Source organism: Gordonia tangerina (assembly GCF_021556435.1).
GTDB classification, from domain to species: domain Bacteria; phylum Actinomycetota; class Actinomycetes; order Mycobacteriales; family Mycobacteriaceae; genus Gordonia; species Gordonia tangerina.
The window spans coordinates 1-114,487 of record NZ_JAKGCU010000010.1 but is presented as its reverse complement, the minus strand read 5'-3'; the positions used below and the strand labels follow the sequence as shown (position 1 = coordinate 114,487).

Below are 114,487 nucleotides of genomic sequence, written 5' to 3'. Positions count from 1 at the left end.
GTTCGGCGGCGCCCACGAACACCGACTTGTCGGCGAGCAAGTCCTCGAGCTGGGCGCGGTCGAGCGGAATTCGGTCGTCGGCGGCGAGGCGGTCGAGCAGGTCGGGTTCGCGCCCTTCCTCGCGCATCGCGAGCGCTACGGCCACCGCGTTCTCCTTGATCGCCTCGTGCGCGCTCTCCCGGCCGACGCCGGCGCGCACCGACGCCATCAGCACCTTGGTGGTGGCCAGGAACGGCAGGTAGCGGTCGAGCTCATTGGCGATGACCGCCGGATAAGCCCCGAACTCGGCAAGCACGGTGAGGAAGGTCTCCATCAGCCCGTCGATGGCGAAGAAGGCATCGGGCAATGCCACCCGACGCACCACCGAACAAAAGACGTCACCCTCGTTCCACTGGGCGCCGGCCAGCTCGGCCGCCATGGAACCGTAGCCGCGTAACACCACCTGCAGGCCGTTGACCCGCTCGCAACTACGCGTGTTCATCTTGTGCGGCATCGCCGAACTGCCGACCTGGCCGGGCTGAAATCCTTCGGTGACCAGCTCGTGGCCGGCCATCAGTCTGATGGTGTGAGCCAGCGACGACGGACCGGCCGCGAGCTGCACCAGTGCGGACACCACGTCGTGGTCGAGGGAGCGCGGATAGATCTGGCCGACAGAGGTCAGCGACCGTGCGAAACCGAGGTGATCGGCCACCCGAGCCTCGAGATCGGCGAGCTTCACGGCGTCGCCTCCGAGCAGGTCGAGCATGTCCTGCGAGGTTCCCATCGGGCCTTTGATGCCCCGCAACGGGTAACGGTCGATCAGTTCGTGCACGCGGGTCAGCGCGATCATCAGTTCGTCGGCGGCACTGGCGAAACGTTTGCCCAAGGTGGTGGCCTGCGCGGCGACGTTGTGACTGCGACCGGCCATCACCACCGATGAGTACTGGGCGGCGCGGTCGGCCACCCGGGCCAGAACCGCAACGCCATGGGCGTGCACGTGTTGCAGCGATCGCAGGATCTGCAACTGTTCGACGTTCTCGGTGAGGTCGCGGCTGGTCATCCCCTTGTGGATCTGCTCGTGTCCGGCCAGCGCGTTGAATTCCTCGATCCGCGCCTTCACGTCGTGTCGTGTGATCCGCTCACGCTCGGCGATGGAGTCGAGGTCGATCTGGTCGACAACTCTCTCGTAGTCGGCGATGGCGTCGTCGGGGACATCGATCCCCAGGTCGCGCTGCGCCTTGAGCACTGCGATCCACAGCTGACGCTCCAGCGCGATCTTGTGGCGGGGTGACCAGATCTCGGCCAGCTCAGCAGAGGCGTAGCGACCGGCCAGGACGTTGGAAATGGAGGGCTTCGACACGCACACAGTGTAGTCGCGGCCCACTCACCCATTGCCGAACACGTCCGCGCCGCCGCTCACAAAGCGAAACAGGCCCACCCCGACCCATAACCCTGGTGCACGCGCAACACCGCGACCGGGCCGGTCACCCCGTTCTGCTTCGCATACAACTGTGTGGTGGCCACCCGGCGCGGCACCCAACTGATGGTCGCGATGGCCCCGTCTGCCTCGGCCGCGCCGAGGAATCGGGCGGGCGCGCCCTGCGGCCTCTCCCAGAAGGTCACCGTGCCGACCGAGTTGACGTCGACGGTCAGGTCGTAGCGGCATCCGGTGCCGTAGACGACCGACGAGAACGGCACACCGGCGTCGACCTTGCCGACCGGAACTGCCGTAGCCGACCCGGGTGAGACCATCATCGCCGTCGCTGCTGCCAGCAGCGCTGCCAGCACGAGCCGCACCCGCGGCCATCCCCGTTGTCGCATCTCTGGCGCCCTCCCTCGCTTCATGCGCCCGCGCTACTCGCGAGGCGCAAGTACCTCGATCACCTCGTACAACGCCTCCCGCGTCGCCGTGTAGGCGCTCGCCTCCCGACGACCCAACACACCGACCACCGCTCCGTCCTCTACCGCGATCAACTTCTGCACGCGTGCGGATTCGGCGATCCGGAACGACTTCTGCAACACATCGGAATGCATCTCCGCCAACAAGATCCGACGATCCGCCACCACATCGTGCAGACGCGGATAGCGGGCGGCCAACGCGATGGTCTCGTAGCGGGCGGCCAAGGTCTCGATGGTGGTGTCGGGCCCCACGAAGACCTCCGCCAGCGCATCGGCGGTGGCGTGCCCGCCGCGACGTCGACGCGAGACGGCGTCGCGGCGGGCCGCAATACATTTCTCCTCACGGTGGCAGACCTCGGCCGCCGCCTCCGCCATCAGATCTTCGAGAGATCCGAAGTAGTAGGTCGTCGACGCCAACGGCAGCTGGGCCCTTTCGGCGACTGCCCGGTGACGAACCGCGTCGAACCCGCCTTCGAGCAGCAATTCACCAGCGGCCTCGATCAATCGGGACCGACGTCGCAGCCCCTTCGGGGTTGCCGCCGAAGTCATGAAAACATGCTGCCAAAGGGTTGGCTGCCGGGTGTTGCTTTGGCAAAAGCCGCTTCACGAACGGTGAATTCGGCGCTATCCCGGCAACGGAGGTGGCACCGTGCTGAGATCATCGAGGGATGGACGACGTCGCATTTCTGCATCAGGCCATCGATCTGGCGGCCGAGTCACGGGCCCACGGAAACCACCCCTTCGGCGCCCTGCTGGTGAACGCGGACGGTGAGGTCGTCTGCACCGCCCTCAACACCGTCGACACCGACAACGACCCGACCGGCCACGCCGAGACCAATCTTGTTCGGGTCGCGGGCAAGCGGTTCGATCCGGACATCCGCGCGACGCTGACGCTCTACACCAGCACCGAGCCGTGCGCGATGTGTGCGGGTGCCATCTATTGGGCCCGCATCCGCACGGTGGTGTTCGCGCTCGGCGAGGACGAACTGCGCGCGATGACCGGTGATGACGTCAAGAACCCGACCATGTCGCTGCCCTGCCGGGAGGTCTTCGCCCGCGGCCGACATCCGACCGCGGTGCGCGGACCATTCGACATCCTGGCAGCCCGCGAGGTACATGCCGGTTTCTGGCACTCCTGAGCGGTCAACGAAAGTAGTGGCCGGCGTCGATGTCGGCGATGAGCCCTGGGTGTTCGGGCTGCCATTGCAACAGCTGTTCGGTGCGCGCGGCAGATGTCGGATTATCCACGGGCACAAAGGCGGCGAGGAAGCCGAAACGAGCACTGGCATCGTCGGGCGCCACTCGACGGGTCGGGATATCCAGCCCACGTCCGATGGCAGCCGCGATGTCGCGGAACTCAACCCCCTCGTCGCCGACCGCGTGCAGCCGGGTGCCCGCGGGCGCCGACTCCACGGCGAGCCGGTAGAGGCGTGCGGCGTCGCGGGTGTGCACGGCCGGCCACCGATTGGTGCCCTCGGCCAAGTAGCCGGCGAACCCGTTGTCGCGGGCGAACCCGATCAGTGCGGGCACGAAACCGTGCCGATCGAGGTCGCTGTGAACCGAGGGCGGCAGCCGCACCACCGATGACCGCACACCCTGCTCGCCGAGGGCGATGATCTCGTTCTCGGTGTCGATCCGGTACCCACCGTCGCCGACGTCGCTTTCGGTGCCGGCACGGCCGCGGACACCCATGTGCGCCAGCATCGCGGTGCCGGAGGTACCCACCAACGACTTGCCGGTTCCGACCAGCGGCTCGGCCATCGCCCGGACCGCTGACAGATCGGCCTCGGCAGCCGCCGCGAGGTCGCCCACCTGCATCAGGTCGTGCCGAAAGGCCAGGTGAATGACGGCGTCGGCCTCGGCAGCCGCCGCGGACAGCACGTCGAGGTCATCGAGTCCGCCACGCCGGACCGCAGCGCCGAGCGCCTGCACGGATTCGGCCGCCTTACCCGAACGCGCCAGCCCGACCACGGAATAGCCGGCGGAGATGAGCTCGGGGACCACCGCGGAACCGAGGTGGCCAGATGCGCCGGTGACGAAAACCTTCACGAGAGTCTCCTTGAAATCGCGGAACCCGCCTTCGGGTCCGCGGAATGTGATGTCACAATCTGACATAACGAACGATACGCCTGATGTCACGTTCTGTCATCACGTATCGTGTCGACCGTGGGACGATGGCCGACAGGATCGCGGGAGCGCCTGCAGAACGCCGCGCTCCGCCTCTTTGTCGAGCGGGGCTACGAGGCGACGTCGGTGGCCGACATCGCCGCCGCCGCCGGGGTCACCGAGCGCACGTTCTACCGCCAGTTCGGCGACAAGCGCGAAGTCCTCTTCGACAGTGGACACACCCTGGAACACGCCATCGTCGATGACCTGAACCGGCAACCGCCCGGCCGCCCGCCACTGGAATCCGTGGCCGCGACCTTGCACCGCGCCGCGGGCACATTCTTCGCCGACCGCGTGCAGTTCGCGCGGACCCGACAACGCGTCATCGACACGAATCCCGAACTGCGCGAACGTGAAGCGCTCAAGATGACCTCGCTTGTCGACGCCGTCGCCACCTCCCTGGAGAACCGCGACGTCGACGCCACGACCGCCCGCCTGTCCGCCGAGATGGGTATCGCCGCATTCAAGGTCGCCTTCGCCGAGTGGGTGGCGGCCGACAACGTCGAGACGCTCGACGCATTGCTGCACACCGCGGTGGCCCGATTGCGCAGCCTGGCCACCGACTGAAGGTGCTGCTCGTAAATTCTTTCGGGGTTGCCTCGAACGCCGAAGACGCCCGACGAATTCACGGACGGGACCACTAAGACTCCCAAACCGAACCGAGGGGCCATCCGAGTAGATGTTCCCCCCTTGCCTACCCATACCCCCTGGGGTATGGTCGCCTACGTTCCGATCGATACCCCCCTGGGTATGTTCCCCGGGCGTCTGGAGGCAACCTCGTGACAACAACGGCAGAAACAGATACCGAGGAGTCCCGGAAAACCGGGCCCCTCGGGCGATTGGGTGGCGCCACCGCCACACACCGACGCTGGGTCTTCGCGATCTGGTCGCTGCTCGTGATCGGCCTCGGCGCTTTCGCACCCTCGGTCTTCAACTCACTGGCCGGCGCCGGGTGGCAGGCCAATGGTTCGGAGTCGGTGGCCGTACGCGAACTCGCCGAGGAACACTTCGGCGGCAACTCGTCGGCGGCGGTCCAGGTGGTCGTCCACTCCGATGACCAGGACATCTCGAGTCCCGACATGCAGCGGGTCATCGGGCAGATCACCGATGTCGCCACGACCGACGACCGCTTCGGCGCGGTCGTGCCGCCACAACCTGGCATGACCATCAGTCCGGACGGTCACACCGGTATCGTCCTGATCGGGGCCAATGGCACCACCGACGACATGGTGAAGGCCGTCGACGACCACAAAGACGAATTGACAGCGTTGTCCGGCAACGGAATCGACGTCTATCCGACAGGTGCGTCCGCCCTGTGGAGCGACTTCAACAAGGCCAACCACGACGCGATGATCAAGGCCGAGATGGTTTCCTGGCCGATCACACTCGCGATCATGGTGCTCGCCTTCGGTTCACTGGTCGCCGCCGGCCTGCCGCTGCTGCTCACCATCGCCGGCCTGGTCGCCTCTGCCGGCGGCCTGGTGCTGCTGAACATGATCACGCCAATCTCGGTGTGGGCCATGAACTTCGCGATGATGTTCGCGCTCGCCCTGGGCATCGACTACGCCCTGTTCATCGTCTCTCGCTTCCGCGCCGCGATGGCTCACCGCAAGGACAAGGTCGCGGCCACCGTCGAGACCATGGACACGGCCGGCAAGGCCGTGATGTTGTCCGGCCTGACGGTGTTGGTCAGCTTGTCGGCGGTGCTCCTGGTGCCCGCGCCCGCGGTCCGAACCATGGCGGTGGGCATCATGCTGGCCGTCGTGTTCGTACTGGCGGCCACGATGACCTTGCTGCCCGCGGTGCTCGGCGCCATCGGTAACGGCGTCAACGCCGTCTCACTGCCGTGGGCCAAGCGCCAGCAGCATCGCTCGCCGGTGTTCGCCAGGTGGGGTGAACTGCTGCACCGCCACCCGTGGCCGTTCGCGGTCGGATCGCTGGCGATCCTGATCGTGTTAGCGTTGCCGGTGATCGGTATCAAGGTCGCCATGCCGTCGATCAGCGTCGTCCCCGAGGACGCACCGGTGCGCCAGGGCTACGAGGTCGTACAGGAAGCCATGGGCCCGGGTGCACCCGGTGCGCTGCAGATCATCGCACCCGAGGCTCAGGCCGCACAGACCGCCGAGGTTGCGTCCTCGACACCCGGCGTCGCGATGGTCACTCCCCCGCAACCGGACGCCGACGGCTCCGGCTACGTGATGCTGCAGGCCATCCCTGCGGTCGACCCCTCCGATGACCAGATGAACACGATCGTCACCGAGCTGCGCACTGCACTTCCGCCCGACGCCCTGGTCGGCGGCGCTCCCGCGGAGAACATTGATCTGCAACAAGCCCTGAATGACTGGTTCCCGATCGTGGTCGGGGTGATCCTCACGCTCGGTTTCCTGTTGCTGCTGATCGCGCTGCAGGCCCCGTTGATCGCACTCCTGGGCACCGTGGTGAGTCTGCTGTCGACCGCCGCCGCCTTCGGCGTCGCGCGGTTGATCTTCCAGGAAGGCTGGGGATCGGGGGTGCTCGGTTTCCAACCTCAGGGCTTCCTGAACGGCTGGGGCCCCGTGTTCTTCTTCGCCATGATCTTCGCGATCGCGATGGACTACACCGTGTTCCTACTCGCCACCGCCAAGGAGCACTATGAACGCTCCAAGGACCCCAAGGTGGCTCACGTGGACGGGCTCGCCCATTCCGGTCGGGTGATCTTCGCCGCCGCTGCGGTGATGGTCGCGGTGTTCTTCACTTTCGCCCTGGCAGATCCGCTGCCGCCGAAGGAGATGGGCATCATTCTGGGTGTCGCGGTCCTGCTCGACGCCACGCTGATTCGGTTGGTACTGCTGCCCGTGCTGCTGCGGATCACCGGCCACGGTGCCTGGTGGAGTCCGGCGTGGTTACGGCGAATCCTGCCCAAGGTGTCGTTCAGCCACTGAGGATCGCTCTCCCGATACCCCGAGGGGTATACACTGAGAGCGTCACTGAATGAAAGAAGGAACCTCATGGTAGGCGATCAAGAATCGATGACCGTGGTGCTCAACCGGTTGCGGCGGGCGCACGGCCAGCTCGCGGGCGTCATCTCGATGATCGAGCAGGGCCGCGACTGCAAGGACGTCGTCACCCAGCTCGCCGCGGTGTCTCGGGCTCTCGACCGGGCAGGATTCAAGATCGTCGCCACCGGATTGCGTCAGTGCATGTCCGGCGAGGAGGTCGAGAACGCCGAACCCATGACCGAAGAACAACTCGAGAAGCTGTTTCTGGCACTGGCCTGACCCACCGGGGGTCCGGGCGGTCGGACAGCATGAGAACACCCCCAACAGAAAGGATGAGAGCGATGCAACTCGGCTACACCGCGACATTGCAGACCACCTTCGACGACGCCGTGACTCGCACCCGCGAGGCCCTGTCCGAGCAGGGATTCGGCGTGCTGACCGAGATCGACGTGAAGGCCACGCTGAAGAAGAAGCTCGACGAGGACATGGAAAACTACCTGATCCTCGGCGCCTGCAATCCACCGCTGGCGCATCGCGCCCTCGACGTCGACCGGCAGATCGGGCTGCTGTTGCCCTGCAACGTCGTGGTCCGCGACGACACCGAGCACGACGGCACCGTGATCGTCGAGGCCATGAATCCCGACATCATGGTCCAGGTGACCGACGCCCCGGGCCTCCCCGACGTCGCGGCCGATGCCTCGACGAAGCTGCAGGCCGCCATGGACGCGCTGAAATCGGCATGAGGGGCGGAGACACAATGACCGACACCGACGTCAAGATCTACGGAGACCCAATCTGCCCGTTCACCTGGGTCACCTCGCGATGGCTCACCAGCGCCGCCGAGCACAGCGACGTCCGCGTGACCTGGCGTCTGATGAGCCTCGCCGTACTGAACGAGGACCAGGACGCCGACGACGCCCAGGCCGCGCGCCTACAGACATCGCGCCGCATCGGACGCCTGGTGGCCGCGGCAACGGGGACCGAGGACTTCGGCGAGCTGTACACCGCTCTCGGCCGACGACTGCATGCCGAGGGCAACGAGCTGACCGACGAACTGGCCCGCGAGGCGCTCAGCGAGTGCGGGCTGGAACCGTCACTGGTCTCCGCCATGGACGACGAGAGCTGGGATGACGCGGTACGTGCGGCACACCAACGCAGCCAGGATGCACTCGGCGACTCTGGTGGCAGTCCGATCACCGTCGTTAACGGTCGCGCCTTCTTCGGCCCGGTACTCACCGAGATCCCGGCACCTGAGGAAGCGGTACGCCTCTTCGGCGGGTTCACCGCACTGGCTTCGTCACCGGCCTTCGCGCAGGTGGAGCGACCGAAGTCCGGCCCACCGAACATGCACGAAACGCCGGCCTGACATGTGCCATCCCACCCGTTGCCCCCAATGCGGCAAGACCACGTGGGCCGGCTGCGGCAGCCACGTCGACGCTGTGCGGCGGATGGTGCCCGCGAATAAGTGGTGCCCGGGGCACGCCGATGCCAGAAAGCGTGGCTTCTTCCGGCGCGGCTGACCGTCACGACGACACCAGTACGCTGTGGAGTCGATGCCCCGCGAACCACGTTTCCCGATCGCAGCTGACCCGTTCACCCACAGCGGTGGACGGGTCAGCCGGCGTTCGGTCCTCGTCGGCGGTCTGGGTGCGGCGATGATCGGTGGATTGTCCGCCTGCGCCCACGACGAGCAACCCGACATCGACCCGCCGCGTCTGGGCGCGCACGCCGCCGACGACGAACTACCCCCCGAGCAGAGTCCGGCGGAGATCCCAAGCGAAGGTCCGGCGCTGATCACCGGCAGTTTTCGATCGGCCAAGATGGGCGGCCGCGAGACACGCTGGGCGGTCGCACGCCCGGACGGCGTCACCGGACGACTGCCGGTCGTGGTGGTACTGCACGCGCTGAACACCAACGAGCAATCGATCTTCTCCGAGAAGCAGCAGATGCAGAACGTGCTGCAACGCTACGTCGACGACGGCGGTGTGCCGTTCGCGTTGGCGTCGGCCGACGTCGGGCGCAACTACTACCACCGGCGCACCGATGGCGCCGACGGTGCCGCGATGATCCTGGACGAGTTCCTACCAATGCTCGAGGCCGACGAGGCGCTGAACCTGTCCACCGAGCGAATCGGCCTGTTCGGCTGGTCGATGGGTGGCTACGGCGCGCTCCGGCTCGGCGCGCTAGTCGGGTCACCCAAGGTCGCCGCGGTGTCGGTGAGTTCCCCTGCGCTGTGGGCAGATCCACGCAATTTTCCACCCCGCGCCTTCGATTCGGCCGCCGATTATCGAGTCAACTCGCTGTTCGGGCAGCAATCCGCGTTCGCCAGGATCCCGCTGCTGATCTGCATCGGGTCGTCGGACCAGTTCTTCACCTACACCCGACAGTGGGCCGCCGACCTGCACCCGCCCGCCGCATTCGGCACTTCCGCGGGTGGGCACACCAACCGCTACTGGCGCAGCGTGTTACCCGATCACGTGGAGTTCCTCGGCCGCAATCTCGCACGCTGAGCGTCCTCGGCCGCCACGTCCCACCCACCTGTCCGAACGGCCAGTGCCGCGCCTGACCAACTCGGTTGCAACGTTGTCTCAATAGTGTCAGGGATCACGTTTGTCAGTCAGTGTTGTTCACATCATGAACACCGGTGCGCAGAAGGAGGCCGACCGTGGCAACCGAGGACCCAAGGCATCCGCATCACCTCACCGGTGGTGTCGACACCCACTCCGAGTCACAGAGCTATCTCGCAAAACGCCAACTACAGGGCGGCAGCGCCGGCTGGCTGCTGCTGGCCGGACTCGGCGTCAGCTACGTGATCTCCGGTGACTACTCCGGCTGGAACTTCGGACTCGGCGAGGGCGGATTCGGCGGCCTCGCCATCGCCGCCGTCATCATCGCGGCGATGTATCTGTGCCTGGTTCTGGGCATGGCGGAATTGTCCTCCGCCCTCCCGGCAGCCGGCGGCGGTTACACCTTCGCCCGGCGCGCCCTCGGCCCGTGGGGCGGATTCGCCACCGGCACAGCCATCTTGATCGAGTATTCGATCGCCCCGGCCGCCATCGCCACGTTCATCGGCGCCTACGTCGACTCGCTCAACCTGTTCGGCATCGTCGACGGGTGGTGGATCTACCTCGCCGTGTACGCGATCTTCATCGGTATCCATCTCTCCGGAGTCGGCGAGGCGCTGAAGGTGATGTTCGTGATCACCGCCATCGCCCTGGTCGGTCTGGTCATCTTCGCGATCGCCGCAATCGGGCATTTCGACGCCGGAAATCTCACCGACATCGCGGCCACCGACGCGGCCGGCTCATCGTCGTTCCTGCCGTTGGGCTACCTGGGAATCTGGTCGGCCATCCCGTTCGCGATCTGGTTCTTCCTGGCCATCGAAGGTGTCCCCCTGGCCGCCGAGGAGACCGCCAACCCGGAACGGAATGTCCCGCGCGGCATCATCGCCGCCATCGGCGTCCTGTTGATCACCTGCGTGACGGTACTGGTGCTGACCACCGGTGCCGGTGGTGCGGGCCCGATGTCGGAGTCCGGCAATCCGCTGGTCGAGGCGTTGGGCGATTCCGGGATGGCCAAGGTGGTCAACTACATCGGCCTGGCGGGCCTGATCGCGAGCTTCTTCTCGATCATCTACGCCTACTCACGACAGTTGTTCGCCCTGTCACGCGCCGGTTACCTCCCGACGATCCTGTCGGTCACCAACCGACGCAAGGCTCCGACACTGGCGCTGATCGTGCCCGGCGTCATCGGGTTCTTGCTGTCGCTGACCGGCGAAGGTGACCTGCTACTCAACATGGCGGTGTTCGGCGCCGCCTCGAGCTACGTGCTGATCATGGTGAGCCACATCGTTCTTCGTCGTCGCGAGCCCGATATGAAGCGCCCCTACCGCACACCGGGCGGCGTGGTGACCACCGGATTCGCCTTGGTGATCGCGGTCATCGCCGTGATCGCGACGTTCCTCGTCGATGTGGTGGCCGCGCTGTGCTGCCTCGGCGTGTTCGCACTTTTCATGTTGTACTTCGCTGTGTACAGCCGTCATCGGCTCGTCGCGAACTCGCCGGACGAGGAGTTCGCTGCCCTGGCGCAAGCGGAGGAGGAGCTGCGGTGAAGTTCAGCCAGACCATCTCGGGGACGACATATGAGTTCGATGGCCTCGTCGACCTCATGGCCAAGGCGACGCCCCGACGATCCGGTGATGAACTCGCCGGATGCGCGGCACAGTCCGATGCCGAACGGGCCGCCGCGGCCTGGCAACTCGCCGATCTGCCGCTCACCACATTCCTCGACGAGCAGGTCGTTCCGTACGAGTCCGACGAGGTCACCCGCCTGATCATCGACTCCCACGACCGCGAGGCGTTCAGAGTCATCTCCCATCTCACCGTCGGCGGACTGCGCGACTGGTTTCTCGAGACCGCTGCCCGCGACGACAGCGCCGCCCGGATCGCCTCTGTCGCCAGGGGTTTGACGCCCGAGATGGTGGCGGCCACGTCAAAGATCATGCGCAACCAAGATCTGATCCTGGTGGCCTCGGCCGCGACGGTGACCGCAGCCTTCCGCACCACCATCGGACTGCCCGGGACCATCGCGACCCGACTGCAACCCAATCACCCCACCGACGACCCGCGCGGAATCGCGGCGGCCACGCTCGACGGGCTGCTGATGGGGTGCGGTGACGCGGTGATCGGGATCAACCCGGCCACCGATTCCCCCCACGCCACGTCCGATCTGCTGCATCTGCTCGACGACATCCGGCAGCGGTTCGCCATTCCCATGCAGTCGTGTGTGCTGTCGCACGTCACCACCACCGTCGACCTCATCGAACAGGGGGCGCCGGTCGACCTCGTCTTCCAGTCGATCGCCGGCACCGAGGGCGCCAACCGCAGTTTCGGCGTCGACATCGCGCTGCTGCGTGAGGCCAACGAAGCGGGACGCTCGCTGCGTCGTGGCACCGTCGGGAACAACGTCATGTACCTCGAGACCGGGCAGGGGTCGGCGCTGTCGGCCGACGCCCACGTCGGGATCGGCGGCAAACCCGTCGATCAGCAGACCCTCGAGACCCGCGCCTATGCCGTCGCCCGCGACATCGAACCCCTGCTGATCAACACGGTCGTCGGATTCATCGGCCCCGAATACCTCTACGACGGCAAACAGATCATCCGGGCCGGACTCGAAGATCACTTCTGCGGCAAGATCCTCGGACTCCCGATGGGCGTCGACGTCTGCTACACCAATCACGCCGAAGCCGATCAGGACGACATGGACACCCTGCTGACCCTGCTGGGCGTGGCCGGAGCCGCGTTCGTCATCGCCGTGCCCGGCGCTGACGACGTCATGCTCGGGTACCAGAGCCTGTCATTTCACGACGCGCTGTACGTGCGTCAGGCACTCTCGCTACGCCCCGCCCCCGAGTTCGAGACGTGGCTGGCCGGCCTCGGAATGGCTGACGACGACGGACGGATCCTGCCCGTCGATCTGGCCGGCTCGCCCCTGCGATCCCTCACTGCGGCTCGATGACCGGCGCACACCGCCCCGCCGAGGACATCTGGTCCGAGCTGCGGCGCACCACACAGGCCCGCATCGGTCTGGGACGAGCCGGCAACTCGATGCCGTCGCGTCGGGTGCTCGAATTCCAGGCGGCGCATGCCGCCGCACGCGACGCCGTGCACGATCCGCTTGACCTCGACGACCTCCGAAAGCAACTCGCCGACCTCGACATCGCGCCCGCGCTGGCAGTCGAGAGCCAAGCGCATTCCCGCAGCGAGTACCTGCGCCGCCCCGATCTGGGTCGCCGACCTGCCGACGTCGCCCATCTCCCCGACACGGGCGCCGACATCGCCATCGTGCTGGCCGACGGACTGTCGCCACGCGCACTCACCGATCACGGGTCGGGGCTGCTGGCGGCGCTATTGGCGAGACTCGGCTCGCGGTTCACCCTCGCGCCGCCGGTCATCGCCACCCAGGCCCGCGTGGCACTCGGCGACCACATCGGGCAGGCGCTCGGGGCGCAGACGGTGATCATGATCATCGGAGAACGCCCCGGACTGTCTGTCGCCGACAGCCTCGGCATCTACCTGACCCACCGACCGCGAGTGGGCCTCAACGACGCCGACCGCAACTGCATCTCCAACATCCATCCGCCCGACGGACTCGACTACGACACCGCTGCCGCCATCACCGCCGCCCTCGTCGACGGCGCCCGCAAGCTCGGTCGGTCCGGCGTCGCACTCAAGGACACCTCGCGCGCCGAACTCCCCGACAGCGCCCGCGAAGTGTTGGATCAGTCGTGACGAGACGGTCACTCCGCCGGTCCGAGGACGTCAGAGACTGATGCGTCCCTCTAGTGCGGCCTGACCGATGTCGGTGCGGTGATGCGATCCGGGCAGTTTGACCGCCGCTATGCGGTCGTAGGCCTGTGCGCGCGCCTCGGCGAGGTCGACGCCGGTTCCGACGACCGAGAGCACCCGTCCGCCGGCCGAGACCACCGCACCGTCGTCGGACCGCGCGGTGCCGGCGTGGAGGACACCCTCGCCCTCGGCACCACCGATGACGTCACCGGTGCGCGGCTTGCCCGGATAGTTCTCTGCAGCCACCACCACGGTGACCGCGGCACCGTCCGCCCATTCCAGCGGCGCCAGCTCACCGAGCGTCCCGGTGGCAGTCGCGTTGAGTGCTTGCCCCAGAGGCGATTTCAGCAACGCCAGTACCGCTTGAGTCTCCGGGTCGCCGAAGCGGCAGTTGAACTCGACGACGGCCGGCCCGTCTTTGCCGATGGCCAGGCCGGCATAGAGCAGACCCGAGAACGGGGTGCCACGCTTGGCCATCTCGGCCGCGACCGGCTTGACCACCTCGTCGACGATCTGCTGGGTCACCTCGGCGGGCAGCCACGGCAGCGGTGTGTAGGCCCCCATGCCTCCGGTGTTGGGGCCGGCGTCGCCGTCGCCGACGCGTTTGTGATCCTGCGCGGGGATCAGCGGCACCACGTCCTCGCCGTCGACCAGCGAGAACAACGACACCTCGGGCCCGTCGAGGAAGCTCTCCAACAGCACCGGGTGACCGTTCTCCAGCAATTCGGCCGCGTGGTCGCGTGCGGCCGAACGATCCTCGGTGACCACCACACCCTTGCCGGCGGCCAACCCGTCGTCCTTGACCACCCAGGTGGGTCCGAAACGGTCCAGGGCGGCGTCGAGTTTGGCCGGGTTGTCGACGATCTCACTGTGTGCGGTACGCACGCCGGCCGATGCCATCACGTCCTTGGCGAACGCCTTGGATCCTTCGATACGTGCGGCGTCGGCGCTGGGTCCGAATGTGGCGAAGCCGGCGGCGCGCAGGGCGTCGGCGACGCCTGCCACCAGCGGCACCTCGGGTCCGATGACCACCAGATCCGCCTCGACGCCCTTGGCCAGCGCGACGACGGCATCGGCGGAGACCATGTCGACCGGATGATTGGTCGCGATCGCCGAAGTGCCGGCATTCCCGGGCCCGGCGTGCAGTTCGGTGACCGAGGGGTCCTTCGACAGTCCGATGAGCAGGGCATGTTCGCGGCCGCCCGAGCCGATCACGAGTACGCGCACGCAGATGACTCTAGTGGGTCTTCGGTGCACCGCCTCTCCTCCGGTGCGTTCGTACCCGGGTTTGTGGTCCTCCGCCCGCCGTTTCCGGACGGGTAACCGACACCGGGCGGAGGAACCGGCTCACTCAGTCGGCGCCGTCAAGTCGTACACCGTGGTGCCGTCGACGGTTTCGGCGGTGAAGTTGTCGGCCACCCACTGGGCGATCTGCGCCGAGGGTTGCGACTCATCCGACATGCCGAACCCGCGGCCACCACCGAGGAAGTAGTGGATCTGCCCATCGGAGACCAACTTCTGGAACTGCTCCAGCGTCGGCGATGGGTCGGTCCCGTTGAAGCCGCCGATCGGCATCACCGAGTATCCGGACTCGAGTTGGTATCCCGACGCCTCGTTGGATCCGACCGCCGCACCCACCCAGGTGTAGCTGTCGGCGTCGGTGCGCAGCATCGCGACGAGTTCGGCGCTCGGTGTCGAGCCGTTGAGCAGCCCGCCCGGTCCGCCGGTGCCCGCCTCAGGGCCCATTATGCCGGGACCCGCCATGCCGGGGAATCCACCGTCGGCGGGCATGGCCGGACCGGCACCGTTCGCACCGGCGTTTCCGCCCGGCGTCATCCAGGGCGCACCAGCCGCACCACCGCGCGCACCGTCGCGTCCCCCACCACCCCGGCCGCCGGGTCCACCCCCGCCGGGGCCGAATTCGCCCTCGACACGGGGGCCCGCACTGATGATCGACCCTTGTTTGGGTGTGGCGATGGTGTCAACCGTGTACGCGATCGGCCCGGCCAACCCAGCAGCCAGTGCGGTGATCGCCGCGACCGCCGACAGGTAGGTCCGATGTGCCAACAGCATCACGACACCGCTGACCAGCCCGACGAGCAGCACCATCCACCTCAGCCACGGCACGAAGTCCGGTGACCGGTTCAGCAGTACGAAACCCCAGATCGCGGCGATCCAGACGGCCGCGGCGAGCACGATGCGCACCCACAGCCGATCCCGCTGCGACCAGCACACCGCTGCCCCACCAGCCACTACCGCGGCGACCGCAGGTGCCAGCGCCGCGGTGTAGTAGCTGTGGAAGATACCGGCCATGAAGCTGAAGACCGCCATCGTCACCAGCAGCCACAGTCCCCACACCGCGAGGTAGGCGCGGCGTGCGTCGGTGCGTCGGGCCTTGCCGATCAGTACCAGCGCAGCGATCCCCAGCACGATGCCGGTAGGGATCAGCCAGGCGATCTGACCACCCTGCGCCGGTTCGAACATGCGTAGCCAGCCGGTCTCACCCCACATCCCGCCACCCCCGCCGGGTCCACCACCGGGTGGCCCGCCCGCACCGACGTAACCGGCGGGTCCGCCCATCGCTCCGGTGTAGCCACCGCCCCGACCACCAGGAACGACGCTGCCGGTCTCGTTGCCGTTGAGTCGACCGAAACCGTTGTAGCCCAGCGTGAGTTCCAGGATCGAGTTGTTCTGCGAGCCACCGATCCAGGGGCGCGACGACGCCGGCCACAGTTCGACGGCGAGAATCCACCAACCGGCGCTGACGATCATCGCTCCCAACGCGGCGAACAGGTGCCCGATGCGCTTGACCCAGGTGTGTTGGCCGAAGGCCAGGTAGGTGATCGCCAGCGGCGGCACGATGAGCATCACCTGCAGTTGCTTGGTGAGGAAACCGAAACCGACGAAGACACCGGTCAGGACCATCCAGCGCAGTCTGCCGTCCTCGACCGCCTTCAGCGTCGCCCACACCGCCGCGATCATCAGCAGCAGGAGCAGGGCCTCGGGGTTGTCGAAGCGGAACATCATCGCAGCGACCGGCGTGACCGCCAGCACCAGGCCGGCGAGGATGCCCGGCCAGTGGCCGAAGTATTTCTTGGTGATCAGGTAGAGCAACGCCACCGACGCCACACCCATCAGCACCTCGGGCACCAGGATCGACCACGAGTTGAGTCCGAAGATACGCACCGAAATCCCCGGAATCCACAGCGAGGCAGGCGGTTTGTCGACGGTGATGGAGTTGGCCATGTCCGACGACCCGAAGAACCACGCCTTCCACGACTCCGATCCGGCCTGGATGGCCGCCGAGTAGAAGGAGTTGGCCCAGCCGTTGGCGGAAAGATTCGCGAGATACGCGATCGCGGTGCCGAGCAGCAACGCGACCAGTGACAGACGCTGCCACACAGGGGCGTTCCGCCCGGACGCGGGTGCGTCGGGCGGAACGGGTGCGGCGGAGTGTGCGTCGACAACGGCGGTCATTCGGCGGCGCCTTCCATCGCGCCGGCCGGGCCGGCGACGTCACGGACACTGTTGTGGCTGCGGAACACCCAGCGCAGGCCGACGAATCGGGTCAGCGTGGCAACGAGGTTGGCCACCACCAGTACCACCAGTTCGACATGCTTGGACGCCTCGGGCGCGGCCCCGTGCAGGATGACCAGCGAACCGGCGGTCACTGCCCAGCCGAACAGGAACACACCGAGTCCGAAGAAGTGGTGCCGCATCATTCCCGCACGCCCCTGCACGCCGAAGCTGAAGCGCCGGTTGGCGGCGGTGTTGAGGACGGCGGTGATCGCGAGTGCGACGAAGTTGGAGACCTGAGCGCCGAGGAAGGCGTGCAGCATCAGGTACAGAACGGCATACGCGATGGTCGAGGCGATGCCGATCACGCAGAACCGGGCGAGTTGGCCGACCAGTCCGAACGGGACGCCGTCGATGTCGGGGCCGGGCCCTCGGCCGCGGCCGAGGGCGGCACGCAGTTCGGCGATGGGCAACCGGCCCGTCGTCAAGGCGTAGCCGACGCGGGCGCAGCCTTTCAGGTCGGCGACCGCAGTGGAGACGATGTCGACGGTGCTGTCGGGGTCGTCGACCCAGTCGACGGGCACCTCGGCGATCCGCAGGCCGATCCGCTCGGCCAGCACCAGCAGCTCGGTGTCGAAGAACCAACCGGTGTCCTCGACATAGGGCAGCACCTGCCGGGCGATATCGGTGCGCATGGCCTTGAAACCGCACTGCGCGTCGGAGAACTTGGCGCGCATCGTCGTTTTGAGGATGAGGTTGTACGAGCGGGAGATGAATTCGCGCTTCGGTCCGCGCACCACCCGTGACGACCGCGACAGCCGGGTGCCGATCGCGATGTCGGAGTGCCCGGAGATCAACGGCGCGATCAGCGGCATCAACGCGTTGAGGTCGGTCGACAGGTCGACGTCGCAGTAGGCGACGATCTGCGCGTCGCTGCCCCGCCACACCGCGTTGAGCGCACGTCCTCGACCCTTCTGGTCGAGATGCACCACCCGCAGACCGTCGATCTCGCCGGCGAGTTCGGCGGCGATGGCCAAAGTGGAATCGGTGCTGGCATTGTCGGCGACGGTGATCCGGGACGGGTACGGCACGTTGACCCGTAGATGGTCGCGCAGCCGCCGCACCGCTCCGGCGACATCGGTCTGCTCGTTGTACACGGGGACGACGATGTCGAGGACGGGCGCGGGTGTCGAACTGTCGGCCACCGTCACCACGCGCTCGCCTGTCGTCGGAAGGGCTTCTGCTGTCATGTGTACGAGGATCGGATGCCTAACTTCGCCCACTCTGCGCTGAAGCTGTCAGGTTCCTGTGAGGGCCTGACGTCTGTGGACAACGGATCGGGTCGACCATCGGGTGTCGGTCACGACCGATAGGTTGGCGTCATGAACTCCCCCGCATCCCTGCGCCCTGACCAGCAGACGGCCGCCGACCGGGTGATCGAGAGTCTCGCCGGGCCGGGTGCACGCCTACGCGACGATCAGCTCATGGCGGTGGCAGCGCTGCTGGAGCCGTCGGCGCGCGTGCTGGTGGTCCAGGCCACCGGGTGGGGCAAGTCAGCGGTGTACTGGTCGGCGACGGCGATCCTGCGCAGCGCGTCTGCCGGGCCCACCCTGATCGTCTCGCCCTTGCTGTCGTTGATGCGTGATCAGGTCGCTGCGGCCGAGCGGGCCGGGCTACGGGCGGCGACCTTGAACTCGTCGAATGTCGACGAGTGGTCGATGATCGAGGCACAGCTGCGCGGCGGGGATCTCGATGTGCTGCTGGTGTCCCCGGAGCGTTTGGCCAATCCCGGGTTCGGCCGGCGTGTGCTCGACGCGCTCGCCGGTCAGCTCGGGCTGTTGGTGATCGACGAGGCCCACGCGATCTCGGACTGGGGTCACGATTTTCGACCCGATTACCGTCGCGTCTCCGACGTGCTGCAGACACTGAACCCGCAGACGCCGGTGCTGGCGACCACCGCAACCGCCAACGCCCGGGTCACCGAGGACGTGGCCGCCCAACTCGGCTCGCACACCCTGGTGCTGCGGGGCGCACTGGCACGACGATCGTTGCACCTCAACGTGATCGATGCGCTCTCGCCGATCCAACGCTACGGCTGGGTCGCCGAGTACCTTCCGCAGCTGCCGGGGTCGGGCATCGTCTACGTCCTCACCGTCGCCGATGCGGACCGCCTGGTGGACGCCATCACCGCTGTGCACGGCACCGAGTATCCGGTCGCGGCCTACACCGGCCAGCTCGACGCGCAGCGGCGGCACGAGCTGGAGGATGCGTTGTTGCGCAACGAGGTCAAGGCGCTGGTGGCCACCTCGGCCCTGGGCATGGGCTACGACAAACCCGACCTCGGTTTCGTGGTGCACGTGGGCGCACCACCGTCACCGGTCTCCTACTACCAGCAGGTCGGTCGTGCCGGGCGCGCACTCGACGAGGCGGTGGTGATGTTGCTGGCATCACGCACCGATGACGCCATCTGGGATCATTTCGCCACCGCGACCATCCCCGAACCCGACAAGATGCACGCACTGCTCGATGCCCTGAACTCAGCGGACGGCCCGATGTCGGTTCCCCAACTCGAGGCATCCACCGGATTCCGCAGGGGCCGAGTGGAACTGATGCTCAAGCAACTGGCCGTCGACGGCGCCACCGACCGGGGGCCCGACGGATGGCAGGCGACCGGGGTCGAATGGACCTACGACCAGGCACACTACGACGGCGTCATCGAGGTGCGCCGTCGCGAGGCCGACATCATGCGCTCCTATGTAGCCGGGCGGCAATGCCTCATGCAGCTGCTCACGTCGTCGCTCGACGACCCCGAGGCACAGCCGTGCGGGCGCTGCTCGGTGTGCCGCGGCCGGTTGACCGAACCATTGTCGGCCGACGTGCCCACCGAGACGGTGCGGACGATCACCGGCGCACTACGTCGTTCGGCTTTGCGGCTCGAGCCACGCAAGATGTGGCCGGGCGGCGTGTTCGGCACGCGCGGACGCATTCCGGCCACGCTCGCGGCGGAGACCGGACGAGTGCTGGCGCATGCCGATGCCCCGGAGTGGACCGAGTTGCTGGCCGGAGCACGTCGAGGTGACGACGCCGCGCTGAGCGATCTCGGCGACGCGGCAGTCGCGACTCTCGCGGCCTGGGTGCGCGAAGGCGGCGTTCGTCCGGATGTGATCGCGTCGCTGCGGCTGACCGGTACCACGCTGGCCGAGCAAGTCACCGAGTATCTGTGTCGGGTGGGCAAGCGTCCGGGCCTCTCGATCCCGGTCCGGATGGGCGAACCCCCGGGTCGCGACGCGACCGGCGCCACCGAGGCCGTCTACTGGCGCGATCACCTCGGTGACATGCCCGACGTCGCCGGTCAGAACGTGCTCCTCGTGGTCGACGAGAACGCGTCGGGCTGGCCGATCACACTGGCCGCCGCCGCGCTGCGCGAGGCCGGCGCCGCCACAGTGTCGCCGCTGCTCATCCACCGCACGGTCTGACCCGGATCCGTAGTACGAACCGTGCAGAAATCGCCGGTTCATACTACGAAATCGGGGGGTCAGGCGTCGGCGACGTACTCGCCGTAGCCGGTGGAGCGCAGGGCTGCGCGGATCTTGGCGGCCGCGTCGTCGAGTTCGGCGGGGTCGGGATCCTTTTGCGCATTGCCCAGGTCGAAGGCGTCCATGCTCTCCAGCGGGAACACGTGGATGTGCACGTGCGGCACCTCCAGCCCCGCGATCATCGTCCCCACCCGGGACGCCCCGAAGGCTTCTTTCACCGCCCGGCCCACCTTCTGCGAGACGTCGGTGAGATGGGTGTAGGAGGCGGTGTCCATCTGTTCCCAGTGGTCTACCTCTTTGCGGGGCACGACGAGCACATGTCCGGGCGTCACCGGGTTGATGGTGAGGAAGGCGACGGCCTGGCCGTCACGCCACACGAACCGTCCGGGCAGTTCTCCGTTGATGATCATGGTGAAGACGGAAGCCATGGGGATCACTGTAGCTGCGAGCCCGGTGCCACCCGACGTGTTGTCGGCGACCTGTCGGAGGTCCATGACATTCTTTTCGTGTGAGTCGACCAGAGTTCACCCGCGGCGGACCGTCCCGGGTCCACACCGTTGCCTCGACCGACGTGGTCGAGCACGCCCAGCGGTTCCCGCGGTTGCGGTACATGGGTTCGAAGTATCGGCTCCTGCCGCACCTGGAACGCACCTTCGCAGAGATCGGCGGGAGCACCGCCGTCGACGCGTTCTCCGGTTCGGGCGTCGTGTCGTACCTGTTGAAGGCGCAGGGTTTTCAGGTGCTGAGCAACGACTTCCTCACCTTCCCGCACATCATCACCCGGGCCACGGTCGCCAACTCCAGCGTGCGGCTCGAACCAGACCTTATCGACGAGATCTGTGGCCCACCCGCCGACGACCGCGATTTCATCCAGGACACCTTCGACGGCCTGTACTTCGACGCCGAGGACCGCGCATTCCTGGACTCGGCCTGGTCACACATCGACCGACTGCGCGGGTACCGCCGCGACCTGGCCATTTCGGCGCTTGTGTTGTCGGCGGCCCGTAAACAACCGCGTGGGGTGTTCACCTTCACCGATTCGTCGCGCTATGCCGACGGCCGCCGTGACCTGCGGATGTCGTTGCGCGACCATTTCCGCACGCGGTCGGCCGCCGAGTACAACGCCACCGTGTTCAGCAACGGGCGGTCCAACCGCAGCGTGAGCGGCGACATCTTCGATCTCGATCTGTCGGCGCTCGACGCCCCACCGGACCTCGTCTATCTCGATCCGCCGTACGCGCCGCCGACCGACGACAACGATTACATCAAGCGCTACCACTTCCTCGAAGGCCTCAGCGCGTATTGGCAGGGTATGACGATCATGGAGCACACCAAGACCAAGAAGCTCACCAAGCGCTACACACCGTTTGCTTACAAGCATTCGATCGAGGACGCACTGGTGCGCACCTTCGAGCATTTCGAACAGGCCGGGGCGATCGTGCTCTCCTACTCGTCCAACGCGCTGCCCGGCGCCGACCGGATCGTCGATCTGCTGGGTAAGGTCAAGCCGTCCGTGGAGGTGATCGCGATCGACCACAAGTACAGTTTCGGCACGCACGTCGCCGCCACCCGGCGCGACGTGAGTGAGTACCTTTTCATCGGTCGCGACTGAGCGGTGACGACGTTCTCGGTAGCTGCGTCTGGTCTCGATACGCCCGCTCGTTCCTCGCGGGCTACTCGACCAGCAGAAACCACACCCCCTCGTACCTCACGGACTACTCGACCAGCGAACACCACACCCCCTCGTACCTCACGGACTACTCGACCAGCGAACACCACACCCCCTCGTACCTCACGGACTACTCGACCAGCGAAGAAAGCCACCTCCATCGGTGGTCGAGTAGCGAGCGAGCCCCCCAGGGCGAGCCCGCGTATCGAGACCACGCAACCTGGTCTCGATACGCCCGCTCGTTCCTCGCGGGCTACTCGACCAGCAGAAACCACGCCCGCTCGTTCCTCGCGGGCTACTCGACCAGCGAACACCACACCCCCTCGTACCTCACGGGCTACACGACCAGCGGAAGCAGCGTCGGATGAGTGACGCAGGAGACTTCGACGACTACCTGAAGACGCTGGGCCGCTTGACCTCTCACGTCGACCCGACCGCATCGACGCCGGAGGCCGAGCGGATCACCACGGCCACGGGCAGCCTGGGTGAGCTCCTCGACACCGACGTCGCCGGGCTCGCGGCCTGGGCCCGCGATCATCCCGCCGACGTCCCGGTTCTCGGGCTGGCGGTCGGTCTCTCCCAGGAGAAGCTGAAGAATGTGTTGCGTGACCGGTTCGGCACCACCGGCTGGCATGGGGTTGCCCGGACACAGCCGGTGGATCTGGTCACCTGGCTCGACACCGAGTTCGACCTGGTCCGGATGCTGCGCACCCAACTGGAACGCACGTACACTTTTGCCGACATCCTGGTCGCCCGTGCCGGCAGTCGGGTGACCGCCACCCGGGCCGGCGCTTCCGGACGCCGCATCGAGGACGAGATCGAGTCCATCGCACAGGATCTCGGACTCGACTACACCACGCGGTCACGCTTCACCGGCCGCAACGGCCGCACCGCCCCGGCCGATCTGATCATCGGCGATCCCGACACCGCCGACATCGTGGTGGCCGCCAAGGGTTTCGACTCCACCGGCAGCAAACTCACCGACGCGGTCCGCGAGATCGAGGAGATGGCCGAGGTGCGGCTGCCGCGACAACTCGTCCTCGCGGTGATCGACGGAATCGGCTGGAAATCAAGGCAATCCGATCTACGGCGTATCCACCAACTGTGGGCCGACCGGCAGATCGACGGCATGTACACATTGGTCAGCCTGGACCGGTTCCGGGAGGACGTCCGCGAGTTCGCGACGCTGCGCCGACTGATCTGACTGCTATTCGCCGTAGAGCCGAGCGATGTCCGGCGAATCCAGCCAGCCCGAATACGTCGGGGTGCGCGGCCAACCGTCGGGGGAATCCTGCCATTCCTCGCGCCGCCCGTAGGGCAGGGCGTCGATCAGTGGGAAGGTGTGCGAGAGCTGCTCGGTGCCGCGACCATTCGTGTGCCAGGTGCGGTAGACGGTGTCGCCGTCACGGAGGAAAACGTTGACGCCGAATCCCTCACCCGGCCCGGCGTCGACGTCGGCGCCGAATGAGCTCTCCGACGACGAGTACCACTCCATCTGATTGCCGACGCGTGCCTTGTAGGCGAGGGCTTCCTCGATCGGCCCGTTGGTGACGATGACGAACCGCGCGTCATAGTTCGCCAGGAAGTCGAGCCGGGTGAACTGTGCGGTGAAGCTCGTGCAGCCGCCGCACTGGAATTCTGCGCCGTCGCTCCACATGTGGTTGTAGACGATCAGCTGGGCGCGGCCGTCGAAGACGTCAACCAACGAGATCGGCCCGTCGGGTCCGATCAGTGTGTAATCGGGCATCTCGACCATCGGTAACCGGCGTCGCTGCGCGGCGATCGCGTCGAGTTCGCGGGTGGCGGCCTTCTCCCGGGCCCGGAGTTCGGCGAGGGCGGTTCGCCAGGACTGTTCGTCGACGACCGGCGGCATCTGTGCGGACATGAGTGATCCCCTTTCGCTGTCCCACTACTGACCGTGCCGGGCGACGAAACTCATCGGTCTAGTCGATCCGACGCGGCAATCGCACCCAGAACCGCGATCCCTGCCCTGGTGTCGAGTCCACCCCGACGGTACCGCCGTGCGCGTCCACCAGTGCCGAAACAATGGACAACCCCAGCCCGCTGCCGCCGCCACGGTCGCCGCGATGACGCGACGAGTCGCCCCGGTAGAACCGCTCGAACACATGCGCGGCCTCCTCGGGGGTCAGACCTTGCCCGGTGTCGGCCACGGTCATCACCACGTCATCGTTCTCGGCGGTCGTGTCGACGTCGATGCCCACGGTGATCGACGCGTCGTCGGGTGTGTGCGCGATGGCATTGTTGATCAGGTTCCGCAGCACTTGCAGCAACCGCGGCGCGTCGCCGGTCACCACGGGCGGCTCACCGGTGGTACCTATCTCGACGTGGATCTCACGGTGCGGGGCGGCCGCCGCAGCACCGTGCACCGCGTCGGCGACGACGGCCAGCAGATCGACCGGGCGGTTGTCGACGGGGCGGTGGGCGTCGAGGCGAGCCAACATCAGCAGGTCCTCCACCAGCAGACCCATCCGGCCGGCCTCGGCGTCGATCCGGCCCATCGCATCGGCGGCGTCGGGCACTGCGCCCTGCTTGTACAACTCCGCGAACCCCTTGATCGAGGTCAACGGTGTACGCAGCTCGTGGCTGGCGTCGGCAATGAACCGGCGCATCTTCTCCTCCGAGGTGCGTGCCTGTTCTTCGGATGAGCGAGCCTGCTGTTCAGAGGCGGCTGTTCGTGCAAATGCCCGCTGGATCTGGCCGAGCATTGTGTTCAGCGACTCCGACAGACTGCCGACTTCGGTGTTGGGCGGGGCCGGCGGCACCCGCATGTTGAGGTTGCCCGCCGCGATCGCGTGGGCGGTCTCCTCAACCCGACGCAGCGGCCGCAGACTCGACCGCACCAGCAGATAGCTGAGCACACCGATCGCCAGCACGACCAACGCACCTATGCCCAACTGCAGCCACATCAGCCGTGTCAGCGTGGCGTGGACATCGCTGAGCGGGGTGGCCACGATCGACACACCGTAGGGCGTCTCGTCCTTGATCACCCGCCACTGCGGGCCGTCGCCGTCGGCCGAATCGACGGTCATCGGTCCGGTGCTGCCCTCGGGAAGCGACTCCAGATCAGGTTGCGACGAGAAGTCGTTGTTGACGATGGTGTTGCCGTCGCTGGTGACGATCATCGAATAGAACTGCGACGGCGGGCGACGCGGCCCCAACGGCGGTCCCGGGGTGAAACTGACCGGGTCGCGCGGCTTGGCCCAGGTCTCCACCGACGACGTCAGACCTTCGTCGGTGCGCGAGAGCAGGTCCTGCTTCATCGCCGACGTCACCGCGATGCCTGACGCAAACAGTCCCAGCACCACCAGGACCAGGGTCAGGCCGACCAAAGACAGCCGCAGCGGCAGCCCGCGCTTGCGGGCCGGCTCCGGTGCGTGTCCGGTCGGGGCGGTGGTAGGTGGGGAGGTCACTCGCGGGGCTCTCGCATCACGTAGCCGACGCCGCGCAAGGTGTGGATCAGGCGCTTGTCGCCGGTGTCGAGTTTGCGGCGCAGATAGGAGACGTAGGACTCGACCACATTGACCTCGCCACCGAAGTCGTAATTCCACACGTGGTCGAGGATGCGGGGCTTCGACAACACGGTTCCGGCGTTGACCATGAAATAGCGCAACAGGGTGAATTCGGTGGGTGAGAGCGCCACCAAGTTGCCCGCCTTCCACACCTCATGCGTCTCGTCATCGAGTTCGATGTCGGCGAATGTGATGCGGGCCGACTCCTTGGCCTGCTCGTCGAAACCGCTGCGACGCAGCAACACCTGCAGCCGGGCGACCACCTCCTCGAGCGAGAACGGTTTGGTCACGTAGTCGTCGCCGCCGATGGTCAGTCCGTTGATCTTGTCCTCCACCGAATCGCGGGCGGACAGGAACAGCACCGGGGCGTCGATGCCGTCGGCGCGCAGCCGGCGCAGCAGCCCGAAACCGTCCATCCCCGGCATCATCACGTCGAGAATCAATACATCGGGTTTGAAGGTGCGGCAGCGGTCGAGCGCCGACGGCCCGTTCTCGGCGGTCGAAACCTCATAGCCCTGGAACTTGAGCGACACCGACAGCAGCTCGCGGATGTTCTCCTCGTCGTCGACGACGAGTACCTTGGCGCCCTGGCCGCCTGCCGGACCGTTCACAGATTCGCTCATGCCATCACTCTCGCCGACCAGCCTGCCATGGATCTGGACGGTTCCTGGGAGAACTCTGTGAATGCTCACCAGCCCTGATGCCGGATGTCGACCAGGCCGCGGGCTCAGCCACGCATGAACGGCGCAGGGTAGCCCGGGGTGGGCCGAACCTCCCCCAACCACCCCGCCAGCGCCTCGGCCTGCTCGGTCAGCGCGCGCATCGCCACCGCCGGCAGTTTCTCGAACGGGTGTAACTCGATGTGTCCGTCGTCCTTGTTCTGACGCCAACCGCCGACGATCCGCCCGTCCCACCAGGCCGTCTGCCCGCCGTTGCCGTTGCGGTCGAAGACGTGCTCGGCATGTGGGCCGAGGTAGAAACCACGCTCCTTCCAGCCCATCGTGGTGGGGTCGAGTTCGGGCAGCAGATGGGCCTGCGGTGGCGGCGCATCGCCGGCACCGTCGGGCAGGTCGTCGGGCAACAGGTAGCCGACGGCGCCGCCGTCGAGGTCGACCTCGACCGCGTCGAGGTCGGCCAGCGCGGTACGCACGACACGTTTGGTGCTGCCCAACCACCAGACGATATCGGTCTCGGTGCCCGGTCCGAATGCTCGCAACCAGCGGCGCACCATGGCGCGGTGACCGTCGGCCGCCGACACCTGCGGGAGTTCGTGGCCCAGCCAACGTTCCATCGCCACCCACGACGGCCGCGACAACGTCCAGGTCGCCGAGTTGGGTCCGCGCACGATCTCCCCGGCCGCGCTCATCATGTTCAGCACACGCGGTCCCATCGCGACGCGACCACCCCACGACTTGCCCTGGCCGTAGACCACGTGGCCGTCGAGGACCGGGTTGCGGCGACGGAGTTCGGTGGAGGTCCGCGCGCAGCCGTCGGCGAGGTCGGTGGCCACCGCGGCCCGCGCCGCGTCGATCCAGGCGTCCGGGTCGTCGAAGTCGGGGCTGCGACGCAGGTCGCGGAGCATGTTGGTGCGCTCGGACGCGGTCACGCGGGGGCCGACCGCACCGATCGCCTCGGCGAGCACGGTGTGTCCGAACACGAACAACGTCCGGCGCATGGCGAGTTGTTTGACGAGAGTCCGATCGGCGTACAGCGCGCGGTCCATCGTCTCGGGATCGAACCCGGGAAGCCGCGCCCACGCCGACAGGTAGACCGTCGACGGTGTGGTGGCGTGCAGTCCGACGAGGTCGTCGACCATCTCGGTCAGCGCCGCGGTGGGGTCGGTTCGGTCGAGGTGATGACGTCGGATCAGTCGTCGGCGGCGTTCGGCGTCGTCGACGACGGGTCGGGTCGTCATGCCGCGGGTGCGGCGATCGCTTCGATCTCGACGAGCTGGTCGTCGTAGGCGAGGCCGGTGACGCCCATCATCATCGCCGGCGGTACCGGGGTGCCGAACTCGGCGACGATCTCGTCCCAGGCGACCACCAGATCTGCCTGCAACTGCTCGGCGACGTAGATCGTCAGCTTCGCGATGTCAGCCATCGAGGCACCCTGATCGTCGAGCACGGAGCGCAGGTTCGCCAGACAGGTCCGCGTCTGGCCGACCACATCGCCGGGCGGGACGATCGCGCCGGCCGCGTCGAGCGGGCTGATGCCCGCGGTGAAGATCAGCGGTCCCGCGGTGACTGTCGCGCTGTAGGCGAAGCCGGCGGCCGGGAGCGTGGACGAACCGTTCAGACGGAGACGGGCCATGCCCGCGATCCTACGTCGACGCTCGAGAGGTCGACTGCAGCCGTTGCACGACCCGCACCCCCGACCTGACGGCGTCCGTCGCGCCACCGCGCGTCGGGCAACGGCTGCAGTCGCGCGTTCGATGGCGGTCTCACGCGCTGATGTCAGTTCACCCCGATCGCCGCCGCCAGGCCAGCGACCGGCACCGGGACTCGACATCGTCGCTGTTCAGGGCGTAAACGAACATTCCGGACCGGACACCGGAGGGGATCCGGCGACGCGAAACCCCCTGGCATGGGTCATTCACCCGAGGTGTTCGGCCTCACTGGAATGGCGATCCGGACGACGTTGGGCGCATGATGTTCCGGAGAGTGTCGGTCGGGTGAATTTTCGGTGATGGTGAGTGGACTTCGGTAGTGCGTTGGCGCGCCTGTTCGTGCAGGCGGGCCGGCCGACACTGCGGGCTGCCGCAGCACGCTCGACGGTGTCGGCGCAACGGATCAGTGACTGGCGTAACGGGCGCCACTTGCCGCGGGATTTCGCGACCGTCGAACCGCTGCTGCTGTGGCTGACGGCGCGCGCGGTGGCCGATGGGCAGGACGAGGTGTTGAGCCTGCCGCAGTGGAAGGACCTCTGGGACAAGCACCTGACCGAGGCGGACGAGCCCGACCTCGCGCGACCGACCACTTCCGCGGTGGCCCGCCCGTACGCCGGACTCGCGACGGTCACCGCCGCCGACAGCGCCGTGTTCTTCGGCCGCGACGATCTGATCTCGACGCTCGTCGACACCATCGTGGAGGCCGCCGACGCCCCGACCGGTCCCCGACTGATCATCGTGGCCGGTGTGTCGGGCTCCGGAAAGTCTTCCCTGCTCGACGCCGGCCTGGCGCGCGACCGCCGCGTGCGGGCCCCCCGCCGGGCCGTGATCACCGCGACCGGACTGCAGCTACCCACGGCCTACCCCGGCACACATGCCGAGCCCGAGCCGGCGGACAGCGGGTCGTCGCGTCGGCTCCCCGAGGTGATCGTGCTCGATCAGTTCGAGGATGTGTTCGCGCTGCCGCCGACCGTGCTGGTCGAGACGATGCGCGCGGTCGAGGAGCTGTCGCAGGACTCGGTGGTCGTGCTGGGCGTGCGTGCCGACTTCTTCGGCCAATGCGTGGAGTTCGGGTTCCTCGCGCAGGCCTGGCAAACCCGCTGCGTGATCGTGTCGGAGATGACCGGCGCCCAGTTGCGCGAGGTCATCACCGGTCCGGTCCGGCTGGCCGGCGGGCGGATCGAGTCGGGCCTCGCCGACGTGCTGATCAGCGACCTACATGCGGCGTCCACCGTGGGCGACCGGGCCGGCCGACTCCCGCTGCTGGCCCACGTGCTGGCGGCGACCTGGACACGCCGGTCGGGTAACCGAATGACGATCTCGGGGTATCGCGCCACCGGCGGCATCGCGCGTGCCGTCGCCGACACCGCCGAAGCCGCCTGGTCGGCGGTGGAACCCGACGACCGCAACCTGGCCCGCGCACTGCTGCTGGCGCTGGTGCATGTGGGCCCGGGCGGTGCGGCGCTGCGCGTGCCGCTGCACACCGACACCATCTCCGACCGGTTCCCGGCCCGCATCTCCGCGGTCATCGACATCTTCGCGCAGGCCCGTCTGCTGATCGTGACGTCGGACTCGGTGATGCTGGTCCACGACGTGGTCCTGACGGCATGGCCCCGGCTGGCCGAATGGATCGCCGCCGACTCCGGCATCCACCAGTGGCGACAGCAACTCGACACCGACACCACCGCGTGGCTCGACACCGATCGCAGCCGCTCGTTCCTCTACACCGGATCGCGCCTGGACGACGCCCGCCGACATCGCGCCGCGCTGCGCCGCACCTACCAGCATCTGCTCTCCGCCGAGAACGAGGCATTCCTCGACGCCGCGTTCACCCAGCAGCGCCGACGACGACTGATCCGGGTGCTGTCGATCACGGTGGTGGTGGTGCTGGCCGTGGTGTCGACGATCACCGCGGCCATCGTCCTACGTCAGGCCCACGACCTCACCCAGCAGCGCAACAACGCCGAACGGGCCGCGCTGTTGTCGCACATCGACAGCCTGCAGCAGACCAATCCGTCGATGGCGGCGCGCCTGCTGCTGGTGGCGCTCGATCTCTATCCCGACGACCCGACCATCAGCCAACGCGTGTTGGGCGCGTCCACCAGTCCGCTGTCGGAGCCGCTGACCGGGCACTCCGGTCCGGTGTACGACGTCCGGTTCTCCGCCGACAGCACAATGTTCGCGTCCGCCAGCGGCGACCGCACCGCCCGGCTGTGGCAACGTACCGCCGACGGCTCGTATCGGACGGTGTCGACGCTGGGCGGCTACGGCAACTATCTGACCTCGGTGGCCTTCCACCCCAGCCAAGCCCTGCTGGCGACCGGCAGTGGTGACGGCACCGTCCGCGTGTGGGACATCAGCGAACCGTCGGCGCCACGCCAACAGGTCTCGGTCAGTCCCGGGCACGGAACCGTCTACATGGTGCGCTTCGCGCCGGATGGGCGCCACCTCGCCGCGTCATCAGACGACGGCACGGTCACCATCTTCGCCGTCGACGCGCCCGGGGCGGTACGCGAGACGGCCATGCTGGCCGCCCATTCCGCGGCCGCACGCACCGTGGCCTACAGCCCGGACGGTCGACTGTTGGCGACCGGTGGCGACGACAAGGTGGTGCGACTGTTCGACACCTCAGACGGTGACCGACCGGTGCCCGCAGCCCCGCCGATCACCGGTTTTCCCAGCATCACCCACGCCGTCGCGTTCAGTCCCGACAGCCGCACCCTCGCGGTCACCGGCGACAGCCCCAACGCCCAGCTGTGGAATGTCGCGACGCCCTCGCGTCCCACCCCGGTGACGACCTCACTGCCCAACACCACCGCCGGTTCCTGGTCGATCACCTTCGACGACGACGGCGATCAACTCGCCTCGGCCCGCGCCGACGGGCGGGTGACGGTGTGGAACACCATCGACCCGGCGATGCCGGTGACGCAATGGACATTGCAGTCGGCCAGCATGCAGGGCACGCCGGAACAGGGCTCGGTCCGGACGTTCTCCAGCATCTTCAGCCCGGACGGGTCAAGCATGGTGGTCGGGCGCTCCGACGGCGCCATCGACCTGTGGCATCTGCCCACCGGCGTCATCCCCGATCGTGGCGGCACCGTCACCGGCCTGGCGAACAACGCCGACGGCACGGTGCTCACCACGGTCGGCACCGACACCACCCTCAACGTGTGGTCCACCAGCCCGGAGGGATGGGCCCGGCAGTCACGCACTCCGATCCAGCGGCGGGTCAACGATCACCCGTCGGTCAGCGTGAACGCTGACGGCACGTTGGCCGCTACGGCGAACAACAACGGTGGGCTGGTGCAGCTGTGGGATATCGCCGACCACGCCGATCCGCGTCGCACCGCCGATCTGCGGGTGTCGACGCGATACACCAATGCGATCGCCTTCTCCCCAGAAGCCGACCTTCTCGCCACCGGCACCACCGACACCACCGTGCAACTCTGGGACGTCGGCGATCCCCGGCAACCGAGGGCCGTCGGCGCCCCACTGACCGGGCCCGAAGACCTCATCCGCAGTGTCGCGTTCAGCCCCGACGGCCGACGGCTGGCAGTGACCTCCGACGACAAACGCACCTACGTCTACGACCTCGACGGCGACCGGCGCGCGCCGACCGCCGTCGTCACCGACACCAGCCCGGCGGCGCGGGCGGTGTTCAGCCGCGACGGCACGGCACTGATCATCGCCGCACGTGACCTCTCCACCTGGGACGTCGAGCACGGCGGTGCCGAGGAGATCGATCGCAGACCCAACATCCACGCGGCAACGTTGTCGCTGACGCCGACCCGGCTGGTGGTGGGCACCGCGACGCATCACCTCACCACCTTCGTGTTCGATCGCGGCCGACTCGGCGCCCAGCAGTCAATCGTCCCGTTGATCACCACCACCGACACCACCACGAAGTGGCAGTTCCCCGATCACATGTACAGCGACGACACCATCATCACCGCCGGTGACGTCACCGGGAGCATCCACCTGCAGACCACCGACCTCGCCACCGCCAACCGGTGGATCTGCGACAGCACACCGCACCTGACCGAGTCGCAGCGCGAACTGTATCTGCCGCACACCGACATCGCCGACGAATGCCGTAGCTGATCGCCGCGCGAGCGGCCTCGGGTCGCGCGGGTCGTCGACCACGCTCGGCAGCCGAGCCGACCCGCGCGATCCGAGCAGACCCGCGCGATCGTCGCCGTCCCGGTCCACAGACGACGGAACCCGCCGCAGGCGTATCTGCGACGGGTTCCGGCTCGGCGTTTCGCGAAGTATCAGTACTCCGGGAACAGCGTCAAGGCCCACTCGCCGACCGACTCGAGTTCCGGATTGGTTTCGACGGCCTTGGTGATGCCCAGCTTGATGTTGTCCAGCGTCGGCGCCGCGTTCTCCACCGTCGGCTCGATGGTCGGCAGCGGCTGCGCGCTCGCGGGCGCCGCGGCGAACGCCATCGCCCCGGCCATGGCTGCCCCCGCAAACCCTGCTCCGACCACCCGACGCACGACCTTCGCCCGCGTACCGCGTGCGCTCGTCTCGTTGATTCCCCGGCCCATCTCGTCGACCGCCTTTCCCCCGCCTCAGGCGCGAGTGTCGTGTGAATGACTGCAGTGAACCAATGTATGCGGTGATCGGGCCGCCGGGCACATCGAGATGGCTTGAGTCACAAAAGTTATCGGGCAGCGACAATTGCCAGTGAGGACCGGCGGTTCACCACAGCGCAGCGACTACCGGAAGCTCAGCACCTCGTCGCCCCACGCCCGGCGGATGTCGCCGTCGAGATCGTCGACGACGCGGTCGTCGGAATCGACGACCAGCGTGGACCGCGTCTGCTCGTCGAACATCGGCCACGGCAATGCACCGCTGTCATCCGGCACGCCGTGGTGGGCGAATGAGGTCCAGCGCCGTTGCAGCCGACCGGAGATCTCCTCGCCGGTCTTGCGTCCCCCGAGCTTGAACGTGATGTCTTTGGGCCCGGCGACGAGATTGCCCCAGACGTAGGGCAGTTCGGTGGCGTGCGTGGCCCCCACCCGCAGGGCCCGCAGCATCCGGGTGGCCCAGTCGAAGCGGTACAGGTAGACCGGTGTGTGCCGTCCGTGCGCTTCGGCAAGCCACACCGTGGGCATCCGGAAGGCGATGTCCCGCGCGACGCCGAGACCGGCGACCTTGGGCCGCATCCCCGAGTACGCCGAGGTGATCTGCGCGCGCGGCGGCACCGTGACATCCGGGTACTCGGCCATCATGTCGGCGAACATCCGCTCGATGTCGTCGGGGGTGATCGGCATCAACGGCGACTTCATCCACTTGAACAGCGCCGCCTCGTCCTTGTTGGTCCCGATCAACAGGGGCACCGGCATCGATTCGCCGGCCCGGAACACATCCATCGGGTGCCGGGGAACCAGGTCGCCGTCGATGACCGGTGCGAAAGCAATGGTGCCGGGACTGTCCACCGGAACGTCGGTGAACACCGTCATCGTCGCGTCGGTGATCCGTGCGACGTCAACGGTGGCGAGTTGCTCGGCGTCGGCGGATCGCAGACCGAGCGCCGCCATCAGCTTCTCGGCGATCCCCGCCGAGCGCTCGTGGTCGTACATCGACGTCGCCGGTGAACTCTGTGCGATCGCCCGATGGAACAGACCGTCGGCGGCCGCCATCGTCAGCAGCGTGGTGACGATTCCGGCGCCCGCCGACTCACCGAAAACGGTGACGTTGTCGGGATCGCCGCCGAAGCCGGCGATGTTGTCGCGCACCCACTGCAGTGCGAGAAGAATGTCGCTGAGCGCCGCATTCGACTCGAACCGGGGCTGCGTTGAGTCGAGGAGGTCGTTGAGCGATGTGAGGTCGGCGAAGCCGAGTGCGCCGAGCCGATAGTTGAGCGTCACCACGACGACGCGGCCGTCGCGGGCGAGGTCGGTCGCCTCGTAGAGCGGCTGGCTTCCGCTGCCGAACACGTAGGCACCGCCATGCAGCCACACCATCACCGGTAGCGCCTCATCGGCGACCGGCGCCCAGACGTTGAGGAACAGGCAGTCCTCACCCATCTGCGCATCGGCGCCCAATGCGATGGCGGGGTTGCGTTCCTGCGGGCACACCGGGCCGAACCCGGTGGCATCGACGACGTCGTCGTGGGGTTGCGGGGGCCGCGCCCGACGCCACCGCAGGTCCCCGACCGGAGCCGCGGCGTACCGGATACCGCGCCAGACGTCGACACCGTCGCGACTGCTGCCCCGAACCGGTCCGTGGGTGGTCGTCACGACCAGATCTGCTTCGCCCATGTCCCCATCGTGGCGCGAACCCGCACACCGCGCCCACAGATGTGACACACCGGTCACCTTCTACTCTCGGAACCGTGCCTACGACCGAGTTGATCGAGTTGCCCGGTGGCCGGTTCCGGATGGGCTCGGACCGGCACTACCCGGAAGAACAACCTGCCCACGACCGGGTAGTGGAGCCGTTTGCGATCGAACGTCATCCGGTCACCACCGCACAGTTCGCCGAGTTCATCGCAGCCACCGGATATGTCACGGTCGCCGAGCAGGCGCCGGACCCGGCCGATTTCCCCGACGCCGACCCGGCCTCCCTCCGGCCCGGCTCGGTGGTGTTCACCCCGAGCGCGGCACCGGTGGACCTGCACGACTGGCGGGTGTGGTGGCGCTGGCAGCCCGGCGCAAGCTGGCGCCGACCGACCGGCACCGACAATCTCCTCGTGGCCCGCGCCGAGCACCCGGTGGTGCACATCGCCTACCGCGACGCCGCCGCCTACGCCGACTGGGTCGGCCGGCGCCTGCCGACCGAGGCCGAGTGGGAGTTCGCGGCCAGCGGCGGTCTCGACGGGCAGGAGTACGCCTGGCCCGGCGACGAGCTGCGGCCCGGCGGGCGCGACATGGCGAACACCTGGAAGGGCCGATTTCCGTACCGCAACGACGGTTGGGGAACGACGTCGCCGGTCGGCACGTACCCGACCAACGGGTTCGGCCTGCACGACATGATCGGCAACGTGTGGGAGCGATGCTCGGACGTGTGGGTACCGCGTCACCCGGTGTCCGACACCGCAGCCGTCGATGCCGACGGTCGCCCGAACCTCCTTGCGCCCACCACGTCACCGCAGGTCATGCGGGTCACCAAGGGTGGATCACATCTGTGCGCACCGGCGTACTGTCGCCGCTACCGACCGGCCGCGCGCTCGGCGCAGTCCGACGACTCGGCGACGTCGCATCTGGGGTTTCGGTGCGTGGTGTGAGTAGGCAGACCTCGCGCGGATGAAACGCGTCACAACCAGGAACACACCCCGCCTCCGAGGCCGTTGACTTCTCGGTTCTGGCGCCGGAGGCGGGTTTTTGGAGCCCCCCTGCCGGAGGCGGGTTCTTGGAGCCCCCTGCCGGAGGCGGGTTATCAGAGCCCCCTGTCAGGATTGAACTGACGACCGCTCGCTTACAAGGCGAGTGCTCTACCACTGAGCTAAGGAGGCATGCGTGCGCGAGTATATCGGCCGTGCGTTGGGATGGTTGAACCCCGTCCGGCTGATCGAGGACCGTCCGGCGACGATCGACACGATCGAGCCGGGCAGCATCATGGTCTCGCCGCGCAAACCGATCGACAGGTTCGACGTCGCGGCGATCACCGAGGTGCTCGACCTCGCCACCAAGATCGGTGCGGTCCTACTGGATTCGGGCACCGCGGCGATCGACACGCAGCAGCAGATCGCCTTCGTGTGCGGTGTCTACGGACTCGAGGACGTCGACGTCGACGTGACCTACAACACCATCGTGGTCAGCGCGCGCCGCGGAGCGACGTTGCCGCCCATCACGACGATGGAGCAGGTCTACTACCGCTCGATGGACTTCACCCGGTTGGCACAGATCGACCGGCTGGTCCGTCGTATCCGCGACATGGCGATCACACCGTCGACGGCGCACCGCAAGGTAGACGAGATCATCACCGCGCCGCACCCGTATCCACACCGGATCGCGACCGGCGCTTGGGGCCTGATGGCCGCGGGTGTGTCGGTGTTGCTCGGCGGCGCCGAACTCGGCGCGCTCATCGCTTTTGTGACGACGGTCGTCATCGTGGTGATCAACCGCCGGCTCAATCGGATCGGTACCCCGGTGTTCTTCCAGCAGCTCGTCGGCGGATTCATCGCCGTGGTGCCGGCCGCCGCCGCGTTCGGTATCGCGCAGAACCTGAATCTGTCGATCGACCTGATGCCCTCGTTCGTCATCGCGGCAGGCATCGTGGTGCTGTTGTCGGGGTTGTCGCTGGTCGGTTCGGTGCAGGACGCGATCACCGGCGCCCCGATCACCGGTGTCGCGAGATTCTTCGAGTTGTTGCTGATGACCGGCGGCCTCATCGGCGGTGTCGGTATCGCGATCAGCGTCCTGGAGCATGTCGGCATCTATCTGCCGACGATCACACCGCAGACCACCTTCCCGGCCGTCGAACTGCCGGTCCGTATCTTCGCCGGCGCCCTGGCCGCGTTCGCCTTCGCGTTGGCGAGCTACGCCGAGAAGCGCGCCCTTCCGGTGGCGTTCATGGGCGGTGCGATCGGCGCCGCGGTGGTCGCGTCGGCGTCCTTCGTCGCCGCGGTCGGTGACGTGGTGGCCAACGGTGTGGCCGCTGCCCTGGTCGGACTGGTGGGTGGTCTGCTCGCCCGCCGCGCGCTGACCCCGCCGCTGGTTGTGGCGATCGCCGGCATCACGCCGCTCCTTCCGGGTCTCGCGGTCTACCGCGCGCTCTACGGTTTGCTGGGGGATCAGACCCTCGACGGCATCACCTGGATGATGAACGCCCTGGGCATCGGCGCCGCGCTTGCGGCCGGTGTCACGCTTGGTGAGTTCATCGCCCGCTCGTTGCGGCGTCCGCAGCTGCCCGTCCGTCCGGCGTGGATGGGGATGCTGCGACGCAATCGACTGCAGGGGTATCGCCGACGCCCGTGACCTTCCCGGCGTGTGACCGGCGGCCGCCCGCGGAGCAGGTAACATCGTGATGCGCACACCAACGCCGGTCGTGCACGCGCCACCGGTCACCGCCGGCGGCACACCGTTGTGAAGCCAGAGGACTGTAATGCCTGCGAAAACCACCGACATCACCGACGACGAGTTGGAGCCGGTCGCCGACGAGACGGCAAGTTCCGCACGTCGCGTCGTCGCCGCCTACGCAACCGACGCCGACGAGTGCCGGATGCTGCTGTCCATGCTGGGAATCGCGCCGGGCGAGAACGCCTGAAACGCATGGCGGGGTCCGGGGACGAGTCCAACGGCGGGACCACCGCCGACCATGAGTTCGGTGACGCGCAGTTCGTCGTCGTCGCCAACCGACTGCCCGTCGACAAGGAGGTCCTCCCCGACGGGACGGTGAACTGGAAACGCAGCCCAGGCGGTCTGGTGACCGCGTTGGAGCCGATCCTGCGGTCGCAGACCGGCGCCTGGGTGGGCTGGTCCGGTATTGCCGACTCCGACGACAACCCCGACATCGAGGGCATCGACATCCATGCGGTGCCGCTGTCCACGCAGGAGATCGCCGAGTACTACGAGGGGTTCTCCAATGCCACGCTGTGGCCGCTGTATCACGACGTTCTGGTCAAACCCGAGTATCACCGCGAGTGGTGGAACACCTACGTCGAGGTGAACCGGCGCTTCGCCGAGAAGACCGCCACCGCAGCGGCCGAAGGCGCGATCGTCTGGATTCAGGACTACCAACTGCAGCTGGTCCCCAAGATGCTGCGGATGTTGCGCCCGGACCTCAAGATCGGCTTCTTCCTACACATCCCCTTCCCGCCGGTCGAGCTGTTCATGCAGCTGCCCTGGCGCACCGAGATCGTCGAGGGTCTGCTCGGCGCCGACCTCATCGGCTTTCATCTGCCGGGCGGCGCACAGAACTTCCTGTTCCTCGCGCGTCGGCTCGCCGGCCAGGCCACCAGCAAGGGCACGGTCGGCGTCCGCTCACGGTTCGGTGTCGTGCAGGTGGGCTTCCGCACCGTTCGGGTCGGCGCCTTCCCGATCTCCATCGACTCCGGTGACCTCGACGCCAAGGCACGGTCCAAGGACATCCGCAAACGTGCCGCCGAGCTCCGCGAAGAACTCGGCAATCCGAAGACGATCATGCTCGGCGTCGATCGTCTCGACTACACCAAGGGCATCGACGTACGACTCGAGGCGCTCTCCGAATTGTTGGCCGAGCACCGGATCAAGCCCGAAGAGACCGTGATGATCCAGCTCGCGACGCCGAGCCGGGAACGTGTCGACAGCTATGTCCGGATGCGCGCCGGGATCGAACAACTCGTCGGCAACATCAACGGTGTCTACGCGACCGTCGGCCAGCCGGTGGTCCAGTATCTGCACCGGCCGGTGCCGCGCGACGAACTGATCGCCTTCTTCGTCGCGGCCGACGTGATGCTGGTGACGCCGTTGCGCGACGGGATGAACCTGGTCGCCAAGGAGTACGTGGCGTGCCGCAGCGACCTCGGTGGCGCCCTCGTGCTCAGCGAATTCACCGGGGCCGCAGCCGAGTTGCGCTCCGCCTATCAGGCCAACCCGTATGACCTCGACGGCGTCAAGGACGCGATCGAGGCTGCGGTGCAACAGTCCACCGAGGACGGCCGCAAACGCATGCGTGCGTTGCGTCGCCAGGTGCTCGCCCACGACGTCGCCACATGGGCCGAGAGTTTCCTCGGCACACTGGAGTCGGTGACCGAGACCGCCGCCGACCCCAATCGCGGGGTACATCTGGTCCAGGGTGGAACGGAATCGTCGGACAGCAACGAATGAGCGCCACGGGCATCCCCGCAGACTTGCGCGAGTCACTGACCGCCGCCGCTGCAGTACCCACGCTGTTGGTCGCCTCCGATTACGACGGATGCATGTCGCCGTTGGTGTCACGCCCGGAGGATGCGGTACCCAACCCGGCGTCGGTCGCCGCCATCGAAGCGGCCGCAGCCCTCGCCGATACGGCGGCCGCCGTGGTCTCCGGCCGGGAGCTGGCGGTGTTGGCCGACCTGTCCGGGGTGAAGGGGCCGGTGACACTCGTCGGCAGCCACGGCAGCGAGTTCGACACCGGCTTCGTCGAGGAGATCTCCGAAGCACACCGCGAGCTACTTCATCGGTTGATCGACGAACTACGTTCGATCGCAGCAGATCACCCTGGTTCGCGGGTGGAGACCAAACCGGCCAGCACCGTGCTGCATGTCCGCAATGCCGCACCGGCCGACGCCGACGCAGCGCTCGAGGCGGCGCGATCAGGCCCCGCGCGATGGCCCGGAGTGCATGTCACCGAAGGCAAAGAGGTCATCGAGCTCGCCGTCATCGAGACCAGCAAGGGCCACGCCCTCGACGTGCTCCGCGACCGGGTCGGCGCCGACGCGGTCATCTACCTCGGCGATGACGTGACCGACGAGAAGGCGTTCGCGCACCTCGATTCCGAGCGCGGCGACGTGAGTATCAAGGTCGGCGCGGGTGACACCATCGCCACCCATCGGATCGGTGACACCGACGACGTCGCAACGGTGCTCGAGTTCATCGTGGCACGGCGGCGGGAGTCGACAGGCCGATAGTGCAGTCTGGCTGCGATCGATGTCGTCGACCCGGCGAAGCATCGCCGCGTTCTGGGCTCCGTGTCCGTCCGCATCACCGCTGAGCCTGTCCGGATGGATAATCCAGTCGACCACTGCCACAGGTGATGCTCGCGGACACGTCCGAAACGGATAGGTCGCGTGGAGTGCGCCCACCGCAGTCGAGGTCAGCCCACCGCGCCCGCCCCCACCAACGGATCAACCGTGCGCGCCCGTTTCGCCGACTCGCGGATGACGCGATGGACAAAGCCGAGCTTGCGAACCACCGGCCGCGGGATCTCGAACGGGTACAGCGGACGGGCCCCCATCGCGCCGTTCACCCGATTGAACATGGTGGACAACCACTTCCAGTCGTAGAGCAACCGTTCGATCGGCTCGTCGGCGTAGGACTGCAACGGCACGATGTCACGGTCCATGGTGAACACGACTTGCGCACTGCTCAGCATCAACCCGGATTCACGCGCGGTGTCGATGGTTCCGGTGATGTGCAGGTAGTGGGCGAAACACTCCGCGAAGTCCTCCCACGGGTGCATCGTCGCGTACTCGGAGATGAAGGAGTCGCGCCAGTTGCGCGGCGGACCGTAGGTGTAATGTCGGTCGATCGCGTCGGTGTAGGAGGCCCGCTCGTCGCCGAAGAGCTCTCGGGCCTCATCAAGGTATTCCGTTGCGCCGTCGCCGGTCTCGACCAGATGGTGTTCGAAGTAATGACCCACCTCGTGCCGGAAATGACCGAGCATCGTCCGGTATGCCTCGCCGAGGTCGACGCGCAGCCGTTCGCGAAGGGCGTCGAGCGATTCGGCGAGGTCGATGGTGATGACACCGTTGGCATGTCCGATGGTCACCGGCCGGCCGGTGGTCTGGCTCGACAACAGGTCGAAGGCAAGGCCGCCGTCGGTGCGCCAGAACGGCTCCACCGGCAGGCCCAGATCGACCAGCTGATACACCAACATGCGCAGGTCGCGGGTGGTGGAGTTGAGTTTTTCCAAAGCGATCGTGTCATCCGGATCGGGTTGCCGTCGGACCAGCGAGCACGGAAAACACCGGCCCCGCAGCCCGATCGACTCCGGCCCCACTTCCGCGGGGGTGACCCAATTGCAGCCGGTGCGGGTGCGGTTGGCACAGTACACCCAGCGTCGGCCGTCGATCAGTACGCCATCCTCTGCGACGACAACCAGCGAACGACTCGGAAGGTGGACGCCGACAGCGGTTCCGCATTGAGGACACTGCCGTGGGACGAACCCCGACAACGCGTTGCAGACGGGGCACGAGAGCGCATGCACAGCGCTCAGCCTATCCCGATTCGGGCCTCTCCGGTGTCGGTCGGCAGGTCGCCGGCCACCACGGCGGTCACCTTGTAGGAGTTCAGGTTGATGGTGCCCCGATGGTTGTCGAGGAACGCCGTGTCGGCGGCGTCGCGGCCGGTGGCGATCCGCACCATGGACTGCCGCGGCGCCAGCCCGGTCGCGTCGACCACCACCCACCGTCCGTCGACCAGTGCCTCGGCGACCGCGTGGAAGTCCATCGGGTCGCAGCCCGGCGCGTACACCGCGACCAGTCTGGCCGGGATGTTCAACGCACGCAGCAGAGCCACCACCAGATGTGCATAGTCGCGGCATACCCCGGCATTGGCGAGCAAGGTGTCCGCGGCTCCGTCGATCGGGTCGCTGGCGCCCGGGATGTAGCTGAGCCGATTCTCCACGTATTCGGCCACCTGCTGCAGCAGTTCACTGGGCGGCAAGTTTATGTCGAACTGGCCGGCAGCGAACCCGAAGAACTTGTCGGCCTCAGCGTATCGACTGGGACGCAGGTAGATCGAATGGTCGGTCACCTCGACCGCGATGGGGTCGGCCGGTGCGGTGACCGATGCCGAGTAGTCCACCACCACCAAGCCTGATTCGACCTGGATGCGGTGGATGCGGGATCCGTGCTCGCCGACGATCTCCTCGGGTTCGACGGCGTCGCCGTCGATGGTCATCGACAGTTCCTCGGTGAGGTCGAGACCGGGCAGCTTCGCCACGGTGATCTGGAATTCGAGCTCCGTGGCAGCGGTGACGTACACCTCGAGGTTGGCGGAGACATCGCGCGTGGCTGTGGTCATGCCCCAACGGTAGGCGATGGCTCACCGGTGGTCGCGGCGACGGGGTCGGCATAGACAACACTGAGCGCCATCACCACGGCCGCACTCTCCTGCACGCGCAGACCGAACTGCGACGGCGAGATCTCGAGCGGGCGGGCGATGGTGGTCGCCGCATCGAACGCGGCCTGCACGGGTGCCAGACCGTGCGGGTGAGCGGCGAACGCGTCGCCGGCGACGACCACACCGTCCGGATTGAGGACGTCGCGCAGCATCGCGACCACACCACCGAGTACCTCGGCACGCTCATCGACGATCGCCGAGTCGTTCTCACCGACGCCGAGCCGTCGGGCCGCGGACTGCGCGGCACCCCGGCCGATCACATCCTGCAGGACGGGTCGCGCCGCGGAGGCGAGATGGGGTGCGACGACAGGCAGATGCGCGATGGAACCGGCGCCGCGCAGCGGCATCAACACCTTCCCGTCGACAGACATTGCCATGCCGACGGTCTCGCGGGCATAGAAGAACAGGCCGGTACCCACGATCTCCCGCGGCGAACTCAGCAACAGTTCGGCAGCCGCCATCGCCTGCACGTGCTCGCCGACCGAGACCGGGACGCCGAGAGCGGTGGCCAGCATCTGCCCCACCGGGACACGCCGCCAGCCGAGAACCGGATGGTCGATTCGTCCCGTTGCCGCATCCACGGCACCGCCGGCGGCGACACCACCCCACAGCAACCGACGCCCGCTGAACCGGTCGACGAGTTCGGCCAGCTGATCGCACAGATCACCGACAGCCGCCTCGTCGCGCGGTGTGAGGACCGCATGGCTGTACAGGGTCCGTCCGCCGAGGTCGGCGATGGCCAGCAGTGTTCGCCGTGCGCCGATGTGCATTCCGGCGACGCACAATGTGTCTCGGTCGATGGTGAGGGGATGTTTGGGTCGCCCGATACCGCCGGGGTCCACCAGATCGGGCCGGTCGACGATCAGACCGATCCGCGACAATGCGGCGACTTGACGGTTGATGGTCGCCGGTGACAATGCGGTCGCGGCGGCCAGGTGATCACGCGTCACGGGGCCGCTGACCCGGATGGCGTGCAGCACGGCCGCGGCGGGCGTGGAGCCGACCTGCAGGGCCGCGGGCACGACTCCGGTCGACGACATGCTCCAAACTTAGCAACGCAGTGCCGTCGCTAAGCTGAGGTCATGAGCAGCTCCCTCGAACACGGCACGACGGACACGGACAAAAAGATCGCGGTGGTGACCGGCGCGAGCTCGGGGATCGGCGCGGCGACCGCACGTCAGCTTGCCGAACAGGGCTATCACGTCGTCCTCGGCGCCCGACGTACCGAGCTGATCGACGAACTCGCCGCGGAGATCGGCGGCACCGGCCGTCGCCTCGACGTCACCGACGAGGATTCGGTCGCGTCCTTCGTCGACGGACTCGATACCGTCCATGTCCTGGTGAACAACGCCGGCGGCGCCAAAGGGCTCGATCCCATCGCGACCGCAGACCTCGACGACTGGCGGTGGATGTATGAGACCAACGTCCTCGGCACGCTGCGGATCACCAAGGCGCTGCTGCCCGCACTGATCGCATCGGGCGACGGCCTGATCGTGACAATCTCCTCGATCGCGGCCCTCGAGGCGTACGACAACGGCGCCGGCTACACCTCCGCGAAGCACGCACAGGGTGTGCTGCATCGCACGCTGCGCTATGAGCTGCTCGGAAAGCCGGTGCGCCTCACCGAGATCGCACCGGGCATGGTCGAAACCGAGTTCTCGCTTGTCCGGTTCGGCGGAGATCAGGACCGCGCCGATGCCGTCTACCAGGGCCTGACCCCATTGACCGCCGACGACGTGGCCGAGGTGATCGGTTTCGTCGCCTCGCGGCCGCCGCACGTGAACCTCGACCAGATCATCCTGAAACCGCGAGATCAGGCCTCGGCTCGGCGAAACATCAAGACGGGGTAGGCGCGCCCACCCGTACCCGACGAACTCAACCCGCCGGCGCCGCCGACCGCGGCGCACCGGATGGCGTTGCCGGCGCATCGATCTGGTCGGGATCACCTTGGATCGCCGACATCCCGGTCCAGGTGTCCCAGTCGAAGATCCAGTCGAAAATGTCGCCGTCGGCCTCCGACAGATCGATGCGGGTACCGGTCACCTCCACCGGGTCGCCGTAGACCGCGGTCTCGAAGTAGCGTTGCGCATTCTCCAGTGACAGATTGATGCACCCGTTCGTGACATTCGACGAACCCTGCACCCCAATGGTTTCCGGGTTGGCGTGGATGAACTCGCCGTTGTTGGAGATGCGGACGGCAAAACGTTCGCGGACGTTGAAGTACCCCGCCGCGGGATTGCTCATGTAGAAGTCCTCGTACTTCTCGGTCACCACGTGGATGCCCGAGCGGGTGACGTTGCGATCCAGGTCGCCCTCGCCATAGCTGCAGGGCAGTGTCATCAGCTCGGCACCGTCTCGCAGCACCACGATCTGATGCGACGACGCCTCGGCCTTGACGATCTGTGACCGCCCGATACCGAAGTCGCTGGTCACATCCGCCGCGCCATAGGCGCCGCCGCCGTGGTCGACGCCGTAGAGGTCGGCCGACATGTGGACCTTGGTGCCCGGCACCCAATAGTCCTTGGGCCGCCAGTGCACTCGTGACCCGTTGTCCTCGCCGAGCCAGGCCCAGGCACCCTCGGTTTGCGGTTCGGTGGTGACGCTCAGCGCCTTCTCGACGGCTTCCTTGTCATCGACCGTCGCATTGAACTTCAGGATGATCGGCGCGGCGATACCGACCTCTTGGCCGTCGCCGATGTTGACCACCACGTTGATCTGCGACTCTGGGGTCAGCGTCGTGAACGTCCCTTCGACCGGCGCGGTGACCCGGTCGCTGCCGATGGCGCTGCCCTGCCACGTGTATTCCGACCCGTACCCCAGAGGTTCGGTGATGGTGAAGGTGGTCTGGTCATCCGACATCTCCCCCTGCACCACCTTGCCGTTCGGGTTGAGTAGCTTGATGTCGGGATTGAGTTGACCGTTTTCGGCTTTCACCGAGAACGTGTCGGTGGGGTTCGGGGCGTCCGGCGAGTCGAGCGAAGGCGTGAACACGACCTGCACGGTGGGCTCGGCGGGTCCCGCGTTTTCGCTGGCGGAGTCGCCGCCCGAACACGCGGCAACCGCCGCACCGACAGCGCCGAGTCCGGCGGCGGCAAGGACGGTGCGACGAGTGACGAGAGATTTCGCAGTCATAACACCTCGAGCCTACCGAGCGAATGTCCGGAAAACCCCATCTGCCAGCTGTGATCTGGCTGAAAAACCGACGATCACCCGGGCAGGTGGGCGCGCTCACCTTCGTGGTCGAAGATCGACACGATCTCGGCCGGCCCGTCGACGGCGGCCATTCCGTGGGGCACCATGGTCGAGAACTCCGCCGCCTGGCCGGTAGGGACCGCGATCACCCGCTCCCCGAGGTGCAGCCGGATGGTCCCGGAGATGACCGTGAACCATTCGCGGCCAGGGTGAACGCCCAGGTTGTTCGGGTCCACGACGTGCTCTTCGGCAATCCGCATCTTGGCCACCGTGACCCCACCGGGAGTCTGATCCCGCGATAGCTTCCACACGGTCATTCCGGCTGTCCGGTGCGACTCTGGACGGATCACCACGTCCTCGTCGTTGGACGGCTCGACCAGCTGATCCAGGGTGGTACCCAGGGCGCGCGCGATCGGTACCAATTGGTCGAGTGCCACGCGGCGGTGCCCGGTCTCGATGCGACTCAGCGTCGACGGACTCAGGAAGCAACGCGCGGCCAGCGAGTCCAAGGTCCACCCCTTGGCGACCCGCAGCCCACGAATCCGCTGACGCACCACCGCATCAATTTCTTGCTCCATGCGCAAGACTGTATGCCAATCCAGCATTCCCTCGCTACCGTCGACGGTATGCCTCAGTCCGCACAGCCACCGCATGCCGGGCATCATCCCGGTCACGACGCACACCGACACCATGGCCATCACCACAGCGCCCACGACGCGCACGTGCACGATCCGGCCACCGCCGACGCGATGGTCGAAGGCATGGCCGAGGTACTCGACCTCGACGCGGCGGCCTCCGGCGGATTCGTCGACGATCTCGCCGAACGCATCGCCGACCTGATCGCCGCGCCACGCTCCGTCGTCGACCTCGGGTCGGGCACCGGAGGGCTCACCGCGCGCCTCGCGGCCCTCTTCCCGTCGGCACAGGTCACCGCGCTCGACAATGCGCCGGACATGCTCGACCGCGTCCGCGACGCGGCCCGGGCCGCCGGTGTCGGCGATCGTGTCCGGACGCAGGTCGCCGATCTCGACACCGCACTGCCGGGCGATCTTGCCGACCTCGACGTGGTGTGGTCGTCGTCGGCCATGCACCACTTCGCCGCGCCGGCGGACCTACTCGGCAATGTCCACGCCGCAGTCCGGCCCGGCGGCCTGCTGATCGTGGTGGAGCTCGACGGCCTTCCCGCTTTCCTCCCGCCCGACACACCCGATGGACAGCTGGAGCGTCGCCTGCACACGATCATGACCGAGCGCGGGGCCAACGCCCACCCCGACTGGTCGCCGGTGATCGTCGGCGCCGGCTTCGACCTGCTCGAGACCCACGCCATCACGAATGCACCGGCACCGCCGGATCTCACGAGTCGCTATGCGCACGCCTGGATCTCGCGGATGGCGCACGGCCTGGCCGAGGAACTGTCCGACACCGACCGGTCCCGGCTCGATGACCTGCTCGCCCCCGCCGGACCATCGTCGCTGGGCACGCGCGAGGACCTCACTGTCAGCACCCGCCGCACCGCATGGATCGCCCGGCGGCCCGAACACAACCAGGAGAAACCATGAGCAGCAAGAGTTTCGACGTCGCGATCGTCGGCGGCGGCCCCGCCGGGCTGAGCGCGGCCACCACCCTGGCGCGGTCCCTGCGCTCGGTCCTCGTCGTCGACGGCGGCCAACCCCGCAACGCCCCAGCCGACGGCGCCCACAACGTCCTCGGCCAGGAGAACATCTCACCGACCGAACTTCTGGACCGCGGGCGGGCCGAGGCGCGCAGCTACGGAGCGGATTTCGTCTCCGATGAGGTGATCGACGCTGCGCGTGGCGACAACGGCACGTTCACCCTGACCCTCGCCGGCGGCGACACGGTCGACGCACGGCGCGTGCTGCTGGCCACCGGTCTCGTCGACGAGCTACCCGAGGTACCCGGAGTGCCCGAACTCTGGGGCTCCACGGTGCTGCACTGTCCGTTCTGCCATGGATGGGAGGTACGCGGTCAGCGGATAGGCATCCTGGGCACCGGGCCGATGGCCGTCCACCAGACGTTGCTGTTCCGCCAACTGAGCGACGATGTCACGTTGTTCACCCACACCATGGGCGAGATCGAACCCGCCGAGCGCGAACAGCTCTCGGCACTCGACGTCGCCATCATCGATCAGACGGTGGACCATCTCGACATCGCCGACGGCACGCTGGCGGCCGTCGCACTGACCGACGGCGACCGTATCGAACGGGACGCACTGGTGGTCGCGCCGAAGTTCGTGGTCCGATCCGCGCTCTACTTCAGCCTGGGGGGAACGCTCACCGATCACCCGATGGGGCAGTATGTGGCGGCCGATCCGATGGGCGCCACCGACATCCCCGGTGTGTGGGCCGCCGGTAACGTCACCAACCTTGCCGCCACGGTCGCGGTGTCGATGGGTGCGGGCGTAACCGCAGCCGGCGCGCTGCACATGGATCTCATCACCGAGGACACACGCCGCGCGGTCCAGGCCCGACGCTCACGCGCCCTCGCAGATGCCCACGAAGCTGTCTGACCGCCGCGCCGCGGTCAGTCGGCGAAGCCGTCGAGCACCGCACGCGACCCGGACAGTCCGAGCCGGGTCGCGCCTGCGCCGATCAGCTCCGCCGCGAACTCGGGTGTGCGGATGCCTCCGCTGGCCTTCACCCCGACCGTCTCGCCGACCGCGGCACGCATGAGGCGGACCGCCTCCACGCTCGCGCCGCCGGATGGATGGAAGCCGGTGGAGGTCTTCACGAACGTCGCACCCGCCTGCGCCGCGCGACGACTGACCTCGGTGACCGTGTCGGGGCCGGCGAATTCGAGCAGCGCAGCAGACTCGATGATGACCTTCAACACCACGTCGCCGATGGCTTCGCGGACGGTCAGCACGTCGGCGAACACCTCGTCGAAACGCCCGTCGACCGCGGCGCCGACATCGATCACCATGTCGACCTCCTCGGCTCCGGTGTCGACGGCCAGACGGGCCTCGGCCGCCTTGACCAGCGAATGATGCTTGCCCGACGGGAACCCGGCCACCACGCAGGTCTTCTGCTCGCCGGTGTCGATGGGCAGCATCGACGGCGACAGGCACACCGCATAAACGCCCAGGTCGGCGGCCTCGGCGACGGTGGCCTCAGCGTCCGCGCGGGTGGCCTCGGGTTTGAGCAGAGTGTGGTCGATGAGGGCCGCGACATCGCGCCGGGTCAGGTCGGTGGTGATCACACAGACGAGCTTGGCACACTGACAGACGTGGCAGCATCAGAGCCGACGCCCGCAGCGGCCGTCGCGGCATCGACGACATCGTCCTCCCCCGACAGCGATCGGCGGTACGTCCTGACCCTCGGATGCCCCGACCGCACCGGAATCGTCGCGCGGATCTCCGGGTTCCTCGCCGAGATCGGCGGCTGGATCACCGAGGCGGGGTATCACTCCGACAGCGAGACCGGGTGGTTCTTCACCCGGCAGACCGTGCGGGCCGGATCGGTCCGGATCGGCCTCGACGAGATGCGCGAACGCTTCGCCCGTGAGGTGGCCGCCGAAATCGGCTCCGACACCGAGTGGCGGCTCACCGACACCGGCGCACCGAAGTCGGTGGTGCTGCTGGTCAGCAAGGAGAGCCACTGCTTGGTGGACTTGCTCGGCCGTGCGCATCGCGGCGAACTGCCGGCCAACGTGTCCGCGGTGATCGGCAATCATCGGGATCTCGAAGAGCTCGTCACCCGCTTCGATGTCCCGTTCCACCACGTGCCGTTCCCATCCGACGGCAAGGCGCAGGCATTCGATGAGGTGGCCACCGTGGTCGAGCAGTACGCACCAGATGCCGTGGTGTTGGCGCGATTCATGCAGATCCTGCCGCCACAGCTCTGCGACGCGTGGGCAGGCCGCGCGATCAACATCCACCACAGCTTCCTGCCCAGCTTCGTCGGCGCCCGCCCGTACCACCAGGCGTTCGCACGCGGTGTCAAACTGATCGGCGCCACCTGCCACTACGTGACCGCTGACCTCGACGCGGGACCCATCATCGAGCAGGACGTGATCCGGGTCGATCACAGCGACACCGTCGCCGACATGGTGCGCCAGGGCCGCGACATCGAGACGATGGTGCTCTCCCGCGGCCTGCGCTGGCATCTGGAGGACCGCATCCTGGTGCACGGCCGCAAGACGGTCGTCTTCACCTGACGTCACCGCGGATTCGTAGTATCGACCGGCGTTTTTCCGCCGGTTGATACTACAAATCGTCAGAAGCCGAAGTCGCCGAAGTCTCCGAAATCGCCGCCGCCGTCGAAGAAGCCGCCGCCGGAGTCGCCACCCATGTCGCCGCCACCGAAGTCGCCCGCATCGCCGGCCTCAGCACCGGCGTCACCGCCGTCGAGTGCTCCGGCATCCGATCCGTCACCGGCACCGCTCTCGAAGGCGTTCGCGTCGTAGTTGACGCCCGCCATCCCGGAGAACAGCGCCGAGAACAGGAACATCGAGCCGATGCCCCACGCCCCGGCCACCAGCGCCGGTTTCCACCACGGCTCGGAGTACCAGCCGGCCGGCACCGGGCGCCCGGCGACACGACCACCGGGATAGTAGTTGGGGGTTCGCTCAGAGGGGCCGGGCGACGCCTCGATCTGCCGGCCCTCGAAGTCGACCGTGCGGTCTTCGGTAACCGCGCCGGCGCTCTTCTGACCCTCGAGTTCGGGCACCGGTGGGCCCGGGTCGAGATTCATGGCGGTGCGGGCCGCGCGGACGTAGTAGAGACCCTCCAGCGCGGTCTGTTTGGCCAGGCGCGCCTGCGTCGGCGAGGTCGCCTGCTCGATCTGCGATCCCGCGGCGTTGTAGCGTTCGCCAGCGTCGGCGAGCGCCTGCTTGGATGCGGGGCCGTCACCCACCAGCATGAACACCTGGCCGCCGAGCCGTTCGATGGCTTGGCGCGCATCGGCTTTGGCGTCGTCGAGCTGGCGAGCGGCGTTGGCCCCGGATCGTTGCTGCGACATCACCACGATGCCGACAACCACCACGACGACCACCGCGATCAAGATCAGTGCGCTCATCTCTTCCTCCGTAGGGGGTACACCTGCGCTGCCCTCCCGGGAGACCGCGGGGGCGCTCCGCCAAGATCGGCAAATCGGACATCTCCCAGCGTACCGACGATCGTCGATCAACCGCCGCGGTCGGACCGGGCGCCGGTGGCTCAGGCGGCCGAGCAGCCGCCGGAATCTCCGGTCATCTGACCCGACAGCGCCACATCCTGCCCGTCGACGGCGAAGTCGACGCCCTGGTCGGTCACCTTCATGTTCTGCACGGTGACCTCGTCGAACAGCGGGCCGAACATCGAATCGGACACACTGTCGACCACCTGCTGGGCGAAGTCGGACGGGATGCCGAAGATGAAGGCGTTGGCCTCGACCACCTCGAAGTCGACGCGCCCGTCCTGCAGCACGGGTTTGATCGTGGTGGACACCGGGATCGGTAGGAAGGCGAGCTGCACCGCGGAATCGACCTTGATGGTCCCGTCGGCGGCATTGCCGGTGATCGACTCGATACTGGCGCCCTGCATCAGGCTGCTCGCCCCGTTGCCGCCGTTGCCCGAGGTCGACGGATCGGGGCTTGCGGTGGCCGACTCGCTCATCGCGACCACCCGATCGAACGGGATGAACCCGGTGCCGACCAGAGAGCGGATGTTGGTGGTGTCCCCGTCGCCGGTGATGCCCTCGGCCCGCGCATGCAACCGCATCTGGCCGGGCTCGTCGGCGGTGTCGATCTGGACGAACGGGATGTCGTTGCCGAAGCCCTGCAACAGCATCGGCTTGCGACTCAACGACACCGAGGTCTCGGTACCGGTGAGGTCGGTGAAGGCGCTCTCCATGCAGTCGGTCGCCTGGTTGCGCAGATAGAGTTCGCTGCCGACGGCGGCGATCACCAACACCAGGACCACCGCCACCGAGGCCAGTGCGACGATCTTGCCGGTGCTGCGCCGTTTGGCCGGCGCCGACGACACGACACCGGGCTGCGCTTCGGGCGGTATCGGCGCGAAACCGTCGGTCCCACTCGCCGGGAACCCGCCGGTCTCCCCGGGGCCGAACTGAGCGGTCTCGGTGCGCGGCACCTGCGAATAGGCGCGCGGTGACTGATCGGTCGTCGCCGCGGCGTCGAGCCGCGCGGTGTGATCGTCCGGGTACGGATGGGCACCCGGCTCGTCGGGACGACCCGTCTGCGGGGTGGGCTCGTTGTCGGACCGCTTCTGCGGGTCCTCGCCGGCTGCCGGCCGGTCGGTGTTCTCGCTGTCGGTCATGTCGTGCGGTCCTCAGTTGCTGCTCGGTGCCGAGACCTGTCGGATGGGCCGTTCGTTGTCGAGCACGGCCAGGGCTTTGCGTGCCTTCTCCACTGCGTTCACATCGATCTCGTGAACCCCGACCTGCACGCTGTCGTCGTATGCGGCGACCACGGTACCGAAGGGATCTGTGAGTTGGCTGTGACCTGTTCCGGTGGGTGCCGACGACTCGGCCACCTGCTGATCGGTGGGTACCGCCTGCCCCACGGCGACCACGAAACTGGTCGAATCCAGTGCCCGCGCGGTGGCCAGCACCTGCCACTGGTGCACCTTGCCCGGGCCGGCACCCCACGATGCGGGCACCACGATCACCTGCGCGCCGCTGCGCGCGAGTTCGGTGAACAGCGCGGGAAAGCGGATGTCGTAGCAGGTGGCGACACCCACCGTGACGTCGCCGATCGTGAAGGTGACCGGGTCATCGCCCGGCGCAACGGTCCGGGACTCGGTGAAACCGAAGGCGTCGTAGAGATGGATCTTGTCGTAGGAGGTGCGCGACCCGTCCGGGGCGGCGATGAGCAGCGTATTCGCGACCCGATCGCCCGCGGGCGTGAACATCCCGGCGACAACGGTGACCCCGTGGCGTTCGGCGATCGACGACACTCCACGCGCCCACGGACCGTCCACCGGCTCGGCGACCGGGCCCAGCGGGACGCCGAACCGGCACATCGTCGCCTCGGGCAACACCACCAGATCGGCGTTGTCGGCGGCGGCCTCGGCCACCGCTGCCTCCACGAGCTCCAGGTTCGCCGCCGGGTCTGTGCCGGAGGTGATCTGCGCCATCGCAATTCGCATGGCCACCAGCGTACGGACCGGCACGCTGCTGACAACCGGCTGATCATGGGGTATTCGCACGATCAGATGACGGATCAGTCGGGAGAAACCACCGACCACGGCACGGTGAGCACATTGTCGACCGACCGGCCCCGGCCGATGACCACCGGGATGCCGCCCGCACGCATCGCCGTCAACGCCTGGCGCCACCGAGTCCGCGGGCCGTAGGCCGCGTGACCGGCCGCAATGTCCCAGGCGCGGTCGGCCCGGGTCAGCAGTTCATGAATCCGTTCGCCCGCAACATTGTGGTGGATCAACGCCTTCGGCAGACGTTCCGCGAGTTCCGAGGGTCGCGCCGTGTGTTCTGGCGACCAGCTCAGCGTCAGCGTGCGCGGCCCGGCGGCGTCCAGCACGATCCAACAGCAACGGCGACCGATCTCGTCGCAGGTGCCCTCCACGATGAGCCCGCCCGGGGCCAGCGCATGCCGCATCTGCGCCCAGGACGCGGCCACCTCTTCTTCGTCGTATTGCCGCAGCACGTTGAAGGCCCGAACCAGCTGCGGACGCAAGCCCGCGAGTTCGAAGCCGCCGAGGGCGAATCGCACCTCGTCGCGGGTACCGACGATGCGCTCGGGATCGATCTCCAGGCCCACCATCTCGAGGTTCGGCGCAATTGTCCGCAGGCGCCGCGCCATCTCGACGGTCGTGTCGGGGCGCGCCCCGTAGCCGAGGTCGACGACGAGCGGACGGGGCACCGAACCGAGTGCGATGCCGATCGCGGCGTCATGCACCATCCACCGGTCCACCCGCCGGAGCCGGTTGATGTTGGTGGTGCCGCGGGTGATGCGGCCGAGCGGCCTACTCTGGCCGGCCCCGCCGGCGCTCAGAGGTTCTTCTTGACCCAGTCGGCCGCGTATTCGGCTTCCGCGCGGAACAGGTCGACGAGATTGACCAGCATCAGCTGTTCGAGCTTGCCGTTGACGAACGGGATGAACACCTTGACCTCGGTGGTCTTGCGGATGGTGCAGCCGGTCTCGGTGGGGAAAAGTTCCTGCCACCCCTGCAGGCTGCCCGGGCCGGCCGGGATCGACGCGGTGTAGTCGCCCGTGGTGTTGTCCGGGTCGAATGCGCCGAAGGTCTCCTCGCGGGTGATCACCATGTCCTTCATCAGCACGGTCTGCGCGAGCGCCGGCAGCTGGTCGCGGCCGATCGTCTGCTTGAGCACGACCTTCATCCCGGTCTCGTCGGCGGTGAACGAGTCGACCGCACAGTGCGGGGAGATCATCTGGAAGCCCGCCATCATGTCGTCCCAGTACTGTCGGGTGCTCTGCGCCTGGTAGAGCGTTTCCGCAGGGTGGGTGAAGCGCGCCGAGTAGCTGAGCCGTCGTGCCATGGCGACCAGGCTACGTTACCGATTCGTTGCTTCCCAATTCGTCGGCGATGTCATGGCGCCGGCCCCTTCAGCGATGCGCCGCCTCCCACGACACCGTCTGCTCGTGTTCGGCGTCGAGCAACTCCACGAGTTGGTCGATGATGGCCTTCTCGATCTTGCTGCCGACGAACGGAACGCTGACGTCGACGTCGGCGGTATATCGGGTGGTCGCCGGGTCACCACTGATGGCCACGGCCCCCGCGACCTTCGCCGGCGCCCCGGACACCGTGGCGGTCATCTCACCGGCGATCTCGTCGCCGACGAGCCGGAAGGTGTTCCGGCGCGGGATCTGCGCGTCCCCGTTGAGCACCTTGGACACCATCGACGGCAGCTTCTCCGCCGGCACGCCCTGCTGCATCGCCACGGTCACCGTGTCCCCGGACACCTCGAACGACTCGAGTTTGCCGTGGCTGGAGTTGATGGCCTCGAGCAGATCCCGCCAATAGTCTTCCGACGACAGGACCTCCCACAGCCGCTGAACCGAGAAGGGATAGGACACCGTGTGTTCCATCGTGCTGGCCATGAGGGGGACACTACCGGAGTACGACGACCCGGCTACCGTTACACGGGTGAGTGAGAGCGGCCCGCGGCACCCGACACCGACGACCCCGGACACGCGGCTGTCGACGATGACGACGCTGCGCCTGGGCGGGCCCGCACGCGCGGTGCACAGATGCCGCGAAACCGACGACCTGGCGCAAGTCGTCACGACCCTCGATCACGCCGGGGATCGCTGCCTCCTGGTCGGGGGTGGATCGAATCTGGTGGTCGCCGACGAGGGCTTCGACGGCACCGTGGTGCTCATCGAGACATCCGACGTGGTGTTCGGCGACGAGAACGGCGTCCCATTCGTCACCGCTCAGGCCGGTGTCGGCTGGGACGATCTCGTCGCGACCACCGTTCAGGCGGGCTTCGGTGGACTGGAGTGTCTTTCGGGCATCCCCGGTGCCGCGGGCGCGACACCGGTGCAGAACGTGGGCGCCTACGGCGTCGAGGTGGCCGATCTGCTGCGCAGCGTTGAACTGCTGGACCGTCGATCGGGACGACGGCATTGGGTTGCGCCGAGTGCGCTCGAACTCGGCTACCGCACCAGCAATCTCAAGCATCGTGGCGATCATGTGGTGCTCGGGGTGTCGTTCTGGCTCAACGCCGATCGGATCAGCCGACCGATCCGCTACGGCGAACTGGCGATCGCGCTGGGGGTCGAGCCCGGCGCTACGTCCGACGCCGCCGCGGTGCGCGATCGGGTGCTGACCCTGCGACGCGGCAAGGGCATGGTCCTCGACCCCGGCGATCACGACACCTGGAGCGCGGGCTCGTTTTTCACCAACCCGATCGTGTCCGACGACGATGCCTCGCAGGTCCTCGACCGCATTGCCACGCGCCTCGGGGCGCAGACCCGAGTGCCCACCTACCCTGCCGAGGGTGGGATCAAGTTGTCGGCGGGATGGCTGATCGAGCGGGCCGGCTTCACCCGCGGATATCCGGGACCGGCAGCCCCGGTCCGATTGTCGACCAAACACACTCTGGCACTGACCAACCGCGGCACCGCCCGCACCGCAGATCTCCTCGATCTGGCCCGGACGGTCCGCGACGGGGTGCACGAGGCATTCGGCATCACCCTGTATCCGGAGCCGGTGCTGGTCAACTGCGAGCTGTAGACCCCGCCGGTTCGGGGCGGGTGACCTCGGCCAACACCTCGTCGAGCAGTTCGTTGTACCGTACGCTCGCCTCGATGCTCGACATGTGCCCCACACCCTCCAGGCTCACGAGCTCACGGAGTACACCGTTGCGCCGCAACACTTCTGCCATCTCTTCGGCGTGTACGGGTGGGGTGAGCCGATCCTCGGTACCCACCACGACGGTCGTCGGCACGCGCAGTGCGTCGAGGCCCGCGGTGACGTCGAGTTTGCCCATCGCCGATCCCCAGCCGGCCCGTGAACGCGGCGGGCAGGCCATGATCATGGCGTCGACGAAGTCGACGTGCGCCTTGCGCGCCTGCGGCCCGAGCGCGATGTAGTGCGACAACCAGGCGGCTCGATCGGTGTGCGGCACCGGAATCGGCGACGACGTGACAAGCCTGCCGACCGTCGACTCGAACGGTTTGGTGTAGCGGGGCAGCCCCACCGGGATGAGCAGGTGGTTCTGCATCACCGCCTTGGCGGCGGTGGAGGTCAGCACCACCGACGACACCCGCGACGACACCTGATCGGCGTACTGCGCCGCCCACGACATGATCGTCATGCCGCCCATGCTGTGGCCCACCAGGATCGCCCGACGCCCGTTGGGCACCGTGGCCTCGATCACCCGATTCAGGTCCTGTCCCAACATGGCGATGGTGGGCCGCACCCGGCCGAGTTCGCTGGCACCGTGCCCACGCTGGTCGTAAGCGATAACGGGACGGTCACCGGCGAGATGGTTGATCTGCGGATACCAATAGGCGGTGTTGCAGGTCCAGCCGTGCACCATCACCACGACGTCGCCATCAGCGTCGGCGGGCCCATACCTTTCGACGTTGAGCCGCACCCCGCCGCTGCTCTCGACCGTGATTCGTCGCGGCGGCTGTTGCGGCACACTCAGAAGATCGTCGGGCCCGTCGTCGACGGCGCGCTGCGCGCGGAACGCTTCACGCAGCATGCCGGCGAAGATGGTCCCCACCCCGGCGGCGAGGACACCCACACCCACCGCCGCTCCTGCTCCGGCGGCGATCGCGATTGCGCGACGTGCCGATCGCCTCGTTGTCGATTTCTCGGTCATCGTTCCCCCTTGCAGTTCGATTTCCGCAGCCTCTACCTGCGCTTAATCCGTCCGATCGCCGACGCTGCGCGTCTCGTCACCCGCCGGTTCCCCCACGCCGGCGTCGGCATCCGGCCCCGAAATGGCATTCGCACCGGCGGCGTCACCATCGACACCACCCGGAGCGGTCGCGTCGAAGTAGGTACTGGCCTCCCCGATGGCCGCCGAGATCTGTTCGTCGAGGGCCTTCCGGAAGGTCGATTCGACGATGTCGTGGGCCATCGGCCGGACGGTCTGGATGAGCTCCGCCATCTTGCTGACCTGTTCTTCTCCCAGGTCGGGCAGGTTCTCGTCGAAGTACTTGTCGGTGATGATCGACACGAAGCTCTTGGCGACATCTTCGAGGTCGTCCTGCACCCGCACCCAGCGATCGAGCAGTACGTCGATGTCGATCCCGGCCTTGACCAGGGTCTCGGCCCCTTCGAGTAGTTCCGGATTGCGGATCGCGTAGTGCGCGCCGTCCTTGGCCAGCAGACCCAACTTCTGGCTCAGCGCGATGGAGCGGTCGGTCGCGTTCAACGTCTTGCGCAGTTCGGTGATGGTGATCGTGGCCGCCCGCTTGAAGTTGCGGAAGCGACCGCCCCTGGGGGCCCCGCGCAGCACTTGTTCGACCCGCATCCCGTAGTGCGCGGCGTGTAGCAGCTCGCTGATCGTGGCGAAGGTGTATCCGCGTTCGAGCATGCGCGAGATCAGATTCAGTCGGACCAGGTGCTCGTCGGAATACCAGCCGGTGCGGCCACGGATCGTCGGCGCCGGCAACAGCCCGCGGTCCTGATAGACGCGAATGTTGCGCACGCTGACACCCGACGCGTCTGCCAGGTCGTTGATCCGGTACTCGGCCACTTCGCCAGTCTATTGCCCGTGCCGGCGCCACCTGAAAACCCCGGCCGGACCGGGCGGGTCACTACCTCTTGCTGAACCAGCGCTTGCCCTGGATGTCGTCGACCCGGGGGCGGACATCGACCAGATAGACCAGCATGGCCACCACACCGATGATGCCCAGGAAATTGACCGCGCCGAACAGCCAGATGAACAGGGTCGCCGCAGCCAGGATCGACACCCAGATCACCTTGCTCTGTCGATCGACCGCCGGAAACGCATCCTTGCGTTGGAGGGCGGCGTGGAGCAGCGCCACCGCCGCGGCGACCCCGGCCACCAGGGTCAGCAGCAGCAAGATCAGATTCTGCCCGTAGGCCATCACACTCAACAGGTCCACGAGACCAGCTTAGACATCGACGCCACACGCGTTCCGGGCGAACCGGTCAGGGTGCCGCCCCGGCGTCGGGATCGCGCGGTGGTTCAGGCCTCGTCCGGGTTCACCCGCTGCGGTGGGGTCTTCTTCGCGGGCGCCTTCTTGGCCGGGGCTTTTTTCGCCGCCTTTTTCGCCACTGCTTTCTTCGCCGGCTCCTGCACGGACTCGGCCTTCTTGGTCGGCGCCTTCTTGGCCGGGGATTTCTTGGCCGCCGCCTTCTTTGCGGGAGCCTTCTTAGCGGGAGCCTTCTTGGCCGGCGCCTTGGTCGCAGCTGCCTTCTTCGCAGCTACCTTCTTCGCCGGCGTTTTCTGTGCTGCCGAACTCTTCGCCGGGGCCTTCTTCGCCGGCACCGCGTCGAGCGTCACCTCATCGGCACTGCCGGTGCTCAGCCCCGCCATGGTGGCGGCGCGTTCCCCGACCGCACGGGTCTGGGTCGAGATCGTGCCCAGCGCGTCTTCGGTGATACCGAGCGCATCGTTGTACACCTTCTCCAGGCGGGGCAGGTTCTCCTCGACCAGCGGCTGGGTCTTCAGCCGCTCAACCACCTCCTCGCCGCGCTCGGACAACGCGGTCAGCAGACCGGCCGCCACGGCAAGGTACGCCTCGGCCACCTTGCGTAGCTCGTCGGGACTGAACCGGGTCAACAACTCATCGATCTCGGTGGGCAATTCCACCGGCAACGACGACAACCGGTTCTTGGCATCCTCGAACACCGTCAGCGCCGAATCCCTGGTCTCGTCCACCCGGTTCTGCGCCCGGGACTGGGCCTCACCAAGACGCTTCTGCGCCTGTTCACCTGCGGCCTCACTGCGTTCCCGCAGGTCGGTGAGCAACGCGGTCACCTGCGCGATGACCGTGTTCAAGGGATTCTCCGGCATGTTCACTCCTTGACGTCGGTGTTCTCTTTCCGAAACGACTCGTAGATCTCGAGCAGCATCTGTTTCTGGCGTTCACTGATCGAGTCATCGGCGAGAAGCGCATCACGCACCGGGCTCGCTGGCCGTTCCTCCAGGATGCCCGCACGCACGTAGAGCACCTCTGCGGACAACCGGAGGCCCTTGGCGATCTGTGCGAGGACATCGGCCGACGGTTTACGCAGGCCACGTTCGATTTGGCTCAGATACGGGTTGCTCACCCCGGCGCGTTCGGCGAGTTGGCGCAGCGACACCTCCGCGGCAACGCGCTGTGACCGGATGAAGCCGCCGATGTCCTGCGCAGCTGTGGCCACCGCGTCTTGCGCGGCGGTCGCGACCGCCTCCACGGTTTCGACCGGACCGCTGGAACCACCGCCATCGGCGTCGTCGGTCTGATCGGCGGGTGTCCGGACGTCGCCATCACCGTCGACAGACTCGACGGGATCGGGCAATTCGTTGTCGTCCGGCTCCATCACTCTCCCGTTTCGGTCCTGCTCACCAGTATCGGCGGGCGTGCTAACACGTGCAAGCAGACGTCACCCGAAGATGAGCACCGACACCGTGTAGATGACGAGTCCGGCGAGCGCACCCACGACGGTCCCGTTGATCCGGATGAATTGCAGATCGCGCCCCACCTGCAGTTCGATCTTGCGGCTGGTGTCGTCGGCGTCCCAGCCGCGGACGGTCTCGGTGATCACCGAGATGATCTCCTGGGAGTAGTTGGCCGCGATGTGGCGTGCGGCACGAACCACCCAACCGTTCATCTTGTCCTGCAGCGGGCGGTCGTCGCGGATGCGGATGGCGAGCTGGATGGTGGCGTCCGACAACGAGTTGCGCAGTGTGCTGTTCGGGTCGGTGAGCATCTGTTCGATGACGGCCTTGCCGGTCTTCCACGCGGTCGAGGCGGCATCGGAGACCTCGTCGCGCCCGATCAGTTCCTGCTTGATCTTCTCGAAGCGGGCGATGGTGTCCGGGTCGTGCTGCAGGTCGTCGGCGAACTGTTCCACGAAGGTGTGCATCGACCTCCGCAGCTGGTGGTGCGGATCGACCTTGACCTTGTAGGTGAAGTCGACGAGTTCGCGGTAGATCCGGTCGCCGAGCAGCACGTTCACGAACTTCGGTTTCCACGACGGCCCGACGTCCTCGTCGACGACACGGTCGATGAGATCCTGGCTGCCCAACGCCCATTCATGCGCGCGGTCGCAGGCGAGCTGGAAGACCGGCTCCAGCCGATCTTCGGCGATGAGTTGCTCCAGGACACGACCAAGGGGCTGTGCCCATTCCGGCTCACCGGCCCACTTGATCGCGTGCTCGATGAGCTTCTCGATGTCCTCGTCGCGCAGCATTTCCGCGGCCAGTGAGATCAGGCGGGCCGCCTCGTCGGACACCCGCGGCGCGTTGACCGGATCGGCCAGCCACGTCGACAACCGTCGTGGCAGGTCCAGGCTGCGCGCCCGGTGCTCGATCACCTCCACGGTCATGAAGTTCTCTTCGATGAATCCCCCGAGCTGATCGCCGATGTCGTCCTTCTTCTTGCGGATCAGCGCGGTGTGCGGGATCGGCAGGCCCAGCGGATGTTTGAAGAGTGCGGTGACCGCAAACCAGTCGGCCAAGGCGCCCACCATGCCCGCCTCCGACGCTGCCCGAACGTAACCGACCCAGGCGGCGACGTCGGTGCCGTCGCGATGTTCGAGGTAGCGCGTGAACAGATAGACCGCGGCCGCGAACAGCAGGAATCCAGTGGCGACGACCTTCATCCGGCGCAGGTCACGGCGGCGTGCGGCGTCACCGGCGCCGTCGGCTCCGAAGCCGAGCGACGATCGCGGCGGCTCCACCTCGGGTGGACGATCCGGTGTGCCGGGAACGTCCGAAATGACTGTGGGCGGCATTGAACCAGTTTTACCTGCCACCCACTAGGCTGGCCAGGTGACGCCCAACCGTTCGAGCCCGGCTGCCGCCGCCCGCGCCGCCGTGGCCGCCGCCGCGAACGTCACCCGGGGTCTGGAGCATGCGTTGCTGAACTCCGTCACCGACCCCGGGGGCAAGCCGGATGGTCGGCGCCAGCGGTGGGAGAAGCACAAGGTGGCGCGCCGCTCCGAACTCACCGACGGCACGATTCGCGCCGTCCGCGAGCTGGGCGCCGACGTCGGTATGGACGAGATCGCCGCGCACATCGGTGTGTCGAAGACCGTGCTCTACCGATACTTCACCGACAAGAACGACCTCGCCGTCGCCACGGCGGTGCGTTTCTTCGAGTCCACCCTGCTGCCACGCCTCACCGAGGCCATCACCGACGACGTGGACGAGTACACGCTGACCCGCACCGTCGTCGGCGTCTATGTGAAAGCGGTGGCCGACGAACCGAACCTCTACAAGTTCGCGCTCACCGGCGCTCCGTCGTCGGTGGCCACCGCGGACTCGGAGAAGTTGGTCGCCCAGTTGATGACCAACGTGCTGGTCATCCGGATGACCGAGCGCGACGCCGACACCTCGGGTGCCGAGGTGTGGTCGAATGCGTTGGTCGGTGCGATCCAGCGGGCCGTCGACTGGTGGATGACCGAACGCTCCATCCCCGTCGCCGACCTCATCGACTACCTGACGATGTTGTCGTGGAGCACCATCGTGGGCATCGCCGCGGTCAACGGGTCCCGCGAGGCATTCATCGCCCAGCCTCCCCCGCTGCCCGACGCGGTCGATCACACCCCCGCACACACGACCGGTGGCGCGGCCGGGGAGAACCGATGAGTTCGACCGCACTGGTCACCGGCGGCAGCCGCGGTGTGGGACGTGGCGTGGCGACCGCGCTGATCGCGGCCGGCTGGACTGTCTATGTGACATCGCGGCACGGGACCGGACCCGACGGTGCCATCGCGCTGGCCTGTGACCACACCGACGACGACGCCGTCGCCGACGTCTTCACACAGATCGAAGGTGACACCGACAGCCTCGATCTGCTGGTCAACAACGCGTGGGCGGCGCCCCGCGGTTTCGGCGGCTTCTCCGACAAGTTCTGGGAGCGCCCGGTCGACGACTGGGACACGCTCATCGGAGTCGGGCTGCGGGCGCACTATGTCGCCTCGGTCCATGCCGCGCAGATGATGGTGGATCGTGGCAGCGGGTTGATCGCGTCGATATCGTCATTCGGGTCGCGCGGGCACCTGCACTCGGTGCTGTACGGGATGAGTAAGGCCGGCCTGGACAAGATGGCCTTCGACATGGGCCACGAACTGTCCGGCACCGGGGTCACCGCGGTGTCGCTGTGGCTCGGGTTGATCCGTACCGAACTGCTGCTGTCGCTCGGCGTCGACGAGTTCGCCGGATTCTCCCTGCAGCGGGCGGAGGACCCAGAGTTCGTCGGACGGGTCATTGCCGCCCTCGCCGACGACCCGCAGTTGGACAGCTACAACGGGCACACGCTGGTGACCGCGGAACTCGGTGCCGCGTACGGCCTCACCAACAACGACGGCACGCCGCCCGACTCGCATCGGGCCGCCTTCGGCGGCGGACCACTGTTCCCGCCCAGCCCCTCTGACTCCCAACCCAACCGTCGTTGACTGGGCGCCAATTCCCGTCGACTGGGCGCTCTTTCGGTCAATTGGGTCAATGGGCACCCGCCACGGGATGCGACCACCAAACTCTCAACGTCGTCGAATCGTTATCGCTCCGTTTTCTGATCCTGCGCCACACCGCCTACCGTCGGCGACATGAGAACACGAGCCATCACCCTGATCGGCGGCGTGGCCCTGCTTGCCGTCGCATGCACCAACGACCCCGAAGGCGGGTCCCCCAATCGCGGTTCCGGATCGGAAACCGACCCCGTGAGCATCGAGAACGCCTTCATCACACCGGAAAACATCAACGGACTGTGTGCCCTGCAGGTCGGCGACGACGCCGGCTTCCGCTACATCGTGTCCAACATCTCCGACAGCGACTCCGCGACCTTCACCGGGATCACCACCGATGTCGCCGAGTCGGCCGAGATGTCCCCACCCGGTCCGAAGACCGTAGAGCCACAGTCCGAGATCAACTCAGGCGTCAGCGGCGCGGACCTCGCACCCGGCGATCCGGCGTTCACCACCACCCTGCGCGGCCTCCGCGAGAACGCCGAGCCCGGTGAATCCTTCAGCGTCACCTTCACTTTCGCTGACCGGGACCCGATCGAGATCATGGTCCCGGTGGAAGCATGCCCTGCTGCGTGACGCCTCGCCTCCTCCCACGTCGAGTCCCGTCGAGTCGGCACCCAACCGGGGCCTACCGACCGGATACAGCGCCCACTCGACGGGAAACGGCGCCCAGTCAACGGGGAGCGGCGGTTCGGGGCCGTAGCACCGTATGCGCGACCAACCCGATCACCAGACCCCAGAACGCCCCGCCCACACCGAAGAAAGTGAGGCCGGAGGCGGCGGCCACGAACGTGAGCGCGGCCGGCACGCGGGTCTCGACAGCGGTGAACGCACCCACCACCGCTGCCGCGAAGGTACCCAAAAGCGCCAGTCCGGCAACGGCTTCCACCAGACCGCCGGGTGCGATCGCCGCGATCGTCACCAACGCCCCCGACAACGCCGCCAGTACGAGGTAGCTCACGCCGGCCGACACACCCGCAATCCACCTGCGTGACCGGTCGGGCCCGGCCTCGTCGCCGGCCGCGAGCGCCGCCGACAACGCGGCGAGGTTGATCGCGTGACCACCGAACGGCGCCACGACCGCAGTGCCCACGCCGGTGACCGTCATCGCCGCCCGCCAGGGCGTCGTGTAGCCGAACGATGACAGCACCGCGACGCCAGGTATGTTCTGCGATGCCATCGTCACCACGAACAGCGGGATGGCGATGCCGACGATCGCTGCGACATCCAAATTCGGGGTGGTCCACGACAGCGTTGGCAGCCAGGTCGCCTCGAGGTGCTGCTCGTTGCCATGCACCCACACGTAGACCGCGATCACCACGAGCGCGGTCAGCAGTGTCAACGGCAACGCCCACCGCGCCAGCCAGCGGGTCGCCACCAGCCAAACAATCAGGACCGGCAGGGTCAGAAGGGGCTCCGCGGCCAACGATTCCATCGGCGCCAGGCACAGCGACAACAACACGCCACCGAGCATCGCCTGCGCTATTGGGGTCGGAATGCGGGCGATCAGGTCACCAAGCGCCGGAATCAGCCCCACCAGCAGGATCAGGCCACCGACGACGAGGAATGCACCGACGGCCGCGGCCCACCCGGCGTCGTAGCCCGCACCCATGCTCACCAGCAGCGCCGCCCCCGGGGTCGACCAGGCGAGAGTGACCGGCGCCCGTGACCGGATGCTGAGCACGATGATCCCGAGCCCGAACACGACGGTCAGCGCGAACAGTCCCGAGGCCGCCTGTTCGGCAGTGGCACCCACCGCCCGCAAACCTGCGATCACCACTGCGAACGACGAGGTGAAACCGACCAGCGCCGTGACGACACCGGCGACGATAGGCTCGCGCAGCCCGGCCTGTGCTGTGATGGTCATCGGAGCAGGATAGCGCAGTCGTTCCGTAAACAGAACGGCCTAAGTAGAACGACCGCGTCGGACAGAGAGGCGACCGTGACCATCGACCAACGCCGACGCGCGGTCGGCCGCCGCATCGCCGCCGCCCGATCCGAGCGCGGGATGTCGCTGTCCGAACTCGCCCGTCGCGCGAGCATCGGCAAAGGGTCGTTGTCGGAGATCGAGTCCGGACAGCGCAATCCGACCCTGGACACCCTCTACGCCATCGCCGGCCCCCTCGGCGTGCCACTGACGGCACTGCTGGGCGAGGAGGCCGGCACCGAAGGCAGCGGCGATCATCTACTCGCCCGCGTTCTGCACGTCGAGCACCATCCCGATGGCGCAACAACCGAGGTCGTCTGGCTCACTGTCCTGCCGGGTGGCACCCGAGTGTCACCGGCACACGGAGCGGGGGTGACCGAGCACATCCTCGTTGTGGAGGGTGAGCTCACCGCCGGCCCGACCGGCGCCGAACGCCGTGCTGCATCGGGTGATTCGCTCACGTGGCACAGCGATGTCGAGCACACCTATCGCAGCGGCGACGTGCCGGCCCAGGCGGTGCTGACCATTCGCTCGCCGGGCGCATAACGGACCGTCAGTTGCCGGCCGCCCCGGCTTACCGCCGACGACGTATCCAGCTGCAGTCACAGCGGTTGGCACCGCCAATTATTGTGTCGGCCGACCGCCGACACCGCAGCCAGATCCGGCAGGGAACGCAGAACGACTCGGTCCCGCTCACCACACCGGGTGAGCGGGACCGAGATTCGAATGTAGCGTCAGATCAGCTGGTGGCCTTCTTCGCCGGCGCCTTCTTCGCGGGCGCCTTCTTGGCCGGGGCCTTCTTGGCAGCCGACACCTTCTTCGCCGGTGACGAATTCGAGGTGCGCGCCTTGGCCTCCACCGTGCCGGCAGCGCCACCGATCTCCGAAGCCGCCTCGGCGGTCTCGCCCTTGATGGTCTCGCCGGCCTCTTCGATGTCGGCGGCGACGTCCTCGACCCGGCTGCTGACCATGCTTGTCAACTTGGCGGCACGCTCACCGACGAGGCGGGTCTGCGAGGAGACCACACCGAGCGCGTCCTCGGTCATGTCGACGGCGTCGTTGTAGTACTTCTCGGCGCGACCCAGGTTCTCCTGGACGACGGGCTGCTGACGCAGACGCTCGACGGTCGTCTCGCCGCGTTCTGCCAGCGAGTTGTAGAACTCGGTGGCGGTATCGAGGTAACCCTCGGCGAACTTGCGCAGTTCGTCCGAGGTCAGCTTGCCCCGGAGTTCTTCGATCTCGCCCGGCAGCTCCTCGGGAAGAGCGTTGATGCGGGTCCGCGCCTCCTCGATGCGGGTCTGCGCGTCGGTGCGGGTCTGCTCGAACCGGGTCTGCGCGCTCTCGGTGGCCGACTCGGTGCGCTCGCGCAACTGCGCGATGATGTCGTTGAACTGCGTGACGACGTAGTCTCCGGCGCCGACAGCGGCATAGATCGGGTTGGCCAGTGTGCGTGTGGATTCACTCACGGTTCACACCTCCTGTGTGATGTGCGGTAGGTCGGTCGTGGTCACCAGCCGCGATGCCGCGGATGACCACCCCCACAGATCACCCGACGGTGCCGGATGTCTCGACGGACCAATCGGCGTATCTGTCTGGTTCCAACAACCAGTATCCACGTATTGCTAGCAAATGCAAGCACTATGCAAGCGCAGGTGGCACATGTCACGTGACGTTGATCTGCCGTCAACACGGCCGACGCCTGACGATCGCCTACGCGCCGACGCCCTGCTTGCCGGCGCCGGCCTCGGTGTAGCGATAGAACCCGTGGCCGGCCTTCTTGCCGAGTCGGCCCGCCTCCACCATCCGCAGCAGCAGGGGCGGAGGCGCATAGAGCGGCTCTTTGAACTCCTCGTACATCTTGTCGGCGATGGCCTTCACGGTGTCGAGACCGACGAGGTCGGTGAGCTTCAGTGGCCCCATCGGGTGCGCGCAGCCGAGCACCATGGCCTTGTCGATGTCCTCGGCGGTCGCGAAGCCACTCTCTGCCATACGAATGGCCGACAACAAATAAGGAACGAGCAGTGAGTTGACGACGAATCCGGAGCGATCGGCCGACCGAACGACCTGCTTACCGAGGACGTCGTGCGCAAAGGCTTCCGCCCGGGCACTGACATGGTTGGAGGTCATCAAGGTGGTGACGAGTTCGACCAGCGGGAGCACCGGCACCGGATTGAAGAAGTGCATGCCGATCACACGTCCGGCGTCCTGGGTGGCCATCCCCAGCTTCATGATCGGGATCGACGAGGTGTTGGAAGCGAGCACTGCGCCCGGGTCGGTCACCACCTTGTCGAGATCGGCGAAGGTTTGGATCTTCACCAACTCGTCCTCGATGACGGCTTCGCACACCAACTGCCGATCCGCGAAGTCACCGAGGTCGCAGGTGAAACGTAGCTTTGCGGCGGCGTCCTCACGCTCGCGCTCGGTGAGTTTGCCGCTGGACACGCCACGATCGAGCGATCTCAGGATCCGAGCCCGACCCGCGGCGACAAGTTCGCGAGTCGCCTCGTAGACCAACACGTCGGCCCCGGCGCGCGCACAGACCTCGGCGATACCGCCGCCCATCTGGCCGGCACCGACCACACCGACCCGAGAGATCTTGTCGCTTGCCATGATCTACTCCTCGGGATTGACAACGCTGTCGCAACGTACGCGGCAGCTGGCCGAAAGCCGCACCGTTGCAGAAGGGTTCACCGGAAAGGCCCGGTGGGAGAAGACGAACCCGGGGTGGGCAAGGTGTCTACCCTGCCCGCCCCGGGTTCATCTGAAGGCAATGCTTCTCGCCAGAGCGCAATTCCTAGTGGAACTGACCTTCCTCGGTCGAGCCCTTCAGCGCCGCGGTGGACGTGTTGGGGTCGACGGTGGTGGCGATGTTGTCGAAGTAGCCGGCGCCGACCTCACGCTGGTGCTTGACGGCGGTGAAGCCACGCTCGTCGGCGGCCTTGAACTCGCGGTTCTGTAGGTCGACGAAGGCGGTCATCTGCTCACGGGCGTAGCCGTAGGCCAGATCGAACATGCCGTAGTTGAGCGAGTGGAAGCCGGCCAGGGTGATGAACTGGAAGGTGAAGCCCATGGCGCCCAGTTCGTTCTGGAACTTGGCGATGGTGCTGTCGTCGAGGTGCTTGCTCCAGTTGAACGACGGGCTGCAGTTGTAGGACAGCAGCTGGTCGGGGTACTCGGACTTGACGGCCTCGGCGAACTTGCGAGCCAGCTCGAGATCCGGGGTACCGGTCTCCATCCAGATCATGTCGGCGTACGGAGCATAGGACTTGGCACGCGCGATGCAGGGCTCGATGCCGTTGCGCACGTGGTAGTAGCCCTCGGCGGTGCGCTCACCGGTGATGAACTCGCGGTCGCGCTCGTCCACATCGGAGGTGATCAGGGTGGCGGCCTCGGCGTCGGTACGGGCGATGACGACGGTCGGGGTGCCCGCGACGTCGGCGGCCAGACGCGCCGAGTTCAGGGTGCGGATGTGCTGCTGGGTCGGGATGAGCACCTTGCCACCGAGGTGGCCGCACTTCTTCTCCGAGGCGAGCTGATCCTCCCAGTGGGTACCGGCGGCACCCGCGGCGATCATGGCCTTCTGCAGCTCGTAGACGTTGAGAGCGCCACCGAAGCCGGCCTCACCGTCGGCGACGATCGGCACGAGCCAGTTGTCGACGGAGTCGTCACCCTCGACGCGGGCGATCTCGTCGGCGCGCAGCAGCGCGTTGTTGATGCGACGCACCACGCTCGGCACCGAGTTGGCGGGGTAGAGCGACTGGTCGGGGTAGGTGTGGCCGGAGAGGTTGGCGTCACCAGCGACCTGCCAACCCGACAGGTACACAGCCTTGAGGCCGGCGCGCACCTGCTGCACGGCCTGGTTACCGGTCAGCGCACCGAGAGCGTTGATGTAGCTGCCGTCACCCTTGGTCACGCCGTCCCAGAGGATCTCGGCGCCGCGGCGGGCGAGGGTGTTCTCTTCGACGACCGAACCCTGGAGCTGGGCGACCTGCTCGGCGGTGTAATCGCGCTTGACGTTGTTCCAGCGCGGGTTGCTGTCCCAGTCCTGCTGGATCTCCGCGGCGGTGCGGGGCTTTCCGACGTTGCTCATTGCCTACTTCGCTTTCGGTTCATTGACGCGGGCACTCGTGCATCGTCCCGGTGGCGCCCGGGCCGATCTGCTGTCAGACATCCCGTCGGCGAGTGGCTTGCCGCGAATTGTGCGAACAAATCCCTCGTTGCCTTCGGTGTCTGGAACAAGAGTGCCACAGGACAAACCTGCAGGTCCAATCCCTTTCAAGTGCAAAATCCGGCCACACATCGGCCAACTTTTGCAAAGTTTGCGAATGTCGAGTTGCGAAATCCGACACGGTCACGCCAAAAAGTACGCGCGTACTGGGTTTTTAATCTACCCGTCGGTAGCCGCCGATGCACCCCTGCGCCGACGCGGATGGGCGCCGCGACCCGGCGCAGTCAGTGTGAATGTGACGCCTTTCACACTGACAGGGATCGTCGGTCAGCGTGATGCGGCGTTGACGGCGTCGTCGAACAGCTTCCCGAAGGCCGCGTCGGTCACCGGTGGTTGTGCATCGGTCGGCGGATCAGATGCCGGTGTGGACTCGCCTGACATCGTCAGCTGCACGGTCACCGCATCGCTAGCAGCGGTCTGCTCCGCAGCCGGGGAGAGCAGCGCGTAACCGGCAAATCCGACCTGCGTGCTGGCGGCCCCGTCGGGCAGGGTGGTGGTCACGTCCGAGCGCAACACCAGGGCCTGGTGCAGCCGGTCCGATCCCTGCATTTGCGCGGGCGTGGGTAGCTCCGTGTATCGGGTCACGATCCGCGCGCCCCGCAGGTTTCCCTCGCGGATGACCGTCGTGGTGATGGCGCACCGCCCGGTCGAGGCGGCAATGTCGGCGGGGATGTCGCGCTGCGCAGTGGTGACCAGCTCGACAAGCGAGGCCGTAGAGCTCCGTGCCGCCAGCACGGCGGAGTTCGCCGCGTCGATCTGCTCGTTGAGGTCGGCGTCGGCGGTGGGCCGACAGTCCGGTGGTGTGACCTCGGCAGCGTTCGCCGCTTCGATGTTTCCTCGATTGCCCTCGACCAGGTCTGCCACCGCCAGCTGGGCCGGGGCGAACCCTCCGGGCAACTGGCCTGGGGCGAGCAGCAGATCTGCCGGGACCGCCGACGTCGCCACCGACGCGGGCGGCACAGTGCCGTCGCCGCATCCGACCAGTGAGGCCGTCGCCGCCATCACGGCGATCACCATCACCGAGGCCCCCCGGCCACGCAGCACTCGGACTCGCACGCGGTCACCGTACCCTGAACAGGCGGGCGACCAGACCGGCCGGCGTCGTCGGACCGGCCCGGGTGGTCGCCGATCGTGACGGCAGGAGGTTGGCATGACCAGGACCTACGTCGGATCGCGACTGCGCCAATTGCGGTCCGAACGCGGCCTGTCCCAGGTCGCGCTGGCTCAGACCTTGTCCATCTCGCCGTCATACCTCAACCAGATCGAACACGACGCGCGGCCTTTGACGGTGCCGGTGCTGTCCAAGATCACCGAGGTCTTCGGGATCGATGAGGAGTTCTTCGATACCCAGGACAACGTTCGGCTGGTCGCGGAGTTGCGCGAGGTCCTGCTCGACGACGACGTGGAGGCAGCGCCCGCCGCGGTGGAGGCACACGCGATCAGCTCTCTGGTGGCCGCGCATCCGGAAATCGCCCAGGCGATGGTCAACCTGCATCAGCGCTATCGGATCGCGACCGACCAGTTGGCCGCGGCGACCGACGAACGCGGCGATCGCAGCATGCGCGGCTCCATCACCGCTCCGCATGAGGAGGTGCGCGACTACTTCTACCAGCGCCGCAACTACATCCACGAGCTCGACGTGGCCGCCGAGGAGATGACGGTGCGGATGCGCATGCATTCGGCCGACATCCGGCGGGAGGTGGCCAACCGCCTGGAGACCGTGCACGGCGTACAGATCGTCCGGCGGGTGGACCTCGGGGACTACACCCTGCACCGCTTCGATCCCGACTCGCGGCGTCTCGAGTTCTCCGCAGCACTGTCGGCAGGTCAGCGCACCATGAAACTGGCCGCCGAGCTCGGGTACCTCGAGTACGGCGATCTGATTGACAGGTTGGTCGACGACGGCAACTTCACCAGCGACGAGGCTCGCTCACTCGCACTGTTGGGGCTGGCCAACTACTTTGCCGCGGCGGTGGTGCTCCCCTATCGCCAGTTCCACGGCGCAGCCGAGGATTTCCGGTATGACATCGAACGCCTGTCGGCCTTCTATGCCGTCTCCTACGAGACCATATGCCATCGGCTCTCTACCCTGCAGCGGCCGAATCTTCGGGGCATCCCGTGGACGTTCGTGCGCGTCGACCGCGCCGGGAACATGTCGAAGCGACAGTCCGCCACCGGCTTCCATTTCTCGTCGAGCGGCGGCACCTGTCCGCTGTGGAACGTGTACGAGACCTTCGCCTCCCCCGGCAAGATCCTCACCCAGATCGCGGAGATGCCCGACGGCCGTGACTACTTCTGGGTGGCACGCACCGTTGAGCGCCGCGCCGCCCGATTCGGCCAGCCGGGCAAGACCTTCGCCATCGGACTCGGCTGCGAACTGCGCCACGCCGGACGGGTGATCTACTCCGACGGTCTGGAGATCGGCCCGCAGGCACGAATCACCCCGATCGGCGCCGGTTGCCGTGTGTGCGAACGTCAGAACTGTCCGCAACGCGCGTTCCCGGCGCTTGGGGCGAGCCTGCAGATCGACGAACACCGCAGCACAGTGTCGCCCTATATGACCAGCTGATGGCCTTTCTCACTGCTTGAGGTTTGCGGCGCTGAACAGGTAGGACCCGAGCATGACGACTCCCTCTCCACACCCGCCGCTGAACGAGTAACGCCCAACCCGACGAACCCCTTGCCACTGAACGAGTAACGCCCAACCCGACGAAACCCTTGCCGCTGAACGAGTAACGCCCAACCCGACGAAACCCTTGCCGCTGAACGAGTAACGCCCAACCCGACGAAACCCTTGTCGCTGATCGAGTAGCGTCCGAGCCGCTAGGCGAGGAGGCGTATCGAGATCAGTTGCCGCGAGCCTGGTGTCGATACGCGTCGGGCTCGCAAGCTCGCGCGCCGCTACTCAACCAGCGACGGCCGACAGCTCGCGAGTCGGGACATGGGTCGCTCGACGACACCACATCGTTTCAATCCCATAACGTTTGGTATGTGGGTCGAATGTCCCAGACGATTGTCCCGCAATCCGGCCTACGGTCATACGGTGAGGAGTTCAACGGGGACCTCCTCGCACAGAGGGAGCACGTCATGGTGCCCAGACGTCCAGGTCGGCTGTCGCACTGCCGAATACGTCTGATTCGAATGCGTTGCCTGCGCTCCGGGACCGCTGGGCTTGTGGTGGCGATCGCCGTGGCCGGCATGGTCATGGCACCTGCGCGGGCAGAGCCACCGAACATGATGCCCACTCCACCGCAGATTCCGGCGGCCATCGATGCCGTCGTACCGGATGCCCCCATCCCTACCCTGAGCCGGATACCGCGGCGTGCGCTTGCCGCAGGGTTCTCGCGGCAGGTGCTGGAGCTTCGGGAGGCGGTGTTACCCTCTGCCACCGGTGATCCCGTGTTCGATCGATGGCCGCACAACCTCACCGGATCACGTCCCGGCGACATCATCGCCACCCGCGACGTGACGGCGAGGGCCGCACCTGTGGTGACCACCCCCATCCGTTCGGCCACGCTGGTGAAGTTCCGCAGCACGGACGCGGTGGGCGCACCGTCATTCGGCACGGCCACGGTGCTCGTGCCTCGCAGCGAACGAACCGACGCCCGTCCTCGCCCGATCGTGGTGAACAATCTGCCGATCGACTCGCTCGGCACCGCCTGCACACCCGGATACACCCTGTCACATGGCTTCTCGATAGCAACGAATCCAACCGACCTGGTCCCGCCGACCACACAGTTGGCCCTGGCACGCGGCTACACCGTGCTGGTCCCGGACCACCAGGGCCCCCGCATGGCTTACGCCGAACCCGTCGTCGCCGGTCACGTGATCCTCGATGCGATCCGGGCGATTGCCGCCCTGGACCACCGACAGTTCGGTACCCCACGCATTGTGATGACCGGCTACTCCGGGGGCGCGATCGCCACCGGTGGTGCCGCACGACTGCTCGACGTCTATGCGCCCGAGTTGGCGCCGCGGGTGGTCGGCGCCGCTCTCGGTGGGGTTCCGGCGGATTTCCGGATGCTCGTAGGCAGTATGAACGCCAATCTCGCGACGGGCTTCTTCCACGCGGCGACCTTCGGTATCGCCCGCGAGCGCACCGAAATACTCACCATGGCCAACGATTTCGCCCGTTGGCTGGCATCGTCGCCGCTGAAGAATCTGTGCACCATCCCGACCGCACTGGCGGGTCAGACATTCTGGCCGATGCAGCTTCTCGCAAACCACCCGGACCCATTCCACTCCCCGGTTGCCGAACGCATCTATCGCATCAACGCCATGCCCGGACGACGATCGGCCGTGCCGCTCTACATTTATCACGGCACGCACGAGTGGTGGATTCCCGCGGCCGGCGCCCGGGCGCTGTATCGCGAACAATGCCGACTCGGCGCCCACGCCGCCTATCGCGAGGTGTTCGGCGAACACCTGTCGGCCGCAGTCATCGGCTATCCGGAGGCGTTGAACTGGCTCGACCGCCGACTACAGGGCCTACCCGCTGGCGACGAATGTCCTTGATCATCGGCCCCTCGCCGTGCGAGCGGCCCGGATGCCTGCACCACACTCGACCACACGGGCGCCGAGCGCCGGCCCCGAGGTGTAGTCGATTCGGACGAATCGGGTCGATCGAAGGATCCCGGCTCCGCGAAAGTCAGTCATCCCACTTAGAATCCTTTAAGGATTGTTAGCAATAGCGAAAAGACGACGTGGTCCGAAGCGCGAGCATCGCACGGTGTCGTCGTTCGCGCAGTGAGAGGTGGGCGATGTCCACGCGGTGGTCGGGTTCAATCAAGTCGTCGGTCCGTTGTGCAGTGGCGGTCACGGTGGCCGCAGTCGCCCTGGTTGCGGGCAGTGGGTCCGCGGCGCCCGCACCGGCCAATCTGATGCCGTTTCCCGACCAGTTCCCCAACCGGATCGACTCGATGGTCCCCGCGCCCGACGTGCCACGACTGGACTCGATCCCGGCGCGCTCGGTGACCCCCGGCGCCACCCAGGACCTGCAGGAACTGCGCGAAGCCATCATGCCGACGCCCACTGGCGACGCCTTCTTCGACACCTGGCCGGCCGACCTGGACCGCCGCGCACCGGGCGAGATCATTCAGTCCCGAGACGTCGCCCCGGTCGCTGCGCCGCTCCTGGAGGTGCAGGTCGGGTATGCACGGCAGATCAAGTTCGCCACCCGCGACGCGCAGGATCGTCCGCTGTTCGCGACCGCCACGTTGTTCGTGCCGCCGACCCCGTGGACGGGTCGGGGTGCTCGGCCGGTGATGGTCAACAACCCGCCGATCGTCGCGCTCGGCACCCGCTGCACTACCGGCTACACGCTGTCGCACGGCAAGAGCGGCGACACCAACGACACCGATCTCGACCCGCCGACCACCCAGGAGTCCCTGAAAAAGGGCTACGCGGTGATCGTCCCCGATCACACCGGCGCGCGCATGGCCTACGCCGAGCCGTATGTCGCCGCACACGTCATTCTCGACGCGATCCGGGCCGCCGAAAGCTACGACGCGAAGAATTTTGCACGTGGACCGCTGGCGATGCTCGGCTACTCCGGTGGCGCGATCGCCACGAATGCCACTGCGAAGCTGGCGAAGTCGTATGCGCCAGAGGTTGCCGCGCGTTTCGTCGGGGCCGCGATCGGTGGTGTGCCCGCCGACTATCGCGAGCTTGCCGCGGCGATGAACGCCAACCTCGCCACCGGCGTCTTCCACGCCGCGATCCTCGGCATCACACGCGAACGGCCGGAATTGCTGCCGATGGCTAACAATGTCGCGCGCTGGCTGGCCACCAATGACTTCTTCAAGAATTTGTGCACCGGGACGATGGGTTATATGGGCTTCTCGTTCGTGCCCACCCAGGCGTTGTCCAACGTGCCGGACCCCTTCGGTTCGCCGGTAGCGCAGGAGATCTTCGACATCACGTCGATGAAGGACATGAAGGCGGCGATGCCGGTGTTCATCTACCACGGCGCGCAAGAATGGTGGATCCCGGCGAGCCAGGCCCGTTCACTCTTCGCCGAACAATGCCGGCTGGGGGTCAACGCGACGTATCGCGAGTACCCCGGTGAGCACATGACCACGGTGTTCACCGCATTCGACGACGCGATGAACTGGATCGAGGCCCGGCTGGCCGGGCGCGCCCCGACGAGCAGCTGCCCGCTCCGCTGACCGACCGCACTACTTCGGTCGATCAGTAGACCAGCACCCGCACACTTTCCGAGACACAGGCCGGCTTGGCCTCGCCCTCGATCTCGATGGTGTTGGTGACCACCATGTTCACCCCGGCGGGGGTCTCCTCGACGGACTTGATGACCGCGTTCGACCGGATGCGCGAACCCACCTTGACCGGGTTGGGGAAGCGCACCTTGTTCTGGCCGTAATTGATGACCAGCTTGGGCCCTTTGACGGTGAAGATGCCGCCGGCCAGCACCGGCAGCAGCGACAGCGTGAGGTAGCCGTGGGCGATCGGCGCGCCGAACGGTCCGTCCTTCGCGCGTTCGGGGTCGACGTGAATCCACTGGTGGTCGCCGGTGGCGTCGGCGAACGCGTTGACGCGCTCCTGTTCGATGGTCATCCACTCACCGGAACCGAGGTCCTCCCCGATCGCAGCCTTGAGTTCGTCGACACTGGAAAACGTCCGCTGTGTGGTGCTCGTCATAGTTTCGGTAGTCTACCGTGGCCCCATGAGCACTCCTCGCGTCGCTCCCGGCAGCTTCGGCGACCTCGGTCCGATCAACTGGGTGTTCGCGCGCGGCGCGGCCCGGGTGATCGGGGTCGACGAGGCACGCATCTTCTCCACCCTCGGCCGCGCCAAGGGGCTGTTCCGCGGCTGGCTGCACTTCGGCGCACGACTGATGCCGTTCGGGGCGTTGTCGCGCAAGGACTCCGAGATGATCATCATCCGCGTCGCACATCTCCGCCGCTGTGACTACGAACTCGACCATCATCGGCGACTCGGCGCGCGCGCCGGCATCTCATCCGACGAGTTCGACCGCATCCTGGCCGGGCCCGACGAAGGATGGGGTGACCGGGAACGGGCGTTGCTCCGCGCGACCGACGAGTTGGTGACGGACAAGGACATCTCCGATCCGACATGGGCGGCGCTGCGCCGACACCTCGACGAGGCGAAGCTCGTCGCGTTTGTCCTGCTCGTCGGGCAGTACGACATGTTGGCCACCACGATCGGGACATTGCGCGTGCAGCGAGACACCAGAGTCTGATCACCACGGCAGCCGGGGGGCTACATGAGTTCGATCGCGCAGCAATTGATGCATAACCGCTTGTTCTCGCAAGTCTACGAGCGACTCTGGCGTCCCACCTTCACCCGACTGTTCAGTCTCGGTGGTTCCGGCACTGCCGACTTCGACAAGGCCCTGACCGCCTACCTGTCACGCCCCGGCGAACGTCTCATTCTCGATGTCGCCTGCGGCCCGGGCAATTACACCCGCAAGCTGGCCGACGGCCTGCGCGGCGACGGCCGCTGCATCGGCATTGACTTCTCGCCCAGCATGCTGACCCAGGCTGCGCGCACCAACGCCACCGGTCGGGCCAGCTACATTCGCGCCGATGCCCACGCAACCCCCTTCGCCGACAACACCTTCGACACCGTCACCTGTCTGGCCGCGCTGTATCTCATCCCCGACCCGCTCCCGGTGATCGATGAACTCGTCCGGGTCACCCGACCCGGCGGTGAGGTGGTGATCTTCACGTCGGTCGCCACTGAACTGACCACACTGCCGGGAGTGCGTCCCCTCACCGAGATGTCCGGGTATCGCATCTTCGGAAAACATGAGATTGTCGACCGGTTGCACACCGCGGGCGCCGACCACGTCGAGCAGACCATCACCGGACAGGGGCAGTACGTTCTCGCCGTCAAGCCCGGCTGACCCCTGCTCCGATGCGCCCGGCACGACTCGGTCAGAACTCACGGTAGTCACGCACCGTCATCCGCGCGCCGCGCCGCTCCGGTCGCACCCCGTGTCGCTCCACCATCCGGATGATCCGTTGCCGTTGTCCTGCATAGGGTTCGAGAAGTTCCAGCATTCCGTCATCGTCGACCGATACACCGGCCAGAGTAAGACCCACCAGCTTCGGGATGTGATAGTCGCCGACGTTCACGACATCCGGGTCGCCGACGGCCCGGATGCGCGTCTCGGCCTCGGTCCAGCGGCCGACCCCCCGGAGCAGCGTCAGGCGGTCATTGTGGCGTTCCACGTCCAGCGCGGTCGCTCCCCGAATGGTGCGCATCCGTACGGGTTCGATCCCACTGCGATGCCACTCCCAGTTCGGGATACGCGCCCACTCGGACTGCGGTGGGGGCACTCGCATGGTGTCGGGCACCGGTCCCGGCGCCCGTTCGCCATAGCGCCGAACCAGATATCGCCACGCCCGAAAGGCCTCCGCCCCCACCACCTTCTGCTCGAGTATTGCCGGCACCAGCGCCGCCCAGACCCGATCGGTCCGGCCGATCCGCAGCCCTTCAGCACGCCGGACCAGTTCCCGCACGACGTCGTCACGGGGCACCAGCGCGTCGGGGTCGTCGCGCGCGCCCAAAAAGTCGGGCATCTGTTCGAGCAACCATTGTGCGCCGGGGCCCCAGGCCCGACCGCTGATAATGGTGCCGTCTGACCGAAACGTCAGGGTGCCCGGTCCGTCGGGGGTGTGGACCGCCCGCCACACGGAGCCGTCCCGGCCGTAGACGAATGATGGATCACCACTTCCCCGCCGATGCAGTCCGACGGTGGCACGGATGTCGAGCGGCCACGGCGGGACCCAGTCGCGGGTGCGCATAGTGGTGGCCACACATCGACGGTACCGACCGCGCGCCGCGGTGGTCGGGCGGTCATCCGCGGCCGGCGACCCCTCGTCGCATCGCACCGCGAAAGGCGCCCGGCGTCATCCCGAACTCTGCCCGGAAGCGGTTGCGCAGGGTGGCTGTCGAGGAGAAACCGGAACGCGACGCCACCTCGTCCAGCCCGAGCTGGTCGTCGACGGCAAGCAGCTCACGGGCATACCGCAGTCGCCGCGCGCTGATCATCGCCGCCGGCGTCTCGCCGATGCTCTCGAGATGGCGATACAGGTGACGACGGCTGAGTTGGAGCACCTCGGCGATGGAGTCCGCGGTGAAGTGGGGATCGCTGAAGCGCTCGTCGATCAGTTCGCGTACCGCCTCGATGACGAACAGGGCGTTGTTCTCCATGCGGTGAGAATCGTGCGCGTGGTGACCGATCGCCGATCGGATCAGATCGATCACGGCGAGTTCGTCGGCGGGCGTCACCGGAAGTCCGCGTACTGCAGCATCACAGACGAACCGGCGGATGAACGTCGCCGTCGCCCGACCGAGGGGTGAGTCGGCGACCGCCGGCAGGAACGACGTGGCCGCATCGGAGAGTTCGTGAGTGAGCATGTCACTCGGTACCAGCAACAGCGTGGTGTCACAGACGCTGGGGCACTCGTCGACGAAGGCGTGCTCGATGCTCATCACCACGAGTTGCCCTTCGCCGTACTGGCGTTGCACACCGGACTGCGTGACGCGTAGCCGGCCGTCGAGCCGATGGGAGCCGACCATGACGATGGGCGCCGGTTGGGCACGAATGATGTCGTCGGATCGTTCGGTCGTGCGCGGGGTCGACAGCTCGCAGTGCGCCGACAGGATCGACAACGGGCGGTGGTAGATGACCGCGTGAAACGCGTCGGGATCATCGACGATGACCCTGGAGAAGGCCGCGCCGTAGGCGGCTAGACCGGTTCGGCCGCGTAGTTCCATCGCGGTCGCCGCGTCGGGACCGTGCTCGTCGTCGACGCCCACGGATTTGCGCCATCTCGTCAGCGTGTCGTGGTCGATGCCGTGACGCGAGTAGGAGGCCCGTCTCATGACCCGTCGCCGGCGGAAGCGGCCGCGTCGTCGAGTCGGTGGTCGCGCCGGTACCGCTCAGGCGATACCCCATACTTCGCCCTGAAGTGTCGCCGTAGGGTGGCCGGAGAGCTGAAACCTGCGGACTTGGCAACGTGGTCGATCATGGGCGCCCGAGTGCTGCCGAGGAGGTGACGCGCGCGCTCCAACCGCTGCTCGGCAATGAGGGCGGCCGGTGAGCTCCCCGCTTCGGCCAACCGCCGGTACAGATTGCGTCGACTCATGTACAGGGCCGTCGCGATGTGGTCGGGTGAGTAGTCTGGGTCGCGGAAATTGCGGCGGATCAGCGCCCGAGCGGCCTCGCGCACAATGACTCCGTTTCCGGTCGACCGGGGCGGCGTGCCCCCGGCTGCACCGAGCAGGTCACGGACGAGGTCGACTGCGGCGAGTTCCGTTTCGGTGTCGATGTCGGCCCCGCGGACGGCGGCGGTGACGGCCAGCGTGACGATGAACGCGCCGGTTGCCCGCGCCAGCGGCGAGGATTGCACCGACTCGATTTCATGTTGTATGCAGTCGCCGTCACGACCGAGGACCTCGGCGGGAACCCAGATGCCGACTGGATCGGTGACGGCGTCGGTGGACAGCCGAAATGGCGTGCTGTAGTCGAGAACCAGCAGGTCGGATGGGTGTTGAAACTCGTGGCGCCGACCGTCGAGGTCGAGGTGGCCGCCACCGGCGGACAGTTGCGAGCACACCAGTATCGCGCGTTCGGGAGCGCGCCGGATCAACGAGGGGGTGCGCTCCGCGGTTGCCGGTGTCCGGAGCGCGGCGAACACGCCCAGCACCGAGAGTTGACGGGAGTACACGATCTCGGCGTAGTCGTCGGGGTCGGGCCGACCGATCACGTCGACGAGCGCCGGGGTCTGGTTGCCGTCGGTCGATACGGCTTGGTCGATATGGGACGCACGTGCGAATCTTGTCGGATCATCGCCGACCCCCATGCGGTCTCGCCAATGCCGAACTTGCTTTTCCGACAAACCGGTTGCGGCGGACGGCACTGCGGATGCCGTCGCGCCAGAACCGGCCAATTCAACCGTGTTCATGATCTGAAATTAACGGAACACGCCGACGGATGAGATGCTTTATGTCACCGATGTCACGGGATTGAGGTACCCGTTTGCCGCGCGTCAACCCCTGCCACAATCTGGTGACGCACCAAAAACCCCGTGCCACAAGTTGTTTGAGCTCGACAGGGCCGCCTACGTCCACCACATGGCCGACTCCAGCCGTGTCGTGCAGGTCAGAGCTGGCACCGATTCTTCCCCCGCACGGCACAATCTTGCTGCTACACGAACCTCTCGTCCCTCCGCCGCGGCGGTCGAGGGAACCCCGATTGTCGTCGAGAGAACCCGGCCCGCGTCGCGAATCAGATGCTCTCAATGTAAATCTGGGTTCCCTCGGCAGGAATCCGGGTTCTCTCGACATGGAGAAGGGGGCCCGAAACCACCTACAGGTTGATCATGTGCCCCAACGCGCCGTGGAACGTCTCCTGCATCGCCTCACTCAGCGTCGGATGCGTGTGCACGTTGCGTGCCAGTTCCTTGGCCGTGAGGTCCCACTTGTGCGCCAGGGTCATCTCGGGGAGCATCTCGGAGACGTTGTCACCCACCAGGTGTCCGCCGAGCAGCTCGTCGGTGTCGGCGTTGGTGAGCAGCTTGGCGAAGCCGGCGGTCTCGCCGAGGCCCTGCGCCTTGCCATTGGCACTGAACGGGAAGGTGATGGCCTTCACGTTGTAGCCCTCGTCCTTGGCCTGCGCCTCGGTGAGTCCGAACGACGCGACCTGCGGCTGGCAGAAGGTGGCGCGGGGCATGAAGCGGTAATCACCGAGCGTCATGGTCTCCGCGCCGGCCATCGCCTCGGCGGCCACCACGCCCTGCGCCTCGGCCACGTGAGCGAGCATCAGCTTGGCGGTGACGTCGCCGATGGCGTAGATACCGTCGACGTTGGTGCGCATGAAGTCGTCGATGTCGATGGCGCCGCGGTCGGTGAGCTTCACGCCGGTGTTCTCCAGGCCGAAGCCCTCCACTCGTGGGGCGAACCCGACGGACATGAGGACCTTGTCGACGGTGATCTCGCCGTCGTTGTCCTTGGCATCCTTGTAGCTGACGGTGACGCTGTCGCCATCGTCCTTGACCGACTGCACCTTGGTGGAGGTCAGCACCTTCACGCCGAGCTTCTTGTACTCCTTGGCGATGGCCTTGGATGCGTCGGCGTCCTCGTTGGGCAGCACGCGGTCGAGGAACTCGACGATGGTGACGTCGACGCCGTAGTTCGCGAGCACGTAGCCGAACTCCATGCCGATGGCGCCGGCGCCGACGATAACGATCGAGGACGGCAACTCACGGGTGAGGATCTGATCCTCGTAGGTGACCACGTTGTCGCTCAGCTCGACACCGGGCAGCAGCTTCACGGTCGAGCCGGTGTTGATGATGACGTTGTCGAAGGTGATCTCACGATCGCCCACCATGATGGTCTTGGCGTCGGTGAACTTTCCGTAGCCGTCGATCTCGGTGATCTTGTTCTTCTTCATCAGGAAGTGGACGCCCTTGACGATCCCTTCCGACACCTTGCGGCTGCGGTCGAATGCCGCACCGAAGTCGAACGAGACGTCGCCGGACATGCCGAAGGTCTTCGCCTGATGGTTGAAGATGTGAGCCAGCTCGGCGTTGCGCAGCAGCGCCTTGGATGGGATACATCCAACGTTGAGACAGACGCCGCCCCAGTACTTCTCTTCGATGACGGCGGTTTTCATGCCCAGCTGGGCGGACCGGATCGCGGCCACGTATCCACCAGGACCTGCACCTAGTACAACTGTTTGAAAGTGTTCAGCCACGCCTGCCAGCCTACGTCGGGCACTGTCGGGACCGCAGCGTGTCCCCGTACTCACCGGTAACTTCACCAGCTCGCGCGGGTCGGAGTGGATCACGCAGGTCCGCTCGGACCGGGGAGCGTCGTCGACAGCCCACGCCACCCAACACCATCTGCGCCACCGAAGACGCCCCGCGCCACACCTGGCCATACGCTGCGCCACCGATTTCCAACACTGATTGATTCATTGATGGAACTGTGCTTGCATCGAGCCATGCCCGCATCGACCCGCAGCGCCACGACCCGCACAGCCCTGCTGACAGCTGCCGAATCCCTCCTGCTCACCGACGGGTACGAGCAGGTATCGGTCCGCGCGATCTGCGCGGCGGCCGGCGCCAACCCCGCTGCCGTGCACTATCACTTCGGTTCCAAGGATGCGCTGGTGGTGGCACTCCTCGAGGACCGGATGGCGCCGCGATGGGCCGAGCTGCTCGACCGGTTCGACCCTGCCTCCGCGCAGGTCGTCGACCTCGTCGACCTGATCCTGGAGCCGTTCACCACCATCGGTTCCGAGCCGGTCGGTCACCTGCACCTGCGCCTGTTGGCCCGGTTCGTCGCGGCCCACCCCGACGCGGAGTGGACGCGGCCGTGGTTTCGACTCGACCGGTGGTCGCAGGTGCTTGCACAGATCGTCGACGGTGTCGACGTCGGCGATGCGCGCCGCCGGTGGGGCCTGGCCTTCGGTCTGATCCTGGAGCAGTTCGCCGGCGATGCACCGCTGTCGTCGGCCGCCACCGCCGCGCTGCGCGACTTCGTGGTCGCCGGCCTGTCAACACCCGCCCGTACCAGCCCGGCACCCGAGGAGTCCTGATGAGTACGCTCGATCCCTTCAGTCCGGCTCGGCTCGGGCCGCGGACCCTGCGTAACCGCCTCATCAAATGCGCGACGTTCGAGGGCGCCACCCCCGACGCGCTCGTCACCGACGACCTGATCGAATTCCACCGCGAGGTGGCAGCCGGTGGCGTCGCCATGAGCACCGTCGCCTACTGCGCGGTCGCACCGGAGGGACGAACCGATCGGCATCAGATCTGGTTGCGCGATGAGGCGATGCCCGGGCTGCGCCACCTGACCGATGCCATCCACGCCGAAGGCGCGTTGGCTGCGGCTCAACTCGGGCATGCCGGTCCGGTGGCCAATTCCGTGTCCAACCGCCGTAAGGCGTTGGGCCCGTCTCGCATTCCCGCACCGATGGGGATGTCGGTGACCCGCAGACTCGACCGTGATGACCTCACCGAGATGGTGACGACGTTTCGGCGGGCCGCGCGCATCGCGGTGGACTGCGGTTTCGACGGACTCGAGATCCATTGCGGCCACAACTATCTGATCAGTAGTTTCCTGTCGCCACTGCTCAACCGGCGGCGCGACGAATACGGCGGCACCCTGGTCAACCGGGCCAGATTCGCCCGCGAGGTGATAGCCGGGGTCCGCGACGAGGTCGGCGACGAGGCAGCGGTATGGGCGAAGCTGAACATGTACGACGGCGCCGGCCGACTCGGTTTCGGCATCGACGACGCCTGCGCGGTGGCGCAGCTGCTGGAGTCCGACGGCCACCTCGACGCCATCGAACCGACCGCCGGCAGTTCCCTGCTCAACCCGATGTATCTGTTCCACGGCGCTCCGCCGAGAGCAGAGTTCGCCAACGCCTTTCACGGCAGCATGCGTGCCGGACTGAAGGTGGCCGCCCCGTTCTTCCTGAAGCACTACGACTATCACGACACCTACCTGTTGCCGCTGGCCCGGCAACTACGCGCAGCCGTGCGGATGCCGCTGATCCTGCTCGGAGGCGTCACCGACCGGGCGTCGATGCAGACCGCATTGGACGCCGGCTTCGACTTCGTCGCGATGGGTCGTGCACTGCTGCGCGAGCCCGATCTGCCGTTGCGCATCCAGGGCGACCCGACGGTCACGTCACGCTGCGTGCACTGCAATCTGTGCATGCCGACGATCTACTCGCGCACCCGCTGCCCGATCCGGGAAGGCGAAGTCCTCGATCCACTCGCCGCGGTGTGACACCCACGCAGCGTCGGCACGCTACTCAGCCTTGGTGAATACTCCATCGCTGCTGTCGTCGTCGTAGTACTCGATCACCATCCGCGACGCCTCCGGTTCGAAGGACACCTTCGAGATCGACCCGAGTTCGGCGTTCTCGTTGCGCAGCGTGAAGGTGTAGGTGTTGCCATCCCAGTGGCGCAGTTCGTGGGTGGTGATGCCATCGGGCCCCATCGCGAGGACCAGCTTCCCATCCTCGTCGCGGATCTCGGCCGGACCATAGACGTCGTTGCGGTAAGTGCCGACGTAGGTCGACGGCGGTTGCGCCGGCGCCGGGTTCTGCGGTTGTTCAGCACCGACGAGGTCACCGGTCGGCGCGGAATACGGTGCGAATGCCTGTCCGTAGAGGTCGCGCCAGTCGTTGCGGATCTCACCGAACTGCACGAGGTCGGCGAATTCACCGGTCAGCGCCTCCACCGCGCCGATCGGTGCCGCGTTGGAGAGTGCGACGATGGCGACGTCTGCGGAGGGAATCGCCAAGAAGGTGGTACCCGCGCCCATCGCGAACGCGCCGGAATGGCTGAACTGGGTGCGACCGGCCTCGGTGACGCCGACGTTGAATCCGTGCCCGTAGAAGCCGGCACGCTCGTCGGGGGTCTTTGCCGGTGACGACGCGATCTGCGGGGTCACGGCGGGCAGCAGCGCGTCGGCGGCGACGACCTGCGTGCCGTCGTACTCACCGTCGGCGAGCAGCATCCGCATCCAGTGCGACAGATCGTTCACCGACGACGACACACCGCCGGCCGGCGATTGCGCATCGGGGTCGCGCTGGGCGGGCGTCGTGACCCATTCGTCGTCGACCTTGACGTGGCCGACCACCCGGTTTTGTTCACCTTCGAAATCGCTGAACCGTGAACTGGTGTGCGTCATCCCGAGGGGCTCGTAGATCGAGTTCTCCGACAACGTCGCCCAATCCGAGTCGGCTTTACGCGCCGCCGACTCAGCAGCGGCGGTGAGACCGAAGTTGGTGTAGTGGTAGGTGATCCGGAACGGATCGAGCGGGATGTAGCGCAGCCGGTCCAGGACCTGTTGGCGGTCGTAACCCATGTCCTCGAGCTTGTCGCCGGCATGTTCGGGCAACCCGGAACGATGTGTGTACATGTCGGCGATGGTGACGTTGTCGGTGACCCACGGGTCGGCCAGCGCGAAGCCGGGCAGATTGGTCACCACCGGGGTGTCCCAGCTGATCACGTCGTCGGTGACCAGCTTGGCGATCACCGTCGACCCGATGGGTTTGGACATCGATGCGAGGGGAAAGACGGTGTCGGCGTCCACCGCACCGTCGGTGCCGACCTCGGTGACCCCGAAGCCCTTGGCATAGACGGTGTCTCCGCCGTGCACCACCGCGACCGCCATCCCGGGGATCTCGGTGGACTCCATCAGCGATTCGACCAGACCGTCGAGCTGATCCACGGCGCTACCCACCGCATTGTCCGGCAACGCCAGCGCCACCTCGGCGGCCGGATTCGCGAGAGCTTCCGAACTCGAGGACGCAGGCGGCGTCGACGATGCTGTGCCGTCGCTGCTCGAGCCGGTGTCGCAGGCCGCCACCAGGGCCGCGACGACGAGAGCCGAGGTCACCACCCCGACCGGGCGTCGACGCATGAGCGATCGGGCAAGGGCGACCACCACGGGCACCTGCTTCCTGTTCTGCATGCCACGGCGGGCATGACGCTGTCCGACCCGCCCATCAGGCTACGACATCGCGACGTCGACGCGGACATTCCGGACACATGCGCTTGGGTTCGGCCGATAACCCCGACGACGCCACTCCGGCACTCGCGCTAGGTTGGCCGGGTGAGCGATAACGCAGGCCCCGAACCTACCGCCGCCGCCTCTGCGCAGGGCGACGACCCGTTCCTCTGGCTCGAGGACGTCACCGGTGACCGCGCACTCGACTGGGTCCGGGCGCACAACCAGCCGACCGTTGACGACCTCGGGTCCGGCGACCGGTTCGCCGCGCTGGAGGCCGAGGCCCTCGAGGTGCTCGACACCGACGACCGCATCCCGTACGTCCGTCGTCGGGGGGAGTACCTGTACAACTTCTGGCGCGATGCGACCAACCCCAAGGGGCTGTGGCGCCGCACGACGCTGGACTCCTATCGCTCCGACGCACCTCAATGGGATGTGCTCATCGACGTCGACGCGCTGGCCGCCGCCGAAGACGAGAACTGGGTGTGGGCAGGAGCCACCGTGCTGCGGCCCGACTACCGGCACGCGCTGGTGTCGTTGTCGCGGGGTGGCGCCGACGCCACCGTGATCCGCGAGTTCGACATCGACACCAGGTCGTGGGTCACCGACGGTTTCGTGCTGCCCGAGAACAAGTCGAGCATCGGGTGGATCGATCGCGACACCGTCTACGTGGGAACCGATTTCGGCCCGCAGCCGGACGGGTCATCGTCGCTCACCACGTCGGGGTATCCGCGGATCACCAAGCGGTGGACCCGGGGCACGCCGCTTTCCGACGCTGTCGAGGTGTTCGCCGGTCTCGTCGACGACGTGTCGGCCGGCGCCGGATACGACAGCACCCCCGGTTACGAACGGCATTTCGCCAGTCGCGCCACCGACTTCTTCAACTCGCTGCGCTACGAAATACGCGACGGCGAGGCCATCGCCATCGACGTCCCCACCGACGCGCATTCGGCGGTGCGACTGGACTGGCTGCTGGTGATGCCGCGATCGGAGTGGGTCCTCGGAGAGCAGACCTTCGCGCCGGGCAGCCTGCTGGTGTTCGACTACGCGGAGTACCTCGACGGGGGCCGGACGGCGACCGTGCTGTTCACCCCCGACGCCCACACCAGTCTCGCCGACTATTCCTTCACGCGGTCCCATCTGATCCTGACCACCCTGCGCGACGTGCAGACCGAGATCACGACCTTGTCGTTGGGTGACTGGGCACCGATCGAGACCCCGGGTCTGCCCGAGTTGGCGACGATCTCCGTGCTCGACACCGACCCCGACGAGAGCGACGAGATCTTCTGGTCGGCGAGTTCGTTCACCACGCCGCCGAGCTTGCTCTACGGGCAGTCGGGGGCCGCCGCCGAGGTCATCAAGCAGTCGCCGGCGTTCTTCGACTCCGCCGACGTGGTGGCCGAACAACGCTTCGCCACGTCCGATGACGGCACCACCGTCCCCTACTTCGTGGTGCGCCGATCCGACGTGACGTCGGGGCCGACACTGCTGTACGGCTACGGCGGCTTCGAGAATTCGCTGACCCCCGGCTACATGGCGATCGCTGGGCGCGGCTGGGTGGCCCGTGGCGGCATCTACGTCATCGCCAACATCCGCGGCGGCGGCGAGTACGGCCCGTCGTGGCACACCCAGGCGCAGAAGGCCGGACGGCACAAGGTGTACGAGGATTTCTCGAGCGTGGCCAAGGCTTTGGTCGCCGAAGGACTCACCACCCCGCGGCAGTTGGGTGCGCAAGGCGGTTCCAACGGTGGACTGCTCATGGGCGTCATGCTGACCCGCTATCCGGACCTGTTCGGCGCGTTGGTGTGCCAGGTCCCGTTGATCGACATGCGGCGGTTCCATCTGCTGCTGGCCGGGGCGTCGTGGGTGGCCGAGTACGGCGACCCCGACGATCCCGAGCAGTGGGCGTTCATGGAACCGTTCTCGCCGTATCAGAATCTCCGGGCCGACGCCGAGTACCCGCAGTTGTTGGTCACCACCTCGACCCGTGACGACCGGGTCCACCCCGGCCACGCCCGAAAACTGGTGGCGCGGTTGGAGGAACTCGGGCACGCCGTCGCCTACTACGAGAACATCGAGGGCGGACACGGTGGCGCCGCCGACAACAAGCAGGCGGCATTCAAGTCGGCGTTGGCCTACGAGTTCTTGTGGCGGGCGCTCGGCGACGGGTGATCGGGCCGGGCGGTCAGCGGCGACCGGTCGCGAGCCGCCCGATGACGCCGAGGATGACCACCCCGACACCGATGCCCCCGACGACCAGCGCCAGGTCCTGCAGGTCGGATGCGGCGCCGTCGATGATCACCGCGGACACCTCGCGGCCGCCTTCTTCGGCGGCCTCGACCTCGGCCTTGGCGCGATCGGAGAAGAACAACGCCACCGCCCAGGCGAACACCGCCGAGACCACGACGGCGACACCCAGCCAGGCCAGCACGACCGACCGGCGCCGAGCGAAGAGCAACGCGAGCACTCCGGCGGCGATCGCCACCGCCAAGGACGCGTAGGCCATCGCGGTGATCTGCCGGCCGACCTCGTGATAGCGACCCGCCTCCAATCCCGCACCGCCACTACCGCTCAGCGGCACCAGGATCGGGCCGGAGACGCGCGCGTCCACGCCGGTCTGCGCGATCACCCGGTTGACCATGTCGGTGATGTCGAGCTGCATCGTCGTGGTGTCCGATCCGGCCGGCGGCTCATCGAACAACCACGCATGCTGCTGGGACACCACGTCGACGAAATCGGCCTCGAACGCGTCGCTGTGCGTGTAGGCGCGGGCCGCCGGCTCCACGACCGGCGCCGTCGCCGCGATGCCGACCTCCTCGGCGACACTGTCGGCGATCTGACCCGCCAGGTAGTCCTGTACCTGCTCGTTCTGCGCCATCGGCGTGATGGTCGCCACGAAGCCCTCGGAATCGACGAGTCGCTCCTTGACCCACAGCGACGGGAAGGCGACGACGATCGCCACCATCGCCACCACGGTCAACAACCCACTGAGGAAAGTCCGCACGCCCACGAGGCTACCGACGCCGTCGCCGACGACCGGTGACGCCTACTCCCCGACCAGGTCGCGGGCGCGTCCGACCAGCAACGGGTCTGGGGCGCCGACGAGTTCGGTGTTCTTGCCCTCGTACTCGAACAGGCTCAGCACGTGACGCATCGCGTTGATCCGGGCCCGCTTCTTGTCGTTGCTCTTGACCACGGTCCAGGGCGCGTGGTCGGTGTCGGTGGCCGCGAACATCGCCTCCTTGGCGGCGGTGTACGCCTCCCATTTGTCCAGCGACGCAAGGTCCATCGGTGAGAGTTTCCACTGCCGCACCGGATCGATCTGGCGAATCGCGAAGCGGGTGCGCTGCTCGAGCGGGGTCACCGAGAACCAGAATTTCACCAGGTTGATGCCGTCGTCGACCAGCATCCGCTCGAATGCGGGCACCTGGTGCATGAACTGGGTGTACTGCTCCTGGGTGCAGAAACCCATCACCCGCTCGACGCCGGCGCGGTTGTACCAGGAACGGTCGAAGAACACCATCTCACCGGCTGCGGGGAGATGCTGCACGTACCGCTGAAAGTACCATTCGGTGGCTTCACGTTCGCTGGGCTTCTCCAGTGCGATCGTGCGTGCACCGCGTGGGTTGAGGTGCTCGTTGAACCGTTTGATGGTGCCGCCCTTACCGGCGGCGTCGCGGCCTTCGAACACCAGCAGGTGCCGCTGCCCGGTCTGCTTGGACCACTTCTGCAGCTTCAACAGCTCGATCTGCAGGCGACGTTTGGTCACCTCGTACTCACGCCGACTCATCCGTTCGTCGTACGGATAGTCCTGCCGCCAGGTGTCGACGACATTGCGTTCGGGCAGCGTCAACAGGACGGGGTCGTCATCATCGTCGTCGTTGACCGTGAACTGCGTGGTGTCGCGCAGGTCGACGAGCCGCTGGAGCGCCTCTCGCCCGTTCATCACGCTGAAATCCGGGCCGGGCTCGGCCGAGGTACTCAGTACAGGATCGTGTGTCTCGGTCACGTCTCAACGATATGCGCAGCCGTCAAACGACGCGTGGCGACAAGGTAAACCGCCGCAGGTTCTGGCCGCAGCTGCAAGTTCCGGCTTGGAGCGGGTACTTGCGGCCAGAAACCGTAGCTGCGACCAGAACCATTGCTCTACGTCAGTTGCGCAGGTCGATGGTTCCCGAGCGCAGGCAGGCTTTGCCGGTGGTGCTGTCGAAAGCCGTCGCGAATCCGCCCTGGCACATGGTGCCGTCGGGGCCGGCGACTGCCTGTCCGCCCCATCCCCCGATGGCAACCGTTGTGCCACCCTGACGTGCCTGGGCGACCGAGAACGCCTTGGGTCCGGTGGTCACCGAGAACGCGGTGCCCCCGGTCGAGGCGCCGGCGAGAGCGGTGGAACCGGGCTGCAGATTACGGGCCGTGGAATTGCCACCCTTGTCGGCAACCGCCACCGCAGTGCCTGCATCGCTGGAGTCCTCGGCGAAGGCGGTGCTGCCGGGGCCGGCTTTCGCCCCGCAGCCGCCGTGGCCGACGGTGCGCTCGATCTGGTGACCGTTGGATGCCGAACACGTCGTCGCTGCGTCGGCCGTCCCGCCGCCGAATGCCGCCATCGCCGCCAGCACTCCGCCGCCGAGCACGACGGCCGCCGCACGAATCCGAAGTTTGTTGATACGCATTAGCATTCGACTCCTCGATCGCCCCGAACGCACCGACCCGGCACGTGGGGAAAGAGTACCCATCCGGCGGCGGCTCGTACGCCCGGGGTCGACTGCGAGTCGCCGGTACGGTGCCCACCGCCCGATTAGTCCGAAGAGCGCCGTTCGACCTCGGCCGTGAGTCCTTTGCGTGCGGTGTCGACGGCCATCTTCTGGGCCCGTTTGACGATCATCCCGGGCAGTTTGATCTTCAACTCGACGTCGAGGGTGAACTCGATGTGCGAGCCTTCTTCGGTCTCGGTGATGACGTAGACGCCGTGCTGTTCGCTGAGCTGATTGGCCTCGACCAGATCCCACGTGCAGCTCTGTTCGGTCCAGCTGTACTTGAGGGTCTGCTCGTCGGAAATCCCCGCGGCCGTCACCACGACCCGCACCTCGTGCGGCGACCCGTCGTCGTGCTCGCTGAGGATCTCGGCTTCCCGGTGCGGACCCGACCAGTCGGGCAGGGACTCTATGTCCATGAGGACCTCCATCACGACGGACGGGGGCGCGGCGACATCGAATTCGGTTTTCGCGGAGACAGCCATGGCAGAGAACCTACCCTCCGCAATCAGCGGGAGAGGACGAACCCGAAGCACCGGTGTTTCCGGTCAGGTCTCGCGGTCGACGAGATTGAGCGGCCATGCCTCGTCCGGGATGTCACGCAGGGTGCATGCCTGGTCGGTCGCAGTGAACCAGCCGCGGAAATGCAAGATCTCACCGATCACCGGGTTGCGGACCGTCGCATCGCACCGGAACCGTTGCCGCGACTCATCCCACCCTTCGATGTACTTCATCTGGGTGGCGAACATACCCTTCATGCCGATCTTCGGGCCACGTCCGAGCCACCGCATCGGACCACTCTCCAGCAGCAGCTCGCCCGCGGCGGTGACCGACGGCTCGATGGGATAGAGCAACTCGGGACCATCACCGAAATAGTCGACGAGGCCGCCCCGACCGGACACCAGCAGCGAGTTCAGGTTCCGCGTGCCGTTGGTGTACTGGAATGCACGCAGCACGGCGAGACATTCACGCTCCAACTCGTCGACGTAGCAGTAGTGACCTTGCGTGAACGGCACCATCCGACTGCTCTTGGGTGGCAGGGCATTACGTTTCGCGTAGTGCCAGAAGAACGGCGGCGGGAGCGCGGAGGTCACATACACCGATTCATAGATCCCGGTGGCCACCTGCGCCACACCCGACGTCGAGTCGATGCTGTAGCGCCACGCCACGTTGGGGTGCAGGCGGTCGAAGTCCGAGCCCAGGACCTGCCGGTACACCGGCGCCATGACGTCACCCTCCCCGAATCACCTGCGCATCGCCGTCTCCATCCGACGACACCTCGTGCCATTGGGGAAAGAACCTACGCGATGACAGTGGTCCCGGTCACGTCGGGCCTGGACTATCGCCCTGCCGCACTGTCGCACAGTCGGGCCAGTTCGTCGATCACCCGATCCAGTGGTTCGACGCTGCGCTGGGTCTGACAGAGCCCGACTGCCCCCTCAATGGCGGCGATGATCAACTGCGCCAGGGAGTCCGCCCGATCCGCCTCTACACCCTCGTGCACCAGCCGGGCGGCGATCTGCCGGGTCCAGCGACCGAAGATCTCCTCGGCCTCGTCGGCGACCTCGGGCTCCGAACGGCGCGCCAGCCCGCCGGCCAGCACCGGACACCCGAATTCGAAATCGGTGGTGACCAGCATTCGCCGCCAGATGTCGCCGATCTCGCCGACGGCCGCAGCAGGTGTCGCCGACCGCTCACGGCTGATCCGATGCGAGATGAAATCGCCCGCGTGACGCACCGCCTCGGTCATCAGCTGCGTCTTGCCACCCGGGAAGTGGTGATAGATGGAACCGCGCGGCGCCGAGCTGGCGGCGATGACGTCACCGATCGACGTCGCGGCCACCCCGTCGCGGCCGATCAGATCGGCGGCGTGCACCACCATCCGTTCCCGTGGCCCCCGGCCGGCCGATGCCTCAGCAGGCACCGACGTCGAGTCGGTTGTCATCGCTCACACTCCCTCGACTATGCAGGCCTTCATAATCGGACGCTTCTATGCAACCATACATAATCATGACGACCACCTCGCAGACTTCGCCCGAAGCCGCAACGGCCACCGATCCGCTCTCGATGTCGGGACTCGACCTGCTCCGCGCGTGGCAGTCCGATCCCGACCGGGACGCGCGACCCAGCATCGGACGACTCCTCGGGATGGTTCCGAAGCAGATCGACGAGGGCACGGTGACCTTCACGGTGACACCGCAACCCGACTTCGCCAACCCGCTCGGCACGGTGCACGGCGGAATCTGCGCGACCTTGCTCGATTCCGTTATGGGGTGCGCGGTGCACACCACGCTGCCCGCGGGCGTCGGCTACACGACGCTGGAACTGAAGATCAATTACATCCGGGCGGTCGCGACCGACGCAGGTGAGCTGACCGCGACCGGCACCGTGATCCATGCCGGTGGACGCACCGCGACCGCCGAAGGCAAAGTGTTCTCCCACGACGGCAAACTCGTCGCACACGGCACGACCACCTGCATCGTCTTTCGCTGAGCATGGGCGGCCGCGGTCGGTGCTAAGCGGTCGGTGCTAAGCGACCGGTCGGTGCGACGCGGTCACTGCTGCGCCGACACTCCGCCGGCCGACGCATCGGTCTCCCCGGCACCGGGCTTCGGTTCGTCCGGGAAGAACACCCGCATCAGCTTGATCCCCACCGCACCCACCACGATCAGAATCCACCCCAGGACGCTGGAAATGGAATCGGTGACGAGCCCGGCGATCCCGACGATCAGGACGAAGACCGGCAGCCAGTCGAACAACCTCGCCACAGAGACGGGCGGTTCGGTGGCGAGGCCCATCTCCGCCATCGCCTTCGGCGGGCCGTAGTCGGGGTAGAACTCGGTGAACGCGATGGCGAACACCGTCGCGCCGATCTGGATGATCCAGCCCGTCCAGAAGTTATCGGACGTGTCCAGGACGGCGTCGCCGATCAGACCGGCGATCGCCGACACCCCGAATGCGGCCACCCACGCCCAGGTGATCACATAGTTGGTCCGGACGAAGATCGGTGAGTCCCAGAACTCCTCGGGTGTCTGCTCCTTGGCGTACTCGATGGTGAACGGACGCCGGATCACCACCGAGAAGAGCGCGAACGTCACCAGGGCGATGTTGACGAGTTCACCGCCCCACAGCTCCAGCCAGTCGATCACCGACGACGAGGCAATCAGACCGATCACGCACATCACGCCGAAGAAGACGGCGTCGAACCACTCCAGCAACTTGATCGAGTTGCCCAGACGCCAACTCGCGAAGATCACCAGCAGCGCCAGACCGAGTGCGGCCGACACCGACTCCTCGAAGCGGCCCGGTCCACTGAACAACGCCATCACGATCCACGGGGCGAGGCCCGACAGTGGCGAGTTCACGAACGCACGCACCAACGATGCGCCTCTGCGACGCGGAACCGACCCGGCTCCGGATGAGGATGTCACATCGCGAATATTATTGCGGCCGGTCCGCCTACGCGGCACATTCGCGTGGTTTGGCTGCCGCCGTTGCCGGGTCAGTCGGCGTCGAGGTAGCGCTCACGCAGCGCGTGCTGAGCGGCAGCGTCCACCCCGAGACCGTCGGCGAAGTAGTTCTCGATGTTCCCGAACCGATCCTGCAGTTCGGCGAACGCGGCGTCGAGGTAGGCCGCCTGCACCCCGAGCAGTGGACGCAGCAGGTCGGGATCGCCACCGGCGGCCTCGAAACCATCGAAGACATGCCCGATGGCCGGCAGGAACATATCGTTGGTGAGCAGGTAGTCCTCGTAGACCGCGTCCCGCGACACCCCGAGGAGTGTCAGGAATGATGCTGCGGCCCAGCCGGTCCGGTCCTTGCCGGCGGTGCAGTGGAACAGCGCCGGCGACCCTTCGAGGAGACCGGTGAACAGGGTCCGGTAGGAGCGCAGGGCACTGGGCAGGTTCACCAGTTCCCGGTAGGCCCCCAGCATGTGTTCGACACCGCTACCGTCGGCGAGTTTCTCATTGGCCGCGGCCACGGTCTCCGGGTCGGAGAGCACCTTGTCCAGGTTGTCGGGAGCACTCACCGTCTCGGCGTCGGCCAGAACGTCGAGGTGCACTCCGGCCACACCGTCGAGAACCAGATCAGGTTCCGCCTCGGATTCGGCCACCGAGCGCAGATCGTAGATCGTGCGGATGCCGAGCCCGGCCAGAAAGGCGCGATCGGTCTCCGAGGCGTCGTGCAGGGCGGCGGATCGATAGACGCGGCCAGACGTCACGCGCCGGCCATCGACGCCCTCCCAGCCGCCGAGGTCGCGAAAGTTGGCGACGGTGGTGAGATCGAGGCGGTCGACACTGTGTTCGGTCATCGTCTCATCGTCGCAGACCCGCGTGAACACGCGCAGACTACAACGGGTACTCCGCGACCCGGTCCACGTAGAGCGACCCGGTCGGGAAGGTGACGCCGCCGTAGTTGTCCAATTGGAGTGCGAGGTGCATGGCTCGCGGTGGCAGGCGGTTGACGTCGGAACTTCGCGCCCACTCGACGCCGTCGAGGAACACGGCGATGTGGGTCGGGGTCCATTCGACGGCCCAGTTGTGCCATGCGGTGGCGTCCACCGACCGCGTGTGCCGTTCCAGGTTGTCACTGTTGCCCCAGTGCAGGTTGTAGTCCACGCTGTCACGCAGCGGATACGGGATCTCCATGAAGTTGACCTCCCCTCCTGCGGGCCAGTCCTCCGCGTCGGGCCACAGCAGTGCGTTGGGCGTCCACGCCGTGGAGGCCACCGTGGACCGGGCGCAGATCTCCCACCGGCCGTGAAGCCGGCCACCCCAGCGCGGGGTGACGCCACCGCTGTTGCCGGCGAGGTCGGCGCTGATCACCAGTGCGCCGTCGGACACCGTCACCGCATCCGGGGTACGCCGACCATTACCCGCATGACCGACACCCTCATATCGGTGCCAATTGTCGAGCGAGGCAGCGCTGGTGAAGTCGTCGGAGTGATCCGGGCTGCCCCACCCCTGGGTCTGGGCGGCCGTCGTGGTGCAGGTACCCGAACCACCGAGCGACCCGGTGAACGGAAATGCGTGGGCAGACCCCGATCCCACCGCCGCGCACATCGAGGCGAACAGGAGGGCAACGGTACCGCCGACCGCGACCCGAATCCGCAGACGAAAAGTTAGGTTAGGCATACCGGAGAACGTAGCAGGGCCGATTTCGCCGTGGGGCATCGCCGCCGAAACCCAACGATCGTTGAGACCGATTGTGGGGCAGGCACACCGAGTCACGGTCGGCACCTCCCTGCACTCGACGCCACGGCGGCCCGAATGATCGACAGACCGACCGGGCACGCCGAAGGCCGGCCACCCTGTCGGGTGACCGGCCTTCGGTTGTTCGCTACGAAACGAGAGCTGGACTCAGAAGCCCATTCCGCCCATCTCGTCGCCGCCCGGCATGGCCGGGGCCGGGTTCTTCTCCGGCTTGTCGGCGACGACGGCCTCGGTGGTGAGGAAAAGCGCCGCGATCGAAGCTGCGTTCTGCAGCGCCGATCGGGTGACCTTCACCGGGTCGTTGATGCCGGCGGCCAGCAGGTCCTCGTACGCGCCGGTGGCGGCGTTGAGGCCGGTGCCCTTCGGCGAGTTGAGGATCTTGTCGGCGACGACGCCGGGCTCGAGACCCGCGTTGATCGCGATCTGCTTGGCCGGGGCCGACAGCGCAACCTTGACGATGTTGGCGCCGGTGGCCTCGTCACCGGTGAGCGAGATGCCCTCGATGGCCGATTCGGACTGCAGCAGGGCCACGCCACCGCCGGCGACGATGCCCTCTTCGACGGCAGCCTTCGCGTTGCGGACGGCGTCCTCGATGCGGTGCTTGCGCTCCTTGAGCTCGACCTCGGTGGCCGCGCCCGCCTTGATGACTGCAACACCGCCGGCCAGCTTGGCCAGACGCTCCTGCAGCTTCTCACGGTCGTAGTCGGAGTCGCTGTTCTCGATCTCGCTGCGGATCTGCGCCACGCGACCGGCGATCGCGTCGGCATCGCCCGACCCGTCGACGATGGTGGTCTCGTCCTTGGTCACGACGACCTTGCGAGCGGTGCCGAGCAGCTCGATGCCGGCGCTCTCCAGCGACAGGCCGACCTCTTCGCTGATGACCTCGCCACCGGTGAGGATGGCGATGTCGGCCAGCATGGCCTTGCGACGGTCACCGAATCCCGGGGCCTTGACGGCGACGGACTTGAAGGTGCCGCGGATCTTGTTGACGACCAGGGTCGACAGGGCTTCGCCCTCGACGTCCTCGGCGATGATCAGCAGCGGCTTGCCGGCCTGGATGACCTTCTCCAGCAGCGGCAGCAGATCCTTGACGGTCGAGACCTTGCCCGAGACGAGCAGGATGTACGGGTCCTCGAGGACCGCTTCCTGACGATCGGCGTCGGTGACGAAGTAGCCCGAGATGTAGCCCTTGTCGAAGCGCATGCCCTCGGTGAGCTCGAGCTGCAGGCCGAAGGTCTGAGCCTCCTCGACCGTGATGACGCCTTCCTTGCCGACCTTGTCCATTGCCTCGGCGATGAGCTCGCCGATGGACGGGTCGCCGGCCGAGATGCCCGCGGTGGCAGCGATCTGCTCCTTGGTCTCGACCTCCTTGGCGCTCTTGAGCAGCGACTCGGTGACGGCCTCGGTGGCCTTCTCGATGCCGCGCTTCAGACCCATCGGGTTGGCGCCGGCAGCGACGTTGCGCAGGCCCTCACGCACGAGAGCCTGGGCGAGAACGGTGGCGGTGGTGGTGCCGTCGCCTGCGACATCGTCGGTCTTCTTGGCGACTTCCTTGACGAGCTCGGCGCCGATCTTCTCGTAGGGATCCTCGAGCTCGATCTCCTTGGCGATGGACACACCGTCGTTGGTGATGGTGGGGGCGCCCCACTTCTTCTCCAGGACGACGTTGCGGCCCTTGGGGCCCAACGTCACCTTGACTGCGTCGGCGAGGCTGTTGAGGCCACGCTCGAGACCGCGGCGGGCCTCTTCGTCGAACGCGATTTGCTTGGCCATGGGTAAGTGATCCTCCGATAGGGGGTGACACCAGGTATCTATGGCCGGACTCGGTGCCCGCGACGGACGACCGGTGTGTCATTCGGAACCGATCTCACCGTCCCGACCTGGCACTCACTGCTTGCGAGTGCCAAAGACCGTTTTAGCACTCGGGCAGGGCGAGTGCAAGGCCGGCGACCTCTCGAGCCGAGCGGCCAGAGATGCCCCTGACCTTCTGCGACAACCGCACGGTCGACACGACGCCGCGCACGTCGCGACATGCGCGCCAACGCGACGGGTGCGCGGAACCAGGGCGGCACCGCTCACTTGCGCAGCAACCGGACCAACACACCGGCGGCATGCGCCTTGGCGGCGCGCTCGGCCTCCTCGGCGTCCCCCGCTTCCAGCGCGCCGACGATGCGCCGGTGCTCGGCCACCGCGAGCCGCCGGTTGACGTCGTGGCTCCACATGTCCGACCGATACAGATGTGTCTGTGTGTCCAGGCGGAACAGGGCGTCACACAAGGGTTTGTTACCTGAGTGGGCGCGCACCGCGGTGTGGAAGTCCAGGTCCAGATCGGCATCGCGACGATGATCGGCCGGGGTCTGCAGATAGGACTCCTGCTCGCGGACCCGTTCCCACAGCTCACCGAGGTCGGCAAGGGTCACCCGGGTGGTCGCCTCCCGGGCTGCGAGACCGTCGAGCACCTCGCGTACCTGGAAGACGTGGCGCAGCATGTCGTCGTCGAGGTGGGCCACCTTCGCCCCGGCGCGCGGTGTGTAGACCGCCAGTCCGTCGACGACGAGTTGTTGCACCGCCTCACGCACGGGGCTCCGCGACACCTCCAGCCGAGCCGCGAGGCCAGGCACCGACAGGGAGGTGCCCGCTTCCAACGTTCCGGAGAAGATCTCGTCGCGCAGCTGGCGCAGCACTGCCTGCGTCAACAGCGCACCGTCGGCGCCGGGTGACCGCAGCGCCTGCAGGCTGTCGGGGATGCTCATGTTCTGTCCGTGGTGGTCGATGCGTCGATTGTGACTGATCGGCGGTGGATGCCGGTCATCGTGCGGCCATCACGCGCTGCGCTTCGCGGTCGGCGAACTCCGGGGCCACCCCCGACTTCATCCCGGCGAGTTTGGCGTCGATGTTCTCGGCGACGGTGATCGGCGGATACCCGGGACGCTCGGCGCTCGCGCAACCGGGCAGCGTCTCGATGAGCGCGTCGTGGTTGCCGTCGAAGAAGAAGGCCGCCGACCGCCGACGGATGATGCGGCCGTCGACAACGGGTGGGTCGACGCGATGTACCGTCGAACGCCACCGGTCGTTGGTCCAGCGGGCCATCGCGTCGCCGAGGTTCACCAACAGCGCGCCGTCGGCGGGCTGCACGTCATGCCAGACGCCATCCGCGCCGAGAACCTGGAGACCGGGTACCTGATCGGCCCACAGCACGGTCAGGATGCCGAAGTCGGTGTGCGCCCCCATGCCGGTGAGTTCGCCGGCGAGTTCGATTTCGCCTTCGGGCAGCGTGTAATTGTTCATCTTGAGAGCGTCGATGGAGTGATCGGTCAGCTCGTCGAAGTACCCCTCCGGCAGCCCGAGCGCATCGGTGCAGGCGGTCAGCAGGACGCGTGACACCGTGCGCGCCGCGTCGAACCAGGCCTCGACGCCCGGACGGAAAGCGGGTGCTGCGTCGGGCCACGTGTTGGCCGCATAGCTCGAGGCGGGTAGATCCTTCTCGGCATACCATCCGCGGTCGGAACCGACGGTGAACGCCTCGTAGAAATCGTTCATCTGATTGGCCGCTGCGACTCCGAGGCTCATGCTCAGCGACTCACTCTTGGGCGGACTGTAGCCGCGATTCTCGCCGGGCCGGGTGTAGCGCTTCTTCACCTCCAGCGGCAGGGCGTAGAACTCATCGAGCGCCGCGGTCAGACCATCGATGGTGGCGGCGTCGACGCCATGCCCGACAACCTGTACGAACCCGACTGTGCTGCAGGCGTCGTCGAGTTCGCGGGCGACTCGGGCGCGGTCGGCCGGTGCGCCGGCGGGGTCGACGTAGCTGGAGATGTCGATGGTGGGGACGGTGAACATGATGTTCCCCTTGGCTTTTCGGTGGTTGGTGGCCCTTCGTGACGCTCGGCCAGCGCCTAACTCCTCAGGGACCAGCGGGACGCTCGCAAGCTCGCTCCTCAGGGACCGACGTGACGCTCGGCAGCGGGGGTCACCGCCGACGATGGACGAACGCGTTGAGCACGCTGAAGATGCCGAACACGACGATGCCGAACAGCGAGGCGAGCACGATGGCTGCGATGAGGTCGTCGGACTGCAGTCGCGCACGGTAGATGTCGAGGAGGGTGCCGATCCCCGGCTCCCCCTTCGCGAAGAACATGTCGCCGATGATCGCGCCGACCACGACGAGTCCCGACGCCGTGCGGAAACCGGTCATCATCGACGGCAGGGCGGACGGGAACTCCAGTTTCGCGAGCCGTTGTGCGGTCGACGCCTTCGACAACGTGAACAATTCATGCGAACCCCTGTCCACCGAGATCAGGCCGAAATGGGTGTTGGCGATGATCGGGAAGATCGCGATGATCACGCACACGATGGTGCGCGCCACCATCCCGTAGCCGAACCACAGTCCGATCAGCGGAACGATCGCGAGCACCGGGATGACCTGTAGCACAACGGCCCACGGATAGATCGCACGCTCGAAGAAGGAGCCTCGGCTCATCACCACCCCGACGGCCACCCCGATCAGAGCGGCGAAGACGAATCCGACGACGCTGACCTTCGCGGTGACCCAGAGCGCGTCGAGCATCCGCCCTACATGATCGGGGTCGAGCAACGAATTGGTGAGCACCTCATGCGGCGGTGGAAGAAGGAACCGGCGTGTCGGGTTGAGAATCAGATAGCTGACGCAATACCACAGCCCGATCGCGAGCGCGAACGACAGTGCCGGTGGAAGTCCGTAGCGGACAATCGATCTGATCCAGCGCCGACTCCGCTCCGACGTCGATGCCCGGTCCGGACCCGACGACGTCGGTGCGGCGGAGGTGGTGACGCAGCTCGAAGTGTCGGAAGCCGTTGTGCCGGCCATTGGTCCACTCGCGGGCGTCGCGGAGATGGTAGTGGTCATCGGGCACCTCGCAGGGTTTCGGTGATCTCGGCGACATACTCGACGAAGTGGGCGTCGTAGCGCAGATCGGGATCTCGCGGATAGGGGAAGTCGATTTGCAGGTCGGCGACGATGCGCCCGGGTCGGGCCGACATCACGATGACCCGGTTGGCCAAGAACACCGCCTCCGACACCGAGTGAGTGATGAACATGCCGGTGAACCTGCGTTCGGCGTAGAGCCGCTGCAGTTCGGTCTGCATGTCCAGGCGGGTCATCTCGTCGAGCGCACCGAACGGCTCGTCAAGCAACATCACCTTCGGCTCGGAGGTGAGTGTGCGCGCCAGCGATACCCGCATCTTCATGCCACCCGACAGCATCCGGGGCAACTGTGCTTCGAATCCGCGCAGGCCCACCGCATCGATGGCGCGTTGGGCGCGGGCGCGGCGCTCGGAGCGAGGGAGGCGGCCGATCTCGGCGCAGAGTTCGACGTTTGCCCGCACCGACCGCCATGGCAACAGGGTGGGTTCCTGGAAGATGAAGCCCACCGAGTCGGTCGCGAGCGCGACACTGCCGTCTGTGGGGCGCTCGAGGCCGGCGGCCATCCTCAGCAGTGTCGACTTGCCACACCCGGAGGGACCCACCACCGCGACGAAGTCGCCGTCGGCGATATCGAGGTCGATCCCGTCGAGCGCCCGGGTGCCCGAGCCGAACTGCTTGGTCACGCCGGACGCCGAAATGACGACCCCCTTGGTGAGGTGCCGCGCATCCGCGTCGTTCATGGTGTCGAAGAGGGTCATGTCCTCATCCCTAGGTCGGAAGTACATGTAGATGGCGAGCCATCTGCCACGTCCGATCATTCGTTACATGTATTTCGTCGTGGTATCCGTATGTAAACACTGCATGACGAACAGCCCCTCCACACCAACTTCTTTCAGGCACTTTCGGCAGTTCAGCTGGCCTTACGCGCCTTTTCCGCGCACGCCAGAGCCGCTTTCCGCTACATGCATCGACTGGCGAGAACGTCGGCCTCCCCCTAGCTTTACATGTAGATCGCAGAACGCGACATTCTCGGCATCAGCCCTCAGGAGTTCTCATGACCACACGTGATCTGTTCGCCGCGCGCCGCACTCGCGCCATCGCCGCGGCGACCGCCGCCCTGTGCGCCGCCGCGCTCGCCGGCTGCGGCAGTGACGACGGCACCGATTCCGCCTCGACCGGCAGCTTGGCTCCGGCGTCGGCCGAGACCAGCCTCGCCGAGGTGTGCCCCGAGAACGTCGTGGTGCAGCTGCAGTGGCAGCCGCAGTCCGACATGGCGGGCGTCATCGGGCTGCTCGGACCCGGCTATCAGGTGGACACCGACACGAAGTCGGTGTCCGGCCCGTTGGCCTTCGACGGGCAGGACACCGGCGTCGACATCACCCTGCGTGCCGGCGGTCCGGCCATCGGCTTCCAGTCGGTCCCGTCGGCGATGTACGCCGACGACTCGATCGACCTCGGCCTCGTCCACGGCGACCAGCTGATCGCCGCGGCCACGGATCAGCGCGTCGTGGGTGTGACGCCACTGCTGCAGTACAACCCGTCGATCCTGATGTGGGATCCGGAGACCCACCCGGACCAGAAGACCATCGCCGACATCGGGAAAACCGACGAGACCGTGGTGGTCAGCAAGGACCAGATCTTCCCGCAATGGCTGGTCGCGAAGGGACTACTGAAACAAAGCCAGCTCGACACCAGCTACGACGGTGCGCCGGCCCGCTTCGTCGGCGATCCCAGCATCTCCCAGCAGGGTTTCGCCAACTCCGAGCCCTACACCTATGAGCACGAGACGCCGTCGTGGGACAAGCCGATCGCCTACGCGATGGTGAAGGACGCCGGGTACGACGTATATGCCTCCAACGTGTCGGTGCGCGCCGACAGGCTCGACAGCCTCACCCCGTGCCTGCAGAAACTCGTCCCGATGATCCAGCAGACCGGCAAGGACTACGTTGCCGCGCCGGACGCGATCAACGCGACGATCGTCGACTGGGTGTCTTAGGACGTCGGCTTCACCCCATACAGCGAGGGTGAAGCCGCGTACTCGGCGGCGCTGCTGAAGGACAAGGCCGTCATCGCACCCGGCTCCGACGGTGTGTGGGGTAGCTACGACATGGCCAAGGCCCAGTCGATCATCGACGACCTCACGCCGATCCTGAACGAGAGCGGCGCCGGCCTGCCCACAGATCTGCCCGCCGATCAGCTGTTCACCACGGAGTTCATCAGCGATCAGGTGCGTTGATCCGCGCCGAGCCGCGCACAGGCGCCGACGGCCACCCGAACGCAGCGGGTGGCCGTCGGTGTCTGCCGTCATTCATGACGTCGACGTCCGGCATGTCGGTTTCGGCGTGAGGAAGATAGGGTCGGCCGCGTGGAGTTCTTGCTGATCATCATCGTGGCCCTGCTGCTGATCATTGCGGTGGTCGTGGTGTTCAACTTCCTGGGCAGCCGTAAGGCGAAACGGGCCGAGACCGATGCCCTCAAGCAGCGCGCCTACGGTCCCAAGGACCCGTTCTCGACCGCCGACGACGATGCGGTCCGCGGCGATCCTCGGCAACTCAAGCCCGGCGACCTGGTGGAACTGCGCGGTGAGACGTTCGCGGTACGCGGGACGCTGCGGTTGTCGCAGAGCGGATTCGAGTGGACCGAGAACTTCCTCGACACCGGGACCGGCCGCAAGGCCTGGCTCTCCGTCGAAGACGACCCCGACCTCGAGGTCGTACTGTGGCACGAACTGACCGGCGTCACCCTCACCCCCGGACCGGATGCGCTCGAACTCGACGGGCGGCGCTATCACTCTGACGAGGCAGGGTCGGCCGAGTTCTCCTCCACCGGCACCACCGGCCTGAACCAGCGCGGATCGATGCGTTACCACGATTACGAAGCCGGCGACGAGCGCCTGTCCTTCGAGGATTTCGGCTCCGGCTGGGAGAGCGCCCGCGGTGAGGTCCTCGCACGCAGCGAGTACCGCATCTACCCGACCGATCCGGCGCCGGGCACATGACGGCCGCGGGACTCACGAGCGGCCACGTGCTGCTCGACGTGCCCTACGCCGACACCAGCGCCGCGCAGCTCGCCTTCTCGCTCACCGCCGATCCGCGAGCGCCGCTGGCCCGATGCGACCACCAATTCGGCTCCCGCACCGTGTCGTTGCGACTCCTCGGCGCCAGTCATCAGATCATCGTCGACGACGGTGACCACCGAATGTGCGAGACAGTCGCGTGCCTGCCCGGGCTCGACGAACCGCTTCCGGGCACAGTCGCCGACGGCACCTATACGTTCACGTCGTTGGTCCGCAAGTGCGATGCCGAACAGATGGCGGCTCTGGTCGACGAACTTCATCACCGCACGGCCGATCACCGCGCCCAGGGCTTGCCCGCGTTGCTGGGCCGCTTTCCCGGGCAGCCGATGGCGGTGACCGCGGCGATCGCCACCGCCCGCGGCGACGGCATCGGGTGGCAGACCTGGCACACCTACCCACAGACGGCGGAAGTGGTCACGACCACTGGTGAACTGCGGGACGGCGGGGGCACGCGATGACCTACCCTCCTCCGCCCGGTGGACACCCACCCCCTGGCGGGCCGCCTTCACCCGGTGGGCCACCCCCGGGTGGTCCACCGCCACCGCCCGGCGGCCCGCCACCCGGCGGATTCCGCCCGACCCCCGGATTCGGCGACGACCCTCGTCGCGGCCTGCACCGCACCCGCAACATCATCATCGCGGTGATCGTCATGATCGCAGTGTTCGCGATCGTCGGCACCTGTTCGGTGAAGGCCATCAACGGACTCACCGGCGACAACGCCAACGTCCGCAACTACATCACCGCGAATTACCAGCGAGACCCCGCGCTCGACGAGGGCAGCGTCGACGCCTATGTCGCACAGGGCACACCGTCGTCGGTGGCCTCCGAGTTGAGCGGGGTGGAACAGCCCACCGATCAGCGCGCCGGTGACACTGCGAACACCGAAAACGTCGCGGGCACCGAATTCCTGCAGTATCCGGACTACGTTGTCGGACTGTTCCCGCTCGCGGCCGGGACCACGAAGGTCATGCTGAGCCGCGACTACCGATCCGGGTACAACCACTTCCTGCCGTATGTGGGCGGCTTCTGGGTTCCGACACCGAATTTCGGCGGCTCGGGCAGTAGCTACCGCGGCGGCGGCTCAGGAGGCGGCGGCAAATGACCACCAGCTCGACCATCGCACCACCCTCGATCCCCCATCCGACGCGCATCACCATCTGAACCGGAGGACACGTGCTCACCGACATCGTCCGAAATGGCTACGCAGCCGCAGCATACGGCGGGACCGGCATGGTCCTCATGCTGGCATCGTTTGCGGTCATCGACGCCATGACCCCCGGAAACCTGCGGCACCTGCTGTGGGCCGACCGCAACCGCAATGCCGGAATACTGGTCGGCTCCAACGCCTTCGCCGTCGCCATCATCGTCGCGGCGGCGATCGTGGCGAGCGAGGGCCGACTCGTGGAAGGCCTCACCTACACCGTCGTGTACACCGTCATCGGGGTCGCCATCATGACGATCACCTTCTACATCATCGACCTGTTCACGCCCGGCAAGCTCGGCGAGCTGGTCGTCCACCCGGACAGTCACCCGGCGGTGTGGGTGCACGGTGTCGTGCACATCGCGATCGCGCTGATCGTCGCAGTTTCCATCCTGTAGTCACCTTTCGTCTCGACCATGACCGCCACCGATGACTCCGCGCAGCCCGAGCCCGAGCTGACCGACTTCCCGGTCGCCGACGACGCGGCGCGGCCCTCGGCCCGGTGGTCACGTGCGGCGCTGCTCGCCGTCGTCTTCGTCTGCGCGGCGTGCGGCCTCGTCTACGAGCTCGCGCTTGTGTCGCTCGGCTCGTTCCTGATCGGCAACACCGCGACCCAGGCGTCGATCGTGTTGGCGGTGATGGTGTTCGCGATGGGCATCGGGTCGCTGGCCGCCAAACCCCTGCAGTCGCGGCCGATCGTGACCTTCGCCGCGATCGAACTGGCATTGGCGTTACTCGGCGGCTTGTCGGTGATGGCGCTGTATGCGGCGTTCGCCTATCTGGCCCTGTACACGCCCGCGCTGGTGGTGGTCGCGTTTGTGCTGGGCGTGCTGATCGGCGCCGAGATCCCGTTGCTGATGGTGCTGTTGCAGCGCATCCGCCGACAGGACGCCGGCAGCGCGGTCGCCGACATGTTCGCCGTCGACTACATCGGTGCGCTCGTCGGTGGTCTGTGTTTCCCGTTCCTGCTGCTGCCACTGTTCGGGCAACTCGAGGGCGCCCTGGTGGTGGGTCTGGTCAACGCCGCCGCAGGCTCCTTCCTCGTGTTCGGTGTCTTCCGGCACGACCTGTCAGGTCCGGCACGGGCAGTCCTCGGTGTCGCCGCGGTCTCGGTCATCGCTGCACTGATCGCCGGCATGGTGTTCGCCGACCGGTTCGAGGTGACCGCCCGACAGGCGATGTTCCGCGACCCGATCGTCGCCGCTGAGCGAACCCCGTACCAGGACATCGTGATCACCGAGAGAACCACGCCCCTGGGCCCCGACACCCGGCTCTATCTCAACGGCGACCTGCAGTTCTCGTCGATCGACGAGTACCGGTATCACGAGTCGCTGGTGCATCCGGCGATGGCGGGCACACACCAGCGGGTTCTGGTCCTCGGCGGCGGAGACGGCCTGGCACTACGCGAGGTGCTGCGCTACCCCGATGCCTCGGCGACCCTGGTGGAACTCGACCCGGAGATGATTCGGCTCGGCCGAGAGGACGAACGACTGGCACGACTCAACAAGGGGTCGCTGGACGACCCGCGCAGCACCGTCATCACCGCCGATGCCTTCTCCTGGTTGCGCGAGAACTCCGGCGTGTTCGACGTCATCATCGTCGATATGCCCGATCCGGACGAATCGGCAACCGCCAAACTGTATTCCACAGAGTTCTACTCGTTGGTCGGCGCCCATCTCGCCGATGGTGGTCGAGCCGTGATCCAGGCCGGTTCGCCGTACTTCGCTCCGAAGTCGTTCTGGTGCATCGGCGCAACCGCGGCCTCGGCCGGTCTGCGCACGCTGCCTTACCACGTCGACGTCCCCTCGTTCGGTGATTGGGGCTACTTCCTCGCCGGGGACACCGAACCCGAGCTCGCCCTCGACCTGCCAGTGCAACTTCGCTTCCTCGACGAGGCGGAGTTGACCGCAGCATCGGTGTTCCCCGCAGATCGTCCACCGCTGGACATGCCCCCGTCGACGCTGATGAATCCGCGCATTTTGCGCTATGCGCAGTCGGAGTGGGCGGTCTACTGAGTGACGGCCCTCACGGAGTGTGTGGCAGGGTCTCTGGCGAGCGCGGCGACGTCTGCGCAACCGCCCAGTCAAGGGCATGATCGGCGACCGCCTCCCAACCCGGTTCACCACAGGTCCAGTGCGAACGTCCGGGGAACTCATGGAAGTCCGTGACCGCCCCCGACTTCCGGTACTTGCGGGCGTTGGACTTGTTCACCGCGGCTGGCATGATGTGGTCGGCTCCCCCGGCGATGAACAGCAGTGGCGCACTCCGGCCGTAGTCTACCCACGTCTCCTGATGTCCGGGAAGAAGATTCGCGAACACTCCGTAACGGAACACCCATGCCCCGGGTGCGGGAATCGCATAGCGATCGTAGACGGCCCGCGACTCCGCATCGTCGAGGGTGTTGGTGAACGCGTAATGCCACTGCTCCGGGGTGAACCCGGCGGCCTTGTGGCGGTTGGACCACCGGGTGAGAATCGGCAGCAGCGATTTGACCTGCGATGGCGGCTGAGTGCGCACGCCCTCGGTGGGCGCGGAGTCGATCACCACGCCGGCGGCGCCAAGCCCACGATCGACGAGTAACTGGGTCATGATGCCACCGAACGAGTGCCCCATGAGGATCGGCGGGGTCGGAAGCGCCTCGACCACACCCGCCAGGTGATCGACCGTCTGCGGCACCGTGAGTGTCGCGATCACATCCGGGTTCTCACGCAACGCCTCGACCTCGATGTCGAAGCCCGGATAGGCGGGCGTGATCACCCGGTAGCCCTTGGCTTCGTAGTAGGGCACCCAGTGTTCCCAGGACCGCGGCGTGACCCACAGGCCATGGATGAGGACGATGGTGTCGGGGGTGGCCATGACGGGCTCCGATCCTGATCGGGGGCGAGGCGAAGCTCGGTGCGATGTGCGCGCGGCCACCCTACGGCCGAAACTGCCGCCCGATCTGGTCGTGCACGCACAATTGTGTGCTCTGCGTGCGGTGACCGGCATGGCCGGCGATGCTCATCACCCGGCGTTGTCGCGGCGCCACTGTGACGGCGAAACACCGAAGGCCATGCGGAATCGTTTCGCGAAGTGGGTGGGGTCGACGAACCCGTGTGAGCGCGCGACGGCTGGAATGGTGAGATGGCGCCGGGTGATCAGCGCATCGCGGGCGCGTTCGAGCCGCCGCCGGATGATGTAGTCACCGAGTGCGGGGCCGTCGTTCGGCCACTCCGCATACAGCTTTCGGGTAGAGATGCTGTGCTGTGACGCTATGAGACCCGCGCACAGGTCGGCGTCGGTGAGGTGTTCGTCGATATAGAGCTTCACCCGCACGATGAGTTCAGTTGACGGGCTGGGTTCGCCCGTCCGGACCGACATGAGCAACAGGGAACGGATGAGCTGGATCGTCGGCGGTGCCAGGTCGGGCAGCATCATCGGACAGGTCGCTCCGACACCCCCGAGGTGGGTCAGGTGCTCGCCGACGAACGCCGACAGCGGGTTGGCATCGTTCAGCCCGTCGATACCACGTCGGACTGTGTCGACCGGGAGGGTGAGCCAGGACATTGGAAAGTCCAGTACCACAGCGTTTCCCGGAACGAACGCTCGGAAGTCGAGGGGTTCGGACGGGTCGGCTACGGCAAGCACGCAGGGATTCGCCTGCGCAAGATCACGTCCACGCCGCAGAATCCACCGGTCGTTGTCGGGTACCGCGACCAAAATCCGGAGCGCGATACCCGGGAACCGTCGATTGTCGGTCACCGCGATGCCGTCATATCGGATGCGGGTCAACCACATGTCATCCCCCATCGGGGTGACGTATGTGTCCGGCGTGCCGACGCAATGCCCGCGGGGCGTCGACACGGCGATGTGATCGGCCAATCGCTGTGGCGCCGGGAGCTGACTCACGGGAACATCACCGCTCCGCGGACAGCGCGAGTTGACGCCACATCCTCGGGCTCATCCCGAACGTCGCGCGGAAGCGCCGACTCACATAGGAGGGGTTGGTCAATCCCCAGCGACGGGATATCTCCGCCACCGATCGGTGTCGGGATTCGGGTCGCGCGAGTTCGTCACGGATACCTTCGAGCCGGGAGGAGATGATCCACTGTTCGATGCTGAAGTCCGCCGCGGCGCAGATCGTGAAGAGCCGACGAACCGAGATGTCATGCGCGGCTGCGATCATCGCCGGCGACAGATCGGGTTCGCCGAGGTGGCGACGAACGTAGCCGCGGATGCGAGGCAACAGCACGTCGGCCATCGGCCCACGGCCGTACTCGATGTCGTATGCCGACGTCAGCAGCGCACGCGCCACATCGATTGCGACCGCCCCCACGGACTCGGCGGTGCCGGGATCGGCGCTGAGCCGATCACCGGCGTCGGTCATCTGGTCGATGCAGGTGCGCAGCAACGGGTACACCGGGCTGGCGGGCAGCCGGGTCGACGCCGCCCGGACCACGTCGGTCGGCAGGTTCAGGTCGGCGAGCGGAACATATAGCGCGCGTGAACTTCCGCGGCCCGGCCAGGCGTATCGGTAGGGCGAGTTCATGTCGTTGACCATCAGGTCGCGCGGCGCCACCGCACGCTGGCGGCCGTACATCTCGTGGCGTGCTGTGCTGCGTTCCTGAACAGCGATGGCCAGCACATCCGCCGGACTCGACCGCACCTGCCGGGCCGACCTGGACAGATGCACCCCGGTCATCTGGGCGCGGAAGATACTGGCCCGGCCGTAGGTGAACACCTCGATGAACGAGTCGGCTGCGGTCGGTTCGTCGAGGTCCACCGTGGTCGGCCAGGACTGCTCGAGGAATGAAGTTCGGGTGACCTCTTCGCGGTCGTTGACCGCAACGTCGGCGGAGCGAAACACGATCGCCATGTCTCTCCCTGGGTGACTGACCGATCCCACAATTGCCACAGCGCTGTGACCAGCAATAATACTGCGTACTTCGACGCCACGCGCAATCTCGGCCAGATCGGTCTCAACCCTCGGCCCGCATCGCCCACCAGGCGTACGGCGTCAGGCCGTAGGTGGTGGTGAAGGCCACCGCGAGTGCGGCGAGATCGCGGAATCCGTGCTCACGCGCAAACACCGCATCAGGCTCCACAGGTGCGGACATCAGGTCATGGCGAGCGCGCGACAGACGTGCCCCGACGATCCAACGCTGCACGTCGACGTCCTTCTCGGAGGTGATCCGGCGTAGCTCACACTCCGTCACCCCGACCGCGTGCGCGACGGTGGCCACCGTCAGATCGAGATCTGCGATGTGGTCTGCCAGCAGAGCGTCGATCCGGTGCATCAACTCCGACCACCCGTCGCTGCGGGACATCGGCTGCCCTTGGCGCGCCTGCTGTCGACCCGTGGGTACGCGTCAGCTACTCACCGCGGTCGCGGCGGACAGGATGATCGCGGTCACCGCGTCCGGCCGCGAAACCAGCGAGGCGTGTGAGGCATCCACCGCGGCGGTGCGTCCGGGTGCTGCACGCGACGCCATGAAGCGTTGCAGCGCGGGCGGGATGACCCGGTCTTGCTGCGAGATCAGATACCAACTCGGCACCGTGGTCCACGAGGGGGCGCCGGACGGTTCGAGGTTGGCCGCCAGCGCCGCCGACTTCTGGTGGGCGTACATGTCGGCGGCCACCGCCGGTGAGACGTCCTGGACAAAGATGTCGCGGAAGTACGGTTGGGCGATGTAGCCGTCGATGTTGCGGCCGGCGATTCCGGTCGGGTCGTTCTCGACCACCTTCACCTGCAGCGCGGGGGGCAGCAACCGACTGCCCGGATAGGTGATCGGATTCAGCAGACCCTGGACGAATTCGCCGGAGGCCGGGGCGAACGCAGCGATGTACACGTTGGCGCGGACGTCGGGATCGTGGGTGTTGGTGATGACGAACCCGCCGTAGGAGTGCCCGACGAGCACGATCGGACCGGGGATATCGGTGAGCTTCTTCTCCAGTTGCGCGGAGTCATAGGCCGGCGACCGGAGCGGGTTGTCGAAGGTCTGCACGGTGTAGCCCTGCCCCCGGAGGTTTGCCGCCACGTCCTTCCACCCCGAGGAGTCGGCGAACGCGCCATGCATGAGCACGATCGTCGGTTTCGGGTTCTGCGCGGACGCGGGCCCCGCTGCCACGCCCAAGAGGAGTGCCAGCGCGGAGAGGACCAGCGCGGCGCGGGTGATCCAGAGACGCAGATCAGGACGGAGAGCAGACATCGGCGACCTTTCTCGAAACCGGATGCGATCACCGTAGGGATGGCCCGTCCCCGCCATCTGGTTGCGCGCGCACGGATATGTGCTGAGCGTGCAGCCGGCCTGTTGGTCTCGATGGTCTCAGCGCATCAGGGATGAGAGTGTTGGAGCCATGTCCGGACAGCTCGCGGTAGCGCTGGCGGTGGTGGCCGTCCTGGTCGTGGTGATTGCAGTGGTCTTGATCCGCACCCGGCGGGTGGTCTCCACCCCCACTGAACGTGCCGTGCATTTCGCCCTGCAGACGGCATCCCGGGCGGCTCGGTCGTTGCGTACCGGGCTCTCGGCGGAGTCGGCACGCGATGCCGTACCGCACCTGCGGGCCCTGACCGCCGCCGATGCCGTCGCACTCTACGACGCGCACGGCGCACTGTTGGCCCGCGAACCCGACGACGATCCGTTCTGGGACACCCAGTTGGTCGCGGCAGCCGCGGACACCGCCACGATCGCCGACGACGACCAGCGCCGGGTGTTGGTCAACGATCCGTGCGGCACGGAGTCGCCGGTACGCGCACTGGTCGCGGCGCCCCTCGCAGGCGAGGACACCAGTGTCGGGGTGCTGGTGGTCGCCACCACCCATCGTCCCGGGCCCGGCATGCTCGGCGCGGTCGGCGAGGTCGCCCGGTACGTGTCCAGTCAGATCGAGCTCGCCGAACTCGAGGCGTCCCGGGCACGACTCGATCGCGCCGAGGTGTTGGCGTTGCGAGCACAGATCAGTCCACACTTCATCTACAACGCGCTGAACACGATCGCATCGTTCGTGCGCACCGACCCCGACCGCGCCCGGGAGCTGATCCTGGACTTCGCCGACTTCACCCGCTACTCGTTCCGCGCCGCAGGCGAGTTCACGATTCTGGCCGACGAATTGCGCAACATCGACCGTTACCTGACCCTCGAGCGCGCACGGTTCGGGCCGGCGCTGGATGTGAAGCTGCAGGTGGCGCCCGAGGTCCTCAACGTCGTCGTACCGTTTCTCGCGCTGCAACCGCTGGTGGAGAACGCCGTTCGCCACGGGCTGGCAGGCAAGGGCGGCGGGACCATCACCATCACCGCGGCCGACGAGGGTGCCGACTGCGTCATCACCATCGAGGACGACGGCGTGGGAATGGATCCGGAGCTGTTGCGGTCCGGCGACATCGACGCGCTCGACGCGCCGTCTGCATCTGGTGAACGCAGCGAATCCGACGGGGCGCACGTGGGGCTGACGAATGTGGACCATCGACTGCGCGCCGCATTCGGCAACGACTACGGTCTAGTGGTCGACACCGGTGTGGGTGCGGGTACGCGGGTCGGCATGCGCGTCCCCAAGTTCCGTGCCGGTATCCGCGCGTGACGATCTCGGTGGTGCAAGGAGGTGGCCGATGACCCTCGTCGTCCTTGCCGTCGACGACGAACCGCCGGCACTCGACGAACTGGCCTACCTGCTCGGACGCCAACCCGAGGTCGGCGTGGTGCATACGGCAGGCGACGCCACGCACGCCCTGCGCGAACTCAGCGAGCGGCGTATCGACGCCATCTTCTTGGACATCAACATGCCCGGTCTGAGCGGTCTGGAACTCGCCGGGGTTTTGCGGCAGTACGCCGAACCCCCGCAGGTGGTGTTCGTGACCGCGCACGACGACAAGGCGGTCGACGCCTTCGACGTCGGTGCCGTCGACTACTTGCTGAAACCACTACGTGAGCAACGACTCGAGCAGGCGATCACACGTGTGCTCGCCGGTCGCGACACCGCGCCACGCACTTCCGATCCGGCGGTTCGCGCCGGCGCCACCGACGAGGTCATCCCGGTGGAGATGTCCGGGGTGACCTCACTGGTTCGCCGCGACAGCATCTCCTGGGTGGAGGCGGTCGGCGACTATGCCCGACTGCACTCCGACACCGGCGCACATCTGGTGCGGATTCCGCTGTCCACGTTGGCCACCCGCTGGCAGGATCACGGATTTCAGCGGGTGCACCGCTCCTATCTGGTGGCGTTGCCGATGGTCACCGGTCTGCGCGCCACCGGGTCGTCGACGGTGGTGGCGGTACGTGCCAACGGCGCCTCGGAGGCCGTCGAGTTGCCGGTGAGCCGACGCCAACTGCGCGAACTCAAGGATCTGCTGATCCGCGATCCCATGCGCCAGTATCGTTCCGACGGCGAGCCATGACCGAACAGCCACCCCGCCGCGAACGGGTCGTGCTGTCACAGCGTCGCGGCGCCCGCATGATGCGCACCCGCGTCGAGGTGCAGGAGCAGACCGAGGTGGGTGACGCGCTGGTCCGCGGTTTGATGCGCGCGCAGCTGGGGATCGCGTTGCGGCTGGCAGCGGCCGTGATCGTCGTGATCGTGGCGATCCCGTTGACCGGCACCGTGTTTCCGTGGCTGACCTCGGTGGAGATCCTCGGCGTGCGCCTGAACTGGTTGGTGCTGGTGTTCGCGCTCTATCCGCTGCTCTATGTGGCCGGTCGGATCTATGTGCACTTCGCCGAGCAGGCCGAGCGTGACTTCCTACGGGTCGTCGACGACGAGACCGACCACGAATGAACACCGACGTCGACGCCCTCACCGCGATCGCCCTGGGGCTGGCGGCCATCGCCACCGTCGCCGTTGGCGCCTACGGTGGCCGACTGTCGCGCACCACCTCGGACTTCCTGGTGGCCTCCCGCAGTGTCGGACCGCGATGGAATGCTGCCGCGGTGTCGGGCGAGTACCTCTCGGCCGCATCCTTTCTCGGTGTCGCCGGGCTCGTCGCCAAATATGGGGCCGATGCCCTGTGGTATCCGATCGGATTCACCGCGGGCTACCTGGGGCTGCTGCTGTTCGTCGCGGCACCGCTGCGCCGATCCGGCGCCTATACTGTGCCCGACTTCGCCGAGTTCCGCCTGAACTCCCGCGCCGCGCGCCTGACGTCGATGACCGTGGTCGTGGTGGTGTGCGTGCTCTATCTGATCCCGCAGCTGCAAGGTGCCGGGCTGACCCTGAACATCCTGCTCGGCGCACCGGTGTGGGTGGGTGCGGTCGCCGTGGGGGCCATCGTCATCGTCAACGTGGTCGGCGGCGGCATGCGGTCGATCACCTTTGTGCAGGCGTTTCAGTATTGGCTCAAACTGACCGCCATCGCGGTGCCCGCTCTGGTGTTGCTCGGCGTGTTTCTCACCGACCGTGCGGCGTTGGGAGATCCGGTGCCGCCGCGGGTGGATCAGGCGACCACGGTGAATGTCACCACCCCGGTCACGATGACCGTCCCCGAGGTCGACGGACTACTCATCACAGGCACCCTCGACGGCGCGGATGTGGACGCCGCGCCGTTCCCCAGCATCGGCACCCACGAGGTCGGCGCGGGCAGTGTCATCCGACTCGAGGCCGGCGCGGCAACCCCGGTCGTGGATGGTGCGCCGACGACTGGTGAGGGCTGGATCGCCTCGGGCGGCGGGTTGGGTGGACGTCAGCCCCTGTTCGAGGTGTTGTCGCTGATCATCGCCACCTTTCTGGGGACAATGGGCTTGCCGCACGTGCTGGTGCGGTTCTACACCAACCCGGACGGGCGGTCATCGCGACGCACTGCGCTGGCGGTCATCGCGCTGCTGTCGCTGTTCTATCTGTTCCCGACCGTGTTGGGGGTCCTCGCACGCCTGTATGTACCGCAGTTGCTGATCACCGGTACGTCCGATGCCGCGGTGTTGTTGCTGCCCGCTGCCGCCGTCGGGGGGCTGGCCGGGCAGATCCTGGCGGCGTTGGTGGCCGCTGGTGCCATCGCGGCGTTCCTCGCTACCTCGTCGGGGTTGCTGGTCAGCGTCGCAGGCGCGTTGTCCACGGACGTGCTGCGCGGACGAGTGCGCGACTTCCGCATCGCCGCGCTCATCGGCGGTGTCATCCCGATCGGTCTCTCGCTGGCGGCGTCGTCGCTGGAGTTGTCGCGGACGGTCGGGCTGGTGTTCGCCGTCGCCGCATCGACGTTGTGCCCTCTTCTGGTGCTGGGCATCTGGTGGCGCGGGTTGACCGCGCCTGGCGCGGTTGCCGGGCTCATCGTCGGCGGCGTGAGTTCGGGTGCCGCGACCAGCCTGGCGATCGCCGGGGTGGTGCGCAACGACGTGCTCGGCGGTTGGCCTGCGGAGATCATCGGCTATCCGGCCGCAGTTACCGTGCCACTGGCGTTCGCGACGATGATCGGGGTGAGTCTCGCGACCCGTCGCCGGGTGCCCGACGATCTGGCACGGACCTTCGCCCGCATGCACGTGCCGGAGCGGTTGGGCATGGGGATCGAGCGTCTGCCGAGCGAGTAGACGGTCGCCCGGCGTACGGTGTCGCGTATCGCGCACCACAAGGGTTGCTGTGCAACCGATGTGGCCGTCGGGTACGCGACACCGTTGCGGCGCCGTTGTTTCACGCTATGGAGTTCTCAAGGGACGGTTGC

Annotated in this window: 110 protein-coding genes, 1 tRNA gene and 1 pseudogene (1 of these 112 cut by a window edge); 48 read left to right on the top strand and 64 right to left on the bottom strand. The window is 66.9% G+C overall.

Annotated elements, in window-relative coordinates:
- The 3 genes in view from purB to L1892_RS12935 are tightly spaced (at most 56 nt apart) and all read right to left on the bottom strand, a layout consistent with a single transcriptional unit that may run on beyond the window.
- Positions 1-1,339, bottom strand: the 5' portion of a protein-coding gene (purB, locus tag L1892_RS12945; protein WP_235724004.1) for an adenylosuccinate lyase. It extends 89 nt beyond the left edge of the window; the window shows 1,339 of its 1,428 coding nt (coding positions 1-1,339); the start codon lies at positions 1,337-1,339; the stop codon falls past the left edge of the window.
- Positions 1,340-1,395: 56 nt separating this feature from the next.
- On the bottom strand, positions 1,396-1,800 hold the full coding sequence (locus tag L1892_RS12940) for a hypothetical protein (protein ID WP_235724003.1): 405 nt from the start codon (positions 1,798-1,800) through the stop codon (positions 1,396-1,398).
- 33 nt (positions 1,801-1,833) lie between these two features.
- Positions 1,834-2,427, bottom strand: a complete 594-nt coding sequence (locus tag L1892_RS12935) for a TetR/AcrR family transcriptional regulator (RefSeq protein WP_235724002.1) — start codon at positions 2,425-2,427, stop codon at positions 1,834-1,836.
- Between the two features lie 119 nt (positions 2,428-2,546).
- On the opposite strand from L1892_RS12935, the gene L1892_RS12930 reads away from it, so the two are divergent.
- Entirely contained in the window at positions 2,547-3,017 is a 471-nt protein-coding gene (locus L1892_RS12930; protein WP_235724001.1) for a nucleoside deaminase, read from the top strand.
- 4 nt (positions 3,018-3,021) lie between these two features.
- Here the strand turns inward: L1892_RS12930 and L1892_RS12925 are convergent, their stop codons facing one another.
- Positions 3,022-3,927: an SDR family oxidoreductase gene (locus tag L1892_RS12925; protein WP_235724000.1), complete on the bottom strand. Its 906-nt coding sequence runs from the start codon at positions 3,925-3,927 to the stop codon at positions 3,022-3,024.
- A gap of 117 nt (positions 3,928-4,044) precedes the next feature.
- Here L1892_RS12925 and L1892_RS12920 point away from each other — a divergent pair, with 117 nt between their 5' ends.
- The 10 genes from L1892_RS12920 to eutC all read left to right on the top strand — a co-directional run bounded on the left by L1892_RS12920 (position 4,045) and on the right by eutC (position 13,312).
- A complete protein-coding gene (locus tag L1892_RS12920) occupies positions 4,045-4,611 on the top strand; it encodes a TetR/AcrR family transcriptional regulator (RefSeq protein ID WP_235723999.1) in 567 nt (188 codons plus the stop codon).
- 212 nt (positions 4,612-4,823) lie between these two features.
- Positions 4,824-6,965 carry an MMPL family transporter gene (locus L1892_RS12915; RefSeq protein WP_235723998.1) on the top strand — a complete coding sequence of 714 codons (2,142 nt, stop codon included), beginning with the start codon at positions 4,824-4,826 and terminating at the stop codon, positions 6,963-6,965.
- Between the two features lie 66 nt (positions 6,966-7,031).
- On the top strand, positions 7,032-7,301 hold the full coding sequence (locus L1892_RS12910) for a metal-sensitive transcriptional regulator (RefSeq protein WP_235723997.1): 270 nt from the start codon (positions 7,032-7,034) through the stop codon (positions 7,299-7,301).
- 62 nt (positions 7,302-7,363) lie between these two features.
- Positions 7,364-7,765, top strand: coding sequence for a DUF302 domain-containing protein (locus L1892_RS12905; RefSeq protein WP_235723996.1), 402 nt, complete (start codon positions 7,364-7,366; stop codon positions 7,763-7,765).
- A gap of 14 nt (positions 7,766-7,779) precedes the next feature.
- A complete protein-coding gene (locus tag L1892_RS12900) occupies positions 7,780-8,388 on the top strand; it encodes a mycothiol-dependent nitroreductase Rv2466c family protein (RefSeq protein WP_235723995.1) in 609 nt (202 codons plus the stop codon).
- 1 nt (position 8,389) lies between these two features.
- Positions 8,390-8,542 (top strand): DUF8730 family Cys-rich protein, encoded by a 153-nt coding sequence (locus L1892_RS25120; RefSeq protein ID WP_494516548.1) that lies wholly within the window; start codon positions 8,390-8,392, stop codon positions 8,540-8,542.
- 33 nt (positions 8,543-8,575) lie between these two features.
- On the top strand, positions 8,576-9,532 hold the full coding sequence (locus L1892_RS12895) for an alpha/beta hydrolase (RefSeq protein ID WP_235723994.1): 957 nt from the start codon (positions 8,576-8,578) through the stop codon (positions 9,530-9,532).
- Positions 9,533-9,687: 155 nt separating this feature from the next.
- Complete coding sequence (eat, locus tag L1892_RS12890; protein WP_235723993.1) at positions 9,688-11,133, top strand: ethanolamine permease; 1,446 nt, start codon at positions 9,688-9,690, stop codon at positions 11,131-11,133.
- Positions 11,130-12,539 carry an ethanolamine ammonia-lyase subunit EutB gene (locus tag L1892_RS12885; protein WP_235723992.1) on the top strand — a complete coding sequence of 470 codons (1,410 nt, stop codon included), beginning with the start codon at positions 11,130-11,132 and terminating at the stop codon, positions 12,537-12,539. The genes eat and L1892_RS12885 overlap by 4 nt, the downstream gene beginning before the upstream one ends.
- Positions 12,536-13,312 (top strand): ethanolamine ammonia-lyase subunit EutC, encoded by a 777-nt coding sequence (gene eutC, locus L1892_RS12880; protein WP_235723991.1) that lies wholly within the window; start codon positions 12,536-12,538, stop codon positions 13,310-13,312. The genes L1892_RS12885 and eutC overlap by 4 nt, the downstream gene beginning before the upstream one ends.
- A gap of 30 nt (positions 13,313-13,342) precedes the next feature.
- On the opposite strand, the gene purD is transcribed toward eutC, so the two are convergent.
- From purD to L1892_RS12865, 3 genes are all read right to left on the bottom strand, one after another.
- A complete protein-coding gene (gene purD, locus L1892_RS12875) occupies positions 13,343-14,596 on the bottom strand; it encodes a phosphoribosylamine--glycine ligase (RefSeq protein WP_235723990.1) in 1,254 nt (417 codons plus the stop codon).
- Positions 14,597-14,716: 120 nt separating this feature from the next.
- Entirely contained in the window at positions 14,717-16,846 is a 2,130-nt protein-coding gene (locus L1892_RS12870; RefSeq protein ID WP_235723989.1) for an ArnT family glycosyltransferase, read from the bottom strand.
- The gene (locus tag L1892_RS12865) at positions 16,843-18,135 is read right to left on the bottom strand and encodes a bifunctional glycosyltransferase family 2/GtrA family protein (protein ID WP_235723988.1); all 1,293 of its coding nucleotides are present in this window, start codon (positions 18,133-18,135) and stop codon (positions 16,843-16,845) included. Before L1892_RS12865 ends, L1892_RS12870 begins: the two co-directional genes overlap by 4 nt.
- 132 nt (positions 18,136-18,267) lie before the next feature.
- Between L1892_RS12865 and L1892_RS12860 the strand changes: the two genes are divergently transcribed.
- The gene (locus L1892_RS12860; RefSeq protein WP_235723987.1) at positions 18,268-20,361 is read left to right on the top strand and encodes a RecQ family ATP-dependent DNA helicase; all 2,094 of its coding nucleotides are present in this window, start codon (positions 18,268-18,270) and stop codon (positions 20,359-20,361) included.
- Positions 20,362-20,420: 59 nt separating this feature from the next.
- On the opposite strand, the gene L1892_RS12855 is transcribed toward L1892_RS12860, so the two are convergent.
- Positions 20,421-20,849 (bottom strand): HIT family protein, encoded by a 429-nt coding sequence (locus L1892_RS12855; RefSeq protein WP_235723986.1) that lies wholly within the window; start codon positions 20,847-20,849, stop codon positions 20,421-20,423.
- An 80-nt stretch (positions 20,850-20,929) separates the two neighbouring features.
- Here L1892_RS12855 and L1892_RS12850 point away from each other — a divergent pair, with 80 nt between their 5' ends.
- Positions 20,930-22,033 carry a DNA adenine methylase gene (locus L1892_RS12850; protein ID WP_435948504.1) on the top strand — a complete coding sequence of 368 codons (1,104 nt, stop codon included), beginning with the start codon at positions 20,930-20,932 and terminating at the stop codon, positions 22,031-22,033.
- A gap of 421 nt (positions 22,034-22,454) precedes the next feature.
- Positions 22,455-23,294, top strand: coding sequence for a hypothetical protein (locus tag L1892_RS12845; RefSeq protein ID WP_235723985.1), 840 nt, complete (start codon positions 22,455-22,457; stop codon positions 23,292-23,294).
- Between the two features lie 3 nt (positions 23,295-23,297).
- Here L1892_RS12845 and L1892_RS12840 read toward each other — a convergent pair whose 3' ends face one another.
- From L1892_RS12840 to L1892_RS12820, 5 genes are all read right to left on the bottom strand, one after another.
- Complete coding sequence (locus L1892_RS12840) at positions 23,298-23,975, bottom strand: DUF899 domain-containing protein (RefSeq protein ID WP_235723984.1); 678 nt, start codon at positions 23,973-23,975, stop codon at positions 23,298-23,300.
- Positions 23,976-24,033: 58 nt separating this feature from the next.
- Complete coding sequence (locus L1892_RS12835) at positions 24,034-25,521, bottom strand: sensor histidine kinase (protein ID WP_235723983.1); 1,488 nt, start codon at positions 25,519-25,521, stop codon at positions 24,034-24,036.
- Positions 25,518-26,243, bottom strand: a complete 726-nt coding sequence (locus tag L1892_RS12830) for a response regulator transcription factor (protein ID WP_235723982.1) — start codon at positions 26,241-26,243, stop codon at positions 25,518-25,520. Before L1892_RS12830 ends, L1892_RS12835 begins: the two co-directional genes overlap by 4 nt.
- A gap of 104 nt (positions 26,244-26,347) precedes the next feature.
- Positions 26,348-27,535: a winged helix DNA-binding domain-containing protein gene (locus tag L1892_RS12825; protein WP_235723981.1), complete on the bottom strand. Its 1,188-nt coding sequence runs from the start codon at positions 27,533-27,535 to the stop codon at positions 26,348-26,350.
- The gene (locus L1892_RS12820) at positions 27,532-27,930 is read right to left on the bottom strand and encodes a RidA family protein (protein WP_235723980.1); all 399 of its coding nucleotides are present in this window, start codon (positions 27,928-27,930) and stop codon (positions 27,532-27,534) included. The genes L1892_RS12825 and L1892_RS12820 overlap by 4 nt, the downstream gene beginning before the upstream one ends.
- A gap of 382 nt (positions 27,931-28,312) precedes the next feature.
- On the opposite strand from L1892_RS12820, the gene L1892_RS25035 reads away from it, so the two are divergent.
- Positions 28,313-32,107, top strand: a complete 3,795-nt coding sequence (locus L1892_RS25035; RefSeq protein WP_372475034.1) for an nSTAND1 domain-containing NTPase — start codon at positions 28,313-28,315, stop codon at positions 32,105-32,107.
- 170 nt (positions 32,108-32,277) lie between these two features.
- On the opposite strand, the gene L1892_RS12805 is transcribed toward L1892_RS25035, so the two are convergent.
- Together L1892_RS12805 and L1892_RS12800 are read right to left on the bottom strand one after the other, a co-directional pair.
- Positions 32,278-32,556 carry a hypothetical protein gene (locus tag L1892_RS12805; protein WP_235723979.1) on the bottom strand — a complete coding sequence of 93 codons (279 nt, stop codon included), beginning with the start codon at positions 32,554-32,556 and terminating at the stop codon, positions 32,278-32,280.
- Positions 32,557-32,727: 171 nt separating this feature from the next.
- Complete coding sequence (locus L1892_RS12800; protein WP_235723978.1) at positions 32,728-34,275, bottom strand: carboxylesterase/lipase family protein; 1,548 nt, start codon at positions 34,273-34,275, stop codon at positions 32,728-32,730.
- Positions 34,276-34,394: 119 nt separating this feature from the next.
- On the opposite strand from L1892_RS12800, the gene L1892_RS12795 reads away from it, so the two are divergent.
- Positions 34,395-35,240: an SUMF1/EgtB/PvdO family nonheme iron enzyme gene (locus L1892_RS12795; RefSeq protein WP_235724033.1), complete on the top strand. Its 846-nt coding sequence runs from the start codon at positions 34,395-34,397 to the stop codon at positions 35,238-35,240.
- A 156-nt stretch (positions 35,241-35,396) separates the two neighbouring features.
- Here L1892_RS12795 and L1892_RS12790 read toward each other — a convergent pair.
- Positions 35,397-35,468 (bottom strand) — tRNA-Thr (locus L1892_RS12790).
- Between the two features lie 4 nt (positions 35,469-35,472).
- Between L1892_RS12790 and L1892_RS12785 the strand changes: the two genes are divergently transcribed.
- From L1892_RS12785 to otsB, 4 genes are all read left to right on the top strand, one after another.
- The gene (locus L1892_RS12785) at positions 35,473-36,933 is read left to right on the top strand and encodes a threonine/serine exporter family protein (protein ID WP_235723977.1); all 1,461 of its coding nucleotides are present in this window, start codon (positions 35,473-35,475) and stop codon (positions 36,931-36,933) included.
- Positions 36,934-37,060: 127 nt separating this feature from the next.
- On the top strand, positions 37,061-37,222 hold the full coding sequence (locus L1892_RS12780; RefSeq protein WP_006330670.1) for a hypothetical protein: 162 nt from the start codon (positions 37,061-37,063) through the stop codon (positions 37,220-37,222).
- Between the two features lie 5 nt (positions 37,223-37,227).
- Entirely contained in the window at positions 37,228-38,763 is a 1,536-nt protein-coding gene (locus L1892_RS12775) for an alpha,alpha-trehalose-phosphate synthase (UDP-forming) (protein ID WP_235723976.1), read from the top strand.
- On the top strand, positions 38,760-39,545 hold the full coding sequence (otsB, locus tag L1892_RS12770; protein ID WP_235723975.1) for a trehalose-phosphatase: 786 nt from the start codon (positions 38,760-38,762) through the stop codon (positions 39,543-39,545). Before L1892_RS12775 ends, otsB begins: the two co-directional genes overlap by 4 nt.
- Before the next feature lie 185 nt (positions 39,546-39,730).
- On the opposite strand, the gene L1892_RS12765 is transcribed toward otsB, so the two are convergent.
- From L1892_RS12765 to L1892_RS12755, 3 genes are read right to left on the bottom strand one after another with little or no spacing between them, the layout of a single operon-like run.
- Positions 39,731-40,843 carry a zinc-binding metallopeptidase family protein gene (locus L1892_RS12765; RefSeq protein ID WP_235723974.1) on the bottom strand — a complete coding sequence of 371 codons (1,113 nt, stop codon included), beginning with the start codon at positions 40,841-40,843 and terminating at the stop codon, positions 39,731-39,733.
- Between the two features lie 5 nt (positions 40,844-40,848).
- Positions 40,849-41,661: a transglutaminase-like domain-containing protein gene (locus L1892_RS12760; protein ID WP_235723973.1), complete on the bottom strand. Its 813-nt coding sequence runs from the start codon at positions 41,659-41,661 to the stop codon at positions 40,849-40,851.
- Positions 41,658-42,800 carry an ROK family transcriptional regulator gene (locus L1892_RS12755; protein ID WP_235723972.1) on the bottom strand — a complete coding sequence of 381 codons (1,143 nt, stop codon included), beginning with the start codon at positions 42,798-42,800 and terminating at the stop codon, positions 41,658-41,660. The genes L1892_RS12760 and L1892_RS12755 overlap by 4 nt, the downstream gene beginning before the upstream one ends.
- Positions 42,801-42,842: 42 nt before the next feature.
- Between L1892_RS12755 and L1892_RS12750 the strand changes: the two genes are divergently transcribed.
- On the top strand, positions 42,843-43,610 hold the full coding sequence (locus L1892_RS12750; protein WP_235723971.1) for an SDR family NAD(P)-dependent oxidoreductase: 768 nt from the start codon (positions 42,843-42,845) through the stop codon (positions 43,608-43,610).
- A 25-nt stretch (positions 43,611-43,635) separates the two neighbouring features.
- On the opposite strand, the gene L1892_RS12745 is transcribed toward L1892_RS12750, so the two are convergent.
- Entirely contained in the window at positions 43,636-44,892 is a 1,257-nt protein-coding gene (locus L1892_RS12745; RefSeq protein ID WP_235723970.1) for a L,D-transpeptidase, read from the bottom strand.
- 74 nt (positions 44,893-44,966) lie between these two features.
- A complete protein-coding gene (locus tag L1892_RS12740) occupies positions 44,967-45,530 on the bottom strand; it encodes a helix-turn-helix domain-containing protein (protein WP_235723969.1) in 564 nt (187 codons plus the stop codon).
- A 48-nt stretch (positions 45,531-45,578) separates the two neighbouring features.
- Here L1892_RS12740 and L1892_RS12735 point away from each other — a divergent pair, with 48 nt between their 5' ends.
- Both L1892_RS12735 and L1892_RS12730 read left to right on the top strand, forming a co-directional pair.
- Entirely contained in the window at positions 45,579-46,511 is a 933-nt protein-coding gene (locus L1892_RS12735; RefSeq protein WP_235723968.1) for a class I SAM-dependent methyltransferase, read from the top strand.
- Positions 46,508-47,479, top strand: coding sequence for an NAD(P)/FAD-dependent oxidoreductase (locus L1892_RS12730; RefSeq protein WP_235723967.1), 972 nt, complete (start codon positions 46,508-46,510; stop codon positions 47,477-47,479). Before L1892_RS12735 ends, L1892_RS12730 begins: the two co-directional genes overlap by 4 nt.
- A gap of 14 nt (positions 47,480-47,493) precedes the next feature.
- On the opposite strand, the gene deoC is transcribed toward L1892_RS12730, so the two are convergent.
- Positions 47,494-48,168: a deoxyribose-phosphate aldolase gene (deoC, locus tag L1892_RS12725; protein ID WP_235723966.1), complete on the bottom strand. Its 675-nt coding sequence runs from the start codon at positions 48,166-48,168 to the stop codon at positions 47,494-47,496.
- A 27-nt stretch (positions 48,169-48,195) separates the two neighbouring features.
- On the opposite strand from deoC, the gene purU reads away from it, so the two are divergent.
- On the top strand, positions 48,196-49,125 hold the full coding sequence (gene purU, locus L1892_RS12720) for a formyltetrahydrofolate deformylase (protein ID WP_287015421.1): 930 nt from the start codon (positions 48,196-48,198) through the stop codon (positions 49,123-49,125).
- A gap of 59 nt (positions 49,126-49,184) precedes the next feature.
- On the opposite strand, the gene L1892_RS12715 is transcribed toward purU, so the two are convergent.
- The 6 genes from L1892_RS12715 to L1892_RS12690 form a co-directional block, all read right to left on the bottom strand.
- Entirely contained in the window at positions 49,185-49,985 is an 801-nt protein-coding gene (locus L1892_RS12715; protein WP_235723965.1) for a DUF1542 domain-containing protein, read from the bottom strand.
- A gap of 140 nt (positions 49,986-50,125) precedes the next feature.
- On the bottom strand, positions 50,126-51,226 hold the full coding sequence (locus L1892_RS12710; RefSeq protein WP_235723964.1) for an LmeA family phospholipid-binding protein: 1,101 nt from the start codon (positions 51,224-51,226) through the stop codon (positions 50,126-50,128).
- A 12-nt stretch (positions 51,227-51,238) separates the two neighbouring features.
- Positions 51,239-52,057 (bottom strand): carbon-nitrogen hydrolase family protein, encoded by an 819-nt coding sequence (locus L1892_RS12705; RefSeq protein ID WP_235723963.1) that lies wholly within the window; start codon positions 52,055-52,057, stop codon positions 51,239-51,241.
- A 74-nt stretch (positions 52,058-52,131) separates the two neighbouring features.
- Complete coding sequence (locus tag L1892_RS12700) at positions 52,132-52,881, bottom strand: class I SAM-dependent methyltransferase (protein ID WP_372475042.1); 750 nt, start codon at positions 52,879-52,881, stop codon at positions 52,132-52,134.
- Between the two features lie 38 nt (positions 52,882-52,919).
- A complete protein-coding gene (locus tag L1892_RS12695) occupies positions 52,920-53,429 on the bottom strand; it encodes a DUF2505 domain-containing protein (protein ID WP_235723961.1) in 510 nt (169 codons plus the stop codon).
- A 67-nt stretch (positions 53,430-53,496) separates the two neighbouring features.
- Positions 53,497-53,991, bottom strand: coding sequence for a DUF2505 domain-containing protein (locus L1892_RS12690; protein WP_235723960.1), 495 nt, complete (start codon positions 53,989-53,991; stop codon positions 53,497-53,499).
- Between the two features lie 106 nt (positions 53,992-54,097).
- Here L1892_RS12690 and L1892_RS12685 point away from each other — a divergent pair, with 106 nt between their 5' ends.
- Positions 54,098-55,129: a UDP-N-acetylmuramate dehydrogenase gene (locus L1892_RS12685; RefSeq protein ID WP_235724031.1), complete on the top strand. Its 1,032-nt coding sequence runs from the start codon at positions 54,098-54,100 to the stop codon at positions 55,127-55,129.
- On the opposite strand, the gene L1892_RS12680 is transcribed toward L1892_RS12685, so the two are convergent.
- From L1892_RS12680 to L1892_RS12655, 6 genes are all read right to left on the bottom strand, one after another.
- Positions 55,113-56,225 carry an alpha/beta fold hydrolase gene (locus L1892_RS12680; protein ID WP_235723959.1) on the bottom strand — a complete coding sequence of 371 codons (1,113 nt, stop codon included), beginning with the start codon at positions 56,223-56,225 and terminating at the stop codon, positions 55,113-55,115. The two genes, L1892_RS12685 and L1892_RS12680, sit on opposite strands and share 17 nt — an antisense overlap.
- A 42-nt stretch (positions 56,226-56,267) precedes the next feature.
- Complete coding sequence (locus L1892_RS12675) at positions 56,268-57,107, bottom strand: MerR family transcriptional regulator (RefSeq protein ID WP_235723958.1); 840 nt, start codon at positions 57,105-57,107, stop codon at positions 56,268-56,270.
- Positions 57,108-57,168: 61 nt separating this feature from the next.
- Positions 57,169-57,462 carry a DUF2516 family protein gene (locus L1892_RS12670; RefSeq protein WP_235724030.1) on the bottom strand — a complete coding sequence of 98 codons (294 nt, stop codon included), beginning with the start codon at positions 57,460-57,462 and terminating at the stop codon, positions 57,169-57,171.
- Positions 57,463-57,563: 101 nt separating this feature from the next.
- Positions 57,564-58,394, bottom strand: a complete 831-nt coding sequence (locus L1892_RS12665; protein ID WP_235723957.1) for a histone H1-like repetitive region-containing protein — start codon at positions 58,392-58,394, stop codon at positions 57,564-57,566.
- 2 nt (positions 58,395-58,396) lie between these two features.
- A complete protein-coding gene (locus tag L1892_RS12660) occupies positions 58,397-58,903 on the bottom strand; it encodes a helix-turn-helix domain-containing protein (RefSeq protein ID WP_235723956.1) in 507 nt (168 codons plus the stop codon).
- A gap of 63 nt (positions 58,904-58,966) precedes the next feature.
- Positions 58,967-60,319 (bottom strand): DUF445 domain-containing protein, encoded by a 1,353-nt coding sequence (locus tag L1892_RS12655; protein WP_235723955.1) that lies wholly within the window; start codon positions 60,317-60,319, stop codon positions 58,967-58,969.
- A 37-nt stretch (positions 60,320-60,356) separates the two neighbouring features.
- Here L1892_RS12655 and L1892_RS12650 point away from each other — a divergent pair, with 37 nt between their 5' ends.
- The 3 genes from L1892_RS12650 to L1892_RS12640 all read left to right on the top strand — a co-directional run bounded on the left by L1892_RS12650 (position 60,357) and on the right by L1892_RS12640 (position 62,629).
- Positions 60,357-61,175, top strand: coding sequence for a TetR/AcrR family transcriptional regulator (locus L1892_RS12650; protein WP_235723954.1), 819 nt, complete (start codon positions 60,357-60,359; stop codon positions 61,173-61,175).
- Entirely contained in the window at positions 61,172-61,984 is an 813-nt protein-coding gene (locus L1892_RS12645) for an SDR family NAD(P)-dependent oxidoreductase (RefSeq protein WP_235723953.1), read from the top strand. The genes L1892_RS12650 and L1892_RS12645 overlap by 4 nt, the downstream gene beginning before the upstream one ends.
- Before the next feature lie 150 nt (positions 61,985-62,134).
- Positions 62,135-62,629 (top strand): copper chaperone PCu(A)C domain-containing protein, encoded by a 495-nt coding sequence (locus L1892_RS12640; RefSeq protein ID WP_235723952.1) that lies wholly within the window; start codon positions 62,135-62,137, stop codon positions 62,627-62,629.
- 97 nt (positions 62,630-62,726) lie between these two features.
- Here L1892_RS12640 and L1892_RS12635 read toward each other — a convergent pair whose 3' ends face one another.
- Positions 62,727-63,920 (bottom strand): benzoate/H(+) symporter BenE family transporter, encoded by a 1,194-nt coding sequence (locus L1892_RS12635; RefSeq protein ID WP_235723951.1) that lies wholly within the window; start codon positions 63,918-63,920, stop codon positions 62,727-62,729.
- Between the two features lie 75 nt (positions 63,921-63,995).
- Here L1892_RS12635 and L1892_RS12630 point away from each other — a divergent pair, with 75 nt between their 5' ends.
- Positions 63,996-64,526 carry a helix-turn-helix domain-containing protein gene (locus tag L1892_RS12630; protein ID WP_235723950.1) on the top strand — a complete coding sequence of 177 codons (531 nt, stop codon included), beginning with the start codon at positions 63,996-63,998 and terminating at the stop codon, positions 64,524-64,526.
- A gap of 193 nt (positions 64,527-64,719) precedes the next feature.
- On the opposite strand, the gene L1892_RS12625 is transcribed toward L1892_RS12630, so the two are convergent.
- From L1892_RS12625 to L1892_RS12610, 4 genes are all read right to left on the bottom strand, one after another.
- Positions 64,720-65,445, bottom strand: a complete 726-nt coding sequence (locus L1892_RS12625; RefSeq protein ID WP_235723949.1) for a heparin-binding hemagglutinin — start codon at positions 65,443-65,445, stop codon at positions 64,720-64,722.
- Positions 65,446-65,689: 244 nt separating this feature from the next.
- Entirely contained in the window at positions 65,690-66,589 is a 900-nt protein-coding gene (locus L1892_RS12620) for a 3-hydroxybutyryl-CoA dehydrogenase (protein ID WP_235723948.1), read from the bottom strand.
- A gap of 184 nt (positions 66,590-66,773) precedes the next feature.
- The gene (gene aceA, locus L1892_RS12615) at positions 66,774-68,069 is read right to left on the bottom strand and encodes an isocitrate lyase (RefSeq protein ID WP_235723947.1); all 1,296 of its coding nucleotides are present in this window, start codon (positions 68,067-68,069) and stop codon (positions 66,774-66,776) included.
- Positions 68,070-68,474: 405 nt separating this feature from the next.
- Positions 68,475-69,263, bottom strand: coding sequence for a hypothetical protein (locus tag L1892_RS12610; RefSeq protein ID WP_235723946.1), 789 nt, complete (start codon positions 69,261-69,263; stop codon positions 68,475-68,477).
- Positions 69,264-69,357: 94 nt separating this feature from the next.
- Here L1892_RS12610 and ramB point away from each other — a divergent pair, with 94 nt between their 5' ends.
- The 3 genes from ramB (at position 69,358) to L1892_RS12595 (ending at position 74,374) form a co-directional block, all read left to right on the top strand.
- Positions 69,358-70,776, top strand: a complete 1,419-nt coding sequence (gene ramB / locus L1892_RS12605) for an acetate metabolism transcriptional regulator RamB (protein ID WP_235723945.1) — start codon at positions 69,358-69,360, stop codon at positions 70,774-70,776.
- A 665-nt stretch (positions 70,777-71,441) separates the two neighbouring features.
- The gene (locus tag L1892_RS12600; RefSeq protein ID WP_308191708.1) at positions 71,442-72,722 is read left to right on the top strand and encodes a lipase family protein; all 1,281 of its coding nucleotides are present in this window, start codon (positions 71,442-71,444) and stop codon (positions 72,720-72,722) included.
- 245 nt (positions 72,723-72,967) lie between these two features.
- Entirely contained in the window at positions 72,968-74,374 is a 1,407-nt protein-coding gene (locus L1892_RS12595; protein WP_235723944.1) for a lipase family protein, read from the top strand.
- A 22-nt stretch (positions 74,375-74,396) separates the two neighbouring features.
- Here L1892_RS12595 and L1892_RS12590 read toward each other — a convergent pair whose 3' ends face one another.
- Positions 74,397-74,864, bottom strand: coding sequence for a MaoC family dehydratase (locus tag L1892_RS12590; protein ID WP_235723943.1), 468 nt, complete (start codon positions 74,862-74,864; stop codon positions 74,397-74,399).
- Positions 74,865-74,889: 25 nt separating this feature from the next.
- On the opposite strand from L1892_RS12590, the gene L1892_RS12585 reads away from it, so the two are divergent.
- Together L1892_RS12585 and L1892_RS12580 are read left to right on the top strand one after the other, a co-directional pair.
- Complete coding sequence (locus tag L1892_RS12585; RefSeq protein WP_235723942.1) at positions 74,890-75,426, top strand: carboxymuconolactone decarboxylase family protein; 537 nt, start codon at positions 74,890-74,892, stop codon at positions 75,424-75,426.
- 24 nt (positions 75,427-75,450) lie between these two features.
- Positions 75,451-76,092 carry a class I SAM-dependent methyltransferase gene (locus tag L1892_RS12580; protein ID WP_235723941.1) on the top strand — a complete coding sequence of 214 codons (642 nt, stop codon included), beginning with the start codon at positions 75,451-75,453 and terminating at the stop codon, positions 76,090-76,092.
- A gap of 31 nt (positions 76,093-76,123) precedes the next feature.
- Here the strand turns inward: L1892_RS12580 and L1892_RS12575 are convergent, their stop codons facing one another.
- The 4 genes from L1892_RS12575 to lpdA all read right to left on the bottom strand — a co-directional run bounded on the left by L1892_RS12575 (position 76,124) and on the right by lpdA (position 80,952).
- Positions 76,124-76,996: a DNA-3-methyladenine glycosylase family protein gene (locus tag L1892_RS12575; protein WP_235724028.1), complete on the bottom strand. Its 873-nt coding sequence runs from the start codon at positions 76,994-76,996 to the stop codon at positions 76,124-76,126.
- Between the two features lie 52 nt (positions 76,997-77,048).
- Complete coding sequence (locus tag L1892_RS12570) at positions 77,049-78,080, bottom strand: AraC family transcriptional regulator (protein ID WP_235723940.1); 1,032 nt, start codon at positions 78,078-78,080, stop codon at positions 77,049-77,051.
- A complete protein-coding gene (locus tag L1892_RS12565) occupies positions 78,077-79,162 on the bottom strand; it encodes a helix-turn-helix domain-containing protein (RefSeq protein WP_235723939.1) in 1,086 nt (361 codons plus the stop codon). Before L1892_RS12565 ends, L1892_RS12570 begins: the two co-directional genes overlap by 4 nt.
- A 404-nt stretch (positions 79,163-79,566) precedes the next feature.
- The gene (lpdA, locus tag L1892_RS12560) at positions 79,567-80,952 is read right to left on the bottom strand and encodes a dihydrolipoyl dehydrogenase (protein WP_235723938.1); all 1,386 of its coding nucleotides are present in this window, start codon (positions 80,950-80,952) and stop codon (positions 79,567-79,569) included.
- Between the two features lie 249 nt (positions 80,953-81,201).
- Between lpdA and L1892_RS12555 the strand changes: the two genes are divergently transcribed.
- Both L1892_RS12555 and L1892_RS12550 read left to right on the top strand, forming a co-directional pair.
- Positions 81,202-81,798: a TetR/AcrR family transcriptional regulator gene (locus L1892_RS12555; protein WP_235723937.1), complete on the top strand. Its 597-nt coding sequence runs from the start codon at positions 81,202-81,204 to the stop codon at positions 81,796-81,798.
- Positions 81,798-82,997: an NADH:flavin oxidoreductase gene (locus L1892_RS12550; protein WP_235723936.1), complete on the top strand. Its 1,200-nt coding sequence runs from the start codon at positions 81,798-81,800 to the stop codon at positions 82,995-82,997. The genes L1892_RS12555 and L1892_RS12550 overlap by 1 nt, the downstream gene beginning before the upstream one ends.
- A gap of 21 nt (positions 82,998-83,018) precedes the next feature.
- Here L1892_RS12550 and L1892_RS12545 read toward each other — a convergent pair whose 3' ends face one another.
- Positions 83,019-84,641, bottom strand: coding sequence for a serine hydrolase (locus tag L1892_RS12545; protein WP_235724027.1), 1,623 nt, complete (start codon positions 84,639-84,641; stop codon positions 83,019-83,021).
- 192 nt (positions 84,642-84,833) lie between these two features.
- Between L1892_RS12545 and L1892_RS12540 the strand changes: the two genes are divergently transcribed.
- Positions 84,834-86,900: a prolyl oligopeptidase family serine peptidase gene (locus tag L1892_RS12540; RefSeq protein WP_235723935.1), complete on the top strand. Its 2,067-nt coding sequence runs from the start codon at positions 84,834-84,836 to the stop codon at positions 86,898-86,900.
- 13 nt (positions 86,901-86,913) lie between these two features.
- Here L1892_RS12540 and L1892_RS12535 read toward each other — a convergent pair whose 3' ends face one another.
- The 6 genes from L1892_RS12535 to L1892_RS12510 all read right to left on the bottom strand — a co-directional run bounded on the left by L1892_RS12535 (position 86,914) and on the right by L1892_RS12510 (position 91,424).
- The gene (locus L1892_RS12535; protein WP_235723934.1) at positions 86,914-87,732 is read right to left on the bottom strand and encodes a hypothetical protein; all 819 of its coding nucleotides are present in this window, start codon (positions 87,730-87,732) and stop codon (positions 86,914-86,916) included.
- A gap of 42 nt (positions 87,733-87,774) precedes the next feature.
- Complete coding sequence (ppk2, locus tag L1892_RS12530) at positions 87,775-88,737, bottom strand: polyphosphate kinase 2 (protein ID WP_372475024.1); 963 nt, start codon at positions 88,735-88,737, stop codon at positions 87,775-87,777.
- A gap of 142 nt (positions 88,738-88,879) precedes the next feature.
- A complete protein-coding gene (locus L1892_RS12525; protein WP_235723933.1) occupies positions 88,880-89,398 on the bottom strand; it encodes a DUF6764 family protein in 519 nt (172 codons plus the stop codon).
- Positions 89,399-89,523: 125 nt separating this feature from the next.
- Positions 89,524-89,964, bottom strand: a complete 441-nt coding sequence (locus tag L1892_RS12520; RefSeq protein ID WP_235723932.1) for an SRPBCC family protein — start codon at positions 89,962-89,964, stop codon at positions 89,524-89,526.
- Positions 89,965-90,027: 63 nt separating this feature from the next.
- Positions 90,028-90,705 carry a DUF4166 domain-containing protein gene (locus L1892_RS12515; protein ID WP_235723930.1) on the bottom strand — a complete coding sequence of 226 codons (678 nt, stop codon included), beginning with the start codon at positions 90,703-90,705 and terminating at the stop codon, positions 90,028-90,030.
- A 113-nt stretch (positions 90,706-90,818) separates the two neighbouring features.
- Positions 90,819-91,424: a TetR/AcrR family transcriptional regulator gene (locus L1892_RS12510; protein ID WP_235723928.1), complete on the bottom strand. Its 606-nt coding sequence runs from the start codon at positions 91,422-91,424 to the stop codon at positions 90,819-90,821.
- A gap of 47 nt (positions 91,425-91,471) precedes the next feature.
- Here L1892_RS12510 and L1892_RS12505 point away from each other — a divergent pair, with 47 nt between their 5' ends.
- The gene (locus L1892_RS12505) at positions 91,472-91,972 is read left to right on the top strand and encodes a PaaI family thioesterase (RefSeq protein WP_235723927.1); all 501 of its coding nucleotides are present in this window, start codon (positions 91,472-91,474) and stop codon (positions 91,970-91,972) included.
- Positions 91,973-92,034: 62 nt separating this feature from the next.
- Here the strand turns inward: L1892_RS12505 and L1892_RS12500 are convergent, their stop codons facing one another.
- From L1892_RS12500 to L1892_RS12465, 8 genes are all read right to left on the bottom strand, one after another.
- Positions 92,035-92,910: a DUF3159 domain-containing protein gene (locus L1892_RS12500; RefSeq protein ID WP_235723926.1), complete on the bottom strand. Its 876-nt coding sequence runs from the start codon at positions 92,908-92,910 to the stop codon at positions 92,035-92,037.
- Positions 92,911-92,981: 71 nt separating this feature from the next.
- On the bottom strand, positions 92,982-93,791 hold the full coding sequence (locus L1892_RS12495) for a tyrosine-protein phosphatase (protein ID WP_235723925.1): 810 nt from the start codon (positions 93,789-93,791) through the stop codon (positions 92,982-92,984).
- A gap of 37 nt (positions 93,792-93,828) precedes the next feature.
- Complete coding sequence (locus tag L1892_RS12490; protein ID WP_235723924.1) at positions 93,829-94,614, bottom strand: glycoside hydrolase family 16 protein; 786 nt, start codon at positions 94,612-94,614, stop codon at positions 93,829-93,831.
- A gap of 225 nt (positions 94,615-94,839) precedes the next feature.
- Positions 94,840-96,465 carry a chaperonin GroEL gene (gene groL / locus L1892_RS12485; protein WP_235723923.1) on the bottom strand — a complete coding sequence of 542 codons (1,626 nt, stop codon included), beginning with the start codon at positions 96,463-96,465 and terminating at the stop codon, positions 94,840-94,842.
- Between the two features lie 302 nt (positions 96,466-96,767).
- Entirely contained in the window at positions 96,768-97,445 is a 678-nt protein-coding gene (locus L1892_RS12480) for a GntR family transcriptional regulator (RefSeq protein ID WP_235723922.1), read from the bottom strand.
- Positions 97,446-97,500: 55 nt separating this feature from the next.
- Positions 97,501-98,532, bottom strand: coding sequence for an isopenicillin N synthase family dioxygenase (locus tag L1892_RS12475; RefSeq protein ID WP_235723921.1), 1,032 nt, complete (start codon positions 98,530-98,532; stop codon positions 97,501-97,503).
- Positions 98,533-98,662: 130 nt separating this feature from the next.
- Positions 98,663-99,577: an ABC transporter permease gene (locus tag L1892_RS12470; RefSeq protein ID WP_235723920.1), complete on the bottom strand. Its 915-nt coding sequence runs from the start codon at positions 99,575-99,577 to the stop codon at positions 98,663-98,665.
- The gene (locus L1892_RS12465) at positions 99,574-100,353 is read right to left on the bottom strand and encodes an ABC transporter ATP-binding protein (protein ID WP_235723919.1); all 780 of its coding nucleotides are present in this window, start codon (positions 100,351-100,353) and stop codon (positions 99,574-99,576) included. The genes L1892_RS12470 and L1892_RS12465 overlap by 4 nt, the downstream gene beginning before the upstream one ends.
- A 296-nt stretch (positions 100,354-100,649) precedes the next feature.
- On the opposite strand from L1892_RS12465, the pseudogene L1892_RS12460 reads away from it, so the two are divergent.
- The 6 genes and pseudogenes from L1892_RS12460 to L1892_RS12435 all read left to right on the top strand — a co-directional run bounded on the left by L1892_RS12460 (position 100,650) and on the right by L1892_RS12435 (position 105,887).
- Positions 100,650-101,831 (top strand): annotated as a pseudogene (locus tag L1892_RS12460) (nitrate ABC transporter substrate-binding protein).
- Between the two features lie 129 nt (positions 101,832-101,960).
- On the top strand, positions 101,961-102,593 hold the full coding sequence (locus L1892_RS12455) for a DUF4178 domain-containing protein (RefSeq protein WP_235723918.1): 633 nt from the start codon (positions 101,961-101,963) through the stop codon (positions 102,591-102,593).
- Positions 102,590-103,129, top strand: coding sequence for a DUF2617 family protein (locus L1892_RS12450; RefSeq protein ID WP_235723917.1), 540 nt, complete (start codon positions 102,590-102,592; stop codon positions 103,127-103,129). Before L1892_RS12455 ends, L1892_RS12450 begins: the two co-directional genes overlap by 4 nt.
- Entirely contained in the window at positions 103,126-103,773 is a 648-nt protein-coding gene (locus tag L1892_RS12445; protein ID WP_235723916.1) for a DUF4247 domain-containing protein, read from the top strand. The genes L1892_RS12450 and L1892_RS12445 overlap by 4 nt, the downstream gene beginning before the upstream one ends.
- A gap of 71 nt (positions 103,774-103,844) precedes the next feature.
- On the top strand, positions 103,845-104,270 hold the full coding sequence (locus L1892_RS12440) for a DUF350 domain-containing protein (RefSeq protein WP_235723915.1): 426 nt from the start codon (positions 103,845-103,847) through the stop codon (positions 104,268-104,270).
- Positions 104,271-104,288: 18 nt separating this feature from the next.
- Complete coding sequence (locus L1892_RS12435) at positions 104,289-105,887, top strand: polyamine aminopropyltransferase (protein ID WP_235723914.1); 1,599 nt, start codon at positions 104,289-104,291, stop codon at positions 105,885-105,887.
- 10 nt (positions 105,888-105,897) lie between these two features.
- Here the strand turns inward: L1892_RS12435 and L1892_RS12430 are convergent, their stop codons facing one another.
- The 5 genes from L1892_RS12430 to L1892_RS12410 all read right to left on the bottom strand — a co-directional run bounded on the left by L1892_RS12430 (position 105,898) and on the right by L1892_RS12410 (position 110,060).
- Positions 105,898-106,728, bottom strand: coding sequence for an alpha/beta hydrolase (locus L1892_RS12430; protein WP_235723913.1), 831 nt, complete (start codon positions 106,726-106,728; stop codon positions 105,898-105,900).
- A gap of 147 nt (positions 106,729-106,875) precedes the next feature.
- Complete coding sequence (locus L1892_RS12425; RefSeq protein WP_235723912.1) at positions 106,876-107,760, bottom strand: AraC family transcriptional regulator; 885 nt, start codon at positions 107,758-107,760, stop codon at positions 106,876-106,878.
- Positions 107,761-107,767: 7 nt separating this feature from the next.
- Positions 107,768-108,727, bottom strand: coding sequence for a helix-turn-helix domain-containing protein (locus L1892_RS12420; RefSeq protein ID WP_235723911.1), 960 nt, complete (start codon positions 108,725-108,727; stop codon positions 107,768-107,770).
- A gap of 103 nt (positions 108,728-108,830) precedes the next feature.
- Positions 108,831-109,178, bottom strand: a complete 348-nt coding sequence (locus L1892_RS12415; protein ID WP_235723910.1) for a helix-turn-helix transcriptional regulator — start codon at positions 109,176-109,178, stop codon at positions 108,831-108,833.
- A 42-nt stretch (positions 109,179-109,220) separates the two neighbouring features.
- Positions 109,221-110,060 carry an alpha/beta hydrolase gene (locus L1892_RS12410; protein ID WP_235723909.1) on the bottom strand — a complete coding sequence of 280 codons (840 nt, stop codon included), beginning with the start codon at positions 110,058-110,060 and terminating at the stop codon, positions 109,221-109,223.
- Between the two features lie 148 nt (positions 110,061-110,208).
- Between L1892_RS12410 and L1892_RS12405 the strand changes: the two genes are divergently transcribed.
- Genes L1892_RS12405 through L1892_RS12390 form a run of 4 tightly spaced genes read left to right on the top strand, consistent with a single transcriptional unit; the run spans position 110,209 to position 114,356 of the window.
- Positions 110,209-111,426, top strand: coding sequence for a sensor histidine kinase (locus tag L1892_RS12405; RefSeq protein WP_235723908.1), 1,218 nt, complete (start codon positions 110,209-110,211; stop codon positions 111,424-111,426).
- Positions 111,427-111,454: 28 nt separating this feature from the next.
- Positions 111,455-112,240: a LytR/AlgR family response regulator transcription factor gene (locus L1892_RS12400; RefSeq protein WP_235723907.1), complete on the top strand. Its 786-nt coding sequence runs from the start codon at positions 111,455-111,457 to the stop codon at positions 112,238-112,240.
- Positions 112,237-112,617 carry a hypothetical protein gene (locus L1892_RS12395; RefSeq protein WP_235723906.1) on the top strand — a complete coding sequence of 127 codons (381 nt, stop codon included), beginning with the start codon at positions 112,237-112,239 and terminating at the stop codon, positions 112,615-112,617. The genes L1892_RS12400 and L1892_RS12395 overlap by 4 nt, the downstream gene beginning before the upstream one ends.
- Complete coding sequence (locus L1892_RS12390) at positions 112,614-114,356, top strand: sodium/solute symporter (protein ID WP_235723905.1); 1,743 nt, start codon at positions 112,614-112,616, stop codon at positions 114,354-114,356. Before L1892_RS12395 ends, L1892_RS12390 begins: the two co-directional genes overlap by 4 nt.
- Positions 114,357-114,487 lie beyond the last annotated feature (131 nt).

Bases quoted from the DNA above. Each gene is read 5' to 3' on its own strand.
- L1892_RS12940 (WP_235724003.1), bottom strand. From the start codon at position 1,800: ATGCGACAACGGGGATGGCCGCGGGTGCGGCTCGTGCTGGCAGCGCTG.
- L1892_RS12935 (WP_235724002.1), bottom strand. From the start codon at position 2,427: ATGACTTCGGCGGCAACCCCGAAGGGGCTGCGACGTCGGTCCCGATTG.
- L1892_RS12930 (WP_235724001.1), top strand. From the start codon at position 2,547: ATGGACGACGTCGCATTTCTGCATCAGGCCATCGATCTGGCGGCCGAG.
- L1892_RS12910 (WP_235723997.1), top strand. From the start codon at position 7,032: ATGGTAGGCGATCAAGAATCGATGACCGTGGTGCTCAACCGGTTGCGG.
- L1892_RS12905 (WP_235723996.1), top strand. From the start codon at position 7,364: ATGCAACTCGGCTACACCGCGACATTGCAGACCACCTTCGACGACGCC.
- L1892_RS12900 (WP_235723995.1), top strand. From the start codon at position 7,780: ATGACCGACACCGACGTCAAGATCTACGGAGACCCAATCTGCCCGTTC.
- L1892_RS25120 (WP_494516548.1), top strand. From the start codon at position 8,390: ATGTGCCATCCCACCCGTTGCCCCCAATGCGGCAAGACCACGTGGGCC.
- L1892_RS12895 (WP_235723994.1), top strand. From the start codon at position 8,576: ATGCCCCGCGAACCACGTTTCCCGATCGCAGCTGACCCGTTCACCCAC.
- eutC (WP_235723991.1), top strand. From the start codon at position 12,536: ATGACCGGCGCACACCGCCCCGCCGAGGACATCTGGTCCGAGCTGCGG.
- L1892_RS12870 (WP_235723989.1), bottom strand. From the start codon at position 16,846: ATGACCGCCGTTGTCGACGCACACTCCGCCGCACCCGTTCCGCCCGAC.
- L1892_RS12865 (WP_235723988.1), bottom strand. From the start codon at position 18,135: ATGACAGCAGAAGCCCTTCCGACGACAGGCGAGCGCGTGGTGACGGTG.
- L1892_RS12860 (WP_235723987.1), top strand. From the start codon at position 18,268: ATGAACTCCCCCGCATCCCTGCGCCCTGACCAGCAGACGGCCGCCGAC.
- L1892_RS12855 (WP_235723986.1), bottom strand. From the start codon at position 20,849: ATGGCTTCCGTCTTCACCATGATCATCAACGGAGAACTGCCCGGACGG.
- L1892_RS12845 (WP_235723985.1), top strand. From the start codon at position 22,455: ATGAGTGACGCAGGAGACTTCGACGACTACCTGAAGACGCTGGGCCGC.
- L1892_RS12840 (WP_235723984.1), bottom strand. From the start codon at position 23,975: ATGTCCGCACAGATGCCGCCGGTCGTCGACGAACAGTCCTGGCGAACC.
- L1892_RS12830 (WP_235723982.1), bottom strand. From the start codon at position 26,243: ATGAGCGAATCTGTGAACGGTCCGGCAGGCGGCCAGGGCGCCAAGGTA.
- L1892_RS12825 (WP_235723981.1), bottom strand. From the start codon at position 27,535: ATGACGACCCGACCCGTCGTCGACGACGCCGAACGCCGCCGACGACTG.
- L1892_RS12820 (WP_235723980.1), bottom strand. From the start codon at position 27,930: ATGGCCCGTCTCCGTCTGAACGGTTCGTCCACGCTCCCGGCCGCCGGC.
- L1892_RS12805 (WP_235723979.1), bottom strand. From the start codon at position 32,556: ATGGGCCGGGGAATCAACGAGACGAGCGCACGCGGTACGCGGGCGAAG.
- L1892_RS12800 (WP_235723978.1), bottom strand. From the start codon at position 34,275: ATGGGCGAAGCAGATCTGGTCGTGACGACCACCCACGGACCGGTTCGG.
- L1892_RS12795 (WP_235724033.1), top strand. From the start codon at position 34,395: ATGGGCTCGGACCGGCACTACCCGGAAGAACAACCTGCCCACGACCGG.
- L1892_RS12780 (WP_006330670.1), top strand. From the start codon at position 37,061: ATGCCTGCGAAAACCACCGACATCACCGACGACGAGTTGGAGCCGGTC.
- L1892_RS12775 (WP_235723976.1), top strand. From the start codon at position 37,228: ATGGCGGGGTCCGGGGACGAGTCCAACGGCGGGACCACCGCCGACCAT.
- otsB (WP_235723975.1), top strand. From the start codon at position 38,760: ATGAGCGCCACGGGCATCCCCGCAGACTTGCGCGAGTCACTGACCGCC.
- L1892_RS12760 (WP_235723973.1), bottom strand. From the start codon at position 41,661: ATGACCACAGCCACGCGCGATGTCTCCGCCAACCTCGAGGTGTACGTC.
- L1892_RS12755 (WP_235723972.1), bottom strand. From the start codon at position 42,800: ATGTCGTCGACCGGAGTCGTGCCCGCGGCCCTGCAGGTCGGCTCCACG.
- L1892_RS12750 (WP_235723971.1), top strand. From the start codon at position 42,843: ATGAGCAGCTCCCTCGAACACGGCACGACGGACACGGACAAAAAGATC.
- L1892_RS12745 (WP_235723970.1), bottom strand. From the start codon at position 44,892: ATGACTGCGAAATCTCTCGTCACTCGTCGCACCGTCCTTGCCGCCGCC.
- L1892_RS12740 (WP_235723969.1), bottom strand. From the start codon at position 45,530: ATGGAGCAAGAAATTGATGCGGTGGTGCGTCAGCGGATTCGTGGGCTG.
- L1892_RS12735 (WP_235723968.1), top strand. From the start codon at position 45,579: ATGCCTCAGTCCGCACAGCCACCGCATGCCGGGCATCATCCCGGTCAC.
- L1892_RS12730 (WP_235723967.1), top strand. From the start codon at position 46,508: ATGAGCAGCAAGAGTTTCGACGTCGCGATCGTCGGCGGCGGCCCCGCC.
- L1892_RS12715 (WP_235723965.1), bottom strand. From the start codon at position 49,985: ATGAGCGCACTGATCTTGATCGCGGTGGTCGTCGTGGTGGTTGTCGGC.
- L1892_RS12710 (WP_235723964.1), bottom strand. From the start codon at position 51,226: ATGACCGACAGCGAGAACACCGACCGGCCGGCAGCCGGCGAGGACCCG.
- L1892_RS12705 (WP_235723963.1), bottom strand. From the start codon at position 52,057: ATGCGAATTGCGATGGCGCAGATCACCTCCGGCACAGACCCGGCGGCG.
- L1892_RS12695 (WP_235723961.1), bottom strand. From the start codon at position 53,429: ATGGCACGACGGCTCAGCTACTCGGCGCGCTTCACCCACCCTGCGGAA.
- L1892_RS12690 (WP_235723960.1), bottom strand. From the start codon at position 53,991: ATGGCCAGCACGATGGAACACACGGTGTCCTATCCCTTCTCGGTTCAG.
- L1892_RS12685 (WP_235724031.1), top strand. From the start codon at position 54,098: ATGACGACGCTGCGCCTGGGCGGGCCCGCACGCGCGGTGCACAGATGC.
- L1892_RS12680 (WP_235723959.1), bottom strand. From the start codon at position 56,225: ATGACCGAGAAATCGACAACGAGGCGATCGGCACGTCGCGCAATCGCG.
- L1892_RS12670 (WP_235724030.1), bottom strand. From the start codon at position 57,462: ATGGCCTACGGGCAGAATCTGATCTTGCTGCTGCTGACCCTGGTGGCC.
- L1892_RS12665 (WP_235723957.1), bottom strand. From the start codon at position 58,394: ATGCCGGAGAATCCCTTGAACACGGTCATCGCGCAGGTGACCGCGTTG.
- L1892_RS12660 (WP_235723956.1), bottom strand. From the start codon at position 58,903: ATGGAGCCGGACGACAACGAATTGCCCGATCCCGTCGAGTCTGTCGAC.
- L1892_RS12655 (WP_235723955.1), bottom strand. From the start codon at position 60,319: ATGCCGCCCACAGTCATTTCGGACGTTCCCGGCACACCGGATCGTCCA.
- L1892_RS12645 (WP_235723953.1), top strand. From the start codon at position 61,172: ATGAGTTCGACCGCACTGGTCACCGGCGGCAGCCGCGGTGTGGGACGT.
- L1892_RS12640 (WP_235723952.1), top strand. From the start codon at position 62,135: ATGAGAACACGAGCCATCACCCTGATCGGCGGCGTGGCCCTGCTTGCC.
- L1892_RS12635 (WP_235723951.1), bottom strand. From the start codon at position 63,920: ATGACCATCACAGCACAGGCCGGGCTGCGCGAGCCTATCGTCGCCGGT.
- L1892_RS12620 (WP_235723948.1), bottom strand. From the start codon at position 66,589: ATGGCAAGCGACAAGATCTCTCGGGTCGGTGTGGTCGGTGCCGGCCAG.
- aceA (WP_235723947.1), bottom strand. From the start codon at position 68,069: ATGAGCAACGTCGGAAAGCCCCGCACCGCCGCGGAGATCCAGCAGGAC.
- ramB (WP_235723945.1), top strand. From the start codon at position 69,358: ATGACCAGGACCTACGTCGGATCGCGACTGCGCCAATTGCGGTCCGAA.
- L1892_RS12600 (WP_308191708.1), top strand. From the start codon at position 71,442: ATGATGCCCACTCCACCGCAGATTCCGGCGGCCATCGATGCCGTCGTA.
- L1892_RS12595 (WP_235723944.1), top strand. From the start codon at position 72,968: ATGTCCACGCGGTGGTCGGGTTCAATCAAGTCGTCGGTCCGTTGTGCA.
- L1892_RS12590 (WP_235723943.1), bottom strand. From the start codon at position 74,864: ATGACGAGCACCACACAGCGGACGTTTTCCAGTGTCGACGAACTCAAG.
- L1892_RS12585 (WP_235723942.1), top strand. From the start codon at position 74,890: ATGAGCACTCCTCGCGTCGCTCCCGGCAGCTTCGGCGACCTCGGTCCG.
- L1892_RS12580 (WP_235723941.1), top strand. From the start codon at position 75,451: ATGAGTTCGATCGCGCAGCAATTGATGCATAACCGCTTGTTCTCGCAA.
- L1892_RS12575 (WP_235724028.1), bottom strand. From the start codon at position 76,996: ATGCGCACCCGCGACTGGGTCCCGCCGTGGCCGCTCGACATCCGTGCC.
- L1892_RS12570 (WP_235723940.1), bottom strand. From the start codon at position 78,080: ATGAGACGGGCCTCCTACTCGCGTCACGGCATCGACCACGACACGCTG.
- L1892_RS12565 (WP_235723939.1), bottom strand. From the start codon at position 79,162: ATGAACACGGTTGAATTGGCCGGTTCTGGCGCGACGGCATCCGCAGTG.
- L1892_RS12555 (WP_235723937.1), top strand. From the start codon at position 81,202: ATGCCCGCATCGACCCGCAGCGCCACGACCCGCACAGCCCTGCTGACA.
- L1892_RS12550 (WP_235723936.1), top strand. From the start codon at position 81,798: ATGAGTACGCTCGATCCCTTCAGTCCGGCTCGGCTCGGGCCGCGGACC.
- L1892_RS12545 (WP_235724027.1), bottom strand. From the start codon at position 84,641: ATGCGTCGACGCCCGGTCGGGGTGGTGACCTCGGCTCTCGTCGTCGCG.
- L1892_RS12525 (WP_235723933.1), bottom strand. From the start codon at position 89,398: ATGCGTATCAACAAACTTCGGATTCGTGCGGCGGCCGTCGTGCTCGGC.
- L1892_RS12520 (WP_235723932.1), bottom strand. From the start codon at position 89,964: ATGGCTGTCTCCGCGAAAACCGAATTCGATGTCGCCGCGCCCCCGTCC.
- L1892_RS12515 (WP_235723930.1), bottom strand. From the start codon at position 90,705: ATGGCGCCGGTGTACCGGCAGGTCCTGGGCTCGGACTTCGACCGCCTG.
- L1892_RS12510 (WP_235723928.1), bottom strand. From the start codon at position 91,424: ATGACAACCGACTCGACGTCGGTGCCTGCTGAGGCATCGGCCGGCCGG.
- L1892_RS12505 (WP_235723927.1), top strand. From the start codon at position 91,472: ATGCAACCATACATAATCATGACGACCACCTCGCAGACTTCGCCCGAA.
- L1892_RS12495 (WP_235723925.1), bottom strand. From the start codon at position 93,791: ATGACCGAACACAGTGTCGACCGCCTCGATCTCACCACCGTCGCCAAC.
- L1892_RS12490 (WP_235723924.1), bottom strand. From the start codon at position 94,614: ATGCCTAACCTAACTTTTCGTCTGCGGATTCGGGTCGCGGTCGGCGGT.
- groL (WP_235723923.1), bottom strand. From the start codon at position 96,465: ATGGCCAAGCAAATCGCGTTCGACGAAGAGGCCCGCCGCGGTCTCGAG.
- L1892_RS12480 (WP_235723922.1), bottom strand. From the start codon at position 97,445: ATGAGCATCCCCGACAGCCTGCAGGCGCTGCGGTCACCCGGCGCCGAC.
- L1892_RS12475 (WP_235723921.1), bottom strand. From the start codon at position 98,532: ATGTTCACCGTCCCCACCATCGACATCTCCAGCTACGTCGACCCCGCC.
- L1892_RS12470 (WP_235723920.1), bottom strand. From the start codon at position 99,577: ATGACCACTACCATCTCCGCGACGCCCGCGAGTGGACCAATGGCCGGC.
- L1892_RS12465 (WP_235723919.1), bottom strand. From the start codon at position 100,353: ATGACCCTCTTCGACACCATGAACGACGCGGATGCGCGGCACCTCACC.
- L1892_RS12450 (WP_235723917.1), top strand. From the start codon at position 102,590: ATGACGGCCGCGGGACTCACGAGCGGCCACGTGCTGCTCGACGTGCCC.
- L1892_RS12445 (WP_235723916.1), top strand. From the start codon at position 103,126: ATGACCTACCCTCCTCCGCCCGGTGGACACCCACCCCCTGGCGGGCCG.
- L1892_RS12435 (WP_235723914.1), top strand. From the start codon at position 104,289: ATGACCGCCACCGATGACTCCGCGCAGCCCGAGCCCGAGCTGACCGAC.
- L1892_RS12430 (WP_235723913.1), bottom strand. From the start codon at position 106,728: ATGGCCACCCCCGACACCATCGTCCTCATCCATGGCCTGTGGGTCACG.
- L1892_RS12420 (WP_235723911.1), bottom strand. From the start codon at position 108,727: ATGGCGATCGTGTTTCGCTCCGCCGACGTTGCGGTCAACGACCGCGAA.
- L1892_RS12415 (WP_235723910.1), bottom strand. From the start codon at position 109,178: ATGTCCCGCAGCGACGGGTGGTCGGAGTTGATGCACCGGATCGACGCT.
- L1892_RS12410 (WP_235723909.1), bottom strand. From the start codon at position 110,060: ATGTCTGCTCTCCGTCCTGATCTGCGTCTCTGGATCACCCGCGCCGCG.
- L1892_RS12405 (WP_235723908.1), top strand. From the start codon at position 110,209: ATGTCCGGACAGCTCGCGGTAGCGCTGGCGGTGGTGGCCGTCCTGGTC.
- L1892_RS12400 (WP_235723907.1), top strand. From the start codon at position 111,455: ATGACCCTCGTCGTCCTTGCCGTCGACGACGAACCGCCGGCACTCGAC.
- L1892_RS12395 (WP_235723906.1), top strand. From the start codon at position 112,237: ATGACCGAACAGCCACCCCGCCGCGAACGGGTCGTGCTGTCACAGCGT.
- L1892_RS12390 (WP_235723905.1), top strand. From the start codon at position 112,614: ATGAACACCGACGTCGACGCCCTCACCGCGATCGCCCTGGGGCTGGCG.